Source organism: Martelella sp. AMO21009, assembly GCF_053484295.1.
This window is the reverse complement of record NZ_JBAKFR010000010.1, coordinates 1-115,343: the sequence shown is the minus strand read 5'-3', so window position 1 is coordinate 115,343 and position 115,343 is coordinate 1. Positions and strand designations below refer to the sequence as shown.

Below are 115,343 nucleotides of genomic sequence, written 5' to 3'. Positions count from 1 at the left end.
CTGCCACGGCCGAAAACAAGACCCCCGTGCAGATCATCACTCCCTTGAACATTGCAATTCCCCTTCTTTCCCATCCAAGAAATAATGAAAACAATAGTTATATATTATGGTTAATTATTAATTTATATTTCTTTTTTAGATTTCATGAAATTGGATTATATATAAATATATGAAAAACAATATTTATTATTATATTTAATATTACGAAGATAAACATTACAAATTTCTTTTATATCTTCGGCCTTACGAATCATGCCGACAGGCTTGACGCCCTGCGTCCTTCCCGGCATAACTCCGCGCATGAACACGGCCATCTGCACGATCTGCATCATTATTCGCTAGCGCTTCGCTGGCCGGCCGTTCTTGTCCTGAAAATCCACCACAGACAGACGACCCGGCTTCGGGGCGTAAGCATATGTTGCGATCGCCAATACGGATTTCGGGAGAGACGACATGGGCAATGCCCTCAGACTCTACAATACGCTGACCCGCGAGAAGCAGGCTTTCGAGCCGATCGATCCGGACAACGTGCGCATGTATGTCTGCGGGCCGACGGTCTATGACTTCGCCCATATCGGCAATGCCCGCCCGGTGATCGTGTTCGATGTGCTCTACCGGCTGCTGCGCCATCTCTATGGCGAGGACCACGTCACCTATGTCCGCAACATCACCGACGTCGATGACAAGATCAACGCGCGGGCCAAGCGCGACTATCCCGACCTGCCGCTGAACGCGGCGATCCGCGCCGTCACCGAGAAGACCGCCGACCAGTTCCACAAGGATATCGCTGCCCTCGGCGTGCTGCCGCCCACCGTCGAGCCGCGCGCCACCGACCATATCGACGGCATGGTGGCGATGATCCAGACGCTTCTCGACAAGCGCAATGCCTATGTCGCGGAAGGACCGGAAGGCAGAGAGGTGCTGTTCGACGTGCCCTCCATGCCCGATTACGGAAGGCTGTCGCGCCGCAACCTCGAAGACCAGCAGGCCGGCGCCCGGATCGCGGTGGAAAGCCACAAGAAGAGCCCGGCCGATTTCGTGCTGTGGAAGGAAAGCGCCGCCGACGAGCCCGGCTGGGAGGGCACGTTCACGGTCGACGGCCGACCCGTCGCGATCCACGGCCGCCCGGGCTGGCATATCGAATGCTCGGTGATGTCGGAAAAGCATCTCGGCGAGACCTTTGACATCCACGGCGGCGGCCTCGACCTGATCTTCCCCCACCACGAAAACGAAATCGCCCAATCCTGCTCAGCCCACGGCAACCACGTGATGGCGAACGTCTGGATGCATAACGGCTTCGTGCAGGTGGAAGGCCGGAAGATGTCGAAATCCGAGGGCAATTTCGTGACGATCCAAGAGTTACTGGAGACGAAGAAATTCGGCGGGAGAGCGTGGGCCGGTCGTGTTCTCCGACTTGCGATGCTGAAGACGAACTATCATGAGCCCATCGACTGGACCGTTTCTTCGCTGCAATCAGCCAGAAAGGATTTGGCGGATTGGGCATACTCACTCGCCGAGTTAGAGGCGATTTATTTAGAGCATCATCGAGCACTAGATACAAATAGGAGCACCAAGGATTTCGTATCTGAACAGCTCGATAAAGAGAACATAAACGTCGATACCATATTCGTTGACTTATTGAAGAATGACCTCGATACGCACAACGCCATAGCGCGCTTAAGAGAACTCGGAAAGAGTGCTGACAAACACATTTCTTCAGCAAAAATACTTCTGAAAACTCTGATTGAATTCGGGTTTATGGAGTTCGATCAAATTGAACTTTTCCGTTATGAATATCTTCTCGATCCCGATATCAAGGAAAAGGACATAATCGATTCCTTCGTCGTAATCGCCGAAGAAAATCGTGTCGCACAAGCAAATAGTATCCCTTACTCTGTCTCTGACACATTTCCAGATAATATAAAGGTTGTCGAAATAAAGCCTGGCGTTCTTAGCTTTAATAAATCCGATCCTGATACATCAAAGAGAAAGATCCAAGACAGAATCTCCGAGCGCCTCGCCTTCATCCGCGACAAGAACTGGGTCGAAGCCGACCGGATCCGCGATGAACTCGCCTCTCAGGGAATCCATCTAAAGGATTCAAAAGACAAGGAAACCGGTGAGCGCATCACCACATGGGAGGTGAAGCGGTGAAGACTGACGCTGGCCTCTTCCTCGCATCAATCCCGATGCACCCTAGCGGCGTGTCATCCTCGGGCTTGACCCGAGGATCCAGGAAGCTTTTTCCGAGTGGCCTGGATGCTCGGGTCAAGCCCGAGCATGACTCCGAGAGGAAGGGCACTATCCCCGGCAAGGCGCTGCCTGCCCCGACACTCATCCTGGGAGGTCGACCATGACGACCTTCTCCGGTGGTTGCCAGTGCGGGGCGGTGCGGTATCGGGTCGAGGGCTCGCTAGCGACGCCGCATCTTTGTCACTGCCGCATGTGCCAGAAGGCAGCGGGGAATTATTTTATGCCGCTGGCGAGCGCGGACAACGACGCGTTTTCGCTGACGCGCGGCGCGCCGCACTGGTTCTTTTCTTCCGAGCATGTCAAGCGCGGCTTTTGCGAGCAATGCGGCACGCCGCTGTTCTTCATGACCGAGGGCGGCGATCATGTCTCGGTGACGCTTGGCAGTCTGGATAATCCCTCCGCGATTGTTCCGGCAACGCAGGATGGCGTCGAGGGTCGGGTGGCCTTCTTTGCCGCCCTGCCCGGCCTTCCCGAACGCGGCACCGACCGTTCCGACCTTCCAGGTGGAACGGAAGGCGTGGCTGGGAGCAATCGTCAGCATCCCGATCACGACACAGACCATTGGCCGAAGGAGCGTGGCGATGAGCGATGAACGCAGTTTTTCCGGCGGTTGCCAGTGCGGCGCTGTGCGATTTCGCGCAAGCCATCTCGGTCGGCCGTCGATCTGTCACTGCCGGATGTGCCAGAAGGCGTTCGGCAATTTCTTCAGCGCGCTGGTGACCGCCGATTTCGCCCATCTGGTATGGACGCGCGGCAAGCCGAGCCTGTTCCGCTCCTCGAAAGGCTTCCTGCGCGGGTTCTGCGAAAAATGCGGCACGCCGCTGACCTATCAGTACAAGGAAGGCATCGAGCTCGCGATCGGCGCATTTGACGCGCCGGAGCATTTCGAGCCGCAGATCCAGGTCAATCACGACTGCCGCCTGCCCTGGATCGACACGCTGTTCGAAAAGCCCGGACGCCCACAGACGGTGGAAGAGAGCGATGTTGTCTCGCGCCAGCACCCCGACCACGACACGCCCCAATGGCCGCCCGAAGACGGCACGGACGCATAACAGACCCATAAGAACGGCCGCAAAGGCCCCAAGGGATGGAGACCCGACAATGTCAGACCGCGAACGCATCTACCTGTTCGACACAACCCTGCGCGATGGCCAGCAGACGCCGGGCGTCGATTTCTCGGTCGAGGACAAAATCGCGATTGCCAACATGCTCGACCATTTCGGCATCGATTATGTCGAAGGCGGCTATCCCGGCGCGAACCCCACCGATACCGCGTTCTTCTCGAAAAAGCGCACCGGCAGGGCAAAGATGACGGCCTTCGGCATGACCAAGCGCGCCGGGGTCTCGGCCTCCAACGATCCGGGCCTTGCCGCGCTGATCGATGCTGCGGGCGACGCGGTCTGTCTTGTCGCCAAGAGCTGGGACTATCACGTCAAGGTCGCGCTCGGCATCTCCAACGAGGACAATCTCGAATGCATCGCCGACAGCATCGCCGCCGTGGCGGCGTCCGGCAAGGAAGCGCTGCTTGACTGCGAACACTTCTTCGACGGCTACAAGGCCAACCCCGCCTATGCGCTTGCCTGTGCCAAGGCCGCCTATGATGCCGGCGCGCGCTGGGTGGTGCTGTGCGACACCAATGGCGGCACGCAGCCGGACGAGATCGCGGAAATCATCGCCGATGTCATCGCCAGCGGCATTCCGGGCGAAAATCTCGGCATCCATGCGCATAACGACACTGGACAGGCGGTTGCCAACTCGCTCGCCGCCGTGCGCGCCGGGGTGCGGCAGGTGCAGGGCACGCTGAACGGCATCGGCGAGCGCTGCGGCAATGCCAACATCATCACGCTCGCCGCAACGCTGGCGTTGAAGGAGCGCTACAGCAGCCGGTTCGAACTCGGCATCGATGCCGAAGGGCTGACCGAACTCTCCGCCCTCTCCCACGGCTTCGACGAGCTTTTGAACCGCGCGCCGGATCCGCAGTTGCCCTATGTCGGCGCGTCGGCCTTCGCCACCAAGGCCGGCATTCATGCCTCGGCGCTGCTGAAGGATCCGAAAACCTACGAGCATGTCGATCCGGCGGCCGTCGGCAACAGCCGCCGGGTGATGGTGTCCGACCAGGGCGGAAAATCGAATTTCATCAACGAACTCAATCGGCTCGGCATTTCCGTTGCCAAAGATGATCCACGGCTCGACAAGCTGATTGCGATCGTGAAGGAGCGCGAGGCCATGGGCTATGCCTATGAAGCCGCCGACGCCAGTTTCGAGCTATTGGCGCTGCGCGAGCTCGGCAGCGTGCCGCATTTCTTCCATGTCGACAGTTTCCGGGTCATGGTCGAGCGACGCTATGACAGCCATGGCCGGGTGAAGACCGTATCCGAGGCCGTGGTCAAGCTCGAGATCGACGGCCGCAGGGTGATGTCGGTGTCGGAGGGCGACGGCCCGGTCAACGCGCTCGACAAGGCGTTCCGCAAGGACCTCGGCAAGTTCCAGGGCGAGATTGCCGACCTCAAGCTTGCCGACTACAAGGTGCGTATCCTCAATGGCGGCACGGAGGCGATCACCCGCGTGCTGATCGAAAGCGTCGATGATGACGGGGTCAGGTGGTGGACGGTCGGCGTTTCCGAAAACATCATCGACGCCTCGTTCCAGGCACTGATGGATTCGATCACCTTCAAGCTGATGAAAAACCGCAAGCTCGCCGGCCGCGCTGCAGCGGAATAGGCGGTTCGTTCAATTCATTTGATGGTTTGATCGCAAGTTTCGTGTGGCGGCGGCGATAACGAAGGTCTATTGCGTTTGGGCAAAAGACTTCAAGGAAACACCATGTCCACCGAAATCCCAGCCGCCCAGGAAGCGCCCGCGCCGCAGGGCGATACCCCCAAGGGTTTCGTCCTCGCCTTCACCGTCTTCATGATGTGGGGCGTGCTGCCGCTTTATTTGAAGCTCGTCACCGATCTTCCAGCAGACGAAATTCTGGCGCACCGGATCGTATGGTCACTGCCGTTTGCCGGCGCGATGGTCGCCTATTCCGGCCAGTCGCGCACCGTTGCCGGCGTGCTGCGCAAGCCGAAGATGATGGCGCTTGTGGTTCTGTGCAGCCTGTTCATCACGCTCAACTGGGGCACCTATATCTATGCGGTCAGCACCGCCCAGACGGTGGACGCGGCCCTTGGCTATTTCATCAACCCGCTGTTTTCGATCGCGCTCGCGGCGCTGATCCTCAGGGAAAAGCTTGGGCGCGGTCAGATGATCGCGGTCGCCCTCGCCTTCGCGGCGGTGGTCATCCTCACCGTGGAACTCGGCCGCCTGCCGCTGGTCGCCCTGGCATTGCCGCTCAGCTTCGGGCTCTATGCGTTTCTGCACAAGGTCATGCCGGTCGAAGGCACCACCGCCTTTACATTGGAGGCGCTGGTGCTGAGCGGCCCGGCGCTCGGCTACATAATCTATCTGGAAGCGACCGGCGCCGGACATTTCCTGCGCTCGCCGGTCACGGCGCTGCTCTTGATCGGTTGCGGCGCGGTCACCGCGATTCCGCTGCTGATCTATGCGAACGCGACCAAGCTGCTCAGGCTTTCGACGATCGGCATCATGCAGTATATCGCGCCGAGCGTGATCTTCCTGATCGCCGTCCTGATCTTCCGCGAGCCGCTGGAGCCCGTTAAACTCGCCGCCTTCGCGCTGATCTGGGTGGCGCTGGTGATCTATACCGCGCCCATGGTCAGGCGCAGACGCAAGGCATCCGCGCCGGCCGAATAGCGATGCCTACATCTTGCCGATGATCCGGGCGTCGCCGTCGTCGTCGGCCGTTTCCGCCCAGCCGGCCTCGATCGCCGGGATCATATCCTCGACATTGGCGATGAGCTGCGGGCGCACCTGATGGCTGGTGTGGAGGAAGCCTTCCTTCAGCATGTGATCGAGCAGTTCGATCATCGGCTGCCAGAAGCCGCCGATATCGCCGAGGATCATCGGCTTGGCGTGGCGGCCGAGCTGCGCCCAGGTCATGATCTCGACGATCTCCTCAAGCGTGCCGATCCCGCCGGGAAGCGCGATGAAGGCGTCCGCCCGTTCGAACATGGTATGCTTGCGTACATGCATGTTCGGCGTGATCATGAGCTCGTCGAGCGCCTCGAGCTGGTCTCGGGTCGCCTCCATGTCGACGAGGAATTCCGGAATGATGCCGAGCACGTGGCCGCCATTTTCCAGCACGCCCTCGGCGACGGCGCCCATAATGCCCTTGGTTCCGCCGCCATAGACGAGGCCGTAACCGGCCGTCGCGATGGCAGCGCCAAGCGCCTTGCCGGCGCGCATATATTCGGGCGAAGCCCCTGGGCGAGAGCCGCAATAGACGCAGATGCTGCGAATCGGTTTGTCTTGTTTTTTCATGACGTCAATCAATCCCATTAGCCCGCGACAGGTCAAGTTCATTGCATTTCGAACACAATCGCAGATTTACCCTGTTCACGCTTTGCCGAGACAGCCAATGAACTCTTGTATATATCCGGCACTATGGCTAGCGTTTTCAGCCAATTGGCGTCGTCGCCTCTTCGGAGCTCTGAATGAAAAATAACCGGTCCGGTATCGTCATCGCCGTCATCCTGCTCGTTCTCATCGCGGCGGGCCTCTATTATTTTACCCGCGAGGATGGCGGCGAGACCGGCAGCACCACGGAAGGCAGCGCGCCGCAGACCGAGCAGAGCGAACCCGCGGACGCATCCGGCGAGAGCGCGAGCAGCCCCGACAGCGACAGTGACGCAAACGAAGAGCAGCAGCAGACGGGCCTGCGCATCCCCACCTTCGACGTGCTGCGCGTGGAGCCCGATGGCACGGCCGTGATCGCAGGCGCCGCCGAGCCGCTTGGCATGCTTGACGTCAAGGAGGGCGACACCGTTGTCGCCTCTTCCAGTGTCGGCGATTCCGGCGATTTCGTCGCCATCATCGAAACGCCGCTGACGCCCGGCGATCATCTCATCTACCTCGATGTCACCATGCCCGACGGGCGCACCGCCCGATCGCTGCAGACCGCGACGATCTCGATCCCCGAGACCCCGGACGGCGACCTGCTGGCCCTGATCACCGAGCCGGGCAAGGCCTCCGAAATCATCGCCACGCCGGATGGCGAGGAAGAGGCACCCGAAGGCGCCGTCGTTGCGCGCGCCGAGGATGCGGGAACCGAAGAGCAAGAGAATGGCGGCCAGCCATCCGCGCAGCAGAATGCCGGCGGCGACACGGCCTCGGCCGACGCAGGCTCGACGGGCGGGAACACCCAGCAGACCGGCTCCAGCGAACAGGCCTCCAACCAGGATGTTTCGCAAACGGATGACGGCGGCGATCAGGAAGAGACCCAGCTTCAGACGGTTACCGTCGAGACCGACGCGGAAAAGACGAACCGGAATGGCGGCGAACAGGCCGCGCCTCTCGTCAGCATCAAGGCCGTCGAAATCGAAGGCAACCGGCTGTTTGTGGCGGGCAGCGGCACGCAGGGGGCCACGATTCGCGGTTATATCGATGACGCGCTGATCGGCGATGCGGAGGTGAATGTCGATGGCAACTACGTTCTCGACGCCGAGATCGACGTTTCAGTGGGCCTGCACACGATCCGCGTCGATATGCTCGATGAGAATGGTCAGGTCGTCGCCCGCGCCGTCGTGCCCTTCGATCGCCCACCCGGCGACCAGGTGGCGGCGGTCTCCAGCGCGCCGGCGACCAGCGGCGAACAGCAGCAGGATGGCAGCCAGACCTTCACCCAGCCGCAGCTTCAAAGCAGCGACAATGCTGTGATCATCCGCCGCGGCGACAATCTGTGGCGCATCTCGCGGCGCATGTATGGACGCGGCGTGCGCTACACGACGATATACCTCGCGAACGAGCCCCAGATCGTCAATCCGGACCTGATCCTGCCCGGCCAGGTCTTCTCCGTGCCGAAGGAGCCGCTGCCGATCGGGGAAGCCGAAACGATCCACCGCCGCCTGCTGGAGGGCATGCCGATCGGCCCGGAATACCATCTGCCGGCGGGCGACCAATAGAAGCTGAAATGCGGCCCGGAAATCGCTGACCGCGCTTTTTTTCGCCGCTCCAGCGCCAGTCCGAGACAGACAGCGCGCCCGGCGATATGCGAAAAACGGCCCGCCGCCGGCGCAATTGGTTTCGGCCCGCGGCCATTGCAATATCTCCGCGGCGACCTTATGTCGCGGTGAAAGCGGCGCCCCGCGGGGCGCCTTTCATTTTGATACTTCTCTTATTTCGGCTCGGCCTTAAGGCCTTGAGCGCGGGGACTAGCATGGCAGATCGCGGTAAAACCGTGTCAGCGGATTCATCCAATCCGCTTCAGACGATCATCAATCTGTGGCCGTATATCTGGCCGGAAAGTCGTCCGGACCTGAAGCGTCGCGTGGTTCTCGCCACCATCGCGCTGGTGGTCGCAAAGCTCATCCTTCTGCTCGTCCCCTACTCCTTCAAATGGGCGACCAATGCGCTGACCGGCGAGCTGGAGATCAACACCATCCTGCCCGCCGTCCTGTTCGGCGCGGTCACGCTGGTGCTGTTCTACAATCTCGCGCGCATCGGCCAGCTCGGCTTCAACCAGTTGCGCGATGCGCTGTTCGCCAGCGTCGGCCAGTATGCCGTGCGCCGGCTTGCCCACCGCGTTTTCGTGCACATGCACCAGCTCGCCCTGCGCTTTCATCTCTCGCGCAAGACCGGCGGTCTGTCACGCATCATCGAACGCGGCACCAAGGGCATCGAGACGATCGTGCGCTTCACGATCCTCGCGACGCTGCCGACCGTGCTCGAATTCTTCCTGGTCGCGATCATCTTCTGGTGGGGCTACGGCTTCGACTATCTCGCCATCACCGCCGTCACGGTCGTGCTCTATGTCTGGTTCACCATCAAGGCCAGCGACTGGCGCATCGCCATCCGCCGCGAAATGAACGACAGCGACAACGACGCCAACACCAAGGCCGTCGACTCGCTTCTGAACTACGAGACCGTCAAATATTTCGGCAATGAGAAGATGGAGGCGCATCGCTTCGATGCCTCCATGGCGCGCTATGAGAACGCGGCGACCCGTATCTGGACGTCGCTCGGCTGGCTCAATTTCGGCCAGGGCGTGATCTTCGGCGTTGGCATGACGATCATGATGGTGCTGTCGGCGATCTCGGTGAAGAACGGCACCCAGACCATCGGCGACTTCGTGTTCATCAACGCCATGCTGATCCAGCTCGCGATTCCCCTCAACTTCATCGGATCGGTCTACCGCGAAATTCGACAGGGTCTTACCGATATCGAGCAGATGTTCGATATTCTCGAGGAAGATCTCGAAATCACCGACAAGCCAGATGCCCCGGACCTGCAGATCCGCCAGGGCGCGATCGCCTTCAAGGACGTGCATTTTTCCTATGATCCGTCCCGCCCGATCCTGAAGGGCGTTTCCTTCGAGGTGCCGGCCGGCAAGACGGTGGCGATCGTCGGCCCGACGGGCGCGGGCAAGTCGACGATCTCGCGCCTCCTGTTCCGCTTCTACGATGTCAATGAGGGTGCGATCACCATCGACGGGCAGGACCTGCGCGAGGTGCGCCAGTCGAGCCTGCGCGAGGCGATCGGCATGGTGCCGCAGGATACCGTGCTGTTCAACGACACGATCGCCTACAATATCCGCTACGGCCGCACGTCTGCGACCGACGAGGAGGTCAATGCGGCCGCCGAGCTCGCACAGGTCGGCGATTTCATCCGGCAATTGCCGGAGGGTTTCGACACTCAGGTCGGCGAGCGCGGTCTGAAGCTTTCGGGCGGCGAGAAGCAGCGCGTGGCGATTGCCCGCACCATTCTCAAGGCCCCGCCGATCCTCGTGCTTGACGAGGCGACATCCGCGCTCGACACCCATACCGAGCGCGAAATCCAGGCGGCGCTCGACGTGGTCTCGAAGAACCGCACCACGCTGGTGATCGCCCACCGGCTTTCCACCGTTATCGGCGCCGACGAGATCATCGTGCTCAAGCGCGGCGAGATCGCCGAGCGCGGCACGCATGACGACCTGATCGCCCGGAACGGGCTCTATGCCCAGATGTGGGAGCGCCAGCGCGAGGCGACCCTTGCCGAGGAGCAGTTGCGCAAGGTGCGCGAGAGCGACGATATGGGCGTGATCATGCGGCTCGACCCCGCCAACTGACAGGACCGCCGCAAAACCGACGCACGGCCGTGTTCCCAAGGCCGTGCGCAGCCTGTATTGTCGCCCGTGAGTACCGGGCAATTAGAGCGCCGTGCATCCATTCGGATGCACAAATGACGCTCTAAACTATTGAATCTACGCATCGTGCTTTCCGAAAATCGATTCCGATTTTCGGGCCGATGCTGTAAGCGAGGACCAATGACCATTATCGATTCCATCCGGCATTCGATGGCCCCGATCCACAAGGAAGGCTATCGTTTTGTCGCGATCTTTCTGGTGGCGACCCTGATCCTTGGATGGATTGCCCAGCCGCTGTTCTGGATCGGCCTGATCGCCACGCTCTGGTGCGCCTATTTCTTCCGCGATCCCGATCGGGTGGTGCCGCAGGACGACAATCTCGTGATCAGCCCGGCCGATGGCCGCGTCTCCGCGATCAGCGAGGAAATTCCGCCGGCCGAAATGGGCCTCGGCGCCGAGCCGATGCTGCGCATCTGCGTGTTCATGAACGTGTTCGACTGCCATGTGAACCGCGCGCCGACGGCCGGCCGCATCACCGGCATCCACTATCGGCCCGGCAAGTTCCTCAACGCCGAACTCGACAAGGCGAGCGAAGACAATGAGCGCAACGGCCTCGTGATCGAAACCGGCCACGGTTTGATCGGCGTGGTGCAGATCGCGGGCCTCGTCGCCCGCCGGATCGTGTGCTTCTCCGAGAACGGCGATGTGCTTGATGCCGGTGAGCGCTTCGGCCTGATCCGCTTCGGTTCGCGGCTCGACGTCTACCTGCCGACGACCGCCACCCCTCGCGTTGCCGTCGGCCAGATGGCGACGGCCGGCGAGACCGTGCTGGCCGGCTTCGGCGGTTTTGATCTTCCGACCGTCGGACGGAAAATCTGATGGATGAAGGCAGCCAGGATCGTGCGCTGGAGCCACGGGTGAAGCCCACGACCGACAAATCCGGTCGTGGGCCTCGCCTCCGCGAAATACCGCTCCGGCTCATCATTCCCAATCTGGTGACCGTGCTCGCGATCTGTGCCGGGCTTTCGGGGATCCGGATGGCGATCGACGGCCAGTTTCCCAAGGCTGTCGCCATGCTGCTGATCGCGGCCTTCCTGGACGGCGTCGATGGCAGGCTGGCGCGGCTTTTGAAGGCCTCCTCCAAATTCGGCGAGCAGATGGACTCGCTCGCCGATATCGTCAATTTCGGCATCGCGCCGGCTCTTGTCGCCTATACCTATCTGCTGAATGACGGCGGCACGCTCGGCTGGATCGCGGCACTTACCTATGCGATTGCCGCGGCGCTCCGTCTCGCCCGTTTCAACGTGATGGCGGACCGCAAGCGCAAGGCGAGCTGGCAGGGCGAGTATTTCGTCGGCGTCCCCGCGCCGCTCGGCGCGATCATTATGCTGTTGCCGGTCTATCTCGGTTTTCTCGGCGTGGAGCGCGACTCAAGCGTGGCGCTCGCCGCCTCCGCCTATACCGTACTCATCGGGTTCCTGCTGATCAGCCGCCTGCCGGTATGGTCCGGCAAGAGCCTCGGCTTCACCGTCCGGCGCGATTTCGCACTGCCGATGATGCTGCTCGCCGTGGTCTCGGTGGCGTTGCTCTTTGCCTATACATGGCACGTGATGATCGTCGGCTCCGTGCTTTACCTGCTCAGCCTGCCGCTCGGCGCCCGCGCCTGGCACCGCAAATACGGCACGCTGGTCATGGAGGACGACACCGAGGACGACGAGGACGACGACTTGCCGCGCAAGAACCGGCTCGATCTGGATATTTGATGCGCCGCTCGACATAAAACCGCGCCGGCTCTGATGGACGCCAGTTACGCCCGAAAGCCTTGCCGCCTATAATCTCTCCCCTTGAGGGAGAGATGCCCCGACAGGGGCAGAGAGGGGTGAACCCTTTCGGCAAATTCGGAGCTTGGGGCTTATGCCCATACCCCTCTCTGTCGCTTTCGCGACATCTCCCCCTCAAGGGGAGAGATTGGGGCTGCGCGGTTTCCCGAACCGAAAATCGGAGACGGACTGTGAGTCCCTCAGGCAACCGCCCGGCCGTCAAAACAAGTCCATCTGCCCCGGCCCCTCATCCGTGGGCTCGCCCTCCACCAACGGTGGCCCGATCGGCTCGATCAGGTCTGCACCCATATTTCGGGCGTTGCTGACCGCCTTCGACACCGGCAGGGCCTCAAAGAAATCGGCGGGCGGCGGCGCCAGCAGGTCGGCGACCTCGCGCGGTTCGTGATTGCGGCAGTCGAGCCAGCGCTCATAATCCTCCGGCGCGATCACCACCGGGGAGCGCTCGTGGATATGCGCGATCACGCCGCTGGAAGACGTCGTCAGGATCGTGCCGGTATCGATCTCCGTGCCATCCGCGCCCAGCCACGGCGACATCAGGCCGGCAAAGGCGATCACCCCGCCATGGCGCGGGCGGATCCAGTAGGGTTGCGCACCGCCGCCAGTCTTACGCCATTCGAAAAAGCCGGAAGCAGGGACCAGCGTGCGGAAATGGCGCATCGAGCCGCGAAAGGCCGGTTTCTCCGCCGCGGTTTCGCTGCGCGCGTTGAACAACAGCGAGAACTCCCGCGCATCCTTCACCCATGCCGGAATCAGCCCCCAGCGCACCAGCAGCGCATTGCGCCCCTCCCCGCCGCCGGTCAGCTCCGAAGCGCTGACGACCATCAGGATCGGCTGCGACGGCGCGATGTTATAGCGCGGCGGGAACGGCTCGATACCGGTAATGTCGAAAGCCTCGCCCACCTCCTCGGGGGTTGCTATCAGGCCGAAACGTCCACACATTGCGCTTTGAAACTCATCCTGAAAATGGAAGGCGCGCCTTCCCTGAAACATCCATTGGGCATTGCCACCCGTATATAGCATGACAGAGACGCCAAAGCCCGCCTCCTCGGTGATCATCCGCCGGAAAGACACGTTCCTGCTGGTGCGTCGCGCCAATCCGCCGGCGAAAGCCATGTACGCCTTTCCGGGCGGCAAGGCGGAAGCGGGCGAAACAGCGGAACAGGCGGCGATTCGCGAATTGAAGGAAGAAACCGGCCTAACCGCTGAAAATGTAAAGCTGTTTTCCGTTTACGACCTGATCGACAGGACTGAATCCGGCGCGGTTTCAAGCCTTTATCGACTCAGCGTCTTCCTAGCAGAGGCGGATGACCGCGCGATCGCGGCGGCAGCCGACGATGCTGACGATCTGGGCTGGTTCACGCTCGCCGATATCGCGCGGCTCAACGTGCCTTCGAGCGTGCGCGAATGCGCGGAAGCGCTGGATCGGCAACGCCGCGACACTGTGGCGAAAGAAGCACATTAGCGCCGTGAAATAAGCGCTAAAGCGCTGCGATTAACCGGAAATTCACTTTTTCGGACGGCCGCTCTGACACGAGCGCGAAAAAATTGGTAGCATGACCATCAAAGACGAAGCCGACAAGGATATGCGATGAAGCCGAACGCCAACGAGATCGACGACATGATCGTGCGCGAAAAGATGCAGGTGGCTCTCGAATATCAGAACGAAGCCTGGGCCGACGGCGTTGCCGATGGCATCGAGCCCGAGATCATCGCCGATGCGGCGCTTGCGCTTGCCATGCGCGAAACCGTGCGGATGATCGGCGAGGAAGGCGCGGAAGCCATGCTCGAATCGCTGCGCGAACGCATGCTCGCCGGCGAGTTTTCGCCCGAACGCATCCTGCAATAGCGCCATCGTCCTTCGGGCATCAGCGGCCCGAGTCTTCCACCATTGACGAATCCCTCGCGCCGCGTGACAACACGGGCAATTGTCCCGTTGACCGGGCGTTTGACGCATGAGCGCCTTGCGGGCCGCGCCTGCGACCCTACATTTTCAATTGCTGCCTGTGGACTACTACCGGCATGCCAGAGGATACGATCATGGCTGAGATCCACCTTCCGGAACGGGCCGTCATCACGCTTTCCGGCGATGACGCCGAACATTTTCTGCAGAACCTGATCACCACCGATCTCGACCGCAGCGGCCCCGCCGAGGCCTGGCCGGGCGCGCTTTTGACGCCGCAGGGCAAGGTGATGTTCGACTTCCTGATCAGCCGGACCGATACGGGTTTTACGATCGAAACCCATGGCGAAGACGCCGCCAACCTGCTGCAGCGGCTGACGCTTTACAAATTGCGCGCCAAGGTGACGATCGCGCAGGAGGAGACCGACGGCGTGACGGTCTTCACCGGCGACGCGCCCGAAGCCGCCGTGACCGATATGCGTTTCTCGCCCGCCGGCATGACTGTAAAGCGTCTGCCCGGCCGCCATGGCGCTCCGGACGCCGCAGCTTACACCGCGCTGAGAATCGAAGCGGGCGTGCCGGAAATGCATGCCGATTACGCCCCGCAGGACGCCTTCCCGCATGATCTTCTGTTCGACAGGAATGGCGCCGTTTCCTTCAAGAAGGGCTGCTTTGTCGGCCAGGAAGTCGTCTCGCGCATGCAGCATCGCGGCACCGCCCGGCGAAGGCTGGTGATGGTGCGCGGCGCGGAAGCCCTCCCCGCTTCCGGCACGACGGTCCTTGCGGATGGCAAGCCCGCCGGCGAAATCGGCTCGGTCGCGGGCGATGCGGCGATGGCTATCCTCCGGATCGACCGGGCGGCCTCGGCCGAAAGCCTGACAGCCGGCGATATTGCGGTCACCGTAACGCCTTATGGCTGGAGCGGCATCACGCTCGAAGCATCCGGGGCGAAATAGGACGATGCCGCCGAAGAACGACAGCCGCGCCTGGCAGCGCATGCTCTCGGGCCGCAGGCTCGATCTTCTGGATCCCTCGCCGCTCGATGTCGAGATTTCCGACATTGCCCATGGTCTGGCGCGGGTCGCGCGCTGGAACGGCCAGACGCTCGGCGAGCACGCCTATTCGGTCGCCCAGCACTCGCTCGTGGTCGAGGCGGTGTTCTGCCATCTCAACCAGGCCAATGCCGACGACTGCCAGGCGGCGCTGCTGCACGACGCGCCGGAATATGTCATCGGCGACATGATCTCGCCGTTCAAGGCGGTCGTCGGCGGCGGCTACAAGGCTGTCGAGAAGCGGCTGGAGGCGGCCGTGCACCTCCGCTTCGGCCTGCCGCCGCATCCCCGCCCGGCGCTGAAGGCCAAGATCAAGGCGGCCGACAAGATCGCGGCCTATTTCGAATCGATCAGCCTCGCCGGCTTCTCGATTTCCGAGGCCAAACGGTTCTTCGGAGAGCCGAATGGCGTCTCCGTCGAAATGCTGCCGATCGAACCGATGCCGACGGCGCTTGCCCAGCGCCGCTTTCTCAACCGGTTCGACGAAATTGAGACAGCGCGCGCCGCCCTTCAGAAAACGGCAAAGAAATCCGCCAAATGAGCGGGGCGATCATCGTTTCGCCGCTGGAGCGGATCGGCGAGATGACCGCCCGACACGGCTGCCGGCAAATGATCTCGCTGATGGCCGCGGGTCATGATTTCGCCCGGCCCGGCATGATCGACCGCCACCTCGTTCTGCGCATGAACGACATCGCCTTTGCCGGCGCCGGCGACCTCGTGGCGCCGGAACGGGCTCATGTGGATCAGATCATCGATTTCGCCCGGCAGTGGGGCGGCAATGGCCCGCTGCTGGTGCATTGCTGGCTGGGCGTCTCGCGTTCACCGGCAGCGGCCATGATCGCCGCGCTTGCGGTCTCGCCCGACATCGATGACGACCGGCTGGCGAAGGCGTTGCGTAAGGCCTCCCCCTCCGCCACGCCAAACAGGCGGCTGGCGGCGCTCGGCGATGAGGCGCTTGGACGCGGCGGCCGGCTCACTGCCGCCGTCAAGGATATCGGCCGCGGCCGCGAATGTCGGCTCAACGCGCCTTTCAGACTTGATCTCGACGATCTTGCCATCGCACCGTTGCGCCATAGGTAGAGTATCCGTACCCTTGGCCGAAATATTTGAGATGAATTAATAAGGACTGATTGATGGATTCGATCGAGAAGCAAGCCGCCGACCTTCTAAATGCATCCAGCGATTTTGCCGAAGCGATGATGGCCTTGGTCGTCACCTACGCGTTCTCGGTGCTTGGCGCGATTATCCTGCTGATCGTCGGCTGGATCGTCGCGGCAATCGCCCAGCGCTCCGTGAAGACGGCGTTCATGAAGTTCGACAATGTCGACAAGACATTGGCCGGTTTCTTCGGCGCGATCGCGCGTTACGGCATTCTCACCATCGTCATCGTCATGGTGCTCGGCCAGTTCGGGGTGCAGACCGCTTCGATCCTCGCCGCTCTCGGCGCCGCCGGCCTCGCCATCGGTCTCGCCCTGCAAGGCACGCTGCAGAACATTGCCGCCGGCATCATGCTGCTGGTGCTGCGCCCCTTCAAGGTCGGCGAATATATCTCGACCGGCTCCATAGACGGTACGGTGCAGGAGGTCGGCCTGTTTGCCACCGAGCTCAAGACCTTCGACGGCCTCTACCGGCTTGCACCGAACTCGACGCTCTGGAATGTCTCGATCACCAATTATTCCCGCGTCGCCCAGCGCATGCACGAACTCGCCATCGGCATCGGTTATGAGGACGATCTGCGCAAGGCGATCGACATCATGCTCGATCTGGCCAAGAACAACGAGAACGTGCTCTCCGATCCCGAGCCTTACGCCTTCGTCAAGGAACTCGGTGACAGCGCCGTGGTGGTGGCCATGCGCTACTGGGTGCCCGGCCCGCTGTGGTGGAAGACCACCCATGTGATGACCCGCGACGCCAAGCTCGCCTTCGACGACGCCGGCATCTCGATACCGTTCCCGCAGGTCACGCTCTCCACGCTCGACGATGATGGACTCCCGGTAAAGCCTGAAAAAAACGAACAGGCTGAGACGGCAGAAAATAAGCCGGCACGCAAGGCAGCGAACAAGCCAGCGGCCAGGGCCAGTGCAAAGAAACAACCCGAATGATCGGAGCCCGGCGATGAAAGTCGCACAACTCAACATCTACCCCATGAAAAGCGCGCGCGGCATCCCTCTCGATGCCGCGCTTTGCCGTGCAAGCGGCCTTGAGGGCGATCGCATCGCGGTTCTGACGGAGCCGGATGGCCGTTTCATCACCCAGCGCGACCTGCCCGCGCTCGCCCGGATAACGGCGCGTCCGGGGCCGGACGGGCTTCAGCTCTCGATGGAGGGCAAGGGCGAAATCGAAACCGGGCCTTCGTCCGAGAACCGGATCGATGTCACCGTATGGAAAGACATCGTCAATGCGGCAGCGAGCACCGGCGCGGCCGATGCCACGCTTTCGGACTGGTTCGACCGTCCCGTCCGCCTCGCCTTCTTCGACAACGTCGCAAGCCGCATCGCAAGCCGCGACTGGGTAAGCGACGAAACGCCGGTCTCCTTCGCCGACGGTTTTCAGGTGCTGGTCACCACCACCGGGTCGCTTGCCGCGCTCAATGCCGATCTGAAGGCCCATGGCGCGGAAGAAGTCGGCATGGAGCGGTTCCGGCCCAATATCGTGGTCGATTGCGACGAGGCCTGGGCGGAGGATGGCTGGGCGGGCATCGAAATCGGCGGCATCGCGTTTGATTTCGTCAAGCCCTGCACCCGCTGCATCATGACCACGCAGGACCAGACCACCGGCTCGCGCGAAGGCGCAAACCCGCTGCCCGCGCTCGGACGGCTCCGCATGTCTGCAGACCGCCGGGTGCCCGGCCCGCTGTTCGGCTGGAACGCGGTGCCGCGCGGCGAAGGCATGCTGCGCGTCGGCGACCCGGTCACTGTCACCAAAAGCACGGCAGAGCGCTGGCCGGTGAAGAAGCGGGCTTGAATACGGCGTCGGGCACGACCGCCTTACTGCCGTCAGAATGACAGGCCGAGGCTCGCGAACCAACCTTGCGCCCTATCGTCTCCGCCCAGCCGCGCGCGGTACTGCACGTTGAGGTCGATGTGCGACATCGGCGCCTCGTACTTGTTTTCGCGGAACCAGTAGCTGAGCTTGACGCCGGGGCCGGCGCCAAGCGCGAATTCATTGGCGTCGGTGCTGTTATAGTCGGCGGCGATCCCGAGATAGGGCGTGAGTACGAATTTTCCGTCGTCGCCGCCAAGCTTGAAGCTGCGGCCCAGTTGCGCGTAGCCGTCGGCGAAGTTCTGGTTGCTTTCGAGATAGCGCCCGACCTCGCCGAAATATTGGCCGGTCCACCATGAGGACATTTCCGGCATCAGGTCGGTGTTGAAGCCGCCGGAGATTGCCGCCCGCAGCAGGTAATCGTCCCGGCTGTCGCGACCGATCTTGAAGTAGCGCGCGCCCTCGACAATGAAATTGTAATCGGAGAACGGCTTGATCCGGATCCCCGCCGCGCCCTGCATGGTCGAAGCGCCAACCGGACCGTCGAGCGAATCATAAAGCGTGGTGAACTGGCGCAGGAACAAGTCGACCGTGCGCCCGTCGCGATAGCCGAACATCGGCGGTCGCCAGTATATTTCCGTCCCCACCTGCATCACCTCGCCGGAGGAGGCTGCCGGGGAAAGATAGCCATCCGAGATGCTGCTGGTGCCGTAGATCACGCTGGCATAGGCGCCCCACTGGCGCGAGACGTCGCCGATCTGGCGGCGTAGGTTGAAGCGTTCGGTTTCGGAAAGCGGAAAGACGCCGGCATCGGCCTGGTCGATCGCCTGTTTGAAAAGGTCGACCGCTTCTTCGTTGCGATAGTCCCTGACGGCGGCGTAACCGGCGTCGATCAGTTGCGCGCCCCGCAACTGTCCCTGATCATAGGCGTTCTTGAAGGACTGATAGGCGATGTCCTTGTTGCCGACGCTCGCGGCAAGATAGGCAATATCGGCGGAACCGAGCGGCGCGAGCGCGCCGTCCTCCGAGGCCTCGGCAAACATCGCCCTCGCTTGCCGCTTGCCGTCCTTGGCGGCGGCAAGCCTGATTTCCGCCGCGGCAACGTCCGCCCGCTCGATCTCGCTACCGGCCAGTGCGCCAGCCCGGTCGAGCGCGATATCGGCGGCATCATAATCCGCCATCGCGGTCAAGGCTTCGCCGCGTTGCAGCCAGACACCGTAGCCGGCGGCATCGCCAAGCGGCTGCAGCGTCCGATAGGCCAGCAAGGGGTCCGAGGTCGCCATTGCCGCGGCGGCGAGATCCAGCCTGAGCTGGCGCTCGCCGCCCGCCGGGCCGGGAAGCTCCAGCGCGCGCGAAAAATCAGCGAGCGCCGCAGCCTGATCGCCGCTCTTCTGTTCCAGAACGCCGCGCCGGCGCAGAAGCTCGCGCTTGTCGCCAAGCGCCGCGATCGCTTGATCCGTCGCCGCCATCGCGGCCTTCGTGTCGCCCTCGCCGTTCAGCAGATCGATCAGCAGCAGGCGGAAGGACAGATTGCCGGGCGCAAGCCGGGCGGCCTTGCGGGCATGGTCGACAGCGCTTGCCAGATCGCCCTTGCGCTGGGCGGCATAGGCCGCGTCCGCCTGCCGGTCGGCAGGGCTTGCCTTTCTGGCTGGCGGCCGGCTCGCCGCCGCTTCGGCATTCTTCAGAAGCGTCTGATAGTCGGCATTGTCCGGCGCGAGCTCCACGGCCTTCCTGGCCTGATCCAGGGCCTTGCCGTATTGGCCGGCGGCATAGGCCTTGTAGGCGGCGTCCGCAGCCTCATAGGCGGGGCTTGTTTCCGAAACGCCGCCGCTTGCCGCGTCCGGCTGATTTTTTAGGTCGCGCGCGGTCTCGGCATTCTTCAGCAGGGTCTTGTAGGCCTCATGATCGGGCGCAAGTTCAACGGCCTTCCTGGCCTCCTCCACAGCCGTGTCATAATCGCCCGCGCTGTAGGCCCGATAAGCCTCATCGGCCGCCTGATAGGCCGGACTGCTCTGCGAGAGCGGCGCCGGAGACTGGTCGTCGGCCAAAACGGCAGGCGCAGCCATGGAGAGCGTGATTGCCGCAAAAGCGGCCGACAGGGCGAGCCGGGACGCGGCATTGCGGAATGAGCGTTTCGTGTTTGTCGCTGCCATGTTCATATCGCCTTTCCGGTAACAGGTTGGAGTGGCGAAAGCGTCCGGTTCTCGCGCAACCGCTCGATCCTGCGGCGCTGCTCGGCCAGCGCCTCCTCGATCGCCTGGTTGAAGACCACATCCCGCGCGGAGAGATAGGCCCCGATCAGTCCGTCGCGCTGGGGAGAATAATCGGCAAGCGCCGCCCGCAGCGCTTCCGGGGAGATATCGCCTCGTTCGACGAGAATATCGCCAAGACGCGGCATCTCGTTACTGAGAGGGCGAGAAACGCGTCGGCCGTCCGCGATATCGCGTTCGCAAAGAAGGTCCAGACCCGCCGATATCTGGCTGTCGCGGACAATGCAGATTGTCGGCGTTTCGCCGCACGCCGCGACGATTTCGGCGAGCGCCTGCGGCTCCAGCGGCACCGCCGTCGCCAGCATCGCGTGCCCGTCGTCCTGCACCGGCAGGACGCGCAAGCGAAGACAGAGATCGGTGGAAAGCCGGCCCCGGGCGTTCAGGACGTCGTCTTCCGAGATCGTCCGCATCTCGTGACCCGCCTGGAAAGCCACGGCTTCGGCCAGCACCTCCTCATGAAGCCAGCCTTCATCGAGCAGGATACGACCGAGCGGGCGGCGCTGCTGATATTGCTTCGCCAGCGCCTGATCAAGCTGGGCACCGTCGATCGCCTGCCAGGTGACGAGCAGATCGCCGAGCCTGGCGCTGCGCTCCACCAGTCCGTCGCCCGACGGGAAGTCGTGCATGGTCTTGTCCCAGACCAGTCGCTTGCCGGACACGAGGTGGGTGACATACTGCTTGAGCGCGCGCGCCATCGCCATGAAGTTCACGAAATTTCCGACAACCATGCGCGGGATCGACAGCAATCCATGCTCCCAGCCGAAAGTCCGCGACGTGAAATAGAAGCGCTGAACGACCCGCAGAACCAGCGCGATCGCGTTCAGAATCAGCACGGTGCCGACCCAGCCGTGAACCGAAAGCAGCGGTGGATATGTCGTTGTAAACAGGCCGAAGCTGATGGCGAAATGGAAGACGATATACTGGAGCGCAAGCAGATAGGCGAAAACGGTGACGAAGCTGGTGACGATCGCCTTTCTGTCTCTGAGCAGGAAATAGCGGTCGACCAGCGAACCGTACCAGCCGAAATAGGCCCAGCCCTGGAAGCAGATGCCAAGCGACCACCGCGCCTTCTGGCGATAGGAGGTGCGGAACCTGTTGGGAAAATACTCCTGAACGCAAAGCGGCATCCGGACAGTCTTCTCGCGCTCCGGCCCAAAGCCGAACCAGCTCTTGCGCCGCATCTTATAGTCGACGGTGAACCGCGCGAGGATCGAGCGCATGCCGTGTTCGGCAAGCCGCACGCCAATATCGTAATCCTCGGTGAGCGTCTGGGTGTTGAATGGCTGATTGTCTGTTTCGGCCGAAAGGGTGAGCAAGGCCTTGCGCGAGAAACATGTCCCCACGCCGGCGGACGGCACCATCCCTGACAGAGCCTCGCGCACGACGATATCCTTCCCGTGCCATTCGGCGAACTCATCCATGTACACACCGGCCACGAGCTCGTACCAGTTGCGCTCCAGCGAGTTCACAGGAATCTGGATCAGGTCGATCCGCGGCAGCAGGTAGTTGAAGAAACGCAGCTCCAGCGGATGAAGAACGTCCTCGCTGTCATGCAGAATGGTACCCGCGAATGTGATGCCGTGCGTCTTCTCATGGGCGAAAATCGCCTGAACCACCCAGTTGAGGCAGTCCGCCTTGCAGGTCGGCCCGTCATGGGGAACCTCGACCCGCACAAGCTGGCGGTAACGCTTGCGCATCCGCTCGACCTCGTCGATCGTGGCGCGGTCATTGCGATAAGTGCCGACGAAAATCGTGTAGTTCCGGTAGTCGAGCGTGCGCACCATGCCCTCGATCATGGCCGCGATCACGTCATGCTCCAGCCAGGCGGGCACCATGATCGCCATATGCTGTTCGGGTCGGTTATGAAGCTGTTCCGGCTGAAGCGGCTGGTAGTGGTGTTTCCTGGCCGCGAACCGCCGCTTGATCGCCCGCGCATAGAAAATCGCATCGATGAAAAGATCGTCGAGGCACGACAGCAGGATGATCACCGCGATGATCGCGGTGAAATCCTCCAGCAACCGATAATAGTCGGCGAACAGGAATGGCCAGTAGAGCTCCATGATTGTCGGCCTAGTCCCGCTTGTCCCGGGTCCTGCGGCGCGCGATACCGGCCAGCAGTACAAGAACGATGAAGCCGCCGATGATCAGTGTCGTAAGCGCCCATGGCGCCTGTTCCAGCCAGAATTTCGGACTGGTGAGCAGTCGCAGCGTCGACCCGTTGCTTTGGTCGAGCGGCGCACCGGAGGCGGCATAGACCGTGTTGCCGCTGGCATTCAGCGCCGTCAGAACACCGCCTTCGCCGATGACGGCGACATCGCCCTGGCCGAAGCTGAACGGCTTGCCGAGATCGGCCCCGGCGCCGACCGTGCGATAGTAGAGGCCCGGCTGGCTCTGGTCGAGCACGGCCTCGGCGACCGAAACGTCCGAAAGCCCGGCGGCATCGAAAAGCCGCTCGCCGCGCGCCGAGTCGATCGTGATCTTGTTGCCCGTGACGCTGACGCGGTCCGCACCCTTTTCGGGCGTGATATCGAAGAACAGGAAGGGTTTGTCCGGCACCGGCGCCGTGGCGGTATCGACGACCGCAAACTCGGCGCGCGCGGGCGCGATGCCCGCGGCATCGGCGACGCTCGTCACCGTCGGCAGCGTCTCCAGCGCGTTGTCCAGCCATGCCGCCGGCACGGCGACCTCGCTGTCGCCCGCCAGCTTTGCCACGAGCGTGGTGAAGCCATTGGCTTTGGGGGCGTCGCTGAAAACGATTCGGCTATCCGGCAATACCGCGGCGGGATAGGCCTGCGGGACTTCGCGACACTGGTCGCTCGCGGGCTGGCGCTGGAACTCGACATTGATGACATTGCGCGGCAGCAAAGTGTAGGCGGGGATGGCGACCGAGATTTGTTCGGGCGTGCCGTCGGCCTCCAACTGCTTGGCCCCCAGCAGATAGCCGTTGATCGAGACAGAAGCGACCGGCAGCGTCGCGGTTGCGCCGGGGGCCGCCGAGACGGCGAGGTCGAGCCGGCTCGGCACCTTTCCGGGTGCAGCCGTGCCGAGGTCGAACTGCGTCGACCAGTCGCCCCTTGCCACGACGTCGAGCCGGCTCGGCGCCTTGCCGAGCGCACCCAGCGCAATGGCGTCGCCCGCCCCCGGCGGCATCGCCGCAGCGCCAAGCGTGAGGTCTCCCGATACCGCCGATTGACGCCACACCGTATCGAACAGGCCTACCGCAGCATTGCTCGCATCCGGCGCAACCGCGATGACCGGCCGGCCCGAAAGCGTGCGGAGCCCGACAGTGTCGGCGCCGACGGGTTGGCCAAGCGAATTGAGATCCTGCCGGATGGTCGCGAGAGCAGCGGAAGCAGCGCCGTCGGCATCGACAATTTCCGCCGAAACAGCATCGAGCGCGGATTTCAACTGCTCAGCCATCGCGCCGTCGGCAACAGCGATATCGGCGCTGAATTGCGGAGCGTCCAGCAGCATCAGCGCGCCGATCACGGCTTCGCTGGCGATCTGCACCTCGCCGCCGCCCGTAAGGCTCTTGAACGCCGGAACGCCGGCAAGCGATGGCGGCACCGTCAACGCGGCGGTGTCGACCCGGTCCCCCACCTGCGGCAAGGCGATGGTCCTGACGGTCTTGCCGTCGCGCTGCAGGGCGGTTCCGATGCGCCAGGCGGCATCATAGCTGTTCCTGTCGAGGTGGTTGCCCGAAACCAGCAGCGTCACCTCGGTAGGAAGCGCCGACCATGCCGTGCTGATATTCTTCACCGCGGAGGCGGCGTAGCCATATTCCAGATAGGTGTCCGGCTCGATCTCGAGCATGTTGCCGATCGGTCGCGCATCGTCGCAATAATATTGCCCGGTGGCAGAGGACCAGTTCACATTGAGATGGACGAAGCCGTTGTCGCGGGCCGCGCCATCGATGCCGATGCTGGCATCGGCCGCGCCGCCATCATCCGTCGGCGAGCGCGCAAGCAGCATACGATCGTCAGCCGAAAGCGTATAGGTGGTCTGTCCGCCATCCGCCCGCAGGTAACGGCCTTCGAAATTAAGCGTGGGGTCGATGAGCTCAACGCCCGCCGGGACGGGAATATAGATATCGCGTTCGGCCCCGGTCGATCCAAGCGTCACCGGCGTGCCGATGCCGAGGTCCTCCAGCGTGACCTTGCGGGTGATCACCCGGTCCTTGGTCCCCGCCGCAAGCGTATCGGCGATGGCACCGGCATGGCTTACGTGCGGAACCAGCAGGACTGGCGCCACCGTGCTCGCAAGCAGAACGGCGATCGTGGCGTTCCTGGAGAGGGCGATTTTGGTGTTTTTCATTTCGTGGCAGTCCTCAAGGAAACAGCGCGCAGGTGGCGCGGGCGGGCATGCGGGGCGGGCTCCGCGGCAAAGGGAATGACGGCGCGTCCGGCAAGCGTATCGACGATGCGTTCTGCGGCCTTGCCGTCGCCATAGGGGTTGATCGCGGCGGACTGGAGCGCATGGGCGCGGGGATCGTCCAGAAGGTGCACGACCTCGCGCATGATGCGCGCGGTGTCGGTTCCCACCAGTTTCACCGTGCCGGCCGCAAGCGCTTCCGGTCGCTCGGTGACGTCGCGCATCACCAGAACGGGTTTTCCAAGCGAAGGCGCCTCCTCCTGCACGCCGCCCGAATCGGTCAGGATGATATGGGAGCGCTCCATCAGATAGACGAATTCGAGAGAGGCCTGCGGCGCGATCAGATGCACATTGTTCAGGTCGCCCAGCATTTCCTGCACCGGCCCCGCGACATTGGGATTGAGGTGCACGGGATAGACGATCTGCAGATCCTCGCGCCGGGCGAGTTCGCGCAGCGCCCTGCAAATATTGATGAAACCGCCACCGAAACTTTCGCGACGATGCCCGGTGACAAGCAGGGTCTTCAGCTCAGAATCCAGAAACGGAAAATCGGCGTCCAGCCGGGCCCTGAGGTCCGCGTCGCCGCGAATGCGGGCCGCAACCTCCCTGAGCGCATCGATCACCGTATTGCCGGTGACGACAACCCTGCCCTGAAGGTGCTCGCCCGCGAGATTGCGCGCGCTCGAAAGGGTGGGCGCGAAGTGATAGGCCGAAACGACATCGACGAGCCGCCGGTTCATCTCTTCGGGCCAGGGCTTCGAAAGATCGTAGGTTCGCAACCCCGCCTCCACATGCCCGACGGCAATGCCGCGATGGAAGGCGGCAATGCCCGCCGCCATGGCCGTGGTGGTATCGCCGTGGACCAGGACGACATCAGGCCGCGCCTCTTCGAACACCTGGTCGAGACCGGCGATCACCTTCGCGCTGAGGGCATTCAGCCCCTGGTTGGTCGCCATGACAGCAAGATCGAAATCCGGCTTGATTTCGAAAAGCGACAGCACCTGATCAAGCATGCTGCGATGTTGACCGGTGACACAAACCTTAGTTGTGATAGCGCTATCACACCTCAACGCATTGACCACCGGAGCCATCTTTATGGCCTCCGGGCGAGTGCCGAAAACACAGAGAATCCTGGTCAAGTTCTTGCTCCGATTCAAAACAGAAGGCTCCGGTGGGTCCGGATCGGGAGACCCGACTATTGGGCAAACGTGTCTTTTCTGCGGGTTACATTTCGTTAACCTTCCGCATTGGGCGCGCCGGAAGTCACAGCCAGATCGGCAGCAGTCAGACCTTCGCGCCGGCGGTTGGTCTCGCAGGTGGAAGAGCGCTGTGGCATCGTGGACGAAAATCAGGCAAGGTGAGCCATGACCAACCAAACAAGGCCAACCGGACCGGTTTTCAAACGCAAGCCGGCGTCCTGATCAAGCAGAACCCCATGGCGCATTTTCTTCACGAGTCGATCACCTTCATCGAACCCTATCTCCGCCATTATGGCCTGCTGGCGCTGTTCGTGATCATCTATCTCGAATCGCTCGGCGCGCCGCTGCCGGGCGAAAGCGCGTTGATCGGCTCCGCGCTGCTGGCGGCAGACGGACAGTTATCGATCGTCGGGATATTCTTCGTCGTTGTCTGCGCCGCCGTGATGGGAGACAGCACGGGCTATCTGATCGGCCGGTTTGGCGGCCGTGCACTGATCTCGCGCTACGGACGTTATGTCGGCATGACGGAAGACCGCCAGAAATGGATCGAGGGCCTTTATGAGAAACGCGGCGCGTGGGTCGTTGTCGGCGCCCGCTTCGTCGTCATCCTGCGGCAGTTGAACGGAATCGCGGCGGGCTCGATGGGGATGCGCTGGCCGCCCTTCCTCGCCGCCAATATCGTCGGGGGTCTGTTGTGGGCGGCAGTCTGGACCATCGGGCCCTATATGTTCGGCGACGTCATCGCCGAGCGCCTGCATCTCACCCTGCACGGCGCGCCGTCGTGATTACCCGACCGGCAGGCGAAGGCGCGCGGACCGGCGCAATCCTGCCCGGCAAGCCTTCCGGACTTGACCAACGTGCCGCATCCGCAGCCATCGGTGGCTTCGTTGGGACGTGGGGATGGCCGCCTTGCCGCGCGACGGCATGAGACACTGGAGACGGAAGGCGACTGTCAGGCAGTTGTGTGGCCAGTCGACAACGGGCCCTGCGGACGGTAACAGTTGCCTCCGTTAAACTGCCGCATTGTGTTGCAAGTGGAATCTTTTGATATGACTTCGGTTTTCTGGCTTCTTGTGATCCTCCTCGTGGCATTCGCCATGTCGCATTCCAGAGTGAGAGGCCGCCTCAGGAAACTGGAGGATGAGCAGCGCAAAACCCGCGAGCGGCTGGAAGCGCTGGAGCGCCAGACGCAAGGCGATGCGGAAGAAAACGTCGCCGCCGGCGCAGGGGCCACGGAAAAAACGCCGGCCAGAGAACCGGCCGAAAGCGTGGAGCCGCCCGCAACCGAGACCGTCGCGCCGCCGGACGGTGCGGCATCGACCGAAGCCGAAAAGTCATCCAGCGCCGTCAAGGGACCGCCGCGCGCCTTCGTCTTTGCCGGCGACGTCATGGGGCAATTCGCACACTGGATTCGCCAGAACTGGACGATCGCTCTGGCGGCGCTTTCGCTGGCGCTGGGGGGCGTCTTCATGGTTCAGTACGGCGTCGAAAACGGGTTGCTGACGCCGATCTGGCGCGTGGTCGGCGCGCTGGCGCTGGGCACCTTGATGATCGCCGCGGGCGAGGTGATCCGCCGCCGCTACGGTGATGAGGGGACGGCCTCTACGGCAGCCCTCCCCTCGGTCTTTGCCGGGGCGGGACTGGTGACGCTTTTTGCCGCCGTGCTCGCCGCCCGTCTTCTCTACGGTCTCGTTTCCCCCGAGACCACGCTTGCCGGGCTGGTTCTGGTCAGCATATTGGCGGTGGCGCTCGGCTGGCTCTATGGTTCCGTGCTGAGCGCCGTCGGCATTATTGGCGCCACCGCCGCGCCCTTTCTTGTCGGCGGGCAATCCGAGAGCGGCTGGCTGTTCTTCTATTATTTCGCGTTCATCGCCATCGCCGGCCTGGCCGTCGACAGCGTGAAGCGCTGGGCCTGGGTTTCCGCGGTCGTGCTGATCGCGACGGCAAGCGCCGCCACCCTGCTCTATGTCGCGACGGGCGGCCTGATCCATTATTCGGCCTTTCTCGCGCTTTCCTGGCTGGCGTCCGTCATCATCCCCGTCCAAAGCTTCGTGCCGACTCATGCCGGCCAGACGGTTCTGGCGACGCTTGCCGGCCTACGCCCGCGCGCGGATTTCCCGACCCGGGTTGTCGCGGCGATGACGCTGTTCGTCAGCGCGGCCGGCCTTTACCTGTCTCTCGAAGCGCCGTCCGCGACAGAAGCGAATGTGGCCTTCCTGCTCGTCGCCCTCATCCTTGGCGCGACGCTGACATGGATGCACCGGGCCGAGGCGCTGAAAGACATCCCGCTCCTGCCCGCCGCCGCGTTTCTGGCCGTGCTCGTGCTGCAACCGGTCGAATACGGCCCGCTTTTCGCTCAGTTTCTCGCCATGCGGGAAGCGGCGACGACACCCGCGACCTCCTTCATCGCGCTGGCCCTCGTCCTCTCGGCAGTCGCATCGATCATGGCCTTCTGGCGGATGACCCGGTCCGCGGACGATGCCCGCGCGGCGCTCGGATTCGCACTGGGAGCTGCGACCTTTGCGCCGGCGAGCGCCTTCATTGTCCAGTTTCTCTGGTCGCCGGCGGCCGCCTTCGGGGATTATCTCTGGAGCCTCCACATTCTCGCGATCGCGGCTGTCATGGCCGTGCTGACGGATCGCACCTTGCGAAGCGACGACACCAACCAGCGACAGCTTCGCGCGGCCCTCTTCGCGATCGCCGCGCTGTCGGCGCTCGCGCTGGCGCTGTTCGTGGTGCTGACCCAGACGGCGCTGACGCTGGCGCTCGGCGTGGTCGTGATCCTCACGATCTGGCTCGACCGGCGTTTTGATCTCGCGCTCATCGGCATCTTCACCAAGGTTGCGCTCGCTATCATCGCCTTCCGGCTGATCGCAAGCCCCGGTTTTTTCTGGGCGGTGCGCGGCACCACCTCCTGGCTGGCGGTCATCGAGGCCTATGGCGGCACTCTGGCGCTGCTCTATCTCGGCTGGCGGCTTTCCGTGCCGCGCGCGCGCCAGTCCGTGCAGGCGGCAGTCGAAACCACCACGTGGACGATTGCCGCCGTCTTCGCCTGTGCGCTGCTGCAGCGGCTGGTGCCGGATGAACCGGGGCTGCTCGCCGCGGTGATGGCGATCGCCATGCTCGCCCAGATCAGCCGATTGCCGACGACCGGAAGATGGCTGCGGCTTTTCCGGGCGGCGCTTGCAGTGCTGTTCGGCTTGGTCGCCATCGCCCTGATTGCCGTGCCGCTCACAGTCACCAATCCCGTGCTGTTCCGCTTCAACCCGGTGACGGGGCCGGCGATTTTCGACAGTCTGGCGCTCAGCTATCTGCCGCTCGCGGCCGTGCTGGCGGTCGGCGCATGGAAGATCGGCAATCTCGGCCAGCGGTTGCGGATCGCCTTCATCTGCGTCTCAGGCCTGCTTGCGGGCTTCTATGTCGCCTGTGAGATCCGGCGGTTCTGGCGCGGCAATGATCTTTCGGTCCCGGGCGTCACCCAGCCGGAACTCTACAGCTATACCATCGCTCTGGTGATCGTCTGCGCCGTTCTGCTTCTGATCAGCTTCTCCCGCCGCTCCCATGCCCTGCGCAAGGTCGCCATGGCCGCGACCGGCCTGACAATCGCGAAGGTCTTCCTGGTGGATATTTCCGGCCTCGAAGGGCTCCTGCGCGTCGTATCCTTCATCGGCCTCGGCCTGGCACTCGCCGGTCTCGGCTGGCTCGACCGCGCCATGAACCAACGCTGGAACAGGATGTCGGACAAGTCCGAAACGCCGGGCGACGATGGAGACTTGTAACAAATCCGCCGCCGCTCTGCCGGTTTCATCCGCCACAGGAATAACCGAATAACCAGCGCGGGATAAATCGAGCCCGATGCCATGGGCATGGCGCTTGACGCGCCATGCCCTTTCAAGATTGCAACCGCCCAGGCGTCAGCCGACGAGGCCGTTGTCATCACGCTTGATCGCCATGATCGACGAGCGCGGCAAGCCTTCTTCCGCCGGCCACGAGCCGCCCGGATGCTGAACGCCGACGAACATGGTGCGCCGGTCCGCCGACCAGCACAGGCCGGTGATCTCGCCGCCGCGCGGACCGGTCAGGAAGCGGACGATCTCGCCCGTTGCCGGATCGCCGGCAAGCTGCTGGTTATTGCCCATGCCGGCGAAATCGCCCTCATTGCTGTCCTCGCCGTCGGTCTGGATCCAGACCAGACCGCTCATGTCGAAGGCCATGCCGTCGGGCGAGTTGAACAGATTGCCGCTGTTGATGTTGGACGAACCGGCATTGGCGTCCGAATGGACCTCCGGATTGCCGGCCATGACGAACAGGTCCCAGCGGAAGGTATCGGAAGCATGGTCGTCGCCATCGGGATACCAGCGCACGATCTGGCCGTATTTATTGGCTTCGCGCGGGTTCGGTCCGCCGACTGGCGTCGCGTCGCCGCCGGCATTGGCCTTGACGCCGCGGTTCTTGTTGTTGGTGAGACAGCAATAGGCCTCCGCGGCATAGGGGTTGACGGCGACCCATTCGGGACGGTCCATGGTCGTGGCGCCGACCTTCGATCCGGCCATGCGGGCGAAGATCAGGATGTCGGCTTCTTCCATGCCGGTGGTCTCTGGCGTCAGCGCCAGCCACTCACCGGTCTGGTCGTCGTTGAACTTCGCGACATAGAGCGTGCCGTCATCGAGCAGGCCATCAGTATCCCCGCCGGCGACATAGGGATTGGTCGAGACGAAGCGATAGAGGAACTCGCCGCGCTCGTCATCGCCGAGATAGACCACGACGCGGCCATCGGGGGCGAGCGTCACTTCGGCGTTTTCATGCTTGAAGCGACCGAGACCGGTGCGCTTGACCGGCGTGCTGTCGGGATCGGTCGGATCGATCTCGACCACCCAGCCGAAGCGGTGCGGCTCGTTGGGGTTCTTCGAGGTATCGAAGCGCGGATCGAACTTTTCGTAGCCGTACTGGCTTTCGGCCGCCATGCCATAGCGCTCGTAGCCGGCGGCGACGTCATCACTGTAGCTTGTCTCTTCGGTTGCGCCGAAATAGCCGTTGAAGTTCTCCTCGCAGGTCAGATAGGTGCCCCACGGCGTCTTGCCGGCGCCGCAATTGCCGAGCGTGCCGAGCACGGCGCGACCATCCGGATCGGCTTCCGTCTTCATGAGCGGATGACCGGCGGCCGGCCCCGAAATCGCCATCGGCGCATTGTGGTGCAGACGGCGGTTAAACGGGCTGGAGCGCACCACGGACCAGCCGTCAGCGCCTTCCGCGATCTCGACCACGGTCACGCCCTGCAGGTTCTGCAGCTTCAGCACGTCGGCCGCGCTCTGCGGCACGCCGTCTTCGGTGTGCGGCAGGTTGATGTCGCTGTTCACATACTCGTTGTTGACCGCGAGAATCTGGTGACCACCGATCTCGAAGGTCTCCATGCCGTCGGTGTTTTCACCGAAGACCTTGTCGGACTCCTCGACGGAGCCGCCGGTCTCGTGGTTGAATTCGGCAACGCCGTCATAAAGCGGATCGCCCCAGCTCACCAGAACTCTGGCTTTATAGCCTTCGGGCACGTGAAAGGCGTAATCGGTCTGGGCGGCGATCGGCGTGAACGGAAAGCGCGATTGCGGTGTAGCCGCTTCCGCCGCTCCGCCCGGCAACAGGCCGGCGCTCATGGCAACGGCGCCCGAGCCGAAGGCGACAACGCCGCCGAGAAAGCCGCGCCGCGAGATCGCGCGTTCGACCACGCGGTCGAAATCGCTTTCTTCGGGCCGGGGAAAATTGAGCTCGTCCCACGCATCGGCGGGCATCTTGATGGGCGGTATCCTGGTCATGAAAGGTCCCTCGTAATTTAATAGCATTACGAGGTCGACCCTACAGGCCTTTCTTGACGGCGGCATGAATGTTCCCGGTGATGGCAGCGTAAAAAAGCGCGCCTTCGACCCCGGAAGATCGCGCGCTCTTCCGGCGGCCTGCCCTCCACGGTGATGATCAACACGGCGAAAGACTACGCGCTTCCGCCTTTCAGCAAGGCAACGGACAACGCCATCCCCGGCGAGAAGACCTTCTACGCCCGCTTCGAGCCCTATTACGACCGGATCAGGCTCTACAACAGGCGTTCGCACGGATCCGCGAAGCGCTCGATGGCGATGACGCAGCACTGCTGAAGCTGTTCGGGTCCACCGAAGCGTTGAACGCCGTTATCGGCCTGACGGGCGAACAGAACGAGGTTTTCACGGCCACGCTCGATGACATGCGCAACGGCGCAAACGCCGTGAACGACGCCTTCCGCAAGCAGGCCGAAGAGGCAACGGCGCAACTCGACATGCTGAAGAACCAGCTTGCCGCCCTGGCGATCACGGCGGGCAACGTGCTTCTGCCCGTCGTTGTCGAGCTTGTGCAGGAAATCCGCCCGCTTATCGACCAAGTTCTTGCCTGGGCACAGGCCAATCCGGAACTGACGCGCACCATCGTCATGGCGGTTGCCGGCCTTCCTACCAGTCCTATGACGGGCTATTGAAGGTACAGGTGCAGGTCGCCGAGCGGATCGACTTCGGCCCGGAGCTACAGATCGCCAAGAGGCTGATCGACGAATGCCTGAACGAATGGTCGGCGGAAAGCCGCCCGGAGATCCAGGCGATCGTCACCCGCGCCTTCAACACCGACAAGGAAGGCCAGATCAACCGCGCCGAAATCTTCGGCCTGCTCCGCCACAACATTGAGGACGCGCGCTGGCAGCGGGCCATGAGCGCGATCCGCGACCCGCGACGACATGCTGGCGGATTTCCGTAAGGCGGTCGAGAAGGCCCGCGCCGCCGGCACGGGCCTTAAGGAATTCCGCAAGGACTTCGACGCGATCGTCGACCGCACGGGCTGGCGCTACAACTCGCATGGCAAGACCGAGGAGGAACGGCGCGCCTGGCGCGCCCGGATCATCTACACGACGAACATGCGCACGTCCTACATGGCCGGGCGCTACAAGCAGCTCACCGATCCCGATGTCCTGAAATACCGGCCCTACTGGAAATACGTCCATTCGGGCGCGCTCCATCCGCGCAAGCTGCATCTCTCATGGAACGGGCTGGTGTTGGCCGCGACCGATCCGGCATGGCGGATCATGTTCCCTCCGAACGGCTGGGGCTGCGGCTGCGCCATCGAGGCGCTGTCGGAACGCCAGTTGAAGGCGCTGGGCAAGGATGGTCCCGACCCAGCGCCCGACCTTCGCGCCTATCAGGACACCGATCCGCGCACCGGCGAACCTGAAACCCGCTATCCGGGGATCGATCGCGGCTGGGCCTATAATGTTGGCGAGGAATGGCTCAATGGCGTGGTGCCGCCGGAGCTGCACAAGCCGCTCGAAGCTTACGGCAATGAGATCAAGCCCGCGGCGGACCTGCCGCCGCTGCCCGATCCGGTCAAAGCGCGCGCCGGCGATCTGATGGCAACTGGACTTGCGCCTGAAGCCTATGTCGAAGCCTTTTTGAAGGCCTTTCAATTCGACGGCGATGGCGGTTACATCCGCGACACCCTCAACAATCCGCTGAAGAACGCCTGGCTCGGCACGAACTACGGCACGCTTGGCGACGTGATGAACCGGCCTGCCGGCGGCCTGTTTTCCGCCCTCTCCGGTCAGAGCGTTGGCGCGATGAATGTCCAGGCGGCGACCGTGATCGTCAATGGCGGGATCGCCTCCGGCGCGGGCGGGCTTGGCGGGCTGCTGGCCGGTCTTGGCGCATCCAATGACAACAGGCCGCTATCCGCTTATCGAGAGGCGATCGCTGCAATCGAGAGCGGCGGGCGCTATGGCGCGCTCGGTCCCGTCACCGCGTCAGGCGATCGCGCCTATGGCCGTTATCAGGTCATGGGCGCCAATGTCGGCCCGTGGACCGAGCAGGCGCTTGGCTATGCGATGACGCCGTCGTCATTCCTGACGAGCCCGCAAGCGCAGGATGCCGTATTCGACAAGATATTCGGCGGCTACCTGTCGCGCTATGGCAACGCCAATGACGCGGCCAGCACCTGGTTCACCGGCCGACCGCTTTCACAAGGCGCTTCGGCGGCCGACATTCTCGGCACGACCGGCGCATCCTATGTCCAGAAATTCAATACCGCCCTTTCGCAGTTGACGGATACGACCGGCCTGGCCACCGACGGGCTCGGCACGCTCGGAAACGGCCTCAACCAGTTCGGCGGGCTTCTCTCCTCCTATCAGCCTTCAGGCGGCGCGGGCGGCGGTCTGCTTTCGGCGCTCGGCTCGCTCTTTGGCATCGGCGGCGGAACCTCGCAATTGGACATCGCGCGAGCGAATATCGCCGCCGGGACGGCAGGGCTTTATAGTTTCGGCGGCTATACCGGCCCCGGCGGCGTTCACGAGCCGGCCGGCGTCGTGCACAAGGGCGAAGTCGTCTGGTCGCAGAGCGTTATCGCCCGCGCCGGCGGCGTGCGCGTGGTCGAGGCCATGCGGCTTGGAAAGCGCGGCTATGCCAAAGGCGGCGTGGTCGAAAGCCTGCCCTTTGCAGTACCAGCTTCGAATGACAATGCCGGCTCGCCCGCCCGGCCGTCGATCGCGATCAGCATCTCGCTTGAGGGCGCGCAGGGCGACAGGGAGATCGAGCAGAAGTCGCGGCAGGCCGCCTATGCCGGCATGAAGCAGGCGCTCGATGAATATGACGCGCAGTTCAACGACAAGGTCGCGGCCGCCGTCGATCGGCCGAGGTGGCGCTGATGATCTATCCGCTTGCCGCCATATTCGACCGTCTGCCGATTGCGGGTTTCGAGCTCGACATCAAGCGCAATGACGAATTGTCCGGCCAGGGCTCCGGCGCGCTGCTCGGCGTCGAGCTCGCCCCGCCGCTCTGGACCGCGACGATCACGCTCGGCGATGCCCGCAACAATGAGCTGAAACAGGCCGCCGCGCTGATCCGCGCGCTCGGCGGATTGCGCGACGCCTTCATGGTCTGCGATCCGACATCGCTCTGGCCTCAGGCCGACTTCAAGGGCGCGGCGCTCACGGGCGCGAACGTGCATCTGCGCACGGTCGGCGCCGATCGATCGGTCGCCCTGCTCTCCGGCTTTCCGGCGGGCTATTTGATGACCGTCGGCGACAAGCTCCAGCTCACCGACGGCGCGCTTCTCAGCTATCACGAGGTCCGCGCAACGGTCGCCGCCAATGGCGCGGGCGGGATGAACCTGCCTGTCTTCCCGATGCTGCCCTTCTCGCTCACCGCCAATGCCGTGGTCACGCTGATCCGCCCGGCCTTCGCCGCCATCGTATCGCCGGGCGGCCACAAGCCTGGAACGGCCTCCTCGGCGCTGACGCGCGGCGCGCAAATCGAGATCATCCAGAAGAGGAAACCGTCATGATTTACGCCGACCAGGCGATCATCGCGGCGCTGGAGAATGCCGCCGAAAACGGGCTGTCGGAACGCAAGCTCGTCTATGTCCACGCCCGTGATCGCGTCACCGGCCTTGTGAGCGGAATGGGCGTCTGGGCGGGTGATGAGGATCTGTCGATAACCGTCGCCTCCGGCCTGTCGGGCGCTGCAGAGACGCGCGCCTATTATGGCGGCGGCACGCTGATCGATGTCGGCAATATCGTCTGCGCAACCGACATGACCATCCGGCTGTCGCAGATCGCCGATGTCGCCCAGGCTCTGTTGCGCACGCTCGATATCCGGCTCGCCCGCGTCGAGGTTCACACGCTCTATCTCGATCCGGCCACCGGCGCGATGATCGGCTCGCTGCTCGATTTCGTCGGCGAGGTCGACAAGGCCCCGCTTTCGACGCCGGCCGCCGGCGACGAAGGCGCGATCGCGCTCACCTGCGTGCCCGACCTGATGTCGATGCTGACCCGCATCAATCCCCGCAAGAGCTCCTACGAGGACCAGAAGGCCCATGCGAACGGCGACGAGTGGTCGCTCTACGCCTCGACTGCCGGCGACTGGACGATCTGGTGGGGACAGAAAGGCGAATGACAATGCTCGACCTGACAAGACGGCCCGACTGGCGGCCGAGGCTGTTCGCATTCATCTCCGGTCTGAAGGCGCTGCGCTTCAGGTGGGGCAGCGACGATTGCTTCGTGACGCTTGCCGCCGGCGCGGTCGAGACGATGACCGGAGCGGATCCGGCCGCGCCGCTTCGCGGCCGTTATCATGACGCCGTCAGCGCCGGCGCATTGCTGGCCGAGCTGGGCCACGAGGACCTTGCCGGCCTGATGCGCTCGATGATGCCCGAGACGCCGATCGCCATGGCCCGCATCGGCGACATCGCGTTTGTTGCCGATGACAATGAGGTCGGCGGCGCGCTCGGCGTTGTGATCGGCGCTCGGATCGTTGTGCTGCGCCAGATCGGAACGGGCACCATGCCGCTGCTTTCCGCTCAAACGGCCTTCAAGGTGGGTTGATGCGCATTAAAACCCTCCTCACGCTGCTTGTCTTTCTGACGCTCGGAGCCGCGCCGGCGCATGCCGCCCCGGTGTTCGGCGCCGTCATCGGGATATTTCAGGCGGTCGGAGCGTTTGCGGCGTCGAGCTGGATCGGCGGACTGATCGTCAATGTCGCCTTTGGCGCGGTCACCAATCTGATTTCCCGCGCCTTCGCGGGCAAGAAGAAGTCCGAACAGCAAAGCTTCGGCGTCAAGCTCTCCATGGAGACCGGCGACGACAAGCCGCTGTCCTTCGTGGCCGGCCGATCGGCCACCGCCGGCAAGCTCAAATATTGGGGCACCTGGGGCAATGATGGCGAGACGCCGAACGCTTATCTGACGAAGGTGCTGGAGATCGGCTCCCTGCCGTCCTTCGCCGGCGGCCAGGCGCTGGAGCATCTCTGGATCGACAGCGACAAGTGCACGATCCTCTACGGCGAGCCTCACGGCGACGGACGCGGCTATCCGATTTCGGAGTTCCGCCAGGACGGCAACGACTATGCCTGGGTGCGCTATCTCGACGGCGCTCAGACGGAGGCCGACGCCTTTCTGCTCGCAAAGTTTGCCAATGCCGAAAAGCCCTATCGCCACTCCATGATCGGCCGGGGCAAGCAGGCCGTCATCGTCACCTTCCGCAAGAACGATGATCTGTTTTCAGGCAATCCGGCCGTGCTGGTCGAGCCCCCGCCGCTGCCGCTCTACGACCTGCGCCGCGACGATACCGTCGGCGGCATCGGCCCGCAGCGTTTCGACAATCCTGCAACATGGTCGCCGACGCTCAATCCGGCGGTGATTACCTACAACATCGCGCGCGGCATGCGGCATGCCGGCGGCTGGCTTTACGGCGGCCAGAATGTCGAGGCGCTCCGGCTTCCGCCGTCCGACTGGATGGCGGCCGCCAATGAATGCGACATAGCGGTACACGGCACGCCGCAATATCGCGCCGGCATCGAGATCGATGTCAGCGCCGAGCCGCTCGATGTGCTGGAGCAGTTCCGGCTTGCCTGCAACGGCATTTTCGTCGAGGGCGGCGGCGTGCTGAAGCTCGCCGTCGGCGGGCCGGGCGCGGCGGTCTACGCCTTCACCGACGCCGATGTCATCATCACCAAGCCGCAGCAGCTCGATCCGTGGCCATCGCTGTCCGACACCCACAACACGATCTCCGCCTCCTACCCGGAGCCGGGCGACAAATGGGCGCGCAAGGACGCGCCGGAATATGCCTCCGGCGACGCCGTTGCCGCCGACGGCCGCAGCTTGGCGCAATCGGTGACGTTTGCCGCCGTGCCATGGTCGGAGCAGGTGCAGCATCTGCAGAAGACCATGATCGAGGACGGACGGCGGATGCGGGTGCATACGCTGGTGTTGCCGCCGCCCTCGCGGCTGCTGGAGGCCGGCGACGTGATCGCCTGGACGAGCGCGCGCAACCATTACCAGGACAAGGCGTTCCAGATCACCACGCTGACGCGGCTGCCGGGCTCGCTCAGCCAGGTCACGATCAAGGAGATCGATCCCGCCGACTACGATCCGCCGGCGATCGTCATTCCGCCGACGACCGGCCTGCTCGGCCGGGGAACGCCGCCGGTGCAGATCATGAAGGGCTGGACCGTGGAGCCCGCCTCGATGGCCGATGGCAATGGCGTCGGGCGGCTCGCCGCGATCAAGGTTTCCTGCGGCGCCGGCATCGATGGCGTGACGGCCGTCGTCGTGCAGGTGCGCGTCCGCGACACCGGCCAGACGCTGTTTTCCGGGCACACCACGGCCTATGAGGCGCCCTATGCCTGGCTGATCGGGCCGCTGCCCTCAAAAACGTGGGTCGAGGCGCGCGGGCGGTTCATCTCCGATCTGGTGCGCAACCAGGAATGGTCCGACTGGCTTGAGGTCGAGACGCCGAATGTCATGGAGGACCTTGGCGTCAGGCTGGATACCGTCGGCGAGGACGTTCGCAAACGCTTCGAGGAGCTGCAGGCCGATCTCGACCGGACGATAAGGCGCTCCTCCGAACTTGCCGCGGCGCTTTCGCTGCAAGGCTCCGTCGGCCTTCTCGACCGTCAGGTCTTGCGTCAACAGAGCGGCGAGGCACTGGCGCAGATCATCGAGGAAAAGCTGGTGCGCGCGAGCGAGGATGAGGCGCTTGCCCAGACGCTTGAGCTGGTCGGCGCCGAGATCGCCGGCGTCTCCGCATCGGTTGTCGAGGAGCGCCAGGCGCGCGTGACGGCCGACGAGGCGATCGCGCAGCAGACCTCGGCCGTGACCGCGCTGCTGAACGAGAACTTCGCGGCCGGTCAGGTGAAGTTCGCAGCCACCGCCAATCAGAACGGCGTGAATGCCCGCTTCTCCGTCCTTCTGAGGGCTGGCACGAACAGCGGCTATCACGAAAGCGGCCTCTACCTCGAAATCTACACCGAGGGTGGCGTTCAGCGCTCGCGCTTTGCCGTCAACGCCGACCAGTTCGTGGTGCTGAATAATGGCCAGCGCCCGTTCCTGTTCGAAGGCGGCGTCCTGAAGCTCAACGCCAGCCATATCGGCACGATCGTCGCCGGTCTGTTGCGCGGCTCCAGCGGCAAGACGCGGCTCGATCTCGACAATGACTACCTTTCGGTGAGCGACTGATGGCAACGCGATTTCTCATGACAGCCGGCCGCATCCTGCTGACGAAGCCGGGATATGACGCCTATGACGGCGGGATCTCCGACAGGCACAAGCTGTTTGACTCCAACTGGAATTTCTCCGGCGTGCTGATCGCGGCCGGGACCATCACGGATCCGGCGCCGGTCAGCGGAAACGACGGCCTGACCTCGACGTCATCACCGCTTCTCATCCATTTCCCTTCGCCCGGCTACGTACCGGCCGCCTATGTCACGTTCGAGAACCAGGGCGCGAGTACGCCCTATGACGGCGCGGGCTTTGGCGAGCTGCGCGTCGAAGACAGCACCGTCGAGGACGGTTCAAAGGTCTATGCCGATCGGCTCGGCAAAGGTCTATGCCGATCGGCTCGAGCTCTCCCGGCCGTCGATCTCGGGCGGCGGCTATCGCCGATATCGCGGCCTGATCCACTATCGCGTGTTCGGGGTCTGACGATGGCGAGACGCATCATCATCGGCAGACATCCGGGTTTTGGCGTTGCCGGCGCGTTTTTGAGCCGGCCCGGCGACGACGTCGTCAACCCGACTGGCGCGCTGCTGCTCGACTCCCGCTATCAGAATGTGGCCGTGCATGCCGAAGGCCGCTTCCGCATGGGCCGCACCACCGGCGACGGCTACTCGACCTGGTGGGCGACGGTCAATTTTCCAGATCTCGGATACCGGCCGCTGTTCTACGGGTCAATGACCTACGCCAATCCGCACAATGCCAACAAGGTCCCGGTCGACTCCAACTATTACCCGACAAGCAGTTGCGTCAATCGCGACACGACCCTTGGCGAGGTGCCGTTTTCCTTCGGCGTCTGGCTGGAGAACAACTGGACGATCAAGGCCAAGGCCAAGGCCTACGCCGACACCGGCCCGCGCAACGCGGATTTCGACTTCTATTACATCATCCTGAAGAGGGCGACATGACGCGGCGGGTTTATATCGGCAATGACAATGGCGCGTTTCGCTTTCGTGTTTCAATGCCCGGTCACGACGCGCTGACGGCGGCCGACCAGCATCTGACGATCAAGGAGGGCATGTCGCCGCTGACGCCGAAGGAGATCGTGACCGCATGGGTTGCCGCGCGCTCTTCCGGCGGCCCGCCCTCCACGGTGATGCTCAACACGGCGAAAGACTACGCGCTGCCGCCCTTCATCGTGCTCAAGGCAACCGACAACACCATTCCCGGCGAGAAGACCTTCTACGCCCGCTTCGAGCCCTATTACGACCGGATCAGGCTCTACAACATGCTCGGCCGGCCGCTGACGATCTCCGCATTCATCTTCGACGAGGTTATCTGATGACCGCTTACGCCACAGGCACAATCACGCTGACCAATGGCTCAAAGGCCGTGACCGGCGATGGCACAGGCTGGGCCACGGCGCTGATCGCCGGCGGCGTCATCTATCCGCAGGCCGCCGGAAATCCCCTGCCGATCGCAAGCGTCGACAGCGATACGGCAATCACGGCGGCGACGGAATGGGTCGGCGCTTCCGGAACCTATGCCTATGCACTGCAGCGGCAGGATGACGCGAACCAGGTGATCGCTAATGCGGTCGCGCTCGCGGACTATATTCGGCGGCTCGACAATGCCGCGCTTTCCGCTTTGGCGGGGCTGACGCCGGCAGCCGACAAACTGCCCTACTTCAACGGAGAGGGCTCAGCCGCCCTGACCGCGCTGACGGCATATGCCAAAACGCTGCTCGCGGCCGATGACGAGGGGGCGGCGCTGGAGACGCTTGGGGTGACAGAATTTGCGCAAGGTCTACTTAACGATCCGGACGCGTCCGCCGCTCGTCAAACTCTGGAAATTATGGAGGAGGAACCGGGTAAAATCGCGATGTTTGCTATGCCCTCAGCACCGACCGGTTGGCTGAAAGCCAATGGCGCTGCCGTGTCGCGCACGTCATACGCCGGTCTGTTCAACGCGATAGGCACGGTATGGGGCGCCGGGGACGGCTCGTCCACGTTTAATTTGCCTGACCTGCGCGGCGAGTTCCTGCGCGTGTGGGATGACGGGCGAGGCATCGATGGCGGTCGCGCCTTCAGCTCATCTCAAGGAGACGCCATTCGGAATCTAACGGGTCGGGTGCTCCACTTTGTATACGGAGCCGGTGTCTTCGAATATGCGACAAGCGCCAACCCGAACGGTGTCTTCTATGGCGCAGGCAACGCTGAACTTATTCAGAGCCCAGCCGCCGGGACGGGATCGGGCGGCTATCACAATGCATCCGTCATGGACGCCTCGCTGCAAGTGCCGACGGCGCCAGAAAATCGTCCGCGGAACATCGCCCTTCTCGCCTGCATCAAATACTGACCGGAGCAGATCATGGACATCTATCACTTCAGTGCCGTGACCGGCGAATATCTGGGACACGGACAAGCCGATGCCGATCCGCTGGAGGAAGGCCGCTTCCTCGTGCCCGCCAATGCCGCGACCGTCGCGCCGCCCGCCGCTGGGCCGCAACAGGCGAGCGTGTTTGCCAACGGGCAATGGTCCCTCGTCGCGGACTATCGCGGGCAGGAATGGTTCGACGCGGACGGTAACGCGGTTGAGGTGAAGGACCTTGGCGATCCGGCCGATCTCGGTTTGCTTGCAGAGAAACCGGCGGATCAAACGCCGTCGACCAGCGACGATCTGGCGGCCTATGCCCGCGACCTGTCATGGCGCACCCGCGTCGCGGGCACGGATATCAACGGCGTCCGGGTCAGATGCGACGACGGCGCGATCGCGCTGATCAACGGCATGGCGGCGCTCGCCCAGCAGGACGAGGCGCGGACTTTCAACTTCGATGCCGGCGACGGGATGGTGAGCCTGTCGGCCGCCGAGGCGATCGCGATGGCGACCGCCGTCGGCGAATTCGTACAGTCGACCTTCGATCGCCGGGCGGCGGTGCTTGCCACGATCGCGGATGGCTCCATTGCCGACACGGCCGCGATCGATGACGCCTTTGCCGATCTGGCGATGGCGTGGCCTTCGCAAGCATAGCAGGCAGGTGGCCATGGCCTCACAGCCATGGCGCGGCGGGGTCTAGATTGGCGTCATGACCCGCCGGGCAGCAACATACGATAACCGCCACACCCGCACCCCGAAGGGCCTGCGCGTTGTGAGCGATTCGTTGGATATTTGAAATGGTAAATCAGCGCCCGGTCGCTCCGACCGTTCCCGCCGCCGGCTATATCGGCGGCAAGCGCATCCTGTCGAAGACCGTCATCCGCAAGATCAACGCGATCAACCATGACGGCTACGCCGAGCCCTTCGTCGGTATGGGCGGCGTGTTTCTGCGCCGCGATCGCCAGCCGAGGACGGAGGTGATCAACGATATCAGCGGCGACGTCGCCAACTTCTTCCGCATCCTGCAGCGGCACTTCCCGCAGTTCATGGACACGCTCCGCTTCCAAATCTCCGGCAGGCGGGAGTTCGAGCGGCTGATGAAGACCGACCCGACGACGCTGACCGATCTCGAACGCGCCGCCCGCTTCCTCTATCTCCAACGCCTCGCCTTCGGCGGCAAGGTTGCCGGCCGGAACTTCGGCGTCAGCAAGACCACCGGCGCCCGCTTCAACCTGGTCAAGCTCGCCTCCACGCTGGAGGACATCCACGAGCGGCTTTCCGGCGTCGTCATCGAATGCCTGCCCTGGCAGGACTTCATCCGCCGCTACGACCGGCCGGGCATGCTGTTCTATCTCGACCCGCCCTATTGGGGAAACGAGGGCGACTATGGCGCGGGCGTCTTCGGTCGGGATGATTTCGAGCAGATGGCCGACGTCCTGGACGGGCTTCAGGGCGGCTTCATACTGTCCTTGAACGCCGTTCAAGGCGTCTTCGAAACCTTCTCGCGGTTCGCCATCGAGGAGGTCGATTGCACCTATTCGATCTCGGACGGCAACAACAAGGGCGTGAAGGAGGTCATCATAACGCCAGCAAAGTCTTTGCTCGCGGCGGCCGAATGAGGCGGATGCCAGCGAAACTCTTTCACGTGCGGCCGACGGAAGCATTCAGATTGCTCGTCTTCGGCCCCCACGAGAGCGATGGTCCGGGCATCAACAAAGGAGACCGACATGAGTGACAACAAGATCGCCATCACCCAGATCATCAAGGCCATGCAGCGCGACGCCGAAGACATTATGAACCAGATCGACCTCGCGGCCGAGGACATCGGCCAGGGCCGCCGCAACAGCGCCATCGGCGCGCTCGCACCCGTCGACGCCACGATCGAGCGCCTCGCCTCGCTGCTGGCAGCGGCGCGGGCTATTCATCGGGTGGCGGTGATGAATTGATGATATAGCAACCTGAAAATCGGGAGTGAATCGGCCACAAGCGCGCGAGTTGCGCATCCGACCTGATGGTGAGTTTAGATTTGCGATCGCTGCTAATATATCGTTCTGCTGCATTGCAGATTCAGTATTCTGGAGATGACGATGGGACGAATGAAGGACCTTCAAATCGAGCAAAGAAATCTCGAAGTGGAGTGGCTCGGTATTATTTCTAAACTCTTCTATGAAAAGGGGTATAAAATTGTCGCTGAAAATGACGGTTTTGTCCCCACCTATCGACCAGACCTAATCATTGAGAGGGGCGGCGGCAAGATCATCGTAGAGCTGAAACTTTATCGATCAGAGCGCGTATCCTTAGCCTTAATGCGAAATGCTTTTATTTCGTTATCCAGGTCAATGGAAATCGAGCAGGCCAATAGCGGGATACTGATCATCCCTCAGGACATTTCCCCAGACCGCTTGTCAAAAATTCCACCGAAAGAGGGAATAGAGATATGGGACAAGGAGAAACTGATTGAGGAAATGCGACCCTTTCCCCATCTCGCGCAAGGCCTAGCTTACTTTTTTCGAGAACTGCGGGTGGGAGCCGAGCGCCCTCCCGAGGGGCCGGATAACGTATCAATGTTGGGAGAGGTTGAGGCAACACTTCCTGAAGTAGGAGCTGGAGAGTTGCTGGCCCAAAAAATCTCGAAGATACCTCCCGGAAAGGAGGGAGGGGCTGCTTTGAACTTCGAAGAGGTTTGCAAGGAAGCTTTGATCTTACTTTTTGGGAAAGATCTGCTCGGATGGCAGGCTCAAAGCAAGGTCGAAATGGGCTTTCAGCGCATGGATTTCATAGCTCGTTTACAGCCCGTACAGAGCTCATTCTGGTCTACCTTGGCAACTGATTTTCGGACAAGATATGTCGTATTCGAGTTTAAGAATTACGGCAGTCCCATTGGTCAAGACCAAATATATACGACTGAAAAATACCTCTTCACGCGCGCCTTGCGTTCTGTCGCCATCGTCATATCGAAAAATGGTATGTCTGAAAGCGCGGACCGGGCTGCTCAAGGAGCTCTCCGTGAACAGGGTAAGCTAATTCTTTGTATTAGCGGCGAGGAGTTTCAAGCCATGCTCCGGGGGTTTGATCAGGGAAATGAGCCGGATGAGATACTGATCAGAAAACGTGATGAACTGCTGATGGGGATTGGTCGGTAGCTTGATTCGAGCGACTCCCACAAAACTTATTTGCTGCAAAACCAGCTGTCAAAATTGCAAAACCGCGCGTCACGCTACACGCGCGTCACGCTACATACAGTCAAAATTGCAAAACCGCGCGTCACGCTACACACGCTACAGCAAAACCGCGCGTCACGCTACAACAGCTACACTCATTATGGTGCGCGTGGAGGGACTCGAACCCCCACACCTTGCGGCGGCAGGACCTAAACCTGCTGCGTCTACCAATTCCGCCACACGCGCAACGCAGCTCCATGGTCGCGGTTACGCAACCGGAGGGAGGACGTCGCGAAGCCTATTATGCGATGCAGGCGGGTGATGCAAGCCGATATCGTGAAACGGCGGTCAGGGCGACGGACGTTCAACTGTCATGGCAGCGCCAGACAGAGATGCCCTTCCCGCCCTGATTAATCTACCTAAGGTAGCAGAATTAGCCGAAAGGGCCGCTCTCAGATGGCTGGCGACGGTCGCGAGCGACCTCCGCGGTCTCAGCCGTCGCTTTCCTGATCATAGCGGGATTTGACGTCGTCGATGATCATCATCAATGCCTCCCGCTTGGACTGGCATTCCTTGTCGCGACCATAACGCTCAATGAATTCAGAATGTTCGGTCGTTATGACCGTTGAAAGGCTGGTCAATCCGCGCTTGCGGAAGCCCCGCCGGAAATTACGCATGTAACGATTCCACGCTTCCCTCTCTTCATCGGACCTGGTGCTTTTCTGATCCTGATTTTCAACTTCATTTCGACCCATAGCCAACCTCTCCTGTCTGCTAATGCTTCCAACCTTCCCGATCTCTCAGACGATTTTTAATTATAAACTCCAATCTTAATAAGTAAAGATTTCTAATTTAGGATTTATTTACTTGTATATTACGCATCGTTAATTGAATAATCCAGTTCACTCGTAAATATAAATCGATATAACATTAAACAATTCGCGTTAAATTCATGATTTGTATATCTCACTTGTCATCAAGCGGAAATTTTCTTCATAGCAAGTGTTCGGAATACCATGTTCGCGTCCAAGCTTTCGATGGGGCTCCCGCGGCAGGATCCATCTTAGGTTGTATTTGTTATATAGGATAATATTCCTATCTTGCAAGTACTCTATGGGTGTCGGCGGGCGCAATTGTGCCCGACCGTCGAAATGGCCCAGGTTCCTGCAAACAGTTGGGGGATATAGAGGCCGCGTTTGCTCAGATCACGCGGGGCACGACCTGTCCGTCATCGAGCGTTACCTGCCGGTCCATGCGGGCGGCAAGGTCGAGATTGTGGGTGGCGATCAGGGCCGAGAGGCCGGATTGCCGCACAAGCGCCTCCAGCGCTTCGAAAACATAGGATGCCGTCTGCGGATCGAGATTGCCGGTGGGCTCGTCGGCAAGCAGCAGACGCGGCGCGTTGGCCACCGCGCGGGCGATCGCCACGCGCTGCTGCTCGCCGCCGGAAAGCTCGGCCGGGCGATGTTCGGCGCGATGGCGGATGCGCAGATAGTCCAGCATCTCGTCGGCGCGGGCGCCCGCCTCTTGCGGCGGCAGCCCCGCGATCAGCTGCGGCAGCATGATGTTTTCGCGCGCCGAAAACTCGGGCAGCAGATGGTGGAACTGGTAGACGAAACCGATGTCGTTGCGGCGCAGCGTGGTGCGCTCATCGTCGGAAAGCGCGGTCGCATCCCGCCCGCCGAGCATGACCTCGCCCGAAGTCGGCTTTTCCAGAAGGCCGGCGATCTGCAGCAGCGTCGATTTGCCCGTGCCCGATGGCGCGACCAGGGCCACCATCTCGCCGGACATCAGCGACAGCGAGGCGCCCTTGAGCACCTGCAGGACCGAGTCGCCCTGCCCGTATTCCCGCGCGATATCGCGCAACTGAAGTGCGGGAGTGGTCAAGCGAGGCTCCTATTCGTAACGCAGCGCCTGCACCGGATCGAGCTTCGAGGCTCGCCAGGCAGGAAAGATGGTGGCGATGAAGGAGAGCGTCAGCGCCATGATGACGACCGTCAGCGTTTCGCCCAGGCTCATTTCCGCCGGCAGCGTGCTCAGGAAATAGAGCTGCGGATCGAACAGCACCGTGCCTGTGATCCAGGAGAAGAACTGGCGGATCGATTCGATATTGAGGCAGACGATCACGCCGAGGAAGACGCCGGCAAAGGTGCCGACAACGCCGATCGCGGCCCCCGTCATGAAGAAGATCCGCATGATCGACCCCGAGGTCGCGCCCATGGTCCTCAGGATCGCGATGTCCTGACCCTTGTCCTTCACCAGCATGATGAGGCCGGAAATGATGTTGAGGGCGGCGACGATCACGATCAGCGTCAGGATCATGAACATCACGTTGCGCTCCACCTCCAGCGCGGAGAAGAAGGTGCGGTTGTTCTGGCGCCAGTCGGAAATCACGATATCCTCGCCGGCCGCCTCCCGGATCCTCGGGATCACCGCGTCGACGTCGTCGGGATGGTCGAGAAACACCTCAATGCTCTGCACCTTGTCGCCGGCGTTGAAATAGGCCTGCGCCTCGGAAAGCGGCATGAAGATGATCGAGGCGTCATATTCCGACATGCCGATCTCGAAAATGCCGGAGATCGGATAGGCTTTCACCCGCGGATTGACGCCGAAGGGGGTGACGTCGCCCTCCGGCGAGATCATCGTGATCTTGTCGCCGACGAAAAGCCCGAGCGAGGTCGCCATGCGCGAGCCGATCAGCACGCTTTCGCCGGCGGCGTAGCCGACCATGTCGCCCTCTTTGATATTGTCGGAGACGGTCTTCAGCTTCAGCATGTCGTCCGGCCTGACGCCGCGCACCAGCGCGCCGCTGCCGGCCCCTTGCGCGCCGGAAACCAGCGCCTGACCCTCGACCAGCGGAAAGGCGAGACGGACACCCTCCACGCCTTCGAGCTTCTCGGTCAGCGCGGCGTAATCCTTGAACGGCTCGCCCGCCGGCAGCACCACGACATGGCCGTTAATGCCGAGAATGCGGCTCACCAATTCGCTGCGGAACCCGTTCATCACCGCCATCACGATGATCAGCGTGGCGACGCCCAGCATAATGCCGACGAAGGAGAAGCCTGCGATCACCGAAATGAACGCTTCCTTGCGGCGCGAGCGCAGATAGCGCCAGGCGACCATGCGTTCGAACACCGAAAACGGCTTGGCTACCTTCAAACTCTCGTCCGTCTCTGAGGCCGCAGCCATCAATCCGTTCTCCTCAGCGCCCGTTGGTGAGCTTTGCGATCGCGGCTTCCACCGTCATGGCTTCGCGCACGCCGGTCTTGCGGTCCTTGAGTTCGACCTCGCCATTGGCGACGCCGCGCGGACCGACGACAACCTGGCTCGGAACGCCGATCAGATCGGCGGTCGCGAACTTGCCCCCGGCGCGCTCGTCGGTATCGTCGTAAAGCACGTCCAGGCCGGCATTCTGCAGGGCCTCGTAGAGCTTCTCGCAGACCCCGTCGCAGGCCGCGTCACCCGCCTTCATGTTGATGATCACCGTGTTGAACGGCGCCACCGAATCCGGCCAGATGATGCCGTTCTCGTCATGGGAGGCTTCGATGATGGCGGGAACAAGGCGCGTCGGGCCGATGCCGTAGGAACCCATGTGAACGGGATGCTCCTTGCCGTCCGGCCCCTGCACTTTTGCGCCCATGGGCTCGGAATATTTGGTGCCGAAATAGAAGATGTGGCCGACCTCAATGCCGCGCGCGGAAAGGCGCTCGCCCTCCGGCAGCGCGTCGAAGGCCGCCTCGTCATGCATCTCGTCGGTCGCCGCATAGAGCGACGTCCACTTGTCGAAAATGCCCTTCAGCGCGTCAACGCTGTCGAAATCGAGATCGGCGGGCGGAATGTCGAAATTGACGAAATCGCGGTGGCAGAACACTTCGGATTCGCCGGTTTCGGCCAGAATGATGAATTCGTGGCTGAGATTGCCGCCGATCGGGCCGGTATCGGCGCGCATCGGGATCGCGCGCAGGCCGAGCCGGTCGAAGGTCCTCAGATAGGCGGCGAACATCTTGCGGTAGGAATGTTCCGCACCTTCCAGCGTCAGATCGAAGGAATAGGCATCCTTCATCATGAATTCGCGCGAACGCATCGTGCCGAAACGGGGGCGGATCTCGTCGCGGAACTTCCACTGGATGTGGTAGAGGTTGAGCGGCAGATGCTTGTAGGACTTGATGTAGGAGCGGAAAATCTCCGTGATCATTTCCTCATTGGTGGGGCCGAACAGCATCGCCCGGTCCTGCCGGTCGGTGATCCGCAGCATTTCCTTGCCATAGGCCTCGTAGCGGCCGCTTTCGATCCACAGATCGGCGGACTGCATGGTCGGCATCAAAAGCTCCACCGCGCCGGAACGGTCCTGCTCCTCGCGGATGATGCGGTTGACCTTGTCGAGCACGCGCTTGCCGAGCGGCAGCCAGGAATAGATGCCCTGCGAATGCTGGCGCACCATGCCGGCGCGCAACATCAGCCGGTGCGAGACGATTTCCGCCTCCTTGGGATTCTCCTTCAGGATCGGCAGAAAATAACGGGAAAGACGCATGACAATCTGCTTTCTGGCTTATCCCGTTCAGTCGGGAATCATGGGGCAAATCAGGTTTGTTCCGGCCCCTTTTAACGGGTTGCGAACGAGAATCAAAGCGGGGATACGTGCCCGCAAAACGATGATTTGCCGGTCGCCATGGGGAGCGGTCCGAAAATGTCAACCACTTGCAACGTTGCAGAACGCAGAAACATGTTTGTCAAACGTAAAAACTTCTCCCACTGTCGCAAAAATGCAAAATAAGGGATGACAAGGCCCAATCATTGGGCTAGGTTGAGCCCATAAAACAGGCAGGGAGCTTAAATCTTTGCCTTTTCTTCGCGGTAAAGTCTTGGGAGGATCGATCTTGGCGCGCTCTGCGCAGCCCCGGCAACGGAACGGATCACGCGATACTTGAAAAACAGGGCCTTCGGCCTTGTTTTTTTTTGACTTTACGAAATCGACACTGGCTTAAGGCTTTATTGACCAACGCAACGGGAAGTTGCGGCGCGTCCTTGACCCTGCCCGGCGCCTGCACGACAAGAACGGTTCAGAGCATCCTGTCGAGGCCCCGTTTTGAGCCGTTTTCCACTCTTCGCCCTTGTTTCTGTCGCCCTTCCTTTCGCTGCGGCCGCGCATGTCCGCGCGGCGGAGTTGTCCGACCTCTTCTATCTCGACATTTCGGGCGGACCGGCGGCGCTGATGCTGCACATGAATGACGACGCGATGGACGACCTGATCGCCAACACCTATTGGGGCATTGACGGGCGGCTGGGCATCTGCAGCGAGGGCCCGTTCAACATCTGCGCCGGCATCACCGGGTTTTCGAGCCTCGGCAGCACGTCGACGAGCCTGTCGCAGCGTTACGGCACCGGCACCAGCGAGACCCGGTTCTCCTCGATCGGCGGCTATGTCCAGGGCAAGACCAATCTCGGCGTTCTCACCATCTCCCCGTTCGCGGGCTATCGACAGCTTTACGGCACGGTCGAGACCAGCTCATCGCGCTTCGGCTACCAGAGCGAGGATATCGACACCGGCGCCTTGTTCGGCGGGCTGGAAACCAGCGTCAAATTCATACCAACCGGCCTGGAACTCGGCGCCCGCATCGAATACGGCGCTTCCACCGACGACGCGGCCGCCAAAGACTTCGACTATGGCCTCGGTAGCGCCTTCCTGCGGTATAAGTTCTAGATCCGTTACGCCGGCCCGATCAGACGGGATAGATCGCCGAGCGTGAAGCCGATTTCCATGACCACCAGCCACCACAGCGCGAATACCACCGCCGAAACCGCCGAGGTCCACAGAACCACGCGCCAGGGGCGGAATTTGTGGGGGGCGCTTTCGGTGGTGCCGGGCACGATGTCGCCCGCCTCATCCTGGGTTCTGAGGCCGAAGGGCAGCACGGCGAACAGTGTGATCCACCAGATCACGAAATAAACGGCAAACGCGGAAAACAGCGACACGTATCAACCTCCGACTGGATGGGTGCCGACGTTCTGTCGTAATTCGCGCCGGCCCGAAATAACCGGTCCGCCGCTTGCGCCATCCTGCTCGCCCTCCTTAAACCTTTTACCCCATAAGAGGCAACGGCGGGAACCTTGGGCGGATCGACGCATTACCGCAATACAAGCTCAACGGCTCACGATCGGAGGAAGACATGACCGGCAAGACACAACAGAAGGCGATCGCCAAGGCAATCCTCGAGCGCTATCCCGAGAGCTACGCGGAAGCGCTCCACATCAATGTCGGCAAGAGCACGCCGGCTCCTCTCTATCAATGGCTCCTGTGCTCATTACTGATGAGCGCGCGCATCAACGCCAACCAGGCGCAGCAGGCAGCCGCCGCGCTTTTCGACGCTGGCTGGACGACGCCCGAGAAGATGGCGGCGACGACTTGGGAGCAACGCGTCAAGGTTCTGAACCAGAACGGCTACGCCCGCTATGACGAGAGCACGGCCCGCTACATCGCCAACACCACGGAGATCATCAATGATCGCTACGCGGGCGATCTGCGCAATCTCCGCAAGGAGGCGGAGAACGACCCGGAGCGGGAAAGGGAGTTGCTCCAGCAATTCAAGGGCATCGGCAAGGTCGGCGCGGACATCTTCTTCCGCGAGGTCCAGGTTGCCTGGGATGAACATTTTCCCTTTGTCGACCGCAAGGCGGCGGAGGCTGCCGCCGATCTGGGGCTCGATAGCGAGGCGCTGGCCGATCTGGCCGGCAAGCGGGAGAACCTCCCCCGCCTGCTGACCGGGCTTGTACGCTCAGCGCTTGACGACGCGAAGGACGACATACTGAAGGCGGCGGCCTGACACTGCCGCCTCGCTCGCCGATCAGAAGCAATCGGCGAGCAGCGCCTTGGTGTTCTCCAGCGTCATCTCGACAGGATTGCCGCCGGTGCTCGGGTCTTCCATGGCCATTGCGGCGAGTTCGTCGATCCGGTCCGGCTTGATGCCCATGGCCGTCAGCGTGTCGGGCACATCAAGGGCCGACCTGAACTCCAGAATGAAGTTATAAAAACCCTCATAACCACCTGAAATCTGGAGATAATCGGCAGCCAGTTTCAGCCTGCCCTCGATCTTCTCGCGATTGAAGCGCAGCACCGGCGGCATGACGACGGCGTTGGTCATGCCGTGGTGTGTGTTGTAGACCGCGCCGATCGGGTGCGAGATCGCGTGGATCGCGCCGAGGCCCTTCTGGAAGGCAACAGCGCCCATGGCGGCGGCGCTCATCATCTCCGCGCGGGCGTCGATATCCGAGCCATCGGCATAGACGCGCGGCAGGTTGTCCTTGACGAGCCGCATGCCCTCCAGCGCGATGCCCTGCGACATCGGATGGTAGTGCGGCGAGCAATAGGCCTCCAGGCAATGCGCCAGCGCATCGAGCCCCGTGCCTGCGGTGATAACCTTCGGCATGCCGACCGTCAGTTCGGGATCGCAAATGACGATGCCCGGCAGCAGCTTCGGGTGGAAGATGATCTTCTTCACATGGGTTTCGGAGTTGGTCAGCACCCCTGCCCGCCCGACTTCCGAGCCGGTGCCCGCCGTGGTCGGAACCGCGATGATCGGCGCGATCTTGCTGGCATCCGCCCGCGTCCACCAGTCGCCGATATCCTCGAAATCCCAGACCGGGCGCGTCTGGCCCGGCATCATCGCGACCAGCTTGCCGAGGTCGAGCCCCGAACCGCCGCCAAATGCGATCACGCCGTCATGCCCGCCATCGACATAGGCCTTCACGCCGGCGGCGAGGTTCTTCTCGTTCGGGTTGGGGTCGACATCGGAAAACAGACCGGCCTCAAGCCCGCCATCGGCGAGGATGGCCAGCGCGTTTTTCGTGATCGGCAGGTTGGCCAGGCCCTTGTCGGTGACCAGCAGCGGGCGCTTGATGCCGAGGCTGTTGCAGGCATCGGCGAGTTCGACGATCCGTCCGGCGCCGAATCTTACGGCGGTCGGATAGCTCCAGTTTGCTCTCGGGCTCATTTCGTGACTTTCTTCAGGTGATAGGATTTCGGCCGGGTGAGATTGTGGAAACCGATGACGGAGAGCGATCCGCCCCGCCCGGTATTCTTGCAGCCGGTCCAGCACAGGCCGGGATCGAGGTAATCGGCGCGGTTCATGAAGATCGTGCCGGTTTCGATCCGTGCGCCCAAGGCCGCCGCGCGGTCGGCATCTTCAGTCCACAGCGACGCGGTGAGCCCGTACTGGCTGTCGTTCATCAGTTCCAGCGCCTCCTCATCGGAGGACACCTTCATGATCCCCACGACCGGGCCGAAGCTTTCCTCGCGCATCACGCTCATCGAGTGATCGACATCGACCAGCACCTGAGGCGCGAGATAGGCGCCGCCGTCATCTTCCGGAAACAGGCTCGGATCGACCAGCGCCTTTGCACCGGCGGCAACGGCCTCTTCAATCTGCTTGCGCACCACCGCGGCAAAGCGCTTGTGCGCCATCGGGCCGAGCGTGGTTTCGGTGTCGAGCGGATTGCCGAGCTTGTAGGCCGACGCGAAGGCCACGGCCTTTTCGACAAAGGCATCATAAAGGCTGTCGATCACATAGATGCGCTCAATGCCGCAGCAGCACTGGCCGGCATTGAACATCGCCGCATCCATCAGCGTCGCGACGGCGGCATCGAGATCGGCATCGTCCATCACATAGCCCGGATCCTTGCCGCCGAGCTCCAGCCCGAGCGGCGTGAAGGTGCCGGCGGCGGCCCGCTCCATCTCGCGTCCGCCTTCAACGGACCCCGTGAAGTTTATGAAATCAAATGTTTTTGCGGCAATCAACTCGCTGGTGGTCGCATGATCGAGAAACATATTCTGGAACAGGTCTTCCGGAATACCGGCCGAGACGAAGGCCTTCACGATCCGCTCGCCGACCAGCAGCGTCTGGCTTGCATGTTTGATGATCACGGCGTTTCCGGCGATCAGCCCCGGCACAATGGTGTTGATCGATGTCAGATAGGGGTAGTTCCACGGCGCAATGACGAGAACGACGCCATGGGGCTCACGGGCGATATAGCGGTGGAAGCTGCCGCTGTCCTCCACTTCGATCGGCGCCAGCGCCTGTTCCGCGATCTTCGCCATATAGTCCGCGCGCTCGTTGACGCCGCCGAACTCGCCGCCATAGCGCACCGGCCGGCCCATCATCCAGGCGAGCTCCGTCACCACCTCTTCGCTCATGGCATTGAGCGTCTTCACCCCGCCCTCAACCAGCGCGATCCGCTCGGCAAGCGGCCTTGCGGCCCATGCCTTCTGCGCCGCGCGGGCGCGTTCAACGGCGCTCTTCGCCGCCTCGGCCGAAAGCGCCTCGCGCTCGGCATAGACCGATCCGTCGATCGGGGAGATACATTGGATCATTGTCATGATCGTCATCCTGTAATTTTGAGCTTTTTTATCGTGATCGCAGATTTCGGGGTCAGGCCCTTTCGAACCCGCGCGCCACCTCCCAATCCGTTACCCGGCGATCATATTCCTCCTGCTCCCACTCCGCCGCGCGGCAGTAATGGTCGATGACCTCGTCACCCAAGGCTGAGCGCAGCATTTCGGAGTTGCTCATGGCCTCACGAGCTGCGCGCAGCGTCTTGGGAATCTCGCGGACATCGGACGAACCGCCATAGGCGTCGCCGACATAAGGTTCTTCCAGCGTCATTTCCTTCTCGATGCCGTCGAGACCCGCAGCCAGCAGCGCCGAGAAGGCGAGATAGGGGTTGAGGTCCGCCCCGCCGACGCGGCATTCGATGCGGATGCCTTTCGAATGATCGCCGCAAAGCCGGAAGCCGGCAGTACGGTTGTCCTTGGACCAGATCGCCTTTGTCGGCGCGAAGGTGCCGGCCATGAAGCGCTTGTAGGAATTGATATAGGGCGCCAGGAAATAGGTGATCTCTGCGGAATGGGCGAGCAGCCCGGCCACGTAATGCTCCATCAGCTTCGACATGCCGAACCGTCCGTCGGCATCGTAGAACAGTGGCGTCTTGCCGTCCTTGCTCCACAGCGACTGATGGACGTGCGAGGAGTTGCCGGCGGCTTCGTAATTCCATTTGGCCATGAAGGTAACGGCCTTGCCCTTCTGCCAGGCAATCTCCTTGCAGGCGTTCTTAGCGATCACATGGCGGTCGGCCATGGTCAGCGCATCGGCATAGCGCACGTTCAGCTCCGCCTGCCCGGCATCGGCCTCGCCCTTGGTGTTCTCGACCGGAATGCCGGCGCCCTGCAGACCGTTGCGGATCGCCCGCATCACATCCTCCTCCTTGGTGGTCTGAAGAATGTGGTAGTCCTCATTATAGGCGCTGGAGCGCATCAGCCCGCGATAGCCTGATTGCTGCGCGCTCTCGAAAGTCTGGTTGAACAGGAAGAATTCCAGCTCCGTCGCCATGAAGGCGCGGTAGCCGAGCGTTTCCAGCCGTGCGACCTGCTTCTTCAGGATCGCGCGCGGCGAATGGGCGACATCGGCATGGGTGGCGTGGTCGGAGACATCGCACAGCACCAGCGCCGTGCCTTCCAGCCACGGCACGCGGCGCAGCGTCGAAAGATCGGGCGTCATGGTGTAGTCGCCATAGCCCGACGCCCAGCTCGTCGCGGCATAGCCTTCGACGGTGTGCATCTCCATGTCGGTCGCCTGGACGTAATTGCAGCTATGCGTCTCCTTGTGGGCGCTTTCGATGAAGTGCGTGCCCGTGAAACGCTTGCCCATCAGGCGGCCCTGCATGTCGATCTGGCAGACGAGAACGGTATCGATGCTGCCGTCCGCGACATCCTTTTTCAGTTGGTTGAATGTGTATTCCGCGCTCATCGGGCTCATCCTGTGGTTCATGCGATCGTCCGGAGCTGGATCACTCCGGACGACAAGTGTCAATGGTGTGGCGGCCTGGGGCGGGCCGGTGCGTTGTTCGCGCCCCCGCCTGTTGTTCCGCGTCACCCTCGGGCTTGACCCGAGGGTCCAGGCAGCTCTCTCCGTGTGGCCTGGATTCTCGGGTCAAGCCCGAGAATGACACTTGAAAGGGACGAGGCCATGAACAAAGCCCCGCCCCGGCAGCCCTGTCAATCAGCCCGCGCGGTAGGGCGGGCCGGCGGCGGCCATGTCGGCCTGATACTGCTTCAGGATCTTGACCACTTCCGCCGTGCGGTCGGTCTCGGCGGCTATTTCGTCCCAGAAGGCATCGGCGGCATCTTCTACCGTCTTCCATTCCGCATCCGGAATGGTCGTCAGTTCCAGCTTCTCGCCATGAGCGCGCAACCGGGCCTCTCCGCCCCAGTACCAGTGCAGGCGGTGAAGGTGCGAACTATCCGTGCACATGCGGAACAGGACCTTCAGATGCTCCGGCACTTCCGCCCACTTGTCGGAGTTGACGAAGAAGGAGCCGCACCAGCCGCCGGAGATATTGTTGGTCAGGAAGTAGTTTGTCACATCCGCCCAGCCGACGGTGTAGTCCTCGGTGATGCCTGACCATGCCAGACCATCGAGTTCACCAGTCTGCATGGCGACCTGCACGTCTTCCCACGGCAGGGTCACCGGCACGACGCCGAACTGCGACAGGAATTTACCGGCCGTCGGGAAGGTGAAGATGCGCAGGCCCTCGAGGTCCGAAAGGCTCTTGACCGGATTGACGGTGGCAAAGTTGCACGGGTCCCAGGCGCCGGCGGAAATCCACTGCACGCCGACCTCCGAATAGGCCTTTTCCCAGATATCGGCGAGACCGTACTCGTAAAACAGCGTCGGCACATCGAGGCTGAATTTCGAGGCGAAGGGGAAATAGCCGCCGAACACCTTGATATCGAGCGGCGAGTTCATGGAATCGTCATCCGACTGCACGGCGTCGATCGTGCCGCTCTGCATGGCGCGGAACAATTCGCCGGTCGGCACCAGCTGGTCGGCGGTGAAGAGCTGGATCTCCATCTCGCCGTTTGCAGCCTTGTTGAAGTTATCGATGCAGTCCTTGACCACATGTTCGGCCAGCGCCGGGCCGGCATAGGTCTGGAGCCGCCAGGTGATCTTGGACTGGGCGCGCACGACGGCGGGCGCGGCAAGCGCCGAAGCGCCGGCTGCAGTCGCAAGACCGGCATTCCTGAGAAAACTACGTCTGCTGTTCATGTCTGTTTCCCTCTGTTTTTCTGAAATCCGGCCTCATGCCGCATTTCGCATTTGCTCCCGGCAACGGCCGGCTTCCTGCGCGCCGTCCGCTCCCTCAGCGCGCATAGACAAGGTTCGGCAGCCACAGCGCGATCTGCGGGAATGCCGTGACGATCGCCAGACCGATGATCATGATGATCACGAACGGCCAGACGGAGCGGTAGATATCGACAAGCGATATTTCGGGCGGGGCCATGGCCCGCATGAGAAAGAGATTGTAGCCGAAGGGCGGCGTCATATAGGCGATCTGGCAGGTGATCGTGTAGAGCACGCCATACCAGACGAGATCGAAGCCGAGGTGACCGACCAGCGGCACGTAGAGCGGCGCGACGATCACCAGCATCGCCGTGTCGTCCAGGAAGGTGCCCATGATGATGTAGGAAATCTGCATCAGGATCAGGATTTCCCAGGGGCCGAGCTCCCACTTCTCCAGCAGCAGATGTTCGAGCGCCCTCACCGCGCCAAGCCCATCGAACACCGCGCCGAAGCAGAGCGCTGCAACGATGATCCACATGAACATGCAGGAAATGCCGAGCGTCTGCTCCATCGTCCGGTTCAAAAGCTTCCAGGTCAGGCGACGCTTGACGAGGGCGGCGACCAGCGCCGAGAGCGCGCCGATGGCCGCACTTTCCGTCAGGCTGGTGACGCCCATCAGGAACAGGCCCATCATCAAGAAGAAGATCAGGAACGGGATGATGCCGGCGCGCAGCAGTTTCAGCTTTTCGCCGAGCGGCATGTCGCGTTCTTCCTTCGGCAGCGCCGGCCCCAGCGCCGGGTTCACGCGGCAGCGGATGACGATGTAGATCACGAACAGGGCGGCGAGCATCAGGCCGGGCAGCGCGCCCGCCACCCAGAGCTTGCCAACCGGCTGGCGCGCGATCATGCCGTAAAGCACCAGCACCACGCTTGGCGGCACCAGAATGCCGAGCGAGGAGCCGGCCTGTATCACGCCCGAGACCATGATCTTGTCGTAGCCGCGCCGCAGAAGCTCCGGCAGCGCGATGGTCGCGCCGATCGCCATGCCGGCGACCGACAGTCCGTTCATGGCCGAGATCACCACCATCAGCCCGATGGTGCCGACGGCAAGTCCGCCCGGCAGACCGCCCATCCAGACGTGGAAGGCCTTGTAGAGATCTTCGGCAATGCCCGATTCCGACAGCATGTAGCCCATGAAGATGAAGAGCGGCAGCGTCAGCATCGGATACCACTTCATCAGCTTCATGCTGGCCGAAAAGCCGAGCTCGTAGCCGCCGGTGCCCCAGAGTGCGGCAGCCGCCACCACGCCGACAAAACCGATTGCCGCGAACACGCGCTGGCCGGTCAGCATCGTCATCATCATCGAGAAGAACAGCAGAAGCGCGATCATTTCATAGGAGAGGTTCATGCCATTTCCCTCCCCAGCGCCTTGGCCAGATCCTTGAGGAAGATCGATGTCGTCTGCAGGAACATCAGGAAGATTCCCGCCACCATGACGATCTTGATCGGCGCCATATAGGGCGACCAGCTCGAATAGGAGGTCTCGCCATATTTCAGCGCGTACTCAGTGGAGGACACCCCGCCGATCAGGAGGAAGATGAGATAGACGAACAGCATGATCACGGTGACGGCATCAACCGCCGCTTTCTGGCGCGGCGTCCAGCGGCCATAGATCAGGTCCATGCGCACATGGCTGTCGAGCTGAAGCGAATAGGCGCCGCCGAGAATGTAATAGGCGGTCATCACGAACTGCGCCATTTCCAGCGTCCAGAGCGACGGGTTGAACATTGTCTTGGATACGGACGACCACAGCAGGATGCCCATCATCACGAAGACCAGCCACATGGCGATGCGGCCGACCACCCGGTTGAACCCATCGACATAGCGCACATACGTCCTGATCGCCTGCGGCATCACCCGTCCTCCCCGCCAATGCACGCGCCGAGAAGCCCCGCGATGAAACCGGCCGCCTGAGCCTGTCCGGCCGCATCGGCGATCAGATCGTTGCGGATCTCGATCATGACATTGAGGAGCCGGCGCGGCAGCCCATGGCGGCGCAGCGTGTGGGTCACGCCATCGACCGGGGCATAGGGCTCGTTGCGGCGCACGTCATAGCCGCCCGCGACCTTCGCCAGCATGCAATCGGCAAGCCGGCTGTCGCTGTCATGCAGGATGCCGATCTCGACGTCGCGCGCGACGTCCTTGAAGACCGGCGTGAAGGAATGGATGGTGACGATCACAGGCGAACGCCCGGCATTCTGGCGCGCGACAAGCAGTTCCTCGATCGCCTTGTGAAACGGATGGTAAAGGGCCTCCGCCCGTGCGGCACGTTCGGCGGTACTCAAACCGCGATTGCCGGGGACCTCGAAGACCTCGCTGATTTCGGGAATGGCGTCCTTCGCCTCCGGCGGCCGGTTGCAGTCATAGGCAAGCCGGGAGAAACGCTGGTGAATGAGGGTGGCGTCGAGCGCCTCGCTGAGCATCATGGCGACCGCGAGCGCGCCGGGGTCCCAGGCAATGTGGCTTTTGCGAAGCTCCTCGCTCAGCCCCATATCGCCAAGGCTTTCCGGAACACGCCGGCTGGCATGTTCGCAGATCAGCACGATATCGCTTTTCGCTTCCGCGCGTTCGATGGCAACAGGCGCACCGTCGCGGGCGCTCAAGAGCCCCGACATTTCCAGCATCCGATCCCCTGATTTATGTGTTTCTTGTTTTGTAAATAGTTCTTCAGAACGTTGGTGATGTCAATTGCTGTCTGAAAACTTCTCTTCAAATTTGTCATTGACGAAAAAGTCGCCGCGTCTCTTAATGGCAGCGAAACATGGAGCAGAGCTTGAACGAACCGGTCCGGACAGTCGCCGACATTATCGCCGCCAGCTATGAGGGGTTGACGCGGTCGGAGAAGCGGCTGGCCGACACGATCCGGGAAAACTATCCGGTCTCCGGCCTCGGCAGCATCACCACGCTTGCCGAAAATGCCGATGTGTCGACGCCCACTGTTGCGCGCATGGTGCAGAAGCTGGGCTTCAAGGGCTATGGCGATTTTCAGGCGCGGCTCCATCAGGAGCTCGAGGCAACGCTTTCCAATCCGATCGCCAAGCACGACCGCCTCGCCCGCAATGTTCCCGAAAGCCATATCCTGAACCGCTTCGGCGAGGCCGCGATCGACAATATGCGTCGCACGCTGTCACAGCTCGATCAGGCGACCTTTGCCGGCGCCGCCGAGCTTCTGTCCGATCTCGATCGCGCGATTTATTTCGTCGGCGGTCGCATCACCGGTGCGCTGGCGAGCTATTTTTTCACTCATATGCAGGTGATCCGGCCGAAGACGACGCTGATGTCGTCCAACTCCTCGTCATGGCCGCAGCACATGCTGAACATGGCCAAGGGCGATGTGCTGGTGATCTTCGATATCCGCCGCTACGAGCAGGACATGGCGGTGCTGGCGCGGGTGGCGAAGGAGAACGGACTGGACATCATCCTGTTCACCGACCAGTGGGCCTCCCCGGTCGCCAAATTCGCCCGCCACACCTTCCGCGTCAACATCGAGGTCCCGTCCGCCTGGGATTCGTCGATTGTGACGCTGTTCGTGGTGGAAGCGCTGATCGAGGCGGTGCAATCGAAGAGCTGGGACAAGACGCGGGAACGCATCAGCGTGCTGGAGGGGCTGTTCGAGCAAAGCCGGCTGTTTCGGCGGCCGGGCTGAGAGCGGTCTGCGGATGCGCAAGTCGGATCAATCGGCTGCCCGGTGATCTGCTGCGCAACCGTTGCAGTCATCCTTTGACTATCGGGCTTTGTTCTGCGCTACAGCCCACAATCTCTCCCCTTGAGGGAGAGATGCCCCGACAGGGGCAGAGAGGGGTGAACCCTTTCTGCAAATTCGGCTTTTAGGGCTTGCGCCCTTTACCCCTCTCTGTCGCTTTCGCGACATCTCCCCCTCAAGGGGGGAGATTGGGGCTGAGATGCCGTCTTTGAAACCAAGGCATGCGATTGGCTGAAACGCATTCCCGAGGAAAATCAGAATCTTGAAAGCAAGTTATCAACCTGCCTGATAAGTCTTCACCCAATCTTGTTCACAAACACCGTCACCACCGGCTTCTTGCCCCAGCACTCGTTTGCGGCGGCGCGGACGGAGCGTCGGATGGCTTCCTTGACCATGCCGAGGTCCTTGCGGCGCGAGCGCGGAATGCTTTCGACGGCGCCGAGGACAGCGTCGAACAGCACGTCCTCCATCTTCTCGTCGTCATCGTCAAAGCCCGGCAGGCCGATCGGCACGACATCGGGATCGCCGGAGAACTCGAACTTGGAATTCAGCACCACATTGACGGAGACCTGGCCGACGAAGGAAAGCTTGCGGCGCTCGCCGATGCCCATTTCGTCGAAATTGCCGATCAGCTTACCGTCCTTGAAGACGCGGCCGGCCTCGACATGGCCGATCACCTCGGCGGGCCCCGGCGCAAGGCGGACCATGTCGCCGTTGCGCACACGCGGAACCTGGGCGATGCCGCTCTGCTCGGCCAGTTCCTTCTGCGCGGTCAGATGCTGGGCCTCGCCATGGACGGGCACGAGGATCTCGGGCCGGATCCATTCATACATCTGCTTCAACTCGTTGCGGCGGGGATGGCCCGAGACATGCACCAGCGCCTCGTTGTCGGTGAGGATATGGACGCCCTGCTCAACAAGACCGTTCTTGATCTCCTGGATCGCCTTCTCGTTGCCCGGAATGGCGCGCGAGGAAAACACCACGAGATCGCCGGCGGCGAGCGCCACATTGCGCATCTCGTCGCGCGAAAGCTTGGCAAGGGCCGCGCGCGGCTCGCCCTGCGAACCGGTGAGGATCGCAACCACCTTGTCGCGCGGGATATAGCCGAATTCGTCCTCGTCCACGAACGGCTTCACGCCTTCCATCAGGCCGAGATCGCGGGCGACCGCAACCGCGCGCTTCAGCGAGGAGCCGAGCAGCAGCACCTGACGACCGGCCTCGTCTGCGGCCTTGGCGATCGAGCGGATACGGCCGATATTGGAGGAGAAGGTGGTCAGCGCCACCCGGCCTTCTGCATTCTCGATGACCTTCCGGAGGCTTGCCGAAACCTCTTCCTCCGACGGCGAAACGCCATCGCGCATGGCGTTGGTGGAATCGCACATCAGCGCCAGCACGCCCTCGTCGCCGATGGCGCGGAAGCGGGCCTCGTCGGTCTTGGGGCCGAGCGTCGGCGCGTGGTCGATCTTCCAGTCGCCGGTATGGACGATATTGCCGAGCGGCGTGCGGATCGCCAGCGCCATCGGCTCGGGGATCGAGTGGTTGACGGGCACGCCCTCGATCGTGAACGGCCCGACATTGATGGTGTCGCCGCCCTTGAAGATCGTCACCGGGATTTCGCGCATCCAGCTGTCATATTCGCGCTTGGCTTCCAGCAGGCCGGCGGTAAACGGCGAGGCATAGACGGGCACGTTGAGGCCCGGCCACAGCGTCGCGATCGCGCCGAAATGGTCCTCATGGGCGTGGGTGATGATCATTCCCTTGAGATTGTCGCGCTGCTCGCGCACGAATTCGATATCGGGCAGAACCAGGTCGACGCCGGGCAGGTCCGGGCCGGGAAAGGTCACCCCGCAATCCACCATGATCCATTCGCGCTTCTTCGCCGGGCCATAGCCATAAAGCGCCAGGTTCATGCCGATTTCGCCGAGGCCTCCCAGAGGAAGGAAGACCAGTTCCGCGTTATTGTCCGCCATCAAGCGTTATCCATTTCCATTGTCGAAGAACACGTCGCCCGCAGCAAAGGTGCGCAGACCGTCCTTCGTTTCCAGTTTCAGCATGCCGGCATCATCGATGCCGACGAAAATCCCCGAGACCTGCTCGCGGGCAAGGTTCACGGTAATACGTTCATTGATGCCGCAGGCTTGCTTGCGCCAGCGCGCCACCGTCTCGGCAAGGCCCCTGCCCCGATCCCAGATCGCAAGTTCCTGCGCCATGGTCTCGAACAGATGTGCAAACAGCGTCTCGGGGTCGGCGCCCGCGACATAATCGGCAATCCGCGCTACCGGGTATGGCGCGTCATCCGGACCGGTCGTGACATTAACGCCCATGCCGATAACGACGGCAAGCCTGCCATCGTCAAGCAATTCCGCTTCCAGCAGAATGCCACAAACCTTGTGGCGGTCGATCAGGATATCGTTCGGCCATTTGATCGCGATTTCGTTGTCGTGACCGGCCATGACCCGCGAAATCGCGCCGTGAACGCCGAGCGCCGCCACCAGCGGCAGCGAGGCTGTCAGCGCCTGGGGCGCGGGGTCGACAAGCAGAAGCGAGGCATAGAGATTGCCCCGCTCCGAAACCCAGTTACGTCCGCGCCGTCCGCGCCCGGTCTCCTGCCGCTCAGCCGTCAGCCACAACAGGCCGGGATCGCCGGCACGCGCCCGATCCATCGCCTCGCTATTGGTGGAGCCGACGGTATCGAGCGCTTCGTGGCGGTAGGCGTCTGCGGCGGAATATGCTGCCGCCATCCTAGAAGAGAGCCGCAGCGGCCTTGGCCGCGGCATCGTTCAGCGCGCCGCCGAACAGGAGATAGCCGATCGCGAAAATGCCGCTGATCCCGAAGACGAAGCGCAGCTCGCCGGCAACCCGTGAAAATTCGACGGACGGCTCATCGAACCACATCACCTTGATCACCCGCAGATAGTAGAAGCAAGCGACCACGGAGGACACGATACCGATAATGGCGAGCGTATAGAGCTTGGCGTCGATCGCGGCCAGGAACACGAAATACTTGCCGAAGAAACCGGCAAGCGGCGGCACGCCGGCAAGCGAGAACATCAGCGCAGTCAACACGACGGCCATCACCGGCTTAGTGGTCGAAAGGCCTGCGAGATCGTCGATATTCTCGACATTGCCGCCTTCCTTCAGCCGCATCGCCATGATGATCGCGAATACGCCGAGCGTGGTGAACAGGTAGATCGCCATATAAAGCGCGACACCCTTGACGCCCGCCTCGCTGTCGGCGGCAAGGCCGACCAGCGCGTAGCCCATATGGGTGATCGAGGAATAGGCCATCAGCCGCTTGATATTGCGCTGGCCGATCGCGGCGAACGCGCCGAGCACCATCGAGGCGATCGCGATGAACACCACGACCTGACGCCACTCATCGGCGGCAGGGCCGAAAGCCTCGGTCAGAAGCCGGACGATGATCGCCATGGCCGCAACCTTGGGCGCGGAGGCGAAAAAGGCGGTGACCGGCGTCGGCGCGCCTTCATAGACGTCCGGCGTCCACATGTGGAACGGCACAGCGGAAATCTTGAAGGTGATGCCGGCAAGCACGAACACCATGCCGAAGATGAAACCGAGACCTGTTTCGCCGGCCGAGATCGCGGCGGCAACCGGGCCGAAGCCGATATTGCCGGTGAAGCCGTAGACCAGCGAGATGCCGTAAAGCAGCATGCCGGAGGACAGCGAGCCGAGCACGAAATATTTCAGCCCCGCCTCGGTGGAACGCAGGCTGTCGCGGTTGATGGCGGCGATCACGTAAAGCGGCAGCGACATCAGCTCGAGGCCCATATAGAAGGCGAGCATGTCATTGGCCGAGGTCATCAGCAGCATGCCGGTGGTCGACAGCAGCATCAGCACCGGAAACTCGAAACGGTCGAGATATTCCGGCTCCTCGTGACCGACCGACAGGATCATCGACAGCGCCGCGCCGATCAGCGCGAGCGCCTGCATGAACAGCGTGAAGTCGTTGAACACCAGCGAGCCGCCGAAGGCCGTGCCCTCGCCCGCCCAGAACAGCGCGCCGAAGGCGGCGATCAGCAGGAACACGGCAAGGCCGACGATCGTCTGGCCGCTCTTGCGGCCGGCGAACGCGCCGATCATCAGCAGAACCATCGCACCGAGCGCGAGGATCAGCTCCGGCATGATCAGCTTCAGACTTGAAAGTATGAGTTCCGATGTCATGTCCAAAAGATCCTGTCTCAGTATACCGGCAGCGCGATGTTCTTGGTCTGCTCAAGAACGGCGTCATAGTGTTGAACGATCTGCGCCACCGGGCCATGGATCGCCGCGAAGATCGGCTCCGGATAGACGCCGAAGAAGATCGTCAGGAAGATCAGCGGATAGAGAACGATCTTCTCGCGGGTGCTGAGGTCCAGCAGCGCCTTCAGGCTGTCCTTCTCCAGTGCGCCGAAGATCACCCTACGGTAAAGCCACAGCGCATAGGCCGCCGACAGGATGACGCCGGTGGCTGCGAACAGGGCAACCCAGGTGTTGACCTGGAACACGCCGATGACCGTCAGGAACTCGCCGATGAAGCCGGAGGTGCCGGGCAGGCCGACATTGGCCATGGTGAAGATCATGAAGGCGACCGCGAATTTCGGCATATTGTTCACGAGCCCACCGAAGGCCGCAATCTCACGCGTATGCATGCGGTCGTAGACGATGCCAACGCAGAAGAACAGCGCGCCCGAGACGATGCCGTGCGAGAGCATCAGGAAGATCGAGCCTTCCACGCCCTCGGTGGTGGCCGAGAACATGCCCATGGTGACGAAGCCCATATGGGCGACCGACGAATAGGCGATCAGCTTCTTCATGTCGGTCTGCATCAGCGCCACGAGCGAGGCATAGATGATTGCGATGATCGACAGCGCGAAGATGAACGGCGCGAAGTAATAGGAGGCGTCGGGGAACATCGGCATCGAATAGCGCAGCACGCCGAACCCGCCGAGCTTAAGAAGAACGCCCGCCAGCACGCCCGAGGCTGCGGTCGGCGCTTCCACGTGCGCATCCGGCAGCCAGGTATGCACTGGCCACATCGGCATCTTCACCGCAAACGAGGCGAAGAAGCCGAGGAACAGCCAGTATTGCATGTTGACCGGGAAATCATACTCCAGCAGCACCGGCACACTGGTCGTGCCCGTTACCCAGTACATCGCCATGATGGCCAAGAGCATGAAAACCGAGCCGGCGAAGGTGTAGAGGAAGAACTTCAGCGATGCGTAGACCCGCCGCTCGTGCCCCCAGATACCGATGATCAGGTACATCGGGATCAGGCCCGCCTCGAAGAAGATGTAGAACATCACGATATCGAGCGACACGAACACGCCGATGATCAGCGTTTCGAGGATCAGGAAGGCGATCATGTATGCCTTCACCCGATAGGTGATGGCTTCCCACGAGGCAAGGATGCAAAGCGGCATCAGCACCGTCGTCAGCAGGATGAACAGCAGCGAAATGCCGTCGATCCCGAGATGATAGGAGATGCCCGTGCCAAGCCAGGGATGGTTTTCGACCATCTGGAAGTTCGGGTTCGACGGATCGAACTTCATCCACACGAACAGCGAAACGATGAAGGTGAACAGCGTCGTCAGCAGCGCGACGTTGCGGATGTTCCTGAGCCCGGTCTCGTTATCGTCGCGGGTGAACAGGATCAGCACCACGCCGATAAGCGGCAGGAAGGTGACTGTTGAGAGAATTGGCCAGTCGCTCATTACCGAGCCCCTCCGAGCATCATCCAGGTTACAAGCGCGGCCACGCCGATCAGCATTGCAAACGCATAGTGGTAAACATATCCGGACTGCAGTTTGACGACGCGGTTGGTCACGTCGTTGACCCTTGCTGCAATCCCGTTCGGGCCGAAGCGGTCGATCACGCCGATATCACCCTTCTGCCACAGGAAGTATCCGAGCGCCTTGGCCGGCCTTACGAACAGGAAGTCGTAAAGCTCATCGAAATACCACTTGTTGAGCAGGAAGGCGTAGAGGCGCGGAAATGTCTTCGCCAGAGCCGGCGCGGAGGACGGCTTGATGAGGTACATGTAGATCGCGACCACCGTGCCGAGCAACATCGCGATGAACGGCGACAGCACAACCCACAGCGGCACATGGTGATGCTCGTCGAGCACCTCGTTGTGCGGGCCGGTGAACAGCGCGCCCTTCCAGAACTCGCTGTAATCATGCCCGAAGAAATAGGGCAGGAAGACAACGCCGGCGAACAGCGCGCCGATCGACAGCACGACCAGCGGCAGCAGCATGACCCAGGGGCTTTCATGCACATGGTGCATGACATCGGAAGACGCGCGCGGCTTGCCGAAGAAGGTCATGAAGATCAGACGCCAGGAGTAGAAGGCGGTGAAGGCGGCGGCGATAACCAGCATCCAGAACGAGAAGTTGCCGAGCGGGCTTGCCGAGACATAGGCCGATTCGATGATCGCGTCCTTGGAGAAGTAGCCGGCCGCCCCGATCGGCGTGCCGGGAATGCCGGCGCCGGTGATGGCAAGCGTGCCGATGATCATCGCCCAGAAGGTAACCGGGATGTGCTTCCTGAGCCCGCCCATGTGACGCATGTCCTGCTCGCCGGAGACGGAATGGATCACCGAGCCGGCGCACAAGAACAGAAGCGCCTTGAAGAAGGCGTGGGTGAACAGGTGGAACACGCCGGCCCCGAAGGCCCCTGCCCCGAGCGCCGCGAACATGTAGCCGAGCTGCGAGCAGGTGGAATAGGCGATCACGCGTTTGATGTCGTTCTGCACCAGACCGATGGTCGCCGCGAAGAAGGCGGTGATCGAACCGATCAGAGTGACGAAGGTCAGCGCCGTCGGCGACAGTTCGAACAGCGGCGACATGCGGGCGACGAGGAAGACGCCGGCGGTCACCATGGTTGCCGCGTGGATAAGGGCGGAAACCGGCGTCGGACCTTCCATCGCGTCCGGCAGCCAGGTGTGCAGCAGGAACTGCGCCGACTTACCCATCGCGCCCATGAACAGAAGCAGGCAGACCGTGGTGATCGCGGTCGACACATCCATGCTCATGCCGAGGAAATGCAGAACGGATACATTGCCCTGCGCGGTCTGCAGCGTGACCTCGCCATTGGCGAGACGTTCGGCCGCCGAGAAGATCGGGTCGAAATTGATGGTGTGGGCAAGGAAGAACAGGCCGGCAATGCCAAGCAGGAAGCCGAAGTCGCCCACGCGGTTGACGATGAAGGCCTTCATCGCGGCCGCACTCGCCGATGGCTTCTTGTACCAGAAGCCGATCAGCAGATAGGAGGCAAGGCCGACGCCTTCCCAGCCGAAGAACATCTGCAGCAGGTTGTCGGAGGTGACCAGCGCCAGCATGGCGAAGGTGAACAGCGACAGATAGGCGAAGAAGCGCGGGCGATGCGGATCGTCATGCATGTAGCCCACCGAATAGAGGTGGACGAGACAGGAAACCGTGTTGACCACGACCAGCATCACCGCCGTCAGCGTGTCGACGCGAAGCTGCCACAGGACGTCGATGTCGCCGGAGGTGATCCAGCGCATGACCGGCACCTGAATGACGAAATCTTCCGCATGGGTCAGGAAGCCGACGGAAATGAACACATACCAGGACAGGACAGCCGCGACCGCCATCAGGGCGATCGTCACCCATTCGGTGGCCTTGGCGCCGATGCGGTTTCCGAAGAGGCCGGCGATGAGGAAGCCTACGAGCGGCAGGAAGACGATGAGTTTGTAGATCATCTGGAAATCAGCCCTTCATCACGTTGACGTCTTCGACCGCGATCGAGCCGCGGTTGCGATAGAACACCACCAGGATCGCCAGACCGATCGCGGCTTCGGCCGCCGCGACGGTCAGAATGAACAGCGCGAAGACCTGGCCGACCATATCGTTCAGGAACGAGGAGAACGCGACCATGTTGAGGTTGACCGAAAGCAGGATCAGCTCGATGGACATGAGAATGATGATGACGTTCTTCCGGTTCAGGAAGATGCCGAAGACACCAATCGTGAAGAGTATGGCACTGACCGTCAGGTAGTGGGAAAGTCCGATTTCCATTGCGTTGTCCTTAGATCCCGTATCCCTGCAAATTCTCGTTCTTATATGCCCTGGCCAGGCTTGACCTTGACAGTCTCGTGCGCGCTTTCAGGCGTGCGCGCAACCTGCTTGGCAATGTTCTGGCGCTTGACGTCCGGGCGATGCTTCAGCGTCAGCACGATCGCGCCGATCATGGCGACGAGCAGGATGAGGCCGGCCACCTGGAAGAAATAGGCGTAATGCGTGTAGATCACGTCGCCCAGCGCGCTCACGCTCGAGCGGTCGGCCGGTATCGGCATCGCCGTGTTGGCGGCGATATCGGTCGGAATGAAGCTGCCGCCGACGACCACGATCAGCTCCGCCAGAAGCACGATCCCGATCAGCGCACCCACCGGGGCGTAGTGCAGGATGCCGGACCTGAGCTCGGCGAAATCGATGTCGAGCATCATCACCACGAACAGGAACAACACCGCCACCGCGCCGACATAGACCACCAGCAGAAGAAGGCCGAGATATTCCGCGCCCGCCAGGATGAACAGCGCCGCCGCATTCACGAACACGACGATCAGGAACAGCACCGAATGAACGGGGTTCTTCGCCCAAATCACCATGAACGCCGACGCCACGGCGACGAACGCGAAAATATAGAAAAAAAGAGCATGGAGACCCATGATGGTGCCTTCTCTTCGTGGTCGCAGCGGCTCCCGCCGCTATCACATTTGTAAAAGCCCCGCCGCCGGATGCGGCAGGCCCTTCATTTCAGATCTATCGAACCGCCGGGCGAAATCCCCCCGCCCGGCCTCTCCTTACCGGTAAGGCGCATCCATCGCGATATTCTTCGCGATTTCGCGTTCCCACCGGTCGCCATTGGCGAGCAGTCGTTCCTTGTCGTAGTACAGCTCCTCGCGCGTCTCGGTGGCGAACTCGAAATTCGGCCCCTCGACGATCGCTTCCACCGGACATGCCTCCTGGCAGAAGCCGCAATAGATGCACTTCACCATATCGATATCGTAGCGCACCGTGCGGCGCGTGCCGTCATTGCGGCGCGGACCGGCCTCGATGGTGATCGCCTGCGCGGGACAGATCGCCTCGCACAGCTTGCAGGCGATGCAGCGCTCCTCGCCGTTCGGATAACGGCGCAGCGCATGCTCGCCGCGAAAGCGCGGGCTCACCGGCCCCTTTTCGAACGGGTAGTTCACCGTCGACTTCGGCGAGAAGAAGTAGCGCATCGTCAGAAAGAACGCACCGACGAACTCCTTCAGGAAGAGCGCGTTGAATGCCTGAGCGACAGAACCCATTTCACAATCTCCATTGCGGTGTTGCGAAAAACACCTGCATCAGCCGACCCAGCCGGTCAGTTTGACGACGAAAGCAACGATCACGACCATGGCGAGCGACAGCGGAAGGAAGACCTTCCAGCCGAGACGCATCAGCTGGTCGTAGCGGTAGCGCGGCACGAAGGCCTTGACCATGGCGAACATGAAAAAGCACAGGCACAGCTTGATCAGGAACCAGATGACGCCGGGAATCCAGTTCAGAACCGCGACATCCAGGATCGGCAGCCAGCCGCCGAGGAACAGCGTGGTCGTCAGCGCGCACATCAGCACGATCGCGGCATATTCGCCGAGCATGAACATCATGTACGGGGTCGAGCCGTATTCGACCATGAAGCCGGCAACCAGCTCCGATTCCGCTTCCGGAAGATCGAAGGGCGGACGGTTGGTCTCGGCCAGCGCCGAAATGAAGAACACGATGAACATCGGGAACAACGCCAGCCAGTTCCAGTCCAGGAAGGACGGCGGCAGGCCAAGCATGGTGCCGAGGCCGGTTTCCTGCGCGAACACGATATCAGAAAGGTTCAGCGAGCCGACCGTCAGCAGCACGGTGACGATCACGAGGCCGATCGAGACTTCGTAGGACACCATCTGCGCTGCCGAACGCAGCGAGCCAAGGAAGGCGTATTTCGAGTTCGAGGCCCAGCCGCCCATGATCACGCCGTAAACCTCAAGCGAGGAAATAGCGAAGATATAGAGAATGCCGATATTGATATTGGCGATCACCCAGCCCTCGGCAACCGGCATCACCGCCCAGGTGGCAAGTGCGAGCGTGACCGAGATCAGCGGCGCCAGCAGGAACACGACCTTGTCCGAGCTTGCCGGGATCACCGGTTCCTTGAACACGAATTTCAGAAGGTCGGCGAAGGACTGCATCAGCCCGAAGGGACCGACAACGTTCGGGCCCCGCCGCATCTGCACCGCCGCCCAGATCTTGCGGTCGGCGAGCAGGATGAAGGCGATGCCGACCAGCAGCAGAACCAGAAGCAGCAGAGACTGGCCGATCATGATCAGCGCGGGCCAGAGATACGTCCAGAAAAAAGAATCCATTGCTCCGTCCTTACTCCGCTGCCGCCTGGAAATTATTGCGCGCCAGCGCCGAGCATTCGGCCATAACGGCAGACGCCCGGGCAATCGGGTTGGTCAGGTAGAAATCGGTGACCGGCGATACGAAACCGGAATCACCAAGGTCCCCACCTTTGCCGGCCAGCGTTTCGATGGCGTTGATATCAGCGTCAGCGATCTCGTCAAGCGCGGCGAGGTGCGGAAATTCGCCATAAAGGGCTGCACGCAGCGCGCCGAGCGAGTCGTAGGGCAGCGCCTTGCCGAAAACGCCAGACAGCGCGCGGATGATCGCCCAGTCCTCGCGGGCGTCGCCCGGGGCAAAGCCTGCGCGGTTGGTCATCTGCACCCGGCCTTCGAGATTGACGTAGGTGCCGGACTTTTCGGTGTAGGTCGCGGCCGGCAGAACGACATCGGCGTTCATCGCGCCGGCATCGCCATGGCTGCCGATATAGACGGTGAAGCCGGCCTTCTTGGCGGAGAAATCGAGTTCGTCCGCGCCGAGCAGGAACAGCACGTCCATATCGGAGAGCATCGAAGCGGTATCGGCAGCGCCCTCGCCCGGCACGAAGCCGATATCGAGACCGCCGACGCGCGAGGCCGCCGTGTGCAGCACGGCAAAGCCGTTCCAATCGGCTGTGACGGCGCCGATGTCCTTTGCGATCGCCGCAGCCTTGGAGAGAACCGCCGCGCCATCTGCGCGGGCAAGCGCGCCAGGACCGACCAGCACGATCGGACGTTCGGCCTTTTTCAGCACCTCCATGAAATCGCTGGAGGCCAGATCGGCAAGCGAGGACGGGCCCGCGCCGAGATAGCTCACGGGATAACGCAGATCGGCATTCTCGCCGATCACGCCGATCGGGAAATTGCCCTTGCGCGAACGCTTGCGGATGCGGGCGTTCAGCACCGAAGCCTCGAAGCGCGGATTGGAGCCGATGATCAGCAGCGCATCGGCATTCTCGATACCCTCGATGGTCGGGTTGAAGATGTAGCCCGCACGGCCGGCGGACGGGTCGAGCGCTGCGCCATCCTGGCGACAATCGATATTGGCCGAGCCGAGCGAGGCCATCAGGCCCTTCAGCGCATACATTTCCTCTACGGCAGCCAGATCGCCGGCAATTGCGCCGATCTTCTCGCCCTTAGTGGCATCGACCTTGGCCTTGATCGCGGCAAAGGCATCTGCCCAGCTTGCGGGCTGAAGCCGACCACCCTGGCGGATATAGGGCTTGTCGATGCGCTGGGTGCGCAGACCGTCCCAGATGAACCGGGTCTTGTCGGAAATCCACTCCTCGTTCACCTGCTCGTTGATGCGCGGCATGATGCGCATCACTTCGCGGCCACGGGTATCAACGCGGATCGCGGAACCGACGGCATCCATGACGTCGATCGATTCGGTCTTGTTCAGCTCCCACGGACGGGCAGTAAAGGCGAAAGGCTTGGAGGTGAGCGCGCCGACCGGGCAGAGGTCGACGACATTGCCCTGAAGCTCGGACGTCATCGCGCGCTCGAGATAGGTGGTGATCTCGGCATCCTCGCCGCGGCCGATCAGGCCAAGCTCGGAAATGCCGGCAACCTCGGTGGTGAAGCGGACGCAGCGCGTGCAGTGGATGCAGCGGTTCATCACGGTCTTGACCAGCGGGCCGATATACTTGTCCTCGACGGCGCGCTTGTCCTCGCGGTAGCGCGATGAGTCGATGCCGAAGGCCATCGCCTGGTCCTGCAGGTCGCATTCGCCGCCCTGGTCGCAGATCGGGCAATCAAGCGGATGGTTGATGAGCAGGAACTCCATCACCCCTTCGCGTGCCTTCTTGACCATCGGCGTCTTGGTGAAGATTTCCGGCAGGGAGCCATCCGGCCCGCCGCGGATATCCTTCACGCCCATGGCGCAGGAAGCGGCCGGCTTCGGCGGTCCGCCCTTCACCTGAATGAGGCACATGCGGCAGTTGCCGGCAATCGACAGCCGCTCGTGAAAGCAGAAGCGCGGGATTTCAGCACCCGCCGCCTCCGCCGCCTGCAGCAGCGTGTAGTGGTCGGGAACCTCGATTTCCTTGCCGTCTACAATCAGATTTACCATATCCGTTCTTCCCGCTTCGCCGAGGACCTCGAAGAGACCGCCGGCATTTTATTCTCGATTGCGTCCGCCCGCTCCGGGCTCCGCCTCAAGCCTTGTGTTCTTTCCACAGCGCCAGCATTGCGCCGACATCCACGCCGTCAATCGTCATGCCGTGCAACCGGCATTCACTGATCGAGACACCCGAGAGGTTGGCATCCGTCACCGTCATGCCGGAAAGGTTCGCGTCCGTGACTGCCATGCCGGAGAAGTTGGCATTGCTTACCTTCCAGCCCGACATGTTCACGTTGTGAAATTTCGAACCAGACAGATCCACATCATCAAACGCCGAGCCCGCTAGGCAGCTCTTGCTGGCATCGATGCGATCAACCTGGTCATGAAATTTCATAACCTTACTCCGCCGCTTCCATCACCGCGCCTTCAGACGTGGCGTTGGCCGTGTACTGGTCGATCCGCTTTTCGATTTCCGGACGGAAATTGCGGATCAGGCCCTGGATCGGCCACGCCGCCGCATCGCCGAGCGCGCAGATCGTGTGGCCTTCCACCTGCTTGGTGACGTCGAACAGCATGTCGATCTCGCGCTTCTGGGCGTTGCCCGTCACCATGCGCTCCATCACCCGCCACATCCAACCAGTGCCCTCGCGGCACGGCGTGCACTGGCCGCAGCTTTCATGCTTGAAGAAGGCCGAAAGCCGTGCGATCGCCGCGATGATGTCGGTCGACTTGTCCATCACGATCGCGCCGCCCGTGCCGAAGGACGACTTCACCTCGCGCAGGCCGTCAAAGTCGAGCTGGACGTCGATCATGTCCTCAGCCTTGACCACCGGGCAGGATGCGCCGCCGGGGATAACCGCCAGAAGATTGTCCCAGCCGCCGCGAATGCCGCCGCAATGCTTCTCGATAAGCTCCCGGAAGGTGATGCCCATCGATTCCTCGACCACGCAGGGCCGGTTCACATGGCCGGAAACCATGAACAGCTTGGTGCCGACATTGTTGGGACGACCAAAAGAGGAGAACCAGCTCGCGCCGCGCCGCAGAATGGTCGGCGCAACCGCGATCGATTCGACGTTGTTGACCGTGGTCGGCAGGCCGTAAAGGCCCATGTTTGCCGGGAATGGCGGCTTCAGCCGCGGCTGGCCCTTCTTGCCTTCCAGGCTTTCCAGAAGTGCTGTTTCCTCGCCGCAGATATAGGCGCCCGCGCCGTGATGGACGATGATGTCCATGTCCCAGCCGCACTTGTTGTCCTTGCCGAGAAGGCCGGCGTCATAGCACTCGTCGATCGCCGCCTGCAGCGCCTCGCGCTCGCGGATGAACTCGCCGCGCACATAGATATAGGCGGTATGCGCGCCCATGGCGCAGCCGGCGATCAGGCAGCCCTCGATCAGGTGATGCGGGTCGTTGCGCAGGATTTCGCGGTCCTTGCAGGTGCCGGGCTCGGATTCGTCAGCATTCACAACGAGATAATGCGGACGGTCATCCTTCGGCATGAACGACCATTTGAGGCCGGTGGGGAAGCCAGCGCCGCCACGGCCGCGCAGACCCGAATCCTTCATCTCCTGGACGATCCAATCGCGGCCCTTGTCGATGATGCCTTTGGTATTATCCCACAGCCCGCGCGACATCGCGCCCTTCAGGGACTTGTCCCTGTGGCCGTAGAGATTGGTGAAGATGCGATCTTTATCCTTTAACATGCTTCACTCCTACCGCGCTGTTCTGCCGAATACTTTTTCGTATTCCTCGATGCCGCCCTTGGCCAGAACGCCGGCCTGGCGCACCCATTCGTCGCGCTCGATGCGACCGCCGAGCTTCAGCGAATCATTGACCCAGGCGCATTCGCCGGGGGTCCAGGCCGCAATCTGCTCGAACTTGTAGATGCCGATATCGTTGAGAAGCCCCGCGATCTTGGGGCCGACGCCGGACATCAGCGTCAGGTCGTCGGCGTCGTCGGGTTTCTGGTCGACGGCCGGCGGACGATCGCCCTTGGCGCCGTCGATCGCTTCCTTCGAGCCCGCGCCCTCGCCGGTGGCGTCGGTATCTTCGGATTCGAGCGCGCCCTCGCCTTCCTCGGTCAGCGAGGTAAAGCCGCCTTCGGGCGCGGAAAGCCAGCGGTCGATCTGCGGACCGGGCTTGATCTCGGAGCCGCGGCCAGCCTCGAACGCGTCGATGATCTCTTCCATGCGTTCGGGCGTCAGGTCTTCATAGACGTCCTTGAAGATCATGACCATCGGCGCGTTGGCGCAGGCGCCTAGGCATTCGACCTCTTCCCACGACATCGTGCCGTCGGCATTGGTCTCATGGGCCTTGGCGTTGATCTTCTTCTTGCAGACATTAATCAGGTCGCCAGCGCCGCGCAGCATGCAGGGCGTGGTGCCGCAAACCTGGATATGCGCGTTGGTGCCGACCGGCTTCAGCTGGAACTGGGTATAGAACGTCGCCACTTCCAGAACGCGGATCAGCGGCATGGCCAGCATGTCGGCGACCTTTTCGATCGCGGCGCGGGTCACCCAGCCTTCCTGGTCCTGCGCCCGCATCAGAAGCGGGATCACGGCGGATTGCTGGCGGCCTTCCGGGTATTTCCGGATCGTGGCTTCGGCCCAGGCCGCGTTCTCGTCTGAAAACGCAAAGGCGGCGGGCTGGACATTCTCATCGGCTAATCGACGAACGGACATGCTTTCTTACACCTCTTCGGAGGTTGTCATCACGGCTTCCGCATATCCCACGTTCTGCCGCCGGTCTGCAACCGGCGCGGGACAGTCGGAAACGAATACTGCACTCTTTACGACCGCAAGCGTCACCGGTCCACCTCGCCGAACACGATGTCGAGCGTGCCGATAATGGCGGTGACGTCGGCAAGCTGGTGACCCTTGGAAATGAAGTCCATAGCCGACAAATGGGCAAAGCCCGGCGCGCGGATCTTGCAGCGATAGGGCCGGTTGGTGCCATCGGAGACGAGATAGACACCGAATTCGCCCTTGGGGGCTTCAACCGCGGCATAAACCTCGCCCTCGGGCACATGATAGCCCTCGGTATAGAGCTTGAAGTGGTGGATCAGCGCTTCCATCGAGCGCTTCATCTGCGCGCGCTTCGGCGGAACCACCTTGCCGTCCATCGAATTGAACGGACCGGTCTTGGCATCGCCCAGCAGCCGCTCGACGCACTGCTTCATGATCTTGACCGATTCGCGCATCTCGTTGATGCGCACGATCCAGCGGTCATAACAGTCGCCATTCTTGCCGACGACGACATCGAAATCGAGATCGGAATAACATTCGTAAGGTTGCGCTCGGCGCAAATCCCAGGCTGCACCACAACCACGCACCATAACGCCGGAAAAGCCCCAGGCAAAAGCGTCCTCAAGCGAGAGAACGCCGATATCGACATTGCGCTGCTTGAAAATGCGGTTGCCGGCCAGCAGTGCCTCAAGGTCGTTCAGCTTTTGCGGGTATTGCTCGCACCACTTGCCGATATCCTCGACCAGTTCGGGCGGCAAATCCTGATGAACACCGCCGGGGCGGAAATAGGCAGCATGCATGCGCGCGCCACAGGCGCGCTCATAAAACACCATCAGTTTTTCACGTTCCTCGAAGCCCCAGAGCGGAGGCGTCAAGGCACCGACATCCATGGCGGAGGTCGTCGTGTTCATAAGATGATTGAGGATGCGGCCGATCTCGGAGAACAGCACACGGATCAACTGACCGCGAATCGGGATCTCGACCTCGAGCAGCTTTTCCACGGCAAGCGCGAAAGCGTGCTCCTGGTTCATCGGCGCGACGTAATCGAGCCGGTCGAAATAAGGCACCGCCTGAAGATAGGTCTTCGTCTCGATCAGCTTTTCGGTACCGCGGTGAAGCAAGCCGATATGCGGGTCAACGCGCTCCACGATTTCGCCGTCAAGCTCCAGCACCAGTCGCAATACACCGTGCGCCGAGGGGTGCTCGGGCCCGAAGTTGATCGTGAAGTTGCGGACATTATGTTCAGTCATGCCGATCAATCCTGTTGCGACGCAATCGCCGCGAAAAACGCCGCGGACGTCATCTTCTTGGTATCGTTGGCGAAGGCGTAGTTATCCGGCTTCTCGTCGATGAAAATCTCGCTTGCGAAACGAAAGCTGCCCGGCTCATCGAAAGCCTGGGACGAAACGACGGTATCCGAGCCATCCTGCATGCGCCAGAACAGCGTCGAGCCGCAGGTGCTGCAGAAAACCCGCTCGCCATACTCAGAGGACTTGTAGACCCCGAGGGCGGGCTCGCCTTCCACCTCGACGCTCCGGCCGCACTCTACGCCGAGGAAACCGGCCCCGCCGGTCCAGCGACGGCAAAGCCCGCAATGGCATGCACCCATTTCGTGACCCTTCGGAACGGCCGAAAACCGAACCGCGCCACAGATACAGCCGCCTTTCATACGATCAGCCATCACCTGCTCCTCAGTTCGCCTTTTCGTCGCCGGGCAGAACGTAATCGGGCCCTTCCCATGGCGACAGGAAATCGAAGCTGCGGTATTCCTGGCGGAGTTCGACGGGTTCGTAGATCACGCGCTTGGCTTCCTCGTCATAGCGCAGCTCGACGAAACCGGTGGTCGGGAAATCCTTGCGCAGCGGGTGGCCCTCGAAACCGTAATCGGTGAGGATCCGGCGCAGGTCCGGATGACCGCCGAACGGAATGCCGTACATGTCCCAGGTTTCGCGCTCGAACCAGTCGGCGCCGGGGAAGATCGGCGTGATCGAAGGCACGACCTCGTCTTCGCCCACTTCCAGCTTGATGCGGATACGCGCGTTCTGAGTCGGCGACAGCAGGTGATAGACAACATCGAAGCGCTTCTCGCGCGTCGGCCAGTCCACACCGCAGACATCAATGATGCAGACAAAGGCGCACTGGCCATCATCGCGCAGGAACTTGGCGACATCGACAATGCTCTCGGGCGTCGTCATCACCGTCAGTTCTTCATGCGCGAACACGATATCCGAAACGCCCTCGCAGGCTTCGCGGATATGGGCGCCGAGATCGTTCAAAGCTTCGCTCATAATAGTCTCCCGCCGCTATCGCTCGATCGTTCCGGTGCGCCGGATCTTCTTTTGCAGAAGAAGCACGCCGTAAAGCAGCGCCTCGGCGGTGGGCGGACAGCCCGGCACGTAGATATCGACCGGGACGACGCGGTCGCAGCCGCGCACGACGGAGTAGGAATAATGATAATAGCCGCCGCCATTGGCGCAGGAGCCCATCGAGATGACATAGCGCGGCTCGGGCATCTGGTCGTAGACCTTGCGCAGCGCAGGCGCCATCTTGTTGGTCAGCGTGCCGGCGACGATCATGACGTCGGACTGGCGAGGCGAGGCGCGCGGGGCGAAGCCGAAGCGTTCGCAGTCATAACGCGGCATCGACATCTGCATCATCTCGACGGCGCAGCAGGCAAGACCGAACTGCATCCACATCAGCGAACCGGTGCGCGCCCAGGTGATAAGCTGGGCCGACGAGGTGACCAGAAAGCCCTTGTCGGCGAGCTCGTTGTTGATCTCGCCGAAGAAACGGTCATCAGCGCCGACCGGCTTGTTGGTCATCGGATCGACGACGCCCCGCGGCACGGGGGCGACGAATGTCTCGTTGCTCACTCCCATTCCAGCGCTCCTTTCTTCCATTCATAGATGAAGCCGATGGTCAGCACGGCCAGGAACACCATCATCGACCAGAAACCGAACCAGCCGATATCGCCGAAGGATGCCGCCCAGGGAAACAGGAAGGCCACCTCGAGATCGAAGATGATGAACAGGATTGCCACGAGATAGAAGCGGATGTCGAACTTCATGCGCGCATCGTCGAAAGCGTTGAAGCCGCACTCGTATGCGGACAGCTTTTCCGCATCGGGCGCCTTGAAGGCCAGCGCGAAGGGCGCGACCATCAGGGCCAGCCCGATGATGAGACAGATAGCGATAAAGATGACGATCGGAATATAGGAACTGAGGACTTCAGCCATATAAAACACCCTTGCCGTTTTGAGGCGCCCGGGTCAGCGCACCCGCAGGATAAACCGCGAGACCGAAAATTGATAGATGTCGGGGTCGTGACTAGCGCAGCCGGCGCGCTCGCGCAAGACATTCAAACCCTTTTCGTCGCGCTGCAACAAAGTTTCAACCGCCTGCCCTGATAAGCGGCGGGCCCGGCAGGCAAAGGCTGCGGCAAATTGTTGCGGTTGTCATCCATTTTGGAAAGAAGCGCGAAACGCGCAACGACGTCCGAAACGAAGAATCGCGCCAATGCGAGGCTATGACAACAAGCCGCGCTGCAAGCGCAAATTTCGGACCATCCTAGGAGAAGAAGAATGGCGCGAGTGACGGGGCTCGAACCCGCGACCTCCGGCGTGACAGGCCGGCACTCTAACCAGCTGAGCTACACCCGCGCTTTGTGCCGTTTCAGTTTCGAACCGCTTGTTTTCGAAGCGCTTCGTCTGTCGGCGTGAGCGGCTGTTTAAGGGGGTCGCCTGAAAGTGTCAAGCAGCTTGTCACGCATTTCTGATTTTTTTGCGATCGCCGTCCGGGACCTGTGCGAAACCGGCAAAATGCCGCGCCGCAAGCCATCGCGAAAACGCTGGCAAAACAGGCTGAAACTGCTCATGAACCGGAAATTGCGTGACGAACACCCTTCCGTCCCCACCTGCGCCAGCGCGGCCCCTCCCCTCAACAAGCCTGGATGCCCAAGAAGCCAAAAGGGGCGGAGAGGCTGCTCCCGCCGGGTTTTGCATCAAGCTTTGCGCCGGGCGCGAAAAAAATGACAAAAACCGTCGAAACCCTCTTGCGGTTTTGCCGCGATCCGCATATTTCACGCCTCACCAACGCGGTCGGGCGATTAGCTCAGTTGGTAGAGCGCCTCGTTTACACCGAGGATGTCGGGAGTTCGAGTCTCTCATCGCCCACCATTCTTCTTCTTTTCCATGTAGTTTCAGATCAGTGTCGTTGAGTCCGTTGCGTGCCGCTCAACGTTTCGGCGGTGATTCAATCAGCGTAACGCTTCTGATTCCCTTGCGTTTTTGACGTTCCGCAAAACTGCGCTGGCGAAATCCGCCGGAGAATTGCGTCTGGCAAGCAAAGATCCAGACCCCGCTTGGCCACCCAAGTGCACTATAAACGTTTTAAACTGAAAATCCGCTTCGATATTTGACCTTCCGGTCAAAAAAACCAGAAGAATCCTTCGTTTACCATATCATACTTCCGCGTTTTATATTGCCTGCAACAGAAAACCATAATAAACTCCACAGCGGAGGATCACTATTATGGCACACTATAAATGCAGTGATTGCATGATGGTGCAGAACACCGGTCGCGTTTGCCGGCGTTGCGGGAGCTATAGTCTTTCTGCGCTTGAAACCCATGGTGGCGCTGTCACGGAACGCGAGCGCAACACCCAGGTGCCCGCTGCAGCATCGTCCAACATGCCCGTATGGCTGTCATTTTTCGGAATAGCGGTTCTGACGTCCTATTTGCTGCTTTTCCACGTGTGACGCCGGGCGCGCGCCGCATGCCACCTCCGCCGCAGGGAAATCCGGGGCGGAGTGGCAGCGCTTTGGTCGTTTGGTCAGCAGGCTTCTGGCCCGAGTCGAAGTGTCGGCGAGAAAGTGGAATCCGGCTTTTCGGTCAAGCTGTGCTTCAGAGCTCGACGATCCGACCCGCCAGAAGAGGCGATACGCGGCTGCGGGCCATGGCCGCTGCGTGTGATGATGCCAAGTCTGAGGCAATCGTGATCGGCCCGCGCTTCGGCTGCACATAGGCGGCCACGGCCACACGCTCAGCCCGCAGAGGTTCGAAGCCGGGTCGCGCCCTCAGGCGCCCCGCGGGCGTCGGCGCGGCAGGGTATGATGGCCTCAGGCCGTACGGCTCTTCGCGCCGTCGGAAAACAGCGAACGGCCGTTCTGGTCGATGATCTGCTTGCCCTTGCGGAAGGTCCACTCGATCGCCTCATCCTGGGAGGAAAACAGGTCGGCGCGGATGAAGGTCCGCGTCAGGGTCTCGTCATTCACCTCTTTTTCGATTCGGCCCTGAAGGCGATACTGCGCCCCCTCCTTCACCGGTTCGGCGAAGATGATGCAGTCCTCATGGACGATCGATTTCACCGCCTGCTCGTTCTCGCGCCCCTCGCCGCCTCCGCCGCCTGAAAACAGTGAGCCGATCCGAGAAAAAAACGATGCCATCTTCAAAACTCCTTTTTTGTCTTTCTAGCCGATCGGCGATTGTCGCGCCAGCACTGCCCGTCAGATGATCAGGTTCGCCAGAATCTCATTCTCGGTAATATCCTGATATTTCAAACCGTTATTCGCGAGGTTCTCAAACAGGACATGAAAATTTTCCGGCCGCGAAGTTTCGATGCCGATCAGGATCGAGCCGAAATTGCGCGCCGATTTTTTCAGATATTCGAACCGCGCGATATCGTCGTCCGGCCCGAGCAGGCCGAGGAAATCCTTCAACGCGCCGGGGCGCTGCGGTAGGCGCAGGACCAGATATTTCTTCAGCCCCGAATAGCGCATCGCGCGTTCCTTCACGTCCGGCAGCCGGTCGAAATCGAAATTGCCGCCGGACACGAGCACCACGATCTTCCGGCCGCGGACCTTTTCGGCCGGCAGACGGGAAAGCGCGGTCAGCGCCAGCGCGCCCGCCGGCTCCAGCACCACGCCCTCGACATTCAGCATCTCGGTCATGGTCACGCACAGCGCATTTTCCGGCACCGCGATTACCTGATCCGGCGAAAACCGCCTGAGCGCCTCGAAATTGGCGTCGCCAATGCGCGCGACGGCCGCGCCATCCACAAAATTGTCGACATCCTCGAGCGTCACGATCGCGCCGGCTTCAAGCGAGCGCTTCAGGCTTGGCGCGCCCTCCGGCTCGGCGAACAGATAGGCGTCATCCGGCAGGCGATCGGAGAAATAGCTTGCAACCCCCGCCGACAGCCCACCGCCGCCGACCGGCATCACGATCAGATCGGGCAGGCCCTCGCCTTCCGGCCAGGCGTCCTCGATCTCGCTCGCCACCGTCGCCTGTCCCTCGATGATGTCTGGGTGGTCGAAGGGTGGCACCATGATGCCATCATGCTCGGCGGCAAATTTGCGGGCGGCCGAATAGCAGACGTCGAAAATATCGCCCACCAGTTCGATGCGGATGAAGCCCTCGCCGAAGGTGCGGGTCTTGTCGATCTTCTGCTGCGGCGTCGTGACCGGCATGAAGACCACGCCCTTGACGCCGAAATGCCGGCAGCTGAAGGCGAAGCCCTGGGCGTGATTGCCGGCCGAGGCGCAGACGAACACTTTCGAGGCTCCGTCGCCGCCCATCCGCTTGCGCATGAAATTGAAGGCGCCACGCAGCTTGTAGGAACGCACCGGCGACAGATCCTCGCGCTTCAGATAGATATCCGCGTCGTACTTCGCGCTGAGATGGGCGTTGCGCTGCAGCGGCGTCGCCTCGCACAGGTCTCTCAACGCCGTTTTGGCCGCTATAACGTTATCGCGCATTTCCTGCTTCCCATTGAGTTTGTCCTGTGACACCGCTATGGCATACAAACCGGGTCACGAAAAAGCCCGTATCTGACAAGAGAGTATGACAGGGAACTGACCCTTGAACGCCACGCTTCTGCGGTCTGCCTTCTATATCGCGGCGATTTGCGGCATTTATCTCGCAGCCGCGATGTTCGTTCCGGCCATGGTTGACCTCTATTACGCGAATGCCGACTGGCAGGTCTTCGCCCTTTGCGGCTTCATGGTCGGGGGCACCAGCGCGGTCACTGCGGTCGCCATGCGCGGCAATCCGCCGCCCTTCAGCCGCCGCCTCGGCTTCTTTCTGGTCAATCTGCTGTGGATGACCTTCGGCCTGATCGGCGCAATCCCGATCTATCTCGCAAGCGGTGAACTGACCTTTGCCCAGTCGCTGTTCGAATCGATCTCGGCGATCACGACCACGGGCTCCACGGTTCTGACGGGCCTCGATCAGGCAGCCCCCGGCCTTCTTCTGTGGCGCTCGCTGCTGCAATGGATGGGCGGCATCGGCATCGTCGCGCTCGGCCTGTTCATCCTGCCGTTTCTGAGAATCGGCGGCATGGCGTTCTTCAAGATGGAATCGTCGGATACCGGCGACAAGCCGTTCGCGCGCATGGCGAGTTTCACCCGGGCCTTTCTGGCGATCTATGTCGGCATCACGCTGTTATGCGCGATCTGCTACGGCTTCGCCGGCATGTCGCAGTTCGATGCCTTCAACCACGCGCTGACGACCGTGGCGACCGGCGGCTTTTCCACTCATGACGCCTCGTTCGGCTATTTCGACAGCCCGGCGCTCTTGTGGGTCTCGACCTTCTTCATGACGCTCTGCAGCCTGCCGTTCTCGATCCTGATCCTGTTCGTGGTGCGCGGCCGGCTCGATTCGCTGCGCGATCCGCAGATCATGCTGTTCCTGACCTATCTCTTCGTCGCGGTCTTTCTGCTCTCGCTCTATATCAGCCTCAACGACCGGATGGACTTCCTCGCCGCGCTGACGCAGTCGGCGTTCAACGTGTCGTCGATCCTGTCGACCACGGGCTACGCCAGCACCGACTATTCGCAATGGGGCGCCTTCGCGGTGGTGCTGGTGTTCTTTCTTACCTTCATGGGCGGCTGCTCGGGATCGACGGCGGGCGGCATAAAATCCTACCGCTTCCTGATCCTCTTCAACATGCTGAGGACCGGCATGAAGAAACTGATCTATCCGAACGCGGTCTACTCGATCCGCTACGGCCGGCTCAGCGTCGATTCGGAAACCCAGCGCGCGGTCTCGATGTTCTTCACCGCCTACATCCTTCTGTGGGCGTTCGGCAGTATGGCGATGTCGCTGCTCGGCTACGACCTGATCACCTCGACCACCGCCGTGCTCACCGCGCTTTCGAATGTCGGCCCCGGCCTTGGCGATATCATCGGGCCGGCGGGCAATTTCTCGACCTTCGCCGATCCGGAGCTCTGCCTGCTGGCGATCCTGATGCTGCTCGGCCGCCTCGAAATCCTGACCGTCATGGTGGTGCTGATGCCGATGTACTGGCGCAGCTGACGCCGGCGGACGGACCGGAAAAACCGAAAAACCATGTCGCCTCGCGCGGCAACATCGGTTATGGAACGCGAATGCCATCTGAAAAACCAAAGCGGGATGCTCACCTCTCATGACCCTTTCGAACAGCCAGGTCATCACCCCGGAACTGATCGCGGCCCACGGGCTGAAGCCGGATGAATACGAGCGGATATTGTCGCTGATCGGCCGCGAGCCGAGCTTCACCGAACTCGGCATCTTCTCCGCGATGTGGAACGAGCACTGCTCCTACAAATCCTCCAAGCGCTGGCTCAGAACACTGCCGACCACCGGCCGCCGCGTGATCCAGGGACCGGGCGAGAACGCCGGCGTGGTCGATATCGATGACGGCGACTGCGTGGTGTTCAAGATGGAGAGCCACAACCACCCCTCCTATATCGAGCCCTATCAGGGGGCGGCGACCGGCGTCGGCGGCATTCTGCGCGACATCTTCACCATGGGCGCGCGACCCGTTGCCGCCATGAACGCGCTGCGCTTCGGCGAACCCGACCACCCGAAAACGCGCCATCTCGTCTCCGGCGTGGTGGCCGGCGTCGGCGGCTATGGCAACTCCTTCGGTGTCCCCACCGTCGGCGGCGAGGTCGAGTTCGACGCCCGCTACAACGGCAACAATCTGGTGAACGCATTCGCGGCCGGCATCGCGAAATCCGATTCGATCTTCTATTCAGAGGCCAAGGGCGTCGGCCTGCCGGTCGTCTATCTCGGCGCCAAGACCGGTCGCGACGGCGTCGGCGGCGCGACCATGGCATCGGCCGAATTCGACGAAGATATCGAGGAGAAGCGCCCGACCGTGCAGGTCGGCGATCCCTTTACTGAAAAATGCCTGCTCGAAGCCTGCATGGAACTGATGCAGACCGGCGCGGTGATCGCGATCCAGGACATGGGCGCTGCCGGCCTCACCTGCTCGGCCGTGGAAATGGGCGCCAAGGGCAATCTCGGCATCGAGCTCGACCTCAACCGCGTGCCGGTGCGCGAGGAGAACATGACGGCCTACGAGATGATGCTCTCGGAAAGCCAGGAGCGCATGCTGATGGTGCTCGACCCCGAAAAGGAAGAGGTCGCCGAGGCGATCTTCCGCAAATGGGGTCTCGATTTCGCGATCGTCGGCAAGACCACGGACGATCTGCGCTTCCGCGTGTTCCACAATAACGAGGAAGTCGCCGACCTGCCGATCAAGGATCTCGGCGACCAGGCGCCGGAATACGATCGCCCGTGGCGTGAGCCCGATACCCGCGGCACCCTGCCCGCCCATCTGGTCGAGGCGCCCGCCGATTACAACGAAGCGCTGCTGAAGATCGTCGGCGGCCCGAACCAGTCGAGCCGGCGCTGGGTCTACGAGCAGTATGACACGCTGATCCAGGGCAATTCGCTGCAGCTTCCCGGCGGCGATGCCGGCGTGATCCGCGTCGATGGCCACCCGACCAAGGCGCTGGCGTTTTCCTGCGACGTGACCCCGCATTATGTCGAGGCCAACCCGTTCGAGGGCGGCAAGCAGGCGGTCGCCGAATGCTGGCGCAATATCACCGCGACCGGCGCGGAGCCGCTGGCGTCGACCGACAACCTCAATTTCGGCAATCCCGAGAAGCCCGAGATCATGGGACAGCTCGTCAAGGCGATCGAAGGCATCGGCGAGGCCTGCCGCGCGCTCGACTTCCCGATCGTCTCGGGCAATGTCTCGCTCTACAACGAGACCAATGGCGAGGCGATCCTGCCGACGCCGACCATCGGCGGCGTGGGCCTCCTTGCCGACTGGCGCAAGATGGCGCGGATCGGCTCGTTTTCCGAGGGCGACCAGGTGATTCTCATCGGCAATGACGGCGAGCATCTCGGCGCGTCGGCCTATATGCGCGACGTCCTCGGCCTCGTCGACGGCCCCGCGCCGGCGGTCGATCTCCATCTCGAGCGCCGTACCGGCGATTTCGTGCGCTCGGCGATCAACAATGGCCAGGTCACCGCCTGTCACGACATTTCGGCGGGCGGCCTTGCCGTCGCGCTTGCGGAAATGTGCATGGCCGCCGGCAAGGGCATGGAGATCAGCATCGCCCAGGCGCGCGGACTGGCCCACGCCCTGCTCTTTGGCGAGGATCAGGCGCGCTACGTCATCACCGTGCCGGCGGAATACGGCAATTTCGTCTGCGCCTCGGCGGAAGGCAGCGCGATCGCCTTCCGCAGGCTCGGGACCGTCAAGGGCGATGCGCTCGTGATCGACGAACTTGTTTCACTCCCTGTCGAGGAGTTGCGCACCGCCCACGAAATGTGGTTCCCTCGCTTCATGGCCGCTCCGGGCGGCGACAACCAGTCGGCATAAGACCGGCATCCATCGAGGAGCATTCAACATGGCGATGAGCGCGGGCGAAATCGAAGACATGATCAAGGCCGCCCTTCCCGACGCCAGCGTCACCATCCGGGACCTGGCCGGCGACGGCGACCATTTCGCGGCCGAAGTCGTATCGGAGAGCTTCCGGGGCAAGACAAGGGTGCAGCAGCACCAGATGGTCTATGACGCCCTGAAGGGCAATATGGGCGGCGTTCTGCACGCGCTGGCGCTGCAGACCTCCGCGCCGCAATAGAGGCGCGGCAACCATCCGGCTTTCGCTCAATTCCTCGCCTGGCGGGGTTGGCGAAAGTCAATCGATCGATTATATGCTGAAAGCAAATAAACGCTACGGACCTTGAACCCGTATGTGAAAGGATTGCACATGAGTGACATTCAGACTGCCATCAAAAGTGAAGTCGACAGCAATGATGTTGTGCTGTTCATGAAAGGAACGCCGCAGTTCCCGCAGTGTGGCTTCTCCGGACAGGTCGTCCAGATTCTCGACTATCTCGGCGTCGACTACAAGGGCGTCAACGTGCTGGCCGACGGCGACCTGCGCCAGGGCATCAAGGATTTCTCCAACTGGCCGACCATTCCGCAGCTTTACGTCAAGGGCGAGTTCCTCGGCGGCTGCGACATCGTCAGGGAAATGTTCCAGGCCGGCGAGCTGCAGGAACATCTTTCCTCCAAGGGCGTGGCCGTTCGCGGCGCCGCTTGAGGCGATCCCGGCACACATAGCCGTATTCGGGCGCGTTTTTTTCGGCGCGCCCGCTCTGTGACCTCACAGAATTGACCGGGCGCCGCTATCGCGGCGCCTTCTTTTGCTTTCAGGAATAGTTGTTGTGACAGAAACATTAAAGACACCGGCTGAGATCGCCCGCAAGGCGCCCGGCAAGTGGGAACTCGTCGCCATGATGGCAGGGCTGATGGCGCTCAACGCGCTGGCCATCGACATCATGCTGCCCGGTTTGAAGCAGATCGGAAGCAGCCTCGGCGTCACCTCCGACAATGAGCATCAGTTCATCATCACCGCCTATGTGCTCGGTTTCGGCATTGCCCAGCTTGCCTATGGCCCGATCGCCGACCGCTTCGGCCGCAAGAAGCCGCTGCTCGTCGGTCTTGTGATCTATTTTATCGGCGCGGTGCTGTGCGCCTTCGTGCCGAGCTTTACCCTGATGCTTCTGGTCCGGTTCTGTCAGGGCCTTGGGGCCGCGGCCACCCGCGTCATTTCCGTGGCGGTAGTGCGCGACCTCCATGGCGGCCGCGCCATGGCCGAGATCATGTCGCTGATCATGATGGTGTTCATGCTCATCCCGATCCTCGCGCCATCGATCGGCCAGACGATCATGCTGTTCGGCGACTGGCATCTGGTGTTTGTGTTCCTGGCGCTTGCCGCATTCGGCAACTTTCTGTGGGTCACCTTCCGCCTGCCGGAAACGCAGCACCCGGAAGACGTCGTCGAACTGACGCCCAAGGCGGTGATCCACAGCGCGAAGACCGTGCTGACTAACCGCGTCGCGCTGTTCTACACGCTCGGCACGACCTTCATCATGGCCTGCATTTTCGGCTTCGTGAATTCGGCGCAGCAGGTCTATGTCGAGATCTACGGTCTGGGCACGCTGTTTCCGGTTGCCTTCGCCGGCATCGGCATCGTGATGGCGGCTTCCTCGCTGATCAACTCCCGCATCGTGGGCAAGATCGGCATGCGCAGGCTGTCGCACGGCGCGATGATCGGTTTCACGCTGACCAACGGCGTCTGGCTTCTGATCGATCTGATGTATGCGGGGGCGATGCCGTTCTGGCTGTTCTATGCCCTGTTCATGCTGGCATGGTTCCAGTTCGGCTGGATCGGACCCAACTTCAACGCGCTCGCCATGGAGCCCCTCGGCCACGTGGCCGGCGCCGCCTCATCGATCCTCGGCTTCGCCAGCACCGCGATTTCGGCGCTGCTCGGCGCCGCGATAGGCTACGCCTATAACGGCACGACCACGCCGATGATCGCAGGCTTCTTCGTCTTCGCCGCGGTCGCGCTCGGCTTCACGCTGATCGCGGAAAAGGGCAAGCTGTTCCAGCCCCACAACCCGGAAATCTGACGCAGACCACACCAAACGGAAAAAGGGCACCCTCTCGGCGCCCTTTTTCGTGACCGCTTTTCCCGTGAAATCCTCCTACCAGGGTATCCGGCCGTCGGTATCGAAGAAGCCGCCGTTCTCTTCTCCCTCCAGAGCGAAGCGGACCGGAATTTCCGCCCCTTCCTCGGGCGTCAGGTGGCCTGCGCCGCCATTTAGGTCTGTGTCCACGTATCCGGGACTGACGGAATTGACGACGATATTCGTGTCACGCAGTTCCTCACGCAACTGCACGGTCAGCATGTTCAGGGCCGCCTTTGAGGCGTTGTAGCCGATGAACTGCGCCTTGTAATACATCCAATCCGGAGTGCCGTTGAGCGTCAGCGAGCCGAGCGGACTCGACACATTGACGATCCGACCCTCGGGCGCTTTTCTCAACAAGGGCAGCATCGCCTGCGTGACCGCCAGGGTTCCGAAGAAGTTGACCTCCATTGTCTGCCGCACAGCGTCAAACGAGGCCGAGGACGGCGGAGCATCCGAGAAATCGAAGATGCCGGCATTGTTGACGAGAATGTCGAGGCGCCCGTATGTGGCATCGATCTCGGCAGCAGCGCGCGCGATGCTATCGCGGTTGGTCAGATCGAGTTGAATGGGCGTCACCGAGCCTTCCGTGATATTCCGCGCAGCCTTTTCGCCGCGTTCAGGGTTCCGCGATCCGAGGATAACCCGAACGCCGGCGCCGGCGAGTTGGCGGGCGATCTCGAACCCGATCCCCTTATTGGCTCCCGTGACGAGCGCGATCTTCTGGGTGTCCATAATGCAAATCCTTTCTTGCCTGTTCTGGCTGAGGCAAATATATGAAGGATCATTCAGTTTGAGGATTCGCATTTGCCCGCAGTCGCGCCACCATCGCTGAGACCCCGGAAGAAGCCGCGTCAGACGCGCGCGGCGGTCACCGTCGATGCCATCGTCGAAGCCAGTATTCAGCTTTTGGTGAGCGGCGGCGTAGCGCGGCTGACCACCACCCGCGTCGCAGAGCGCGCCGGCGTTTCGGTTGGCACCATGTATCAGTATTTTCCGCACAAGCAGGCGCTGATCTACGCGCTCAACGAACGCTATCTGGAAGCCTTGGCGATACGTCTCGAAGCCGTTTGCGAAAGCCACCACGGCAGCCGCCTCGGGGATATGTGCGAAGCGCTGATCGAGACCTATTTCCAGGCAAAGACAGAGCGCGCCGACGTGACCCGCGCGCTCTATGCCTCGGTCGTGGAGCTCGACAACGCGGCTCTGGTCGCCAATTTCGCCGACCGTGCCGATGCTTGTACCAAGGCCATGCTCGCAAGTGCGTCAGACGCCACGATCCCCGATCTGGAAACCGTCAACCTAGCCCTTCTCACGACAATCTTCGGCGCGGTCCGCAATGCTTTTGAGCGAAACCTCGACGCCAGCGAGATCGCCGCCCTGAAACGGCAGGTTATCGTGATGTGCCGCGCCTATCTTGAGGCCGTCGCCGGCGCGCCTAAAGCGTGAAGACCTTTTCCTTCAGTTCCATCCAGCTATCCCTGTCGGGCGCGCCGAGGAGGCCGCCGTCCAGATGGCTTGGCAGGTAGCGCGAGCCGTCATAACGGGCAATATAGCCGCCGGCTTCCTGGCCGATCAGCACGCCCGGAAGATGGTCCCAGGGCATCAGCTTGAAATAGGTGAAGAAATGCGACCCGCCGGAAGCAAAGGCGCGGTATTCGACGGCGGCAGCGCGATAGCTCGCGGCATAACGCACCTTCGCCATATTGCCGAGCAGGACCGTGCGGTTTTGCTGCGGCATGAAGGCGACCGAAGCGGTGCCCAGCATTTCTTCGAGCGGAACGGGCGCCGCCACCGACATCCGGCTTGATGAGCCGTCGGCGCGTTTCAGCCAGGCCCCGCCACCCTTCTCCGCGATCATGAAATCATCGCCCATCGGATCATAGATCAGGCCGGCGACGGTTTCGCCATTGGCAACGACAGCGGCCATGACACCGAAGGCGGAAATGCCATGGGCGAAATTGAACGTGCCGTCGATCGGGTCGACCACGACCGCCACATCGGCGTCCTTCAGCTTCGACAGCAGGTCGGGATCGGCGGCAACGCCTTCCTCACCGATGAACAGGGCCTCGGGCAGGATTTCGGCGATGCCGGCCTTGATCACGCGCTCGGCTGCGGTATCGGCGATGGTCACCAGATCGCTCGCCTCGGTCTTTTCGGCGACATCGCTTTCGCCAAGAGCGCGGAAACGGGGCAGGATTTCCTGCTTGGCGGCGCGGCGCATCAGCCCGGCGATGGCGTCGAGCGTTTCGGAAGTGATCGGCATTGTGGTAATTCCTGGCTGGAAAGATTGTTGCACCCGGTTAAACCATGACGCCCATGCAGGAGTCCATGCCGCAGGCGTTGACTTTCAGGCAAAAGCCGACTATCAGCGCGCCAACACTGAATTGATCGGTGTTCTAACCGACATGTCCCGTGGTTTTCCGGGCGCTTTTTTCCGCGAAAACCTGTCAGGCCCTTCGAAAGAGGGCGCCAAAGGAGGGCGTGTTTCCTTGGGCTCCCGGTGATACCGGTCCCGCTATGTTGAGATTAAGGAAATACGATGAGCAAGCGCGAATCGTCCAAGCATAAAATTGACCGCCGTATGGGCGAAAACATCTGGGGCCGTCCGAAGTCCCCGGTCAACCGTCGCGAATACGGCCCCGGCCAGCACGGCCAGCGCCGCAAGGGCAAGCTTTCCGACTTCGGCGTACAGCTGCGCGCCAAGCAGAAGCTGAAGGGCTATTACGGCGAACTGCGCGAAAAGCAGTTTCTCGCGATCTTCGAGGAAGCCAACCGCCGCAAGGGCGACACCGGTGAAAACCTGGTCGGCCTGCTCGAAAGCCGTCTCGACGCGATCGTCTACCGCGCCAAGTTCGTGCCGACCGTGTTTGCCGCCCGCCAGTTCGTCAACCACGGCCATGTCACCGTCAACGGCGTCAAGGTCAATGTTGGCTCCTATCGCTGCAAGCCCGGCGACGTGATCGAGGTGCGCGAGCGCTCCAAGCAGCTCGCAAGCGTTCTCGAGGCGACCCAGCTCGCCGAGCGTGACGTGCCGGACTACATCGACGCCGACCACAACAAGATGACGGCAACCTATGTACGGGTCCCGGCACTCGCCGACATCCCCTACCCGGTCATCATGGAACCGAACCTCGTGGTCGAGTTCTACTCGCGTTAATTCTCGCGCGACATCCCATGCGAAAAGCCGCCTCTCGGGGCGGCTTTTTTTATTGCCTGGAGCAAGTGGCCTCAGGCGACCTTCAGGACCGCCTCGGGCGCGGCAAGCTCGTAGCCGAGCGCGGCTGCCACGGCGGCGTTGGTCACCCGGCCGCGATGGACGTTAAGGCCGTTGCGCAGATGGCGATCCTCGGAAACCGCGGCGAGCCCCTTGTCGGCCAGCATCAGCCCGTAATGCAGCGTCGCATTGTTCAGCGCGGCAGCGGAGGTGATCGGCACCGCGCCTGGCATGTTGGCGACGCAGTAATGCACCACGCCGTCGACCACGAAGGTCGGATCGGAATGGGTGGTGGCGTGCGAGGTCTCGAAACAGCCGCCCTGATCGATCGCGACATCGACCATGACCGCGCCGGTCTTCATGCCTGGCAGCATTTCGCGGGTGACGAGCTTGGGCGCGGCAGCCCCCGGCACCAGAACAGCGCCGATGACGAGATCAGCGGCGAAAATCTCGTTCTCAAGCGCTTCCGTGGTCGAGTACAGCGTCTTGACCCGGCCGCGGAACAGCTCGTCCAGCACGCGCAGGCGCGGCAGCGAGCGGTCGAGGATCGTGACCTCAGCGCCAAGCCCCGTCGCCATCAGGCTCGCATGCAGGCCGACGACGCCGCCGCCGATCACCACCACCTTGCCGGGCTGAACGCCCGGAACGCCGCCCAGCAGCACGCCAAGCCCGCCATTGGCCTTCTGTAGCGCGGTGGCACCAGCCTGGATCGAAAGCCTGCCCGCCACCTCGGACATCGGGGCCAGAAGCGGCAGCCCGCCGCGCTCGTCGGTCACGGTCTCATAGGCAATCGCGGTGACGCCGGAGGCGAGAAGCCCCTCGGTCTGCGCCGGATCGGGCGCGAGATGCAGATAGGCATAGAGCAACTGGCCTTCCCTGAGCTGCGCCCATTCGGAAGGCTGCGGTTCCTTGACCTTGACGACCATATCCGCTCTGGCGAACACAGTGGCGGCATCCGGCACAATCGTCGCGCCCGCAGCGCGATAGGCATCATCGCCCGCGCCGATGCCGGCACCCGCGCCGGTCTCGACGATAACCTGGTGACCATGCGCCACATATTCGCGCACCGATGCCGGGGTCAGGCCGACGCGGTATTCGTGATTCTTGATTTCCTTCGGACAGCCGACAAGCATTTTCGATCTCCTCGCTCCAATCGATACAACCTGACCGGGATTGAAACGCGAAATCGCAGCAATGTCCTTGCAAAGTTATCCTTGATTTTTCGCTTTTTTCGTTTAATTTTCGAAAAAGAACAATAAAAATCGAAGGGTATTCGAACTATGGATATCGACGAGATTGATCGTGCGATCTTGAAGGCACTGCAGAAGAACGGCCGCATCACCAATGCGGACCTTGCGGAAACCGTCGGCCTGTCGCCATCCGCCTGTTCCAGACGGCTCGATATATTGGAAAAAAGCGGCGTGATCGAGGGCTATACCGCAAGAATCTCGCCCGAGGCGCTTGGCTACAAGATGGTGGCGATCGTGCAGATCTCGCTTTCCGGCCAGTTCGCCCGCACGCTTGCCGAGTTCGAGGAGGCGGTGAAGCGCTGCCCGAACATCATCGTCTGCTACATGGTCTCCGGCGTTTATGACTATACGCTGCGGGTGGCGGCCAAGGACCTGAAGGATTACGAGCGCATCCACCGCGACTGGCTGTCGGCGCTGCCGCATGTGGTGCAGATCAACTCGTCCTTTGCGCTGAGACCGATCATCGAACGGATCAATGTCGGGATCGACTAAGCTTTCGAGGGCTTTGCCAGCAGCAGCCAGTTCTCGCCCTCTGCCTTCCAGTCCTCGGCGGTGACGATCGCTTCACGCGCGGCTTCGTGAAAGCCCAGTTGATCGTAGAACCGGCGCGCGGGCGCATTGCCGTCGGAAACGATCAGGGCGAGATCGCGGCCGCCTGCCATCCGCGCCGCCCGCTCCATCAGCAATTTCCCGAGCCCGCGCCGGCGGTACTCCGCATAGGCCGCGAGCACGTGAATGTAATAGCTGCCCACTGCTTTCGCCTTCAGCGCCTTCAGTGGCTCGAACACCGCATGATCGGCCTCGCCGGTCGGCGTATCGCGCTCCAGCGGATAGGCCAGCAGCAGCGCCACGATGTCGGAGCCAAGGGTCGCGACCGTGCCGTTCTTCCAGTTGACGACCTGATCCTCGCGCCGGACGCTTTCGCGCCCGGCCTCCCACGGATCGCCCTCGCCGCCCTCAAGCCGCCCCCAGCGCCACAGCGGCAAGCCGTGATCGGCGATATTGATGAGCCGCACCATGTCTGGCGCATCCTCCGCCGTCGCCGCCCTGATCGTAAAACTGGAAACCAATCCACCCCTCCCCGTATTGACCTAAAGCTGGCTGCGCGCCTAGCCTGTCATTAAGCTTTCACAGACTTGCAATTCATTCCATGATCATTGTCAACCGCCGACGGCGCGAAGCCCGCGCCACAACACAAACGGAGCCGCCGATGTCCGCGCTTTTCGAACTGCAACCGATCTCCCGTCGCACGCTGCTGCGCGGCATGGCAACGGCCACCGCCATGGTCGCCCTCCATCCGTTCTCCGCCCGTGCCGCCGGCAACCAGGCGCATCTGCGGCTGATGGAAACCACCGACATCCACGTCAACGTGTTTCCCTATGACTATTACGCCGACAAGCCCAACGACACGATGGGCCTTGCCCGCACCGCCTCGATCATCGACTCCATCCGCGCCGAATCGACAAATTCCATGCTGATCGACAATGGCGACTTCCTGCAGGGCAATCCGATGGGCGATTACATCGCCTATGAGCGCGGCATGCAGGACGGCGACGTCCATCCGGTGATCAAGGCCATGAATGTGCTCGGCTATGATGTCGGCACGCTCGGCAATCACGAGTTCAATTACGGCCTCGACTTCATGCACAAGGTGCTCGCCGGCGCGAACTTCCCTTATGTCTGCGCCAACCTGACCACAGGCGCACTGGCCGATGACCCCACCAAGGACGACCTGATGGTCAGGCCCTACCTGATCCAGGAGCAGATGATCACCGATGGCGACGGCAACAAGAGCCCGGTGAAGATCGGCTTCATCGGCTTCGTACCGCCGCAGATCATGGTCTGGGACGAGAAGAACCTTTCCGGCAAGGCCAATACCCGCGATATCGTGGAAGCGGCCGAAGCCTGGGTGCCGGTGATGAAGGAAGAAGGCGCCGATATCATCGTGGCGCTGTCGCATTCCGGCATCGATGGCACCGGCCCCGCGCCGCTGATGGAAAACGCCTCGCTCTATCTCGCAGGCGTCGACGGCATAGACGCGGTGTTCACCGGCCACCAGCACCTCGTCTTCCCCGGCACGGATGATTTCGCCGGCATCGATGACGTCGATGTCGACAAGGGCACGCTCAAGGGCAAGCCGGCGGTAATGGCCGGCTTCTGGGGCTCGCATATGGGCCTTATCGACCTGCTGCTGGAAAAGGACGGCGAAAGCTGGAAAATCGTCGACTTCACCACCGAGGCGCGGCCGATCTACCACCGCACCGAGGACCGCAAGGTCATCGCCGATGTCGAAAGCGACGCGGCGGTGATCGCCGCTGCCGAGGCCGATCACGAGGCGACGCTCGAATACGTCCGCACCCCGGTCGGCAAGACCTCCGCGCCGCTGCAATCCTATTTCGCGCTGGTGGCCGATGACCCGTCCGTGCAGATCGTCTCCAAGGCGCAGACCTGGTACACGAAGGACATGCTGAAGGACACGGAATACCGGGACTTCCCCGTGCTTTCCGCCGCCGCCCCCTTCAAGGCCGGCGGTCGCGGCGGGCCGGATTACTATACCGAGGTTCCGGCCGGCGACATCGCCATCAAGAACGTCGCCGACCTCTACCTCTATCCCAACACCGCCCGCGCCGTGCTGATCAACGGCGCGCAGGTGCGCGAGTGGCTGGAAATGTCGGCGGGCATGTTCAACCAGGTGGAGCCCGGCGCGACCGACGCCCCGCTCCTGAACCCGGATTTCCCGTCCTACAATTTCGACGTCATCGACGGCGTGACCTACAAGATCGACCTGTCGAAGCCGGCGCGCTACGCCAAGGATGGCAGCCTCGCCAATCCGGACAGCCACCGCATCATCGACCTTGCCTATGACGGCAAGCCGATCGACCCCGAACAGCAATTCGTGGTGGCGACCAACAATTACCGCGCCGGCGGCGGCGGCAATTTCCCGGATATCAATTCGGACGTGATCGTGTTCGTCGGCCCCGATACCAACCGCGACGTGATCGTGCGCTACATCGTCGACCAGGGCACGATCAACCCGTCCGCCGATTTCAACTGGACCTTCGCCCCCATGCCCGACACCACCGCCACCTTCGAAACCGGCCCCCGCGCCGCGGAATACATCGCCGACGTGAAGGGCGCGAAGATCGAAACGGCGGGCGACGGCGAAAACGGGTTCGCGCTTTATCGGGTGGTGCTGTGATCGGTTGATTTTTTCAGAGGGAAATCACAGGGGCCGGCCTTCGGGCTGCTGACAAAGCCGCCCCACCCTCTTTCGTCACCCTCGGGCTTGTCCCGAGGGTCTAAGCACGCACCCGCGCGACAAGCGTTTCGGAAAAAAAGAAGAAAGAACAGCGCCTTACTGACCGCACACTCCGCTCGCATAGAGGGGTGATTGGATCCTCGGGTCAAGCCCGAGGATGACGCAGAATACAGGGAGACGTTTTTCAGCAGTCTGGGACTGGAGGCGATCTATGCTTGGCTTAGCGATGAAATCAGCCAGTCGAGTTCCCTGCGGGCAGATGAGAGCACGCTTGCGTAAGAACTGACGGTCGCCATGTCAGTCTCATATCTCTTGTCCATCGAAACTACAGAGCCCTTACCGATCATCAAAATCCTTATTGGACTCCTTGAGGTGATGGTACCCGACAACTCATCACGATAATGCTCCGCTTGAGCGATGTCGTTCCTAGAAATTGGGTGGTTGGGGCGCTTGAACTCAATCAGCAAATAGCTGTCAGCTAAATCCTGCGACAACAGAAGGTCGGGTCTTTTCGAGGCCTGCTCGCCCCTAAATTTCTTGTCACTATAGTTCTCGATGATCCTTCTCAGGGTAACGTTAGATGACATCAAAGCATATTGGCGACCGAGAACCCATAGATTTGTTTCAAAGGCCTTGTGGATGTCCTTTTCGAGCGTCGCTTCGTTATCTATAAGCTCCTGAAGGTAGTCTAGAAACTTCATTCGTCTGGTCGCTTGTGCAGCGATCCCAGAAAGCTCAAGCAATCCGAATTCCTCAAGCGCCTCTGCAAAGGAACCGACATCTGTGCGATCGGTCGAATTTATCCGCTCGAGCACGGCCCAGTAGGCGTCATGCTCCATAGCATCGAGCGCAACCTCCGCGATCGTCGCTATGCGTTCCTCGCTTTCACGATAGAATCGCTGCAAGATTCGATGGAGGGCTTCCTCAGCGTAGCGTCGACGGTGCTCTGGAAGGTCTTTAAGCCTAGCATCCAACTGCTTCTTCAACCGAGCCAACTGAAGGTTCATATCGCGAGAGTGGCTCTCCTTCAGACCTTTTTTGACGATCGATTTCACATGCGATTGGATTTGTTGGAAAGCCTTGCTGTTCTCAACCACCCCGCCCCAATCTGCAGTTACGAAATGGTCGTTACCCTCGACCTCAACCTCTCCGTAGACTCGTTGACAGAGTTTGATGGGAACTTCCTCATCATCATCTAGACCGAACATCATCGGCTTCCCGACGACCTTCCCGTCTACCTTCAGGACAATACCCGGTGACTTGGGAGCTTTCTTTCCGTCTGCAATTGTAAACTTCAAACGAACTGAACCGGCCTGTGTAAGAGTTTGCTCGACTTCCCGTGTTACGCCCGGAATATCATCGACCGATAACTGAGCCCCATTTACAAATACCTTGAAAGCATGTTCCCGACCGTATTCGTGCACGAGGATTTCTCGAAAACGATCGGGCGTTGGGAAATTCAAACGACTATCGAGCCCTGACAATGTAATTGTCGTGCCCGCATGAGCTTCGCCTGCATCATCTTCCACGAATGGTAGAGGCACAGCTTCTAGATCATTCTCATTCTCGGCAAGGACGAGCTTATCGATCGTTAGACTGCACTTCCGACCTCGGGCGACCGCCAGAACATCCATCCGGTTCGCCAACGATAAACCGGCAAATTTTCCGATGCCCTTGCGACCCTTGACCTTCCGCTTCAGCAACGGAGTCCGTTCACCTGTACGTGACCGCTTATCGCTGGCGATGTTCAGGTATTCGTTTCTCATTTCCAGCGGTGTCATTCCCGAACCATCGTCGCGCACAATAATCGGATCAGAGGACATAGGCGCTGGCAATGTAATCCAGACATTTTGGGCGTCGGCGTCCCATGCATTGTCAACCAGTTCTTTTAAGGCTGCTTCGCTCGAACGATATGTCTCACCCAGAAGTCTTGTCAGTCGTGTATTAACTGAAAAATGAATATCATCCACGAAAGGCTCTCCCGACCTGAATCTACTTCAGAGGTAGCAGAAGAATTACTATCTGTAACCTTCGTTAATTGGCGTCCACAGGAAACAGCGCAACGCGTTGCCCACTCTCAATTCGCGATCGGTCAACCTATACCATTGTGGCGAGCGGCATCGCCCAGACGATTATTTATATAGTCAACCCTAATACGGAAAGACTTACCCCACCCCGGCCTCTGCCCCCAAAAAAAACCTTACCCCTCCCTGATCATCTCCCACACAGCCGCTACCAGCTGCTTCAGATTATACGGCTTCGGCAGGAAGCCGAACTTGGCGTCGTCGGGCAGGTTTTTCGCAAACGCGTCGTCGGCGTAGCCGGAGACGAAGATGAATTTGAGGTCGGGATAGATGCGGCGGGCCTCGCGCAGAAGCGTCGGGCCGTCCATTTCCGGCATCACCACGTCGGACACGACAATATCGACAGCGCCTTCGAGCTTTTCCAGCACCTTCAGGGCGTGGACGCCGGTATCGGCCTCGTAGACGGTGAAGCCGCGCATTTCCAGCATGCGCTTGCCGGAGCGGCGCACCGCGTCCTCGTCTTCCACCAGAAGCACCACGGCGGACTGGCCGGTGAGGTCCATATCCTCCTCGCGCGGGGCCTCGTTGTCGCTCTCATTGCCCTCGCCGAAGGCGGCGGCGATCGGCTTGCCCTTGTGGTCCTTGGGCGCCTCCGCCATGTCCTTCTCGCCGGCGGCGCGCACGTGGCGCGGCAGCAGGATGATGAAGCGCGTGCCCTTGCCGACTTCGGAAACCGCATGCAGGAAGCCGCCCGATTGGGTGACGATGCCATAGACCATGGCAAGGCCAAGGCCAGTGCCCTTGCCGACATCCTTGGTGGTGAAGAACGGTTCGAAGATCTTGTCCAGCACTTCCGGCGGAATGCCCGTGCCGGTATCGGCGACCTCGACCATCACGAAGTCCTTCTCCGGCACCTCGCGCAGGCCGAGGCTCGCGACCTCCACCGCCGGCACGTTGCGGGTCGTCACCGTCAGCGTGCCGCCATCGGGCATGGCGTCGCGGGCGTTGACCGAGAGATTGGTGATCACCTGGCCAAACTGGCCGGGATCGGTCTTCACCGGCCACAGATTGCGGGCGAAATCGGTGGTGAGGCGGACATCCGAGCCGCCGGTCAGGCGCTCGATCATCATCCGATTGTCGCCGATGACGTCGTTGAGATCGACCACTTCCGGCCGCATGGTCTGCTGGCGCGAGAAGGCCAGCAATTGCCGCACGAGGCCCGAGGCGCGGTTGGCATTGCGCTTGATCTCGACAAGATCTGCGAATTCCGGATCGGAGGCGCGCGATTGCAGCAGGAGATGATCGGCCGAAAGCAGGATCGCGGTCAGCACATTGTTGAAATCATGGGCGATGCCGCCGGCAAGCGTGCCGACAGCATTCAGCTTCTGGGTGCGCGCCATCTGCGCCTCCAGCGATTTCTGTTCGCTGATTTCGATCACATAGATCAGCGCCTGTGCCTCCGGCGCGGAGCCGCTGGCGGCGTGGACGAAGAAGCGGAAGTGGCGGCTGTCATCGCTGAAGTGACGCGCCTCGAAGGGGGCGATGTCGCTCTGGCCCGCCGCTGCAGCCGCCAGCGCCTCGTCCAGCCGGGCGCGGTCATTGGCATCGATAAGCCCGCCCGCGCGGGTGCCCGTGCCGATATCCTCGCGCCGCACAAGGTCGGCGAACATGGTAAGAAAGCGGGTGTTGGTGGTGAGCAGCCTGCCATCGCGGTCAACGGTGGCGATTGCCATCGGCGTATCGTCGAAGAACCGGCCGGGGGCGGCATCGCCCGCACGCTCGTCGGCCTCGCGCCTGACGATCACGGTGCGGCTATCGCCCGCCCTGCCCTCGCGCCCGCCGACGGCCTCGTGAAGCATGACCACCGGCATGGTCTGTCCTGACGCAAGCTTCAGGTTGGCCTCGATCCGCTCGCTGACGCGCGCGCCGGGCTCGGGGTCGAGCGCGGTCAGAAGCGCCATGCCCTCACCGGTCGCCAGGTCGGAGAATTTCATCCGGCCGGCCACGAAGGCGGCGAGATCGACGCCGAGCCAGCCGGCGAGCGTGGCGTTCATATAGCTGACCTTGCCCTCGCTATCGGCCGCCACGAAGCCGACCGGGGCGTGGTCGAGATAATCGATCGCCTTCTGCAATTCGCGGAAATAGCGCTCCTGCTCCTGGCGCTCCTCGGTGATGTCGGAAATCTGCCAGATGTGGAAATTGCGGGTGGTCGCGCGGCTGTCGGTGACGGGGAAGAAGCGGGCGCGCAGGCGATACCAGCGCGGGCCCTCGCCGTTCGCAAGCGGCTTGACGAGGCGGAACTCCTCCTGCCCGTCGCGGCCGGCGCGCACCGCCTGGCTGAGGCGATAAAGCACTTCCGAGCTCTCCGGCTCCTCCGAAAGCAGGGTATCAAGCGTTGCAGGCTCGGCCGCGCCCGTCAGCCGGCCATAGGCGGCGTTGGCATAGACCAGCCGGTTGCGATGATCGGTGATCACGACGGCTTCGGGGTACTGGTCGAGAAACGGGCGGGCGAAGTGGTTCTGGCGTCCCGTCGGGAACAGTTCCGCAAGTCCCGTCAGCGCGGCCAGCACGAAAAACACGCCGAGCACGGCAAACAGGCCGAGGATCGCCAGCAGGAGATCTTCCGGCAGATAGCCGCGATACTGATAGGCAAGCACGACGATCGTCGCCAGGATGAGAAGCACCAGGGCCAGCCGGGAGAAGATGCCGGCGCCGAAGCCGCGCCTGACGGTGGTCTCGCTGCCCGTGTCGTCCTTTTGCCCTGATGTCATTGAAACCTCGTCATCCGTCCGGCCCGCGCCGCGAAACATCGTTGGTGCCCGATGCAACAGGATCGGCCAGTTCTGCAAGCATATCTAGCGACAAATGCTTAAATTTCGGTATTGCCGCCCGGTTTCCGCCCCGAACAGGCCCGGTTGCGCCCATGCCTTGCTTCGTTCTGGTGATATTGCCAAAAAAGGCGCGATTTCAATCCGTAAGCCATGCTAGATTGACGCGCGCATGCGCAGGTAATGCGTAAACTGGTAAAGGCAGTGAAAGGCAGACAATGGGCGACCTCGGTTTCGGCAGCATGATTTTCGATATACCGCTGATAGCGATCGGCGTGATCATCGTGGTCATTGTCGCGATCTGGGTTCTGATGCATCTGCGCCCGCCATCGCCCTTCATAAGGGGCGGCAAGAACCGTAAGCCCAGGCTTTTCGTGGTCGACGCCGCAGCCGTCGACGCGCGCCGCCGGGTGGTGCTGATCCGGCGCGACAATGTCGAGCATCTGGTGATGATCGGCGGCCCGAACGATATTCTGCTGGAAACGCGCATACCGGCACCCATCGGCACGCGCCGGGCGCCTTCGGCCGAAGAGGCCGCCGCCAAGCCCGCAGCCGCGCCCACCGAGCCAAGGTGATTCGGCAACCAGCGCAAACAGCCATGAGAATCAAAAGGCCGCGTCCTGGAACGCGGCCTTTTGATGTGTCATGCTATTCGTCGCGGTAGACTTTTTCGCGTCGCTCGTGGCGCTCCTGCGCCTCGATCGACAGGGTTGCGATTGGTCGCGCATCGAGCCGCTTCAACCCGATCGGCTCACCCGTCTCCTCGCAATAACCATAGGTTCCGTCGTCGATACGGCGCAGCGCCGCGTCGATCTTCGAGATCAACTTGCGCTGACGATCGCGTGCCCGCAATTCGATGGAACGGTCGGTTTCGGAAGAGGCCCGGTCTGCGAGATCGGGATGGTTGGCGCTTTCGGCGGCCAGATGTTCGAGCGTTTCGCGTGCTTCCCGCAGAATATCGTTTTTCCAGGCGATCAGTTTTGCGCGAAAATAGGCCCGCTGGTTGGGATTCATGAACTCTTCGTTATCGGAGAGAACATAGCTACTAAGATCAATGTTCTTGTTCAAAGCCATTCTCCTGAACAACACCCCACGGGCGGTGTATATCCCAAACAAATACGAAAATTCAAGCCTCTGCTTCATATTTGGGCAGGTAAAAAACTGTTGAAAAAATAGGCCCTGCCTGAAGAACGGCCTCTCTGTCACAATGCCGTTCAAAATCGCGCCTGCGTTGCAGGTGCGATGAAGATCGCTCTCAAGGGCTGCATTTGAATGGATTTTCGGGGCTCCGAAAGCATCGAACAAAGCCGGCAAAAAAGCGTGAGGCCTTGTGAAAAAATCATGGTAAAGACATGGTCGATTTTTGAATGTCAGCGCAGCCACCGCGCGTTCGATACCGCTTCACGCCGCTTCGAGATTGAGAATGTCGACCATCAACCCGCACCCCGACCGGATCTATCTTCTGCGCCATGCCCAGGCGGTCTGGCCCGAGCCGACCATGCGCGATTACGACCGGCCGCTCTCAAAGCGCGGCGTCGATGACGCGGCCGAACTTGCCGAGCGGATGAAGCAGAGCGGCTACGTGCCGGGCCTGATCCTGTCATCTTCCGCGATGCGCTGCCGGCAGACGGCGGACGCCGCCTATCGCACGCTCGGCCGCGCGCCGGCCTGCCGGTTCCTCGATGATTTCTACCAGGCCGCGCCCGTCACCTATCTGGAGGCGCTGGCCGAAAATGCCGACGCCAAGACCGTGCTGATCTGCGGCCACAATCCCGGCATAGAGGAAACACTGCTGATGCTCGTCGGTCCCGAAGCCTTTAACAGGGCCTGCCCCTACGGCTTTCCCACCGCCGGCATGGCAGTGCTCGACCATGCGGGCGATGGCGCGGGCACCGAAACCCCGCAATGGAACATCACCGCCTTCCTCGCGCCGAACTAGGCCAGTGCGCAAGCACGCTCCCGTTCACAACGGCGCTTTGATCGGCGCGCCGGCCTCCCTATATTGCAGGTAGACCCGTGAAAGGAAGCCGATTTTGACGCCGATCCATACGTCGCTGGGCGACAATGCCAGACTTACGCTCGACAACATCACGGATCGCGCCTCCGACCTTGTTCAGCCGACGCTCAGGCTTGGCGTTACCGGCCTGTCGCGGGCCGGCAAAACGGTGTTCATCGCCTCGCTGGTCCACAATCTGCTGCATAATGGCCGCCTGCCCTTTTTCGAGGCGATGCGTTCGGGGCGCATCTCCGATATCAGGCTTGAAGAACAGCCCGACGACCAGGTCCCCCGCTTCGACTACGAAACCCACATCGACCGGCTGGTGGACGAACGCATCTGGCCCGATTCGACCCGCGCGGTCTCCGAACTCCGCCTGACGCTGCATTATCAGAGCGCGAGCCGCTGGAGCCGGATGTTCTCCCGTGGCAGCATCTCCATCGATATCGTTGATTATCCAGGCGAATGGCTGCTCGACCTGCCGCTGCTCGGCCAGGATTTCCGCACGTTCAGCCGCGAGACCGAGGCGCGGGCGTCAAGCCCCGCGCGGGCGGCGCTCGCGAAGGGTTGGATGGAGCTTGCCGGCTCCCTCGACTATGACGCGCCGGCCGACGAGAAGACGCTGAGGGCGCTGCATGAAAGCTTCTCGGCCTATCTGTCCGCCTGCCGGGCCGACGAGCACTCGCTTTCCACCCTGCCGCCCGGTCGCTTCCTGATGCCGGGCGATCTCGAGGGCTCGCCCGCCCTCACCTTCGCGCCGCTACCGGGGCTCGGCGAGGAAAAATTCAAGCGCGGGTCGCTCGCCGCCCAGATGGAGCGGCGCTTCGAGGCCTATAAATCCGTCGTGGTGAAACCGTTCTTCCGCAACCACTTCGCCCGACTCGATCGCCAGGTCGTGCTGGTCGACACGCTGCAGGCGCTGAGCCGCGGGCCGGAGGCGATCGCCGATCTGGAGCGCGCGCTTTCCGAGGTGCTGTCCTGCTTCCGTCCGGGGCGCAATTCCTGGCTCTCCTCGCTGGCGCGGCGGCGGATCGACCGGGTACTGATCGCCGCCACCAAGGCCGACCATCTGCATCATGAAAGCCATGACCGGCTGGAGAAGCTGACCCGCCGGCTCGTCAACGACGCGATCAAGACCATCGGCATTTCCGGCGCGGGGATCGATGTGATGGCGATCGCCTCCGTCCGGGCGACGCGGGAAGCCACGGTGGAATCCGGATCGCAGGTTCTGCCGGTCATCGTTGGCACCCCGATAAAAGGCGAGAAGATCGGCACGGAAACCTTTGATGGAATTCGAAAAACCGCGATCTTCCCCGGCGACCTGCCGGCCAATCCGGAGGCGTTTTTCCGCATGCTGAAGCGCGGCGGCGACGTGCCGGAAGGCCTTGCCGATATCAATGCCGTGCGGTTCCGCCCGCCCGAAATCGACATCGAGGCCAGTGAGGGCGGGGTTTCGATCCCGCATATCCGCCTCGACAGGGCATTGCAGTTTCTGATCGGAGACAGACTGGCATGAGCCCCGACCACACGCGCCGCCCGGCGGTATTCGATATCGAGGAAAAATCCGCGCGCAAGGAAGCCGAGCCGCGCCGCCCGCCCCGCCATTTCGATCCGCCGCCGGTGACGCCCGACGAGGAAGACCCGTTCCTGCGCGATGCGGAGACGATCGCGGCCGACGAGATGGAGCCGCCGGTCGCGACCATGAAGAAGCGCGGCTTCTCGTTTTCCAAGCTTGCCGGTATCGCCTTCGGCATCCTGCTGTCGCTGGCGATCGGTCTGTGGATCGACGATCTGGTGCGCTCACTCTTCGCCCGCGCGCCCTGGCTCGGCTGGCTGGCGCTCGGCGCTGTCGTGGTGGGCGTGGCGGCGGCGCTGGTGGTCGCCGCCCGCGAGATCATCGCGATCATGCGGCTTGGCGCGATCCAGCATATCAAGCTGAAGATGGCCGACGCCCATGCAAGCAGCGATGCCGCAAGCGCCCGCACCGCCGCCCGCGAGCTGTCGACGCTGCTTGCCGGCAAGGCCGAGACCGCGCGCGGTCGCCAGCGATTGTCGGAGCTTGACGAGGACGTGGTCGATGCCCCGCAGCTTGTGGAATTCTGCGAACGCGAGATGCTGGCGCCGCTGGACCTCAAGGCCCGCGCGCTGATCCTCAACGCCTCCAAGCGCGTCTCGGTGGTCACCGCCATCAGCCCGCGCGCCGCCGTCGATCTTCTCTATGTCTTCTACGAATCGATCCGGCTGATCCGTAACATGGCAGAACTTTATGGCGGTCGTCCGGGCTCGGTCGGCATGTTCCGGCTGATCCGCGACGTGCTCTCGCATCTGGCAGTCACCGGGTCGATCGCGGTCGGCGACAGTCTGATCCAGCAGGTGCTCGGCCATGGCCTGGCCTCCAAGCTTTCCGCCCGCTTCGGCGAGGGCATGATCAACGGACTGATGACCGCCCGCATCGGCATCGCCGCCATGGATCTCTGCCGCCCGATGCCGTTCCACGCGCTGAAACGCCCCGGCATGGGCGATTTCATTGGCGATCTCGCGCCCGGCGAAAAGCGCGACCTGTCCAACCCATAACCGACGTCACGCAAGCATAGATTGTGCGCAAACCAAAGCTTAACCATTCGCCGTCATGATTGGCTACCGAACCGATGTCTTGCGTAACCGGAACAATCGATGGCCCCCACTTTCCGCATCCTTCGCTCCGCCCTGCTGATCGCGGCCCTTGCGGCGGCGCTTCCGGCAAGCGCCCTTGCCGAAAGCGATGACGACGCATTCTTCCGCCAGGTCGCCGGCAAATGGACAGGCCCCGGCAAGATCGTCGAGGGCAAGCTGAAGGGCACCCATTTCAAATGCGAGCTGGACGGGCTTCCGGTATCGGGCGACGAGGGCGGCTTCAAGCTGGACGGCAAATGCCGCGCCGGCCTGTTCTCCCACCCGATCACCGCCGTGTTCATCCGCGACGGCGACAGCTATCGCGGCCAGTTTCTCGACGGCGAGGACGGCGACGGGCTGGCGGTGACCGGCGGCAGCATCGAGGACCAGAAAGCGGTGATTTCGCTGCGGCGCAAGGAGGTCGAGGGCGCGCTGGTGACCAGCATGCAGAGCGAGAACGATCTCAACATAACGCTTCTTATCAAGGGCGGCACGCGCTACGTCCCGGTCATCGGCCTGTCGCTCAAGCGCGAGGGCGACCCATTCACCGTCGGCGCGATCAAGTAGCGGCGGCTCCGGGAAACCGGAGCGCACTCACGCCTTCCACCATGTCCCGTCATCGCTGATCGCGACAATGCCTGCCATATCGGCTTCGGAAGCCCATTCAGACACCGCGCGACCACTAACGGCGAGGTCGGGCGCTATCTCGGCAAGCGGCATCAGAACGAAGCCGCGTTCCAGCATGCGCGGATGCGGGATGGTCACGGTTTCGGTGTCCAGGCTCTCCGTGCCATAGGTCAGGATATCGATATCGATCAACCTCGGGCCCCAGCGGACATCGCGCACCCGTTTCAACTTTTTCTCGATATCGAGGCAGCGCTGCATCAGCGCCTGCGGCGGAAGTGACGTCTCAATCAGCGCACAACAATTGATAAACGGCGGTTGCTCGACAAGACCCCAGGGCGGGGTGCTGTAAAGCTTCGAGACGACGACAATTCCGGTGCCCTCCCCATCATCCAGCAACTGCAAGGCGCGGGCCATGGCGGCCGCCGGATCGCCGAGATTGGCGCCGAGCCCGAGCGCGGCGCGGACGGGTTCAGCGGACATCGCGCACCAGCCTCGCCTCGACATGATCGAGAATGCCCGGGATCGGCACCGAGGGCTTGCGCACCGCCACTTCGACGCGCGTGATGGCCTGGTGGTAGGCCGCAACCGCCTCCGCGATCGCGGCGGCCAGCGCCTCGATCAACTGGAAGCGCCGTTCCGTCACGACCGCGCCCACCACCGGATAGAGCCCGCCATAATCGACGGCATTGGTGAAATCGTCGGCAAGAGCTGCCGCGTCATCAACATCGACGATGACGTCGACGAAGAAGCGCTGGCCCATCCGCTCCTCCTCCGGCAATACGCCGTGATAGGCATAGAAAGCGCAGTTCTTCATGGTGATCGTGTAGCGTCCGCTCATGACCGGTCTCCATACCGTCGGGAAATGATTGCATCGGCGGCGGCAAGCGCCGCCCTGTTGGCCGCGACATTGTGCACGCGGAATATCGCCCCGCCGGCAAGCCGCAGCAACGCCGTGGTGGCGGCGGTGGCGAAATCGCGCGCGAGATTGTCGTCGGCCCCGGCAAGGGCGGCGACAAAACGCTTGCGCGAGGTGCCGATCAGCAGCGGCAGGCGAAGTTCGTGCAGCCGCTCCAGATGCGCCATGATTTCGAGATTGTCGTCGCTGTCCTTGCCGAAACCGAAGCCCGGGTCGAGGACGAGCCGGTCATCGGCGATCCCAGCCGCGCGCGCCGCCTGAAGCGCTTGCTCAAGAAAAGCGAACTGATCGGCCACCGGGTCGGAAAGCGTGTCCGGCCTGCGGCTGGTATGCATCAGGCAATAGGCCGCCCCGCTTCGGGCCGTGACGGAGAGAATGTCGGGCTCCGCCGTGCCGCCGGAAATGTCGTTGACGATATGCGCGCCCGCCTCCACCGCAAGCCGGGCGGTCTCAGCGTGGTAGGTATCGATGGAGATCAGCGTCTCGGTTTTCGCCGCCAGCGCCTCGACTACAGGCAGCACGCGGTCCTGCTCCTCGGCCGGCGTCACATCGGCAGCGCCCGGCCGGGTCGACTGGCCGCCGATATCGAGGATCGCCGCCCCCTCCTCCACGGTCCCAAGGCCAAAGTCGACAGCAGCCTCGACGCTGTCGAACTGCCCGCCATCGGAAAAGGAATCGGGCGTCACATTGACGATCGCCATCAGCACGCCGCGCGGCCCGAGCGTGAGCGAGCGCCCGTGCGCGCATTCAAGCTGTCGCGGCTGAAACATGCTAGCGGACGCCTCGTTCATGATGTTCCTCTAGGGCAATTGGCAGTCAGGCGAAACCAGGCAAGGTTCCCGAACATGCGGCAAGACAGAAAGATGACGCGCGCGGCGTCACGGCAAAGAACGGGAAGCCGTCACGATCCGCATACATCCGGGCTTTCCGCGCGTCCAGCCGGAAAGCCGTCATTACCCCTGCTGCGCGCGTCTCAGCCCTGGCTGTCGGGGACGCGCACCGTCAGGCCGTCGAGTTCGGCGGACATGGTGATCTGACAGGAAAGCCGCGAATTGGCGCGTACATCGACCGCGAAATCGAGCATGTCTTCTTCCATCGGCTCGGGCTCGCCAACCTTTTCGGTCCAGGCCTCGTCGACATAGACGTGACAGGTGGCGCAGGCGCAGGCCCCTCCGCATTCCGCCTCGATACCGGGCACGCCGTTGCGGACCGCGTTTTCCATCACGGTCGAGCCGTCCTGTACCTCAAGGTCATATACCGTATCGTCATTGCCGATGAATTTCAGTTTGAGCATTTGCCGGGCCTTGGTCTTTTCGGGAGGGTCGTTCAGCGCTAATTGGGCCATCTGGGCGAGGCAGTCAATATTGCCATTGCCTATATGGCGTGGCGGACGCCGGGCTTGAAGGCCCCGCGTTTTGGTTTTGCGAAAGCCTCAGAAAAGGCGCATTATGGTTAATATTTGCTAAATATCGGAATTTGATCGGTTTTTGCCACCACAAAACCGGCTGTTGCGCGATCGATCGCGGGGAGCTTCGGGAGGGAGACTTTCACGATGTTGTGCGTGTCTGGCGAATGTGCGATGAAAAGCTGGGATAATCCTTTGAAATAGAAGACATTTGCCCGAGTTTACAGGCCTTTCCCATATGAAAAAGGTCCCGTTCGAAAAGGCATCTGGACGCTGTTTCAGAAAATGCGTACCGCGCCAGACAGGCCGCAAAGGCTGTGTGGTTCGGGATTGAAATAGAGTAGTCGGGCCGGCTTTCGCCTTGATGCGAGACCGCCCGTGTGTTGCGAGGCGTATTATGGCGAACCAAACTGGCGGCTCTTCGCTCGACGATCAGGCACTCCACGCACTGGAGGACGCGCTTGCACCCGATGTGGCGGGCGATGACACTTCCGGTGAAGCCGCCGCGGCACGGAAGAAGGCCCCGCGGCTCCGTGCGCCGTCGCAGCGCAAGCAGTCCGCTGCGCCCGCATCGTCGCGCGCCACCGCGGCCCGGCCGAAATCGCCCGAGTTCCGCCCCGCGAACGACCCCGGCATCGTCTCGACCCAGCGCGTGCTGCGCGCCTTCGAGCGTTCGTCGACCGTCAAGGCTCTGCGCAACTCCACCATCATGGCTGCCGGCTGGCTGGCGCTCGGCATTGGCGGCACGATGGTCGCCTTCGGTTCGGAAATCTTCCGCGCCCGCTCCTTCGCCGATATCCTCTCGATCGACGGCATCGGCCTTGCCGCCGCCCTCACCGTCGCGCCGATCTTCGTGTTCTACGCCTTCAACCTGATGCTCGCCCGCGCCCGCGACATGCAGGAAGCCGCCCGCTCGATGGCCGAGGTCGCGCTCAAGCTTTCCGACCCGGATGAAAACGCCGCCCAGCAGGTGCGCAATGTCAGCCAGGCGGTGCGGCGCGAAGTCTACGCCATGAACGAAGGCATCGAGCGCACCATCGCGCGCGCCTCGGAACTGGAGAACCTCGTCCACTCCGAAGTCAACGCGCTCGAGCGCAGCTATGCCGAAAACGAAATGCGGATCCGCAATCTGGTGCAGGAGCTGACGGCGGAGCGCGAGGCCGTGGTCAACCACGCCGCCCGCATCCGCACGTCGCTTCTGGGCACCAACGACCAGATGAAATCCGACATCGCCCAGGTGATGGAGGAATTGACCCAGACGGTCGGAACCGCCGGCGACGGCGTTGCCAAGATGCTCGAAACCCGCGCGGCGACACTCACGGAAAGCACAAGCCGCGCGGCGCAGTCCCTCGGCGACCTCTTGGAGGAACGCTCGACCACACTGCGCGAATCCTTCGATCGCAGCTATGGCCAGTTGAGCGAACTCTTCGACGACCGCTTCAACGACCTTTCCACCCGCTTCGACGAGCGCGGCCGCAAGCTGATCGGCGATTTCCACACCAGCGCGATCGCGCTGAACGAGGATACCGAGCGCCTGACGGCAACGCTCAGCGAGCGTGGCGCCAAGCTCGATGAAATCCTGTCGGAGCGCACCGCCAAGCTGCGCGACGTTGCCGAAAGCAGCGAAACCGCGATGAACGCGGCGCTGGAACGCGTGGTCGGCGGATTGACGGACACCATCACCGAGACCGAGGCCCGCTTTACCCAGAAGCTCAACGAGGCCAACGAGGAAGCGGCAAACCGGTTCGACGAACGCAGCCAGTATGTCGACCAGCGGCTGGAAGCCACGCTGACCCGGCTTGGCAGCAATATCGACAGCCGCCTGGAAAATTTCACCGGCGCGCTCGAAGCCAGCGGCAATGCTCTGGAGGATCGTCTCAATGGCGGTGTGGAACGCGTTTCGCGTTCGCTGGCCGAGGGCGAATCCACTATCGGCAGCATGCTGGAGAGTGCATCCGAGCGCCTTCAGGAGCGCATGAGCGACGAAACCCAGGCGCTTGCCGCCAGCCTGTCGGCCAATGTCGAGGCGCTCGACCAGACGCTCGAAAGCCGCAGCCGCGAGCTTGGCAGCAAGATCAGCGCTGAGCATGAGCGTCTCGGCCAGACCTTCGATGAAGCCGGCAACCGCCTGGAAGGCAATATCGCCCGCCTCAACCAGCAGCTCGCCGGCGGAGAAGCCAGCATCGCCGCCTCGCTCAGCGATGCCGCCGAACGGCTCGGCGACCGCATGAACGAGCAGGCGATCATGCTCACCACCACGCTTTCGATGAGCGAGGAAAGCCTTGCCCAGACGCTCGATTCCCATTCGGCGCGCGTCGAAGAAAGCATGCGCGCGGGCAGCGAACGCCTGAGCGGCACGCTTTCGGGCGTTTCGGAACGTCTCGACGCCCAGCTCGAACGCTTCAACACCCAGGTCGGCGACAGCGAGAGCGGTATCGCCGCGACGCTGGAAAACGCCTCGAGCCGGCTCAAGGAGCAGCTCGACGAACATCAGATGGACCTTGCCGCGACGCTTTCGGCTAGCGAGGCAACCTTCGGCCTCACCCTCGAAAACCAGGCGGAGAAGTTCAGCGATACCATCCGCCTCAGCCAGGAACAGCTTGATGGCACGCTCAACACCGCGGCCGAAAAGCTGGAGGAACGCCTCACCCGCTTCAACGCCCAGATCGGCGACAGCGAGAACGGCATCGCCGCATCGCTCAACGCCGCCTCCGAGCGGCTGAGCGACACGCTGAACGACCGCACGATCATGCTCACCACGGCGCTTTCGGCGAGCGAGGAATCCTTCGCCCAGACGCTGGACACCCATTCCGCGCGGCTTGAGGAGACGCTCGGCACGGGCCAGGGCCGGCTTGGCCAGGCGCTGGAACAGGCGACCGGCGAGATCGGCAGCCAGTTCGAACGCTTCAGCGACCGGATCAGCGCCGGCGAGACCGGCATTTCCGCCGCCATCGCAGGCGCTTCGGAACGGATCGACCAGCAGTTCGACCGCCTCACCCAGGGTCTGGGCGATGGCGAAAGCAGCATCGCGAAAACGCTCACCGAGGCCGCCAGCCGGCTCGACGAGCGCTTCAGCGAGCACGCCATCATGCTGGCGACCACGCTTTCGACCGGCGAGGAAACCTTCGGCCAGACGATCGAGTCGAATACCGCGCGTCTCGCGGCGGCGCTTGAGTCCGGCCAGAGCCAGCTCGCCGGCGCTTATGAGGGTGTGGCAAGCCGTCTGCAGGCGACCATCACCAACGAGGCCAACGCGCTTGACGGTCGCATCAGCGCGATCGACAGCCGGATTTCGGAAACCTTCGCAGCCCGCGAAGCCGGCATTCGCGATGCCTATCGCGAGGGCCAGACCCAGCTCGAAGACGCCCTGCGCAGCAATGCGGGCGAGATCCAGCGCGCCTTCGACCAGGCAAGCGCGCAGGTCAACGAAACGCTTACCGATCAGACCACCAATATTTCCGCATCGATCGCCGCCTCCACCAGCCTCCTGGAAATGACGCTGGAAGGCCGGCGCGAAGCCCTGCAGGACACCATCGACAAGGCCGGTACCGCGCTGGAAGGCCGCCTACGCGGCTCGGCAGGCGCAATCGCCGAAAAGGTCTCGACCGCCGCCGGGCTCATCACCCGCTCGGCCGAAACCATGACCGACCGGGTGGAAACCTCCTTCGGTGTGCTCAACGAGACGCTCACCCGCCATGGCGAAGCCGTGGAGAAAGGTGCGTTCCGCATCGAGGGGCTTGCCGAAGAGACCGGACGCCGTCTCGACGACGCGCTCACCAACCACGTCGGCGCGATCGAACGCTCCTCCGACGAGGCCCGGACCCGTTTCGAAAATACCTTCGCCGAACAGCGCTCGGCCTTCGAGCGCACCGCTAATGACGCGAGCAGCCAGCTCAACGCCTCCGCCGATGCGCTTCACGAGCGCATCTCCGGCGCGCTGGAAGCCAATGGCAAGCGCCTGGAACAGGCCGGCGAGACCGTTTCGGAACGGCTCCACGAGACGCTGCTGACGCACGAAAACACCTTCTCGCTGATCGGCGCGCAGTTCGACGAGCGGCTGAACAGCATGCTGGACGAAAAGGCGCGCGGCATCGAGACCGCCTCCTCCTCCGCCGCCGACCGCCTCGGCGAAGCCCTTGACGCCCGCCACAGCCGGATCAGCGAGACGCTGGAACAGGGGCATGGCCGGATATCCGAGAGCCTTGAACAGGCTGAGGGCCGTCTCTCGGATACGCTTGGACAGGGGCATGGAAGAATATCCGAGACCCTGGAGCAGGCCGAGGGCCGGCTGTCCGATTCCCTGGAACAGAGCCACGGTCGGATTTCCGAGACGCTCGGACAGGGCCACGGCCAGATCGAGGAACGCTTCGGCAGGCTGGAACAGGCGCTCGATCACGGCATCGGCAATCTCAACAGCACGATGGATCGCCGCGCCGGCGAGCTGGCGGGCCGCCTGCGCGACACCGTCGCCGAGGCCGCCGGCGACATGACCCGCAATGCCGAGGAAGCGCGTCAGAAGCTCGAAGCCAGCGGCAGCGCCTTCACCGAGCAGGTGACGAACTCCGTCGCTTCGGCGCGCGAGGGCATGGAGCTTTCCGCCAACGCCATCTTCGAGCGCGCCCGCGAACTGCAGCAGGCGCTTGCCGAGCAGAGCAACGCCGCCAGCGAAAGCGCATCGGAAAACAGCGCCCGCATCAGCGAGATTCTGTCGGCCACCAGCGCGCGGATCGACAACCAGATCGAGACGATCCGGACCACGATGAGCGATGCCGAAAACCTGCTTGCCCAGCGCAGCGAGCGGATGAATGCCGGCATCACCGAAGCCGCCGGCGCAATTTCGCAGTCGATGGGCGAAACCGAGCGGACCATGACCGAGCGCGCCGCCGAACTGCGCGACAATCTCGGATCGCAGATCGCATCGCTGCAGGAAATCCTCGGCGCCGCCGACCGGGCGCTCGCCGCCCGCGGCGAGGCTGTCGGCACCGTGCTCGACGAGCGCTCGCGCGACCTCAACTCGATGCTGGCTGGCCGCACCGCAGAGCTCAACGCCCTGATCGACGAAAAGGCCCAGCCCCTCATCGCCCGCTACGCCGAAACCGGCCGGATCGCGGCGGAGGAAATCCGTCAGGCCGCCGACGAGACCAGCCGTCAGCTTCGCGATGACAGCAATGCGCTCGCCGGCAATGTCGAGGCGCTGGTGCGCCATCTTGGCCAGAGCCATCAGCTTCTCGCCGGCGTCGTCAACGAGGCGGCCGACAGCCTGTCTTCCGTCGACCGGAACCTCAACATGACCGCAAACCGCATCACCGAAACCGCGGAACGCTCGGCAGCCTCGATGTCCGAGGCCGGCGCCATGCTCGGCAACAAGGTCGATGCGCTCGACGGCAGCGCGTCTGCCTCGCTTGCCGCGGTGCGCGAACTGGTCGAGAAGATCGAAAGCCATGCCGGCATTCTGGACCGCGCCTCGAACCTGATCGGTTCCGCCCAGTCCAACCTCGCCAATACGCTCACCGAGCGCCAGGAGGCTCTCGGCCTGCTGTCCAACGGGCTTGCTGAGCGTTCGCAGGAAATCGAGCGCGGCCTGAAGGCAGTCGCCGCCATGATCGCCTCGACCATGGACCAGACCGGCCGCGAGGCCGAGACGATGTCGCAGCGCGTGGGCGAAACCATGCGCGGCTCTGTCGAAGACGCCGCCAAGCGCTTCTCCGGCGCAACCCGGGAAATCGAGCAGGCCGCCGCCGCCATCCGCGCCGAGCTGGATGACACCCGTGCCGCCGTCAAGCGCGGCATCCACGACATGCCGGAGGAGGCCCGCGAAAGCGCGCAGGCCATGCGCAAGGCGGTCGAGGACCAGATCCGCGCGCTGCAGGATATCTCCACGCTGGTGTCCACCTCGCGCGGCCAGCTCTCGCAGCCGGCCGCGCGCCAGCAGCCATCCGCGCCTGCCGCCGCACCGCGCAGCAGCGAAAGCCTGCCGCCGTTTTCGGCATCGCCTGCCGGCAGCGCCTCCGGCGAACGCAGTCTCGGCAGCTTCGAAACCAAGGCCACGGCCGCTCCCGCGCAGCCCGCTCGCCAGGCGGTGACCCGCTCGGCGGCGTCCAGCGCTCCCGGCGGCGAAGGCTGGATCAGCGATCTGCTGCGCGCCGCCGCCCGCGAGGAGGCCGGCCAGGGCCGCAAACCCGCTGAACGCCGGCCGGCCGCCGAAACGCTGAATGCGCTGTCCGTCGATATCGCGAGCGCGATCGACCACGACACCGCCGCCGATCTTTGGCACCGGTACCAGCAGGGCGAACGCGACATCTTCTCCCGACGTCTTTACACGCTGAAGGGCCAGCGCACCTTCGACGAGATCAAGACGCGTTATGAAGGCGACCGCGAATTCCGCACCTCCGTCGACCGCTATATCGCCGATTTCGAGAAGCTTCTGTCGGACGTGATGCACAACAACCGCGACCGCGGCGTGGTCCAGTCCTACCTGACGTCGGACACCGGCAAGGTCTACACCATGCTCGCCCACGCCGCCGGAAGGCTGCGATAAGGCGAAAGACACGACACGAAAAAGGCGGCCCCGGAGCCGCCTTTTTTTTTGCTATAGATGAAGCTGCGGTTTCATAGTTTGAGAACCTCGCTGCTCCCCCACAGGGGTCATCAACTCTGTTGGATGATTTTCTCTCTGAACCTTGCATTGAGGGTCACGAC

Annotated in this window: 101 protein-coding genes, 3 tRNA genes and 1 pseudogene (1 of these 105 running past the window's edge); 52 read left to right on the top strand and 53 right to left on the bottom strand. The window is 62.2% G+C overall.

The window, feature by feature from the left end; translation table 11 throughout:
- A protein-coding gene (locus V6766_RS13450) for an outer membrane protein (protein WP_448467193.1) crosses the window boundary here: on the bottom strand, positions 1-52 show its 5' end (the start). The gene continues 656 nt to the left of window position 1, outside the view; 52 of the gene's 708 nt are visible here — the first part of the coding sequence; its start codon is at positions 50-52; its stop codon lies beyond the left edge, outside the window.
- Positions 53-453: 401 nt separating this feature from the next.
- Between V6766_RS13450 and cysS the strand changes: the two genes are divergently transcribed.
- The 5 genes from cysS to rarD all read left to right on the top strand — a co-directional run bounded on the left by cysS (position 454) and on the right by rarD (position 6,009).
- Positions 454-2,154 (top strand): cysteine--tRNA ligase, encoded by a 1,701-nt coding sequence (cysS, locus tag V6766_RS13445; RefSeq protein WP_448467191.1) that lies wholly within the window; start codon positions 454-456, stop codon positions 2,152-2,154.
- A gap of 199 nt (positions 2,155-2,353) precedes the next feature.
- Positions 2,354-2,845, top strand: coding sequence for a GFA family protein (locus V6766_RS13440; protein WP_448467189.1), 492 nt, complete (start codon positions 2,354-2,356; stop codon positions 2,843-2,845).
- On the top strand, positions 2,835-3,305 hold the full coding sequence (locus tag V6766_RS13435; RefSeq protein ID WP_448467187.1) for a GFA family protein: 471 nt from the start codon (positions 2,835-2,837) through the stop codon (positions 3,303-3,305). The genes V6766_RS13440 and V6766_RS13435 overlap by 11 nt, the downstream gene beginning before the upstream one ends.
- A gap of 49 nt (positions 3,306-3,354) precedes the next feature.
- Positions 3,355-4,974: a citramalate synthase gene (gene cimA / locus V6766_RS13430; protein ID WP_448467185.1), complete on the top strand. Its 1,620-nt coding sequence runs from the start codon at positions 3,355-3,357 to the stop codon at positions 4,972-4,974.
- Positions 4,975-5,076: 102 nt separating this feature from the next.
- A complete protein-coding gene (gene rarD, locus V6766_RS13425; RefSeq protein ID WP_448467183.1) occupies positions 5,077-6,009 on the top strand; it encodes an EamA family transporter RarD in 933 nt (310 codons plus the stop codon).
- A 6-nt stretch (positions 6,010-6,015) separates the two neighbouring features.
- Here rarD and V6766_RS13420 read toward each other — a convergent pair whose 3' ends face one another.
- A complete protein-coding gene (locus V6766_RS13420) occupies positions 6,016-6,636 on the bottom strand; it encodes an LOG family protein (RefSeq protein ID WP_448467181.1) in 621 nt (206 codons plus the stop codon).
- 173 nt (positions 6,637-6,809) lie between these two features.
- Between V6766_RS13420 and V6766_RS13415 the strand changes: the two genes are divergently transcribed.
- The 4 genes from V6766_RS13415 (at position 6,810) to pssA (ending at position 12,198) form a co-directional block, all read left to right on the top strand.
- Positions 6,810-8,276, top strand: coding sequence for a LysM peptidoglycan-binding domain-containing protein (locus tag V6766_RS13415; RefSeq protein ID WP_448467179.1), 1,467 nt, complete (start codon positions 6,810-6,812; stop codon positions 8,274-8,276).
- A gap of 254 nt (positions 8,277-8,530) precedes the next feature.
- On the top strand, positions 8,531-10,417 hold the full coding sequence (locus tag V6766_RS13410) for an ABCB family ABC transporter ATP-binding protein/permease (protein WP_448467177.1): 1,887 nt from the start codon (positions 8,531-8,533) through the stop codon (positions 10,415-10,417).
- Positions 10,418-10,615: 198 nt separating this feature from the next.
- On the top strand, positions 10,616-11,314 hold the full coding sequence (locus tag V6766_RS13405; RefSeq protein ID WP_448467175.1) for a phosphatidylserine decarboxylase: 699 nt from the start codon (positions 10,616-10,618) through the stop codon (positions 11,312-11,314).
- Positions 11,314-12,198 (top strand): CDP-diacylglycerol--serine O-phosphatidyltransferase, encoded by an 885-nt coding sequence (gene pssA / locus V6766_RS13400; protein WP_448467173.1) that lies wholly within the window; start codon positions 11,314-11,316, stop codon positions 12,196-12,198. Before V6766_RS13405 ends, pssA begins: the two co-directional genes overlap by 1 nt.
- A gap of 276 nt (positions 12,199-12,474) precedes the next feature.
- Here pssA and V6766_RS13395 read toward each other — a convergent pair whose 3' ends face one another.
- Positions 12,475-13,215 (bottom strand): SOS response-associated peptidase, encoded by a 741-nt coding sequence (locus V6766_RS13395; protein WP_448467171.1) that lies wholly within the window; start codon positions 13,213-13,215, stop codon positions 12,475-12,477.
- Between the two features lie 79 nt (positions 13,216-13,294).
- Here V6766_RS13395 and V6766_RS13390 point away from each other — a divergent pair, with 79 nt between their 5' ends.
- From V6766_RS13390 to V6766_RS13360, 7 genes are all read left to right on the top strand, one after another.
- Positions 13,295-13,738: an NUDIX hydrolase gene (locus V6766_RS13390; RefSeq protein WP_448467169.1), complete on the top strand. Its 444-nt coding sequence runs from the start codon at positions 13,295-13,297 to the stop codon at positions 13,736-13,738.
- 126 nt (positions 13,739-13,864) lie between these two features.
- A complete protein-coding gene (locus V6766_RS13385; RefSeq protein ID WP_018066457.1) occupies positions 13,865-14,122 on the top strand; it encodes a hypothetical protein in 258 nt (85 codons plus the stop codon).
- Positions 14,123-14,313: 191 nt separating this feature from the next.
- Entirely contained in the window at positions 14,314-15,132 is an 819-nt protein-coding gene (gene ygfZ / locus V6766_RS13380) for a CAF17-like 4Fe-4S cluster assembly/insertion protein YgfZ (RefSeq protein ID WP_448467167.1), read from the top strand.
- A 4-nt stretch (positions 15,133-15,136) separates the two neighbouring features.
- The gene (locus V6766_RS13375; protein ID WP_448467164.1) at positions 15,137-15,769 is read left to right on the top strand and encodes a YfbR-like 5'-deoxynucleotidase; all 633 of its coding nucleotides are present in this window, start codon (positions 15,137-15,139) and stop codon (positions 15,767-15,769) included.
- Complete coding sequence (locus V6766_RS13370) at positions 15,766-16,308, top strand: tyrosine phosphatase family protein (RefSeq protein ID WP_448467162.1); 543 nt, start codon at positions 15,766-15,768, stop codon at positions 16,306-16,308. Before V6766_RS13375 ends, V6766_RS13370 begins: the two co-directional genes overlap by 4 nt.
- 62 nt (positions 16,309-16,370) lie before the next feature.
- Positions 16,371-17,330 carry a mechanosensitive ion channel family protein gene (locus V6766_RS13365; protein WP_448467229.1) on the top strand — a complete coding sequence of 320 codons (960 nt, stop codon included), beginning with the start codon at positions 16,371-16,373 and terminating at the stop codon, positions 17,328-17,330.
- Positions 17,331-17,343: 13 nt separating this feature from the next.
- Positions 17,344-18,192, top strand: a complete 849-nt coding sequence (locus V6766_RS13360) for an MOSC domain-containing protein (protein ID WP_448467160.1) — start codon at positions 17,344-17,346, stop codon at positions 18,190-18,192.
- A 32-nt stretch (positions 18,193-18,224) separates the two neighbouring features.
- Here V6766_RS13360 and V6766_RS13355 read toward each other — a convergent pair whose 3' ends face one another.
- The 4 genes from V6766_RS13355 to wecB are packed head-to-tail and all read right to left on the bottom strand — an operon-like array spanning position 18,225 to position 25,990.
- Positions 18,225-20,363, bottom strand: a complete 2,139-nt coding sequence (locus tag V6766_RS13355; protein ID WP_448467158.1) for an NfrA family protein — start codon at positions 20,361-20,363, stop codon at positions 18,225-18,227.
- Between the two features lie 2 nt (positions 20,364-20,365).
- Positions 20,366-22,540: a glycosyl transferase family protein gene (locus V6766_RS13350; protein ID WP_448467156.1), complete on the bottom strand. Its 2,175-nt coding sequence runs from the start codon at positions 22,538-22,540 to the stop codon at positions 20,366-20,368.
- A 10-nt stretch (positions 22,541-22,550) separates the two neighbouring features.
- Entirely contained in the window at positions 22,551-24,794 is a 2,244-nt protein-coding gene (locus tag V6766_RS13345) for a cellulose biosynthesis cyclic di-GMP-binding regulatory protein BcsB (RefSeq protein ID WP_448467154.1), read from the bottom strand.
- Entirely contained in the window at positions 24,791-25,990 is a 1,200-nt protein-coding gene (gene wecB, locus V6766_RS13340) for a non-hydrolyzing UDP-N-acetylglucosamine 2-epimerase (protein WP_448467152.1), read from the bottom strand. Before wecB ends, V6766_RS13345 begins: the two co-directional genes overlap by 4 nt.
- Positions 25,991-26,310: 320 nt before the next feature.
- Here wecB and V6766_RS13335 point away from each other — a divergent pair, with 320 nt between their 5' ends.
- Both V6766_RS13335 and V6766_RS13330 read left to right on the top strand, forming a co-directional pair.
- Positions 26,311-26,835 (top strand): DedA family protein, encoded by a 525-nt coding sequence (locus V6766_RS13335; RefSeq protein ID WP_448467227.1) that lies wholly within the window; start codon positions 26,311-26,313, stop codon positions 26,833-26,835.
- A 264-nt stretch (positions 26,836-27,099) separates the two neighbouring features.
- Positions 27,100-29,829 carry a DUF2339 domain-containing protein gene (locus V6766_RS13330; RefSeq protein WP_448467150.1) on the top strand — a complete coding sequence of 910 codons (2,730 nt, stop codon included), beginning with the start codon at positions 27,100-27,102 and terminating at the stop codon, positions 29,827-29,829.
- A 135-nt stretch (positions 29,830-29,964) separates the two neighbouring features.
- Here V6766_RS13330 and V6766_RS13325 read toward each other — a convergent pair whose 3' ends face one another.
- Positions 29,965-31,857, bottom strand: coding sequence for a PhoX family protein (locus V6766_RS13325; protein ID WP_448467148.1), 1,893 nt, complete (start codon positions 31,855-31,857; stop codon positions 29,965-29,967).
- Between the two features lie 150 nt (positions 31,858-32,007).
- Between V6766_RS13325 and V6766_RS13320 the strand changes: the two genes are divergently transcribed.
- The 15 genes and pseudogenes from V6766_RS13320 (at position 32,008) to V6766_RS13250 (ending at position 44,550) form a co-directional block, all read left to right on the top strand.
- Positions 32,008-32,190 (top strand): hypothetical protein, encoded by a 183-nt coding sequence (locus V6766_RS13320; RefSeq protein ID WP_448467146.1) that lies wholly within the window; start codon positions 32,008-32,010, stop codon positions 32,188-32,190.
- Positions 32,151-32,543 (top strand): phage tail tape measure protein, encoded by a 393-nt coding sequence (locus tag V6766_RS13315; RefSeq protein ID WP_448467225.1) that lies wholly within the window; start codon positions 32,151-32,153, stop codon positions 32,541-32,543. Before V6766_RS13320 ends, V6766_RS13315 begins: the two co-directional genes overlap by 40 nt.
- A pseudogene (locus V6766_RS13310) lies at positions 32,516-32,803 on the top strand (DUF3164 family protein); the annotation flags it as partial. The gene V6766_RS13315 and the pseudogene V6766_RS13310, both read left to right, overlap by 28 nt.
- Positions 32,796-34,748, top strand: coding sequence for a phage minor head protein (locus V6766_RS13305; RefSeq protein WP_448467144.1), 1,953 nt, complete (start codon positions 32,796-32,798; stop codon positions 34,746-34,748). The pseudogene V6766_RS13310 and the gene V6766_RS13305, both read left to right, overlap by 8 nt.
- Complete coding sequence (locus V6766_RS13300; RefSeq protein WP_448467142.1) at positions 34,748-35,386, top strand: hypothetical protein; 639 nt, start codon at positions 34,748-34,750, stop codon at positions 35,384-35,386. Before V6766_RS13305 ends, V6766_RS13300 begins: the two co-directional genes overlap by 1 nt.
- Positions 35,383-35,997, top strand: coding sequence for a hypothetical protein (locus tag V6766_RS13295; protein ID WP_448467140.1), 615 nt, complete (start codon positions 35,383-35,385; stop codon positions 35,995-35,997). The genes V6766_RS13300 and V6766_RS13295 overlap by 4 nt, the downstream gene beginning before the upstream one ends.
- A complete protein-coding gene (locus V6766_RS13290; protein WP_448467138.1) occupies positions 35,994-36,425 on the top strand; it encodes a DUF6950 family protein in 432 nt (143 codons plus the stop codon). The genes V6766_RS13295 and V6766_RS13290 overlap by 4 nt, the downstream gene beginning before the upstream one ends.
- Positions 36,425-39,055, top strand: a complete 2,631-nt coding sequence (locus V6766_RS13285; RefSeq protein ID WP_448467136.1) for a phage tail protein — start codon at positions 36,425-36,427, stop codon at positions 39,053-39,055. The genes V6766_RS13290 and V6766_RS13285 overlap by 1 nt, the downstream gene beginning before the upstream one ends.
- Positions 39,055-39,999 (top strand): hypothetical protein, encoded by a 945-nt coding sequence (locus V6766_RS13280; protein WP_448467134.1) that lies wholly within the window; start codon positions 39,055-39,057, stop codon positions 39,997-39,999. Before V6766_RS13285 ends, V6766_RS13280 begins: the two co-directional genes overlap by 1 nt.
- On the top strand, positions 39,996-40,373 hold the full coding sequence (locus V6766_RS13275) for a hypothetical protein (protein ID WP_448467132.1): 378 nt from the start codon (positions 39,996-39,998) through the stop codon (positions 40,371-40,373). Before V6766_RS13280 ends, V6766_RS13275 begins: the two co-directional genes overlap by 4 nt.
- On the top strand, positions 40,373-41,389 hold the full coding sequence (locus V6766_RS13270; RefSeq protein ID WP_448467130.1) for a phage tail protein: 1,017 nt from the start codon (positions 40,373-40,375) through the stop codon (positions 41,387-41,389). The genes V6766_RS13275 and V6766_RS13270 overlap by 1 nt, the downstream gene beginning before the upstream one ends.
- 12 nt (positions 41,390-41,401) lie before the next feature.
- Positions 41,402-42,061: a DUF4376 domain-containing protein gene (locus V6766_RS13265; RefSeq protein WP_448467128.1), complete on the top strand. Its 660-nt coding sequence runs from the start codon at positions 41,402-41,404 to the stop codon at positions 42,059-42,061.
- A 143-nt stretch (positions 42,062-42,204) separates the two neighbouring features.
- On the top strand, positions 42,205-43,026 hold the full coding sequence (locus V6766_RS13260; protein WP_448467126.1) for a DNA adenine methylase: 822 nt from the start codon (positions 42,205-42,207) through the stop codon (positions 43,024-43,026).
- Between the two features lie 108 nt (positions 43,027-43,134).
- The gene (locus V6766_RS13255) at positions 43,135-43,353 is read left to right on the top strand and encodes a hypothetical protein (protein ID WP_448467124.1); all 219 of its coding nucleotides are present in this window, start codon (positions 43,135-43,137) and stop codon (positions 43,351-43,353) included.
- A gap of 141 nt (positions 43,354-43,494) precedes the next feature.
- Positions 43,495-44,550: a hypothetical protein gene (locus tag V6766_RS13250; protein WP_448467122.1), complete on the top strand. Its 1,056-nt coding sequence runs from the start codon at positions 43,495-43,497 to the stop codon at positions 44,548-44,550.
- A gap of 179 nt (positions 44,551-44,729) precedes the next feature.
- On the opposite strand, the gene V6766_RS13245 is transcribed toward V6766_RS13250, so the two are convergent.
- The 5 genes from V6766_RS13245 to proS form a co-directional block, all read right to left on the bottom strand.
- Positions 44,730-44,814 (bottom strand) — tRNA-Leu (locus V6766_RS13245).
- Between the two features lie 245 nt (positions 44,815-45,059).
- Positions 45,060-45,323, bottom strand: coding sequence for a hypothetical protein (locus tag V6766_RS13240; protein WP_448467120.1), 264 nt, complete (start codon positions 45,321-45,323; stop codon positions 45,060-45,062).
- Between the two features lie 445 nt (positions 45,324-45,768).
- Positions 45,769-46,455, bottom strand: a complete 687-nt coding sequence (locus V6766_RS13235; protein WP_448467118.1) for an ABC transporter ATP-binding protein — start codon at positions 46,453-46,455, stop codon at positions 45,769-45,771.
- Between the two features lie 9 nt (positions 46,456-46,464).
- Positions 46,465-47,757 (bottom strand): lipoprotein-releasing ABC transporter permease subunit, encoded by a 1,293-nt coding sequence (locus tag V6766_RS13230; RefSeq protein WP_448467116.1) that lies wholly within the window; start codon positions 47,755-47,757, stop codon positions 46,465-46,467.
- A 13-nt stretch (positions 47,758-47,770) separates the two neighbouring features.
- The gene (gene proS / locus V6766_RS13225) at positions 47,771-49,099 is read right to left on the bottom strand and encodes a proline--tRNA ligase (RefSeq protein ID WP_448467114.1); all 1,329 of its coding nucleotides are present in this window, start codon (positions 49,097-49,099) and stop codon (positions 47,771-47,773) included.
- 555 nt (positions 49,100-49,654) lie between these two features.
- On the opposite strand from proS, the gene V6766_RS13220 reads away from it, so the two are divergent.
- Positions 49,655-50,269: a hypothetical protein gene (locus tag V6766_RS13220; RefSeq protein ID WP_448467112.1), complete on the top strand. Its 615-nt coding sequence runs from the start codon at positions 49,655-49,657 to the stop codon at positions 50,267-50,269.
- Positions 50,270-50,274: 5 nt separating this feature from the next.
- Here the strand turns inward: V6766_RS13220 and V6766_RS13215 are convergent, their stop codons facing one another.
- Positions 50,275-50,541, bottom strand: a complete 267-nt coding sequence (locus tag V6766_RS13215) for a DUF1467 family protein (RefSeq protein ID WP_448467110.1) — start codon at positions 50,539-50,541, stop codon at positions 50,275-50,277.
- 194 nt (positions 50,542-50,735) lie between these two features.
- On the opposite strand from V6766_RS13215, the gene V6766_RS13210 reads away from it, so the two are divergent.
- Positions 50,736-51,389 carry a hypothetical protein gene (locus tag V6766_RS13210; protein ID WP_448467108.1) on the top strand — a complete coding sequence of 218 codons (654 nt, stop codon included), beginning with the start codon at positions 50,736-50,738 and terminating at the stop codon, positions 51,387-51,389.
- Positions 51,390-51,410: 21 nt separating this feature from the next.
- Here the strand turns inward: V6766_RS13210 and V6766_RS13205 are convergent, their stop codons facing one another.
- From V6766_RS13205 to V6766_RS13175, 7 genes are all read right to left on the bottom strand, one after another.
- Positions 51,411-52,556: an iron-containing alcohol dehydrogenase gene (locus V6766_RS13205; RefSeq protein WP_448467106.1), complete on the bottom strand. Its 1,146-nt coding sequence runs from the start codon at positions 52,554-52,556 to the stop codon at positions 51,411-51,413.
- Complete coding sequence (locus tag V6766_RS13200; protein WP_448467104.1) at positions 52,553-53,938, bottom strand: aldehyde dehydrogenase family protein; 1,386 nt, start codon at positions 53,936-53,938, stop codon at positions 52,553-52,555. The genes V6766_RS13205 and V6766_RS13200 overlap by 4 nt, the downstream gene beginning before the upstream one ends.
- A gap of 52 nt (positions 53,939-53,990) precedes the next feature.
- On the bottom strand, positions 53,991-55,364 hold the full coding sequence (locus tag V6766_RS13195) for a glutamine synthetase family protein (RefSeq protein WP_448467102.1): 1,374 nt from the start codon (positions 55,362-55,364) through the stop codon (positions 53,991-53,993).
- A gap of 252 nt (positions 55,365-55,616) precedes the next feature.
- Positions 55,617-56,663, bottom strand: a complete 1,047-nt coding sequence (locus V6766_RS13190; RefSeq protein WP_448467100.1) for a TRAP transporter substrate-binding protein — start codon at positions 56,661-56,663, stop codon at positions 55,617-55,619.
- Positions 56,664-56,757: 94 nt separating this feature from the next.
- Complete coding sequence (locus tag V6766_RS13185; RefSeq protein ID WP_448467098.1) at positions 56,758-58,086, bottom strand: TRAP transporter large permease; 1,329 nt, start codon at positions 58,084-58,086, stop codon at positions 56,758-56,760.
- On the bottom strand, positions 58,083-58,592 hold the full coding sequence (locus tag V6766_RS13180; protein WP_448467096.1) for a TRAP transporter small permease subunit: 510 nt from the start codon (positions 58,590-58,592) through the stop codon (positions 58,083-58,085). The genes V6766_RS13185 and V6766_RS13180 overlap by 4 nt, the downstream gene beginning before the upstream one ends.
- The gene (locus tag V6766_RS13175; RefSeq protein WP_448467223.1) at positions 58,592-59,353 is read right to left on the bottom strand and encodes an N-formylglutamate amidohydrolase; all 762 of its coding nucleotides are present in this window, start codon (positions 59,351-59,353) and stop codon (positions 58,592-58,594) included. The genes V6766_RS13180 and V6766_RS13175 overlap by 1 nt, the downstream gene beginning before the upstream one ends.
- 146 nt (positions 59,354-59,499) lie before the next feature.
- Here V6766_RS13175 and V6766_RS13170 point away from each other — a divergent pair, with 146 nt between their 5' ends.
- Positions 59,500-60,384 (top strand): MurR/RpiR family transcriptional regulator, encoded by an 885-nt coding sequence (locus V6766_RS13170; RefSeq protein ID WP_448467094.1) that lies wholly within the window; start codon positions 59,500-59,502, stop codon positions 60,382-60,384.
- A 353-nt stretch (positions 60,385-60,737) separates the two neighbouring features.
- Here V6766_RS13170 and V6766_RS13165 read toward each other — a convergent pair whose 3' ends face one another.
- The 19 genes from V6766_RS13165 to V6766_RS13075 all read right to left on the bottom strand — a co-directional run bounded on the left by V6766_RS13165 (position 60,738) and on the right by V6766_RS13075 (position 79,313).
- Positions 60,738-62,411, bottom strand: a complete 1,674-nt coding sequence (locus V6766_RS13165; protein ID WP_448467092.1) for a ribonuclease J — start codon at positions 62,409-62,411, stop codon at positions 60,738-60,740.
- Positions 62,412-62,417: 6 nt separating this feature from the next.
- Entirely contained in the window at positions 62,418-63,182 is a 765-nt protein-coding gene (locus tag V6766_RS13160) for a biotin--[acetyl-CoA-carboxylase] ligase (RefSeq protein ID WP_448467090.1), read from the bottom strand.
- 1 nt (position 63,183) lies between these two features.
- Entirely contained in the window at positions 63,184-64,623 is a 1,440-nt protein-coding gene (nuoN, locus tag V6766_RS13155) for an NADH-quinone oxidoreductase subunit NuoN (protein WP_448429369.1), read from the bottom strand.
- A 17-nt stretch (positions 64,624-64,640) separates the two neighbouring features.
- Positions 64,641-66,152 (bottom strand): NADH-quinone oxidoreductase subunit M, encoded by a 1,512-nt coding sequence (locus V6766_RS13150; RefSeq protein WP_448467088.1) that lies wholly within the window; start codon positions 66,150-66,152, stop codon positions 64,641-64,643.
- Positions 66,152-68,161, bottom strand: coding sequence for an NADH-quinone oxidoreductase subunit L (nuoL, locus tag V6766_RS13145; protein WP_448467086.1), 2,010 nt, complete (start codon positions 68,159-68,161; stop codon positions 66,152-66,154). The genes V6766_RS13150 and nuoL overlap by 1 nt, the downstream gene beginning before the upstream one ends.
- Positions 68,162-68,168: 7 nt before the next feature.
- Positions 68,169-68,477, bottom strand: a complete 309-nt coding sequence (gene nuoK / locus V6766_RS13140; protein ID WP_018064310.1) for an NADH-quinone oxidoreductase subunit NuoK — start codon at positions 68,475-68,477, stop codon at positions 68,169-68,171.
- A 41-nt stretch (positions 68,478-68,518) separates the two neighbouring features.
- Complete coding sequence (locus V6766_RS13135) at positions 68,519-69,127, bottom strand: NADH-quinone oxidoreductase subunit J (RefSeq protein WP_448429375.1); 609 nt, start codon at positions 69,125-69,127, stop codon at positions 68,519-68,521.
- A gap of 135 nt (positions 69,128-69,262) precedes the next feature.
- Positions 69,263-69,754: an NADH-quinone oxidoreductase subunit NuoI gene (nuoI, locus tag V6766_RS13130; RefSeq protein WP_018064312.1), complete on the bottom strand. Its 492-nt coding sequence runs from the start codon at positions 69,752-69,754 to the stop codon at positions 69,263-69,265.
- Between the two features lie 39 nt (positions 69,755-69,793).
- Entirely contained in the window at positions 69,794-70,840 is a 1,047-nt protein-coding gene (nuoH, locus tag V6766_RS13125; protein WP_448467084.1) for an NADH-quinone oxidoreductase subunit NuoH, read from the bottom strand.
- 10 nt (positions 70,841-70,850) lie between these two features.
- The gene (gene nuoG / locus V6766_RS13120) at positions 70,851-72,926 is read right to left on the bottom strand and encodes an NADH-quinone oxidoreductase subunit NuoG (RefSeq protein WP_448467082.1); all 2,076 of its coding nucleotides are present in this window, start codon (positions 72,924-72,926) and stop codon (positions 70,851-70,853) included.
- A gap of 85 nt (positions 72,927-73,011) precedes the next feature.
- Positions 73,012-73,311 carry a pentapeptide repeat-containing protein gene (locus V6766_RS13115; RefSeq protein ID WP_448429383.1) on the bottom strand — a complete coding sequence of 100 codons (300 nt, stop codon included), beginning with the start codon at positions 73,309-73,311 and terminating at the stop codon, positions 73,012-73,014.
- A 4-nt stretch (positions 73,312-73,315) separates the two neighbouring features.
- Complete coding sequence (nuoF, locus tag V6766_RS13110) at positions 73,316-74,614, bottom strand: NADH-quinone oxidoreductase subunit NuoF (protein WP_448467080.1); 1,299 nt, start codon at positions 74,612-74,614, stop codon at positions 73,316-73,318.
- Positions 74,615-74,623: 9 nt separating this feature from the next.
- Positions 74,624-75,592 (bottom strand): NADH-quinone oxidoreductase subunit NuoE, encoded by a 969-nt coding sequence (gene nuoE, locus V6766_RS13105; RefSeq protein WP_448467078.1) that lies wholly within the window; start codon positions 75,590-75,592, stop codon positions 74,624-74,626.
- Between the two features lie 122 nt (positions 75,593-75,714).
- Positions 75,715-76,905, bottom strand: a complete 1,191-nt coding sequence (locus V6766_RS13100; RefSeq protein WP_448467076.1) for an NADH-quinone oxidoreductase subunit D — start codon at positions 76,903-76,905, stop codon at positions 75,715-75,717.
- A gap of 5 nt (positions 76,906-76,910) precedes the next feature.
- On the bottom strand, positions 76,911-77,336 hold the full coding sequence (locus V6766_RS13095; RefSeq protein ID WP_448467074.1) for a GFA family protein: 426 nt from the start codon (positions 77,334-77,336) through the stop codon (positions 76,911-76,913).
- Positions 77,337-77,346: 10 nt separating this feature from the next.
- A complete protein-coding gene (locus V6766_RS13090; protein WP_448467072.1) occupies positions 77,347-77,943 on the bottom strand; it encodes an NADH-quinone oxidoreductase subunit C in 597 nt (198 codons plus the stop codon).
- Positions 77,944-77,958: 15 nt separating this feature from the next.
- A complete protein-coding gene (locus tag V6766_RS13085) occupies positions 77,959-78,534 on the bottom strand; it encodes a NuoB/complex I 20 kDa subunit family protein (RefSeq protein ID WP_448467070.1) in 576 nt (191 codons plus the stop codon).
- Positions 78,525-78,890 (bottom strand): NADH-quinone oxidoreductase subunit A, encoded by a 366-nt coding sequence (locus tag V6766_RS13080; RefSeq protein ID WP_230720603.1) that lies wholly within the window; start codon positions 78,888-78,890, stop codon positions 78,525-78,527. Before V6766_RS13080 ends, V6766_RS13085 begins: the two co-directional genes overlap by 10 nt.
- 346 nt (positions 78,891-79,236) lie before the next feature.
- Positions 79,237-79,313 (bottom strand) — tRNA-Asp (locus V6766_RS13075).
- Between the two features lie 440 nt (positions 79,314-79,753).
- Here V6766_RS13075 and V6766_RS13070 point away from each other — a divergent pair.
- Positions 79,754-79,829: transfer RNA gene (locus tag V6766_RS13070), tRNA-Val, on the top strand.
- 942 nt (positions 79,830-80,771) lie between these two features.
- On the opposite strand, the gene V6766_RS13065 is transcribed toward V6766_RS13070, so the two are convergent.
- Both V6766_RS13065 and ilvA read right to left on the bottom strand, forming a co-directional pair.
- A complete protein-coding gene (locus tag V6766_RS13065; RefSeq protein WP_230720605.1) occupies positions 80,772-81,098 on the bottom strand; it encodes an HlyU family transcriptional regulator in 327 nt (108 codons plus the stop codon).
- Positions 81,099-81,158: 60 nt separating this feature from the next.
- Positions 81,159-82,409: a threonine ammonia-lyase gene (ilvA, locus tag V6766_RS13060; protein WP_448467067.1), complete on the bottom strand. Its 1,251-nt coding sequence runs from the start codon at positions 82,407-82,409 to the stop codon at positions 81,159-81,161.
- A gap of 103 nt (positions 82,410-82,512) precedes the next feature.
- Here ilvA and V6766_RS13055 point away from each other — a divergent pair, with 103 nt between their 5' ends.
- From V6766_RS13055 to V6766_RS13035, 5 genes are all read left to right on the top strand, one after another.
- Entirely contained in the window at positions 82,513-83,967 is a 1,455-nt protein-coding gene (locus V6766_RS13055) for a TrkH family potassium uptake protein (protein WP_448467065.1), read from the top strand.
- A 109-nt stretch (positions 83,968-84,076) separates the two neighbouring features.
- On the top strand, positions 84,077-86,311 hold the full coding sequence (gene purL / locus V6766_RS13050) for a phosphoribosylformylglycinamidine synthase subunit PurL (RefSeq protein ID WP_448467063.1): 2,235 nt from the start codon (positions 84,077-84,079) through the stop codon (positions 86,309-86,311).
- A gap of 28 nt (positions 86,312-86,339) precedes the next feature.
- The gene (locus V6766_RS13045; RefSeq protein ID WP_018064326.1) at positions 86,340-86,573 is read left to right on the top strand and encodes a BolA/IbaG family iron-sulfur metabolism protein; all 234 of its coding nucleotides are present in this window, start codon (positions 86,340-86,342) and stop codon (positions 86,571-86,573) included.
- Between the two features lie 129 nt (positions 86,574-86,702).
- Positions 86,703-87,038, top strand: coding sequence for a Grx4 family monothiol glutaredoxin (gene grxD, locus V6766_RS13040; protein WP_292052795.1), 336 nt, complete (start codon positions 86,703-86,705; stop codon positions 87,036-87,038).
- A gap of 193 nt (positions 87,039-87,231) precedes the next feature.
- Positions 87,232-88,413 carry a multidrug effflux MFS transporter gene (locus V6766_RS13035; RefSeq protein WP_448467221.1) on the top strand — a complete coding sequence of 394 codons (1,182 nt, stop codon included), beginning with the start codon at positions 87,232-87,234 and terminating at the stop codon, positions 88,411-88,413.
- 75 nt (positions 88,414-88,488) lie between these two features.
- Here V6766_RS13035 and V6766_RS13030 read toward each other — a convergent pair whose 3' ends face one another.
- Positions 88,489-89,205: an SDR family oxidoreductase gene (locus V6766_RS13030; RefSeq protein ID WP_448467061.1), complete on the bottom strand. Its 717-nt coding sequence runs from the start codon at positions 89,203-89,205 to the stop codon at positions 88,489-88,491.
- Between the two features lie 72 nt (positions 89,206-89,277).
- Between V6766_RS13030 and V6766_RS13025 the strand changes: the two genes are divergently transcribed.
- Complete coding sequence (locus V6766_RS13025; RefSeq protein WP_448467059.1) at positions 89,278-89,919, top strand: TetR/AcrR family transcriptional regulator; 642 nt, start codon at positions 89,278-89,280, stop codon at positions 89,917-89,919.
- Here the strand turns inward: V6766_RS13025 and V6766_RS13020 are convergent.
- Positions 89,909-90,736 carry an inositol monophosphatase family protein gene (locus V6766_RS13020; protein WP_448467057.1) on the bottom strand — a complete coding sequence of 276 codons (828 nt, stop codon included), beginning with the start codon at positions 90,734-90,736 and terminating at the stop codon, positions 89,909-89,911. The two genes, V6766_RS13025 and V6766_RS13020, sit on opposite strands and share 11 nt — an antisense overlap.
- 276 nt (positions 90,737-91,012) lie before the next feature.
- Between V6766_RS13020 and rpsD the strand changes: the two genes are divergently transcribed.
- The gene (gene rpsD / locus V6766_RS13015; protein WP_448467055.1) at positions 91,013-91,630 is read left to right on the top strand and encodes a 30S ribosomal protein S4; all 618 of its coding nucleotides are present in this window, start codon (positions 91,013-91,015) and stop codon (positions 91,628-91,630) included.
- Positions 91,631-91,701: 71 nt separating this feature from the next.
- Here the strand turns inward: rpsD and ald are convergent, their stop codons facing one another.
- Positions 91,702-92,820 carry an alanine dehydrogenase gene (gene ald / locus V6766_RS13010; RefSeq protein WP_448467053.1) on the bottom strand — a complete coding sequence of 373 codons (1,119 nt, stop codon included), beginning with the start codon at positions 92,818-92,820 and terminating at the stop codon, positions 91,702-91,704.
- Between the two features lie 147 nt (positions 92,821-92,967).
- Here ald and V6766_RS13005 point away from each other — a divergent pair, with 147 nt between their 5' ends.
- Positions 92,968-93,429 (top strand): Lrp/AsnC family transcriptional regulator, encoded by a 462-nt coding sequence (locus V6766_RS13005; protein ID WP_448429418.1) that lies wholly within the window; start codon positions 92,968-92,970, stop codon positions 93,427-93,429.
- On the opposite strand, the gene V6766_RS13000 is transcribed toward V6766_RS13005, so the two are convergent.
- On the bottom strand, positions 93,426-94,007 hold the full coding sequence (locus V6766_RS13000) for an N-acetyltransferase family protein (protein ID WP_448467050.1): 582 nt from the start codon (positions 94,005-94,007) through the stop codon (positions 93,426-93,428). The genes V6766_RS13005 and V6766_RS13000 overlap by 4 nt on opposite strands.
- Before the next feature lie 140 nt (positions 94,008-94,147).
- On the opposite strand from V6766_RS13000, the gene V6766_RS12995 reads away from it, so the two are divergent.
- The gene (locus V6766_RS12995) at positions 94,148-96,136 is read left to right on the top strand and encodes a bifunctional 2',3'-cyclic-nucleotide 2'-phosphodiesterase/3'-nucleotidase (protein ID WP_448467048.1); all 1,989 of its coding nucleotides are present in this window, start codon (positions 94,148-94,150) and stop codon (positions 96,134-96,136) included.
- 269 nt (positions 96,137-96,405) lie between these two features.
- Here V6766_RS12995 and V6766_RS12990 read toward each other — a convergent pair whose 3' ends face one another.
- A complete protein-coding gene (locus tag V6766_RS12990) occupies positions 96,406-98,166 on the bottom strand; it encodes a Shedu anti-phage system protein SduA domain-containing protein (RefSeq protein ID WP_448467046.1) in 1,761 nt (586 codons plus the stop codon).
- A gap of 230 nt (positions 98,167-98,396) precedes the next feature.
- Positions 98,397-100,991, bottom strand: coding sequence for a cell cycle histidine kinase CckA (gene cckA, locus V6766_RS12985; RefSeq protein ID WP_448467043.1), 2,595 nt, complete (start codon positions 100,989-100,991; stop codon positions 98,397-98,399).
- Between the two features lie 275 nt (positions 100,992-101,266).
- On the opposite strand from cckA, the gene V6766_RS12980 reads away from it, so the two are divergent.
- Positions 101,267-101,623, top strand: a complete 357-nt coding sequence (locus V6766_RS12980; RefSeq protein WP_448467041.1) for a flagellar biosynthetic protein FliO — start codon at positions 101,267-101,269, stop codon at positions 101,621-101,623.
- Positions 101,624-101,696: 73 nt separating this feature from the next.
- Here V6766_RS12980 and dksA read toward each other — a convergent pair whose 3' ends face one another.
- Positions 101,697-102,116, bottom strand: a complete 420-nt coding sequence (gene dksA, locus V6766_RS12975; protein WP_448429861.1) for an RNA polymerase-binding protein DksA — start codon at positions 102,114-102,116, stop codon at positions 101,697-101,699.
- 355 nt (positions 102,117-102,471) lie between these two features.
- Between dksA and V6766_RS12970 the strand changes: the two genes are divergently transcribed.
- From V6766_RS12970 to V6766_RS12955, 4 genes are all read left to right on the top strand, one after another.
- Positions 102,472-102,987: a SixA phosphatase family protein gene (locus tag V6766_RS12970; RefSeq protein WP_448429436.1), complete on the top strand. Its 516-nt coding sequence runs from the start codon at positions 102,472-102,474 to the stop codon at positions 102,985-102,987.
- Between the two features lie 94 nt (positions 102,988-103,081).
- Positions 103,082-104,560 carry a YcjX family protein gene (locus tag V6766_RS12965; RefSeq protein ID WP_448467039.1) on the top strand — a complete coding sequence of 493 codons (1,479 nt, stop codon included), beginning with the start codon at positions 103,082-103,084 and terminating at the stop codon, positions 104,558-104,560.
- Positions 104,557-105,618, top strand: a complete 1,062-nt coding sequence (locus V6766_RS12960) for a YcjF family protein (protein ID WP_448467037.1) — start codon at positions 104,557-104,559, stop codon at positions 105,616-105,618. The genes V6766_RS12965 and V6766_RS12960 overlap by 4 nt, the downstream gene beginning before the upstream one ends.
- A gap of 99 nt (positions 105,619-105,717) precedes the next feature.
- Positions 105,718-106,263, top strand: a complete 546-nt coding sequence (locus tag V6766_RS12955; protein WP_448467036.1) for a hypothetical protein — start codon at positions 105,718-105,720, stop codon at positions 106,261-106,263.
- Positions 106,264-106,290: 27 nt separating this feature from the next.
- On the opposite strand, the gene folK is transcribed toward V6766_RS12955, so the two are convergent.
- The 4 genes from folK to V6766_RS12935 all read right to left on the bottom strand — a co-directional run bounded on the left by folK (position 106,291) and on the right by V6766_RS12935 (position 108,533).
- Positions 106,291-106,803: a 2-amino-4-hydroxy-6-hydroxymethyldihydropteridine diphosphokinase gene (folK, locus tag V6766_RS12950; RefSeq protein ID WP_448467034.1), complete on the bottom strand. Its 513-nt coding sequence runs from the start codon at positions 106,801-106,803 to the stop codon at positions 106,291-106,293.
- On the bottom strand, positions 106,793-107,161 hold the full coding sequence (gene folB / locus V6766_RS12945) for a dihydroneopterin aldolase (protein ID WP_448467032.1): 369 nt from the start codon (positions 107,159-107,161) through the stop codon (positions 106,793-106,795). The genes folK and folB overlap by 11 nt, the downstream gene beginning before the upstream one ends.
- Positions 107,158-108,009, bottom strand: a complete 852-nt coding sequence (gene folP, locus V6766_RS12940; protein WP_448467030.1) for a dihydropteroate synthase — start codon at positions 108,007-108,009, stop codon at positions 107,158-107,160. Before folP ends, folB begins: the two co-directional genes overlap by 4 nt.
- A 203-nt stretch (positions 108,010-108,212) precedes the next feature.
- On the bottom strand, positions 108,213-108,533 hold the full coding sequence (locus V6766_RS12935) for a 2Fe-2S iron-sulfur cluster-binding protein (RefSeq protein WP_026173774.1): 321 nt from the start codon (positions 108,531-108,533) through the stop codon (positions 108,213-108,215).
- 508 nt (positions 108,534-109,041) lie between these two features.
- Here V6766_RS12935 and V6766_RS12930 point away from each other — a divergent pair.
- Positions 109,042-115,182 (top strand): apolipoprotein A-IV repeat region-like domain-containing protein, encoded by a 6,141-nt coding sequence (locus V6766_RS12930; protein ID WP_448467028.1) that lies wholly within the window; start codon positions 109,042-109,044, stop codon positions 115,180-115,182.
- The last annotated feature ends 161 nt before the right edge of the window (positions 115,183-115,343 follow it).

Coding starts and splice junctions, on each gene's coding strand:
- V6766_RS13100 (WP_448467076.1), bottom strand. CDS start 76,905: ATGACTGAACATAATGTCCGCAACTTCACGATCAACTTCGGGCCCGAG.
- V6766_RS13285 (WP_448467136.1), top strand. CDS start 36,425: ATGCGCATTAAAACCCTCCTCACGCTGCTTGTCTTTCTGACGCTCGGA.
- nuoF (WP_448467080.1), bottom strand. CDS start 74,614: ATGTTAAAGGATAAAGATCGCATCTTCACCAATCTCTACGGCCACAGG.
- V6766_RS13175 (WP_448467223.1), bottom strand. CDS start 59,353: ATGTCGGGGCTCTTGAGCGCCCGCGACGGTGCGCCTGTTGCCATCGAA.
- V6766_RS13395 (WP_448467171.1), bottom strand. CDS start 13,215: ATGTGTGGACGTTTCGGCCTGATAGCAACCCCCGAGGAGGTGGGCGAG.
- V6766_RS13115 (WP_448429383.1), bottom strand. CDS start 73,311: ATGAAATTTCATGACCAGGTTGATCGCATCGATGCCAGCAAGAGCTGC.
- V6766_RS13260 (WP_448467126.1), top strand. CDS start 42,205: ATGGTAAATCAGCGCCCGGTCGCTCCGACCGTTCCCGCCGCCGGCTAT.
- V6766_RS12980 (WP_448467041.1), top strand. CDS start 101,267: ATGGGCGACCTCGGTTTCGGCAGCATGATTTTCGATATACCGCTGATA.
- nuoN (WP_448429369.1), bottom strand. CDS start 64,623: ATGACATCGGAACTCATACTTTCAAGTCTGAAGCTGATCATGCCGGAG.
- nuoI (WP_018064312.1), bottom strand. CDS start 69,754: ATGGGTTCTGTCGCTCAGGCATTCAACGCGCTCTTCCTGAAGGAGTTC.
- V6766_RS13210 (WP_448467108.1), top strand. CDS start 50,736: ATGACCGGCAAGACACAACAGAAGGCGATCGCCAAGGCAATCCTCGAG.
- folK (WP_448467034.1), bottom strand. CDS start 106,803: ATGTCCGCTGAACCCGTCCGCGCCGCGCTCGGGCTCGGCGCCAATCTC.
- V6766_RS13390 (WP_448467169.1), top strand. CDS start 13,295: ATGACAGAGACGCCAAAGCCCGCCTCCTCGGTGATCATCCGCCGGAAA.
- V6766_RS13375 (WP_448467164.1), top strand. CDS start 15,137: ATGCCGCCGAAGAACGACAGCCGCGCCTGGCAGCGCATGCTCTCGGGC.
- V6766_RS13300 (WP_448467142.1), top strand. CDS start 34,748: ATGATCTATCCGCTTGCCGCCATATTCGACCGTCTGCCGATTGCGGGT.
- V6766_RS12955 (WP_448467036.1), top strand. CDS start 105,718: ATGGCCCCCACTTTCCGCATCCTTCGCTCCGCCCTGCTGATCGCGGCC.
- cimA (WP_448467185.1), top strand. CDS start 3,355: ATGTCAGACCGCGAACGCATCTACCTGTTCGACACAACCCTGCGCGAT.
- V6766_RS13325 (WP_448467148.1), bottom strand. CDS start 31,857: ATGACCAGGATACCGCCCATCAAGATGCCCGCCGATGCGTGGGACGAG.
- V6766_RS13135 (WP_448429375.1), bottom strand. CDS start 69,127: ATGGGTCTCCATGCTCTTTTTTTCTATATTTTCGCGTTCGTCGCCGTG.
- cckA (WP_448467043.1), bottom strand. CDS start 100,991: ATGACATCAGGGCAAAAGGACGACACGGGCAGCGAGACCACCGTCAGG.
- V6766_RS13350 (WP_448467156.1), bottom strand. CDS start 22,540: ATGGAGCTCTACTGGCCATTCCTGTTCGCCGACTATTATCGGTTGCTG.
- V6766_RS12930 (WP_448467028.1), top strand. CDS start 109,042: ATGGCGAACCAAACTGGCGGCTCTTCGCTCGACGATCAGGCACTCCAC.
- ygfZ (WP_448467167.1), top strand. CDS start 14,314: ATGGCTGAGATCCACCTTCCGGAACGGGCCGTCATCACGCTTTCCGGC.
- V6766_RS13255 (WP_448467124.1), top strand. CDS start 43,135: ATGAGTGACAACAAGATCGCCATCACCCAGATCATCAAGGCCATGCAG.
- V6766_RS13250 (WP_448467122.1), top strand. CDS start 43,495: ATGGGACGAATGAAGGACCTTCAAATCGAGCAAAGAAATCTCGAAGTG.
- grxD (WP_292052795.1), top strand. CDS start 86,703: ATGAGTGACATTCAGACTGCCATCAAAAGTGAAGTCGACAGCAATGAT.
- V6766_RS13415 (WP_448467179.1), top strand. CDS start 6,810: ATGAAAAATAACCGGTCCGGTATCGTCATCGCCGTCATCCTGCTCGTT.
- V6766_RS13410 (WP_448467177.1), top strand. CDS start 8,531: ATGGCAGATCGCGGTAAAACCGTGTCAGCGGATTCATCCAATCCGCTT.
- V6766_RS13280 (WP_448467134.1), top strand. CDS start 39,055: ATGGCAACGCGATTTCTCATGACAGCCGGCCGCATCCTGCTGACGAAG.
- V6766_RS12960 (WP_448467037.1), top strand. CDS start 104,557: ATGAGCCCCGACCACACGCGCCGCCCGGCGGTATTCGATATCGAGGAA.
- V6766_RS12970 (WP_448429436.1), top strand. CDS start 102,472: ATGTCGACCATCAACCCGCACCCCGACCGGATCTATCTTCTGCGCCAT.
- V6766_RS13345 (WP_448467154.1), bottom strand. CDS start 24,794: ATGAAAAACACCAAAATCGCCCTCTCCAGGAACGCCACGATCGCCGTT.
- V6766_RS13185 (WP_448467098.1), bottom strand. CDS start 58,086: ATGAACCTCTCCTATGAAATGATCGCGCTTCTGCTGTTCTTCTCGATG.
- V6766_RS12935 (WP_026173774.1), bottom strand. CDS start 108,533: ATGCTCAAACTGAAATTCATCGGCAATGACGATACGGTATATGACCTT.
- V6766_RS13405 (WP_448467175.1), top strand. CDS start 10,616: ATGACCATTATCGATTCCATCCGGCATTCGATGGCCCCGATCCACAAG.
- ald (WP_448467053.1), bottom strand. CDS start 92,820: ATGCTTGTCGGCTGTCCGAAGGAAATCAAGAATCACGAATACCGCGTC.
- folP (WP_448467030.1), bottom strand. CDS start 108,009: ATGTTTCAGCCGCGACAGCTTGAATGCGCGCACGGGCGCTCGCTCACG.
- V6766_RS13240 (WP_448467120.1), bottom strand. CDS start 45,323: ATGGGTCGAAATGAAGTTGAAAATCAGGATCAGAAAAGCACCAGGTCC.
- V6766_RS13165 (WP_448467092.1), bottom strand. CDS start 62,411: ATGGCGGACAATAACGCGGAACTGGTCTTCCTTCCTCTGGGAGGCCTC.
- V6766_RS13180 (WP_448467096.1), bottom strand. CDS start 58,592: ATGCCGCAGGCGATCAGGACGTATGTGCGCTATGTCGATGGGTTCAAC.
- nuoE (WP_448467078.1), bottom strand. CDS start 75,592: ATGTCCGTTCGTCGATTAGCCGATGAGAATGTCCAGCCCGCCGCCTTT.
- V6766_RS13020 (WP_448467057.1), bottom strand. CDS start 90,736: ATGCCGATCACTTCCGAAACGCTCGACGCCATCGCCGGGCTGATGCGC.
- nuoL (WP_448467086.1), bottom strand. CDS start 68,161: ATGATCTACAAACTCATCGTCTTCCTGCCGCTCGTAGGCTTCCTCATC.
- V6766_RS13265 (WP_448467128.1), top strand. CDS start 41,402: ATGGACATCTATCACTTCAGTGCCGTGACCGGCGAATATCTGGGACAC.
- V6766_RS13360 (WP_448467160.1), top strand. CDS start 17,344: ATGAAAGTCGCACAACTCAACATCTACCCCATGAAAAGCGCGCGCGGC.
- V6766_RS13385 (WP_018066457.1), top strand. CDS start 13,865: ATGAAGCCGAACGCCAACGAGATCGACGACATGATCGTGCGCGAAAAG.
- V6766_RS13045 (WP_018064326.1), top strand. CDS start 86,340: ATGGCGATGAGCGCGGGCGAAATCGAAGACATGATCAAGGCCGCCCTT.
- V6766_RS13295 (WP_448467140.1), top strand. CDS start 35,383: ATGATTTACGCCGACCAGGCGATCATCGCGGCGCTGGAGAATGCCGCC.
- folB (WP_448467032.1), bottom strand. CDS start 107,161: ATGAGCGGACGCTACACGATCACCATGAAGAACTGCGCTTTCTATGCC.
- rarD (WP_448467183.1), top strand. CDS start 5,077: ATGTCCACCGAAATCCCAGCCGCCCAGGAAGCGCCCGCGCCGCAGGGC.
- V6766_RS13150 (WP_448467088.1), bottom strand. CDS start 66,152: ATGAGCGACTGGCCAATTCTCTCAACAGTCACCTTCCTGCCGCTTATC.
- V6766_RS13095 (WP_448467074.1), bottom strand. CDS start 77,336: ATGGCTGATCGTATGAAAGGCGGCTGTATCTGTGGCGCGGTTCGGTTT.
- V6766_RS13200 (WP_448467104.1), bottom strand. CDS start 53,938: ATGACAATGATCCAATGTATCTCCCCGATCGACGGATCGGTCTATGCC.
- V6766_RS13190 (WP_448467100.1), bottom strand. CDS start 56,663: ATGAACAGCAGACGTAGTTTTCTCAGGAATGCCGGTCTTGCGACTGCA.
- V6766_RS13005 (WP_448429418.1), top strand. CDS start 92,968: ATGGATATCGACGAGATTGATCGTGCGATCTTGAAGGCACTGCAGAAG.
- V6766_RS13420 (WP_448467181.1), bottom strand. CDS start 6,636: ATGAAAAAACAAGACAAACCGATTCGCAGCATCTGCGTCTATTGCGGC.
- V6766_RS13160 (WP_448467090.1), bottom strand. CDS start 63,182: ATGGCGGCAGCATATTCCGCCGCAGACGCCTACCGCCACGAAGCGCTC.
- V6766_RS13230 (WP_448467116.1), bottom strand. CDS start 47,757: ATGGCTGCGGCCTCAGAGACGGACGAGAGTTTGAAGGTAGCCAAGCCG.
- V6766_RS13090 (WP_448467072.1), bottom strand. CDS start 77,943: ATGAGCGAAGCTTTGAACGATCTCGGCGCCCATATCCGCGAAGCCTGC.
- purL (WP_448467063.1), top strand. CDS start 84,077: ATGACCCTTTCGAACAGCCAGGTCATCACCCCGGAACTGATCGCGGCC.
- V6766_RS13355 (WP_448467158.1), bottom strand. CDS start 20,363: ATGGCAGCGACAAACACGAAACGCTCATTCCGCAATGCCGCGTCCCGG.
- V6766_RS13370 (WP_448467162.1), top strand. CDS start 15,766: ATGAGCGGGGCGATCATCGTTTCGCCGCTGGAGCGGATCGGCGAGATG.
- rpsD (WP_448467055.1), top strand. CDS start 91,013: ATGAGCAAGCGCGAATCGTCCAAGCATAAAATTGACCGCCGTATGGGC.
- pssA (WP_448467173.1), top strand. CDS start 11,314: ATGGATGAAGGCAGCCAGGATCGTGCGCTGGAGCCACGGGTGAAGCCC.
- V6766_RS13195 (WP_448467102.1), bottom strand. CDS start 55,364: ATGAGCGCGGAATACACATTCAACCAACTGAAAAAGGATGTCGCGGAC.
- V6766_RS13270 (WP_448467130.1), top strand. CDS start 40,373: ATGACCGCTTACGCCACAGGCACAATCACGCTGACCAATGGCTCAAAG.
- V6766_RS13435 (WP_448467187.1), top strand. CDS start 2,835: ATGAGCGATGAACGCAGTTTTTCCGGCGGTTGCCAGTGCGGCGCTGTG.
- nuoH (WP_448467084.1), bottom strand. CDS start 70,840: ATGGATTCTTTTTTCTGGACGTATCTCTGGCCCGCGCTGATCATGATC.
- V6766_RS13305 (WP_448467144.1), top strand. CDS start 32,796: ATGCTGGCGGATTTCCGTAAGGCGGTCGAGAAGGCCCGCGCCGCCGGC.
- V6766_RS13290 (WP_448467138.1), top strand. CDS start 35,994: ATGACAATGCTCGACCTGACAAGACGGCCCGACTGGCGGCCGAGGCTG.
- ilvA (WP_448467067.1), bottom strand. CDS start 82,409: ATGCGCGATAACGTTATAGCGGCCAAAACGGCGTTGAGAGACCTGTGC.
- V6766_RS13205 (WP_448467106.1), bottom strand. CDS start 52,556: ATGAGCCCGAGAGCAAACTGGAGCTATCCGACCGCCGTAAGATTCGGC.
- V6766_RS13080 (WP_230720603.1), bottom strand. CDS start 78,890: ATGGCTGAAGTCCTCAGTTCCTATATTCCGATCGTCATCTTTATCGCT.
- V6766_RS13035 (WP_448467221.1), top strand. CDS start 87,232: ATGATGGCAGGGCTGATGGCGCTCAACGCGCTGGCCATCGACATCATG.
- V6766_RS13170 (WP_448467094.1), top strand. CDS start 59,500: ATGGAGCAGAGCTTGAACGAACCGGTCCGGACAGTCGCCGACATTATC.
- cysS (WP_448467191.1), top strand. CDS start 454: ATGGGCAATGCCCTCAGACTCTACAATACGCTGACCCGCGAGAAGCAG.
- nuoG (WP_448467082.1), bottom strand. CDS start 72,926: ATGGTAAATCTGATTGTAGACGGCAAGGAAATCGAGGTTCCCGACCAC.
- V6766_RS13030 (WP_448467061.1), bottom strand. CDS start 89,205: ATGGACACCCAGAAGATCGCGCTCGTCACGGGAGCCAATAAGGGGATC.
- V6766_RS12995 (WP_448467048.1), top strand. CDS start 94,148: ATGTCCGCGCTTTTCGAACTGCAACCGATCTCCCGTCGCACGCTGCTG.
- V6766_RS13330 (WP_448467150.1), top strand. CDS start 27,100: ATGACTTCGGTTTTCTGGCTTCTTGTGATCCTCCTCGTGGCATTCGCC.
- V6766_RS13275 (WP_448467132.1), top strand. CDS start 39,996: ATGACGCGGCGGGTTTATATCGGCAATGACAATGGCGCGTTTCGCTTT.
- proS (WP_448467114.1), bottom strand. CDS start 49,099: ATGCGTCTTTCCCGTTATTTTCTGCCGATCCTGAAGGAGAATCCCAAG.
- V6766_RS13065 (WP_230720605.1), bottom strand. CDS start 81,098: ATGGCATCGTTTTTTTCTCGGATCGGCTCACTGTTTTCAGGCGGCGGA.
- nuoK (WP_018064310.1), bottom strand. CDS start 68,477: ATGGAAATCGGACTTTCCCACTACCTGACGGTCAGTGCCATACTCTTC.
- V6766_RS13440 (WP_448467189.1), top strand. CDS start 2,354: ATGACGACCTTCTCCGGTGGTTGCCAGTGCGGGGCGGTGCGGTATCGG.
- V6766_RS13085 (WP_448467070.1), bottom strand. CDS start 78,534: ATGGGAGTGAGCAACGAGACATTCGTCGCCCCCGTGCCGCGGGGCGTC.